72 protein-coding genes are annotated in these 82557 nt (G+C 75.1%); 27 read left to right on the plus strand and 45 right to left on the minus strand.

Translation table 11 applies throughout. The features are described from left to right. Nucleotides 1-29: 29 nt before the first annotated feature. Nucleotides 30-485: a ubiquinol-cytochrome c reductase iron-sulfur subunit gene (locus tag ACFQ80_RS08925; RefSeq protein ID WP_430563394.1), complete on the minus strand. Its 456-nt coding sequence runs from the start codon at nt 483-485 to the stop codon at nt 30-32. Nucleotides 486-630: 145 nt separating this feature from the next. Here ACFQ80_RS08925 and ACFQ80_RS08930 point away from each other — a divergent pair, with 145 nt between their 5' ends. Both ACFQ80_RS08930 and ACFQ80_RS08935 read left to right on the plus strand, forming a co-directional pair. Continuing rightward, the gene (locus tag ACFQ80_RS08930; RefSeq protein ID WP_430563395.1) at nt 631-1053 is read left to right on the plus strand and encodes a hypothetical protein; all 423 of its coding nucleotides are present in this window, start codon (nt 631-633) and stop codon (nt 1051-1053) included. A gap of 249 nt (nt 1054-1302) precedes the next feature. After that, nucleotides 1303-3537, plus strand: coding sequence for a RecQ family ATP-dependent DNA helicase (locus tag ACFQ80_RS08935; RefSeq protein WP_430563440.1), 2235 nt, complete (start codon nt 1303-1305; stop codon nt 3535-3537). 33 nt (nt 3538-3570) lie between these two features. Here ACFQ80_RS08935 and ACFQ80_RS08940 read toward each other — a convergent pair whose 3' ends face one another. Together ACFQ80_RS08940 and hisD are read right to left on the minus strand one after the other, a co-directional pair. Beyond that, nucleotides 3571-6918 (minus strand): SNF2-related protein, encoded by a 3348-nt coding sequence (locus ACFQ80_RS08940; RefSeq protein ID WP_430563396.1) that lies wholly within the window; start codon nt 6916-6918, stop codon nt 3571-3573. A gap of 108 nt (nt 6919-7026) precedes the next feature. After that, nucleotides 7027-8352: a histidinol dehydrogenase gene (hisD, locus tag ACFQ80_RS08945; RefSeq protein WP_430563397.1), complete on the minus strand. Its 1326-nt coding sequence runs from the start codon at nt 8350-8352 to the stop codon at nt 7027-7029. 63 nt (nt 8353-8415) lie between these two features. Between hisD and ACFQ80_RS08950 the strand changes: the two genes are divergently transcribed. The 7 genes from ACFQ80_RS08950 to ACFQ80_RS08980 all read left to right on the plus strand — a co-directional run bounded on the left by ACFQ80_RS08950 (nt 8416) and on the right by ACFQ80_RS08980 (nt 15579). After that, nucleotides 8416-9141, plus strand: a complete 726-nt coding sequence (locus ACFQ80_RS08950) for a GntR family transcriptional regulator (protein ID WP_430563398.1) — start codon at nt 8416-8418, stop codon at nt 9139-9141. A 104-nt stretch (nt 9142-9245) separates the two neighbouring features. After that, nucleotides 9246-10292: a BMP family ABC transporter substrate-binding protein gene (locus ACFQ80_RS08955; RefSeq protein ID WP_430563399.1), complete on the plus strand. Its 1047-nt coding sequence runs from the start codon at nt 9246-9248 to the stop codon at nt 10290-10292. A gap of 75 nt (nt 10293-10367) precedes the next feature. Next, nucleotides 10368-11996: an ABC transporter ATP-binding protein gene (locus tag ACFQ80_RS08960; RefSeq protein ID WP_430563400.1), complete on the plus strand. Its 1629-nt coding sequence runs from the start codon at nt 10368-10370 to the stop codon at nt 11994-11996. After that, nucleotides 11993-13282, plus strand: coding sequence for a hypothetical protein (locus tag ACFQ80_RS08965; protein WP_430563401.1), 1290 nt, complete (start codon nt 11993-11995; stop codon nt 13280-13282). Before ACFQ80_RS08960 ends, ACFQ80_RS08965 begins: the two co-directional genes overlap by 4 nt. Further along, nucleotides 13279-14205, plus strand: a complete 927-nt coding sequence (locus ACFQ80_RS08970) for an ABC transporter permease (RefSeq protein ID WP_430563402.1) — start codon at nt 13279-13281, stop codon at nt 14203-14205. Before ACFQ80_RS08965 ends, ACFQ80_RS08970 begins: the two co-directional genes overlap by 4 nt. Beyond that, on the plus strand, nt 14202-15284 hold the full coding sequence (locus ACFQ80_RS08975) for an ornithine cyclodeaminase family protein (RefSeq protein WP_430563403.1): 1083 nt from the start codon (nt 14202-14204) through the stop codon (nt 15282-15284). Before ACFQ80_RS08970 ends, ACFQ80_RS08975 begins: the two co-directional genes overlap by 4 nt. Before the next feature lie 67 nt (nt 15285-15351). Further along, the gene (locus ACFQ80_RS08980; RefSeq protein WP_430552264.1) at nt 15352-15579 is read left to right on the plus strand and encodes an RNA-binding S4 domain-containing protein; all 228 of its coding nucleotides are present in this window, start codon (nt 15352-15354) and stop codon (nt 15577-15579) included. 23 nt (nt 15580-15602) lie between these two features. Here ACFQ80_RS08980 and ACFQ80_RS08985 read toward each other — a convergent pair whose 3' ends face one another. Further along, a complete protein-coding gene (locus tag ACFQ80_RS08985; RefSeq protein WP_430552265.1) occupies nt 15603-16007 on the minus strand; it encodes a pyridoxamine 5'-phosphate oxidase family protein in 405 nt (134 codons plus the stop codon). Between the two features lie 115 nt (nt 16008-16122). Here ACFQ80_RS08985 and ACFQ80_RS08990 point away from each other — a divergent pair, with 115 nt between their 5' ends. Next, nucleotides 16123-16863, plus strand: a complete 741-nt coding sequence (locus ACFQ80_RS08990) for a DUF899 family protein (RefSeq protein WP_430563404.1) — start codon at nt 16123-16125, stop codon at nt 16861-16863. 32 nt (nt 16864-16895) lie between these two features. On the opposite strand, the gene ACFQ80_RS08995 is transcribed toward ACFQ80_RS08990, so the two are convergent. From ACFQ80_RS08995 to mraZ, 23 genes are all read right to left on the minus strand, one after another. Then, nucleotides 16896-17414, minus strand: a complete 519-nt coding sequence (locus ACFQ80_RS08995) for an NUDIX domain-containing protein (RefSeq protein ID WP_430563405.1) — start codon at nt 17412-17414, stop codon at nt 16896-16898. Next, nucleotides 17411-20998, minus strand: a complete 3588-nt coding sequence (dnaE, locus tag ACFQ80_RS09000) for a DNA polymerase III subunit alpha (protein WP_430552268.1) — start codon at nt 20996-20998, stop codon at nt 17411-17413. The genes ACFQ80_RS08995 and dnaE overlap by 4 nt, the downstream gene beginning before the upstream one ends. Nucleotides 20999-21074: 76 nt before the next feature. Next, nucleotides 21075-21491, minus strand: a complete 417-nt coding sequence (locus ACFQ80_RS09005) for a YkvA family protein (protein WP_430563406.1) — start codon at nt 21489-21491, stop codon at nt 21075-21077. Between the two features lie 8 nt (nt 21492-21499). Then, nucleotides 21500-22438 (minus strand): RluA family pseudouridine synthase, encoded by a 939-nt coding sequence (locus ACFQ80_RS09010; protein ID WP_430563407.1) that lies wholly within the window; start codon nt 22436-22438, stop codon nt 21500-21502. Between the two features lie 2 nt (nt 22439-22440). Continuing rightward, nucleotides 22441-23133 (minus strand): signal peptidase II, encoded by a 693-nt coding sequence (locus ACFQ80_RS09015; protein WP_430563408.1) that lies wholly within the window; start codon nt 23131-23133, stop codon nt 22441-22443. A 51-nt stretch (nt 23134-23184) separates the two neighbouring features. Beyond that, nucleotides 23185-23646 (minus strand): TraR/DksA family transcriptional regulator, encoded by a 462-nt coding sequence (locus tag ACFQ80_RS09020; RefSeq protein WP_430552272.1) that lies wholly within the window; start codon nt 23644-23646, stop codon nt 23185-23187. A gap of 159 nt (nt 23647-23805) precedes the next feature. After that, nucleotides 23806-24438 carry a DivIVA domain-containing protein gene (locus ACFQ80_RS09025; protein ID WP_430563409.1) on the minus strand — a complete coding sequence of 211 codons (633 nt, stop codon included), beginning with the start codon at nt 24436-24438 and terminating at the stop codon, nt 23806-23808. Between the two features lie 208 nt (nt 24439-24646). Continuing rightward, complete coding sequence (locus ACFQ80_RS09030; RefSeq protein WP_430552274.1) at nt 24647-24940, minus strand: YggT family protein; 294 nt, start codon at nt 24938-24940, stop codon at nt 24647-24649. Nucleotides 24941-25030: 90 nt separating this feature from the next. Continuing rightward, complete coding sequence (locus ACFQ80_RS09035) at nt 25031-25504, minus strand: cell division protein SepF (RefSeq protein WP_430552275.1); 474 nt, start codon at nt 25502-25504, stop codon at nt 25031-25033. A 160-nt stretch (nt 25505-25664) separates the two neighbouring features. Continuing rightward, entirely contained in the window at nt 25665-26483 is an 819-nt protein-coding gene (locus tag ACFQ80_RS09040; RefSeq protein WP_430563410.1) for a polyphenol oxidase family protein, read from the minus strand. 7 nt (nt 26484-26490) lie between these two features. After that, nucleotides 26491-27843 carry a cell division protein FtsZ gene (gene ftsZ, locus ACFQ80_RS09045; RefSeq protein WP_430552277.1) on the minus strand — a complete coding sequence of 451 codons (1353 nt, stop codon included), beginning with the start codon at nt 27841-27843 and terminating at the stop codon, nt 26491-26493. A gap of 240 nt (nt 27844-28083) precedes the next feature. Continuing rightward, nucleotides 28084-28809, minus strand: a complete 726-nt coding sequence (locus tag ACFQ80_RS09050) for a cell division protein FtsQ/DivIB (protein ID WP_430563411.1) — start codon at nt 28807-28809, stop codon at nt 28084-28086. A gap of 287 nt (nt 28810-29096) precedes the next feature. Next, nucleotides 29097-30620, minus strand: coding sequence for a UDP-N-acetylmuramate--L-alanine ligase (murC, locus tag ACFQ80_RS09055; protein WP_430563412.1), 1524 nt, complete (start codon nt 30618-30620; stop codon nt 29097-29099). Continuing rightward, a complete protein-coding gene (gene murG, locus ACFQ80_RS09060; protein WP_430563413.1) occupies nt 30617-31792 on the minus strand; it encodes an undecaprenyldiphospho-muramoylpentapeptide beta-N-acetylglucosaminyltransferase in 1176 nt (391 codons plus the stop codon). Before murG ends, murC begins: the two co-directional genes overlap by 4 nt. A 10-nt stretch (nt 31793-31802) precedes the next feature. Continuing rightward, on the minus strand, nt 31803-33173 hold the full coding sequence (ftsW, locus tag ACFQ80_RS09065; RefSeq protein WP_430563414.1) for a putative lipid II flippase FtsW: 1371 nt from the start codon (nt 33171-33173) through the stop codon (nt 31803-31805). Nucleotides 33174-33213: 40 nt separating this feature from the next. Further along, nucleotides 33214-34674 carry a UDP-N-acetylmuramoyl-L-alanine--D-glutamate ligase gene (gene murD, locus ACFQ80_RS09070; RefSeq protein WP_430563415.1) on the minus strand — a complete coding sequence of 487 codons (1461 nt, stop codon included), beginning with the start codon at nt 34672-34674 and terminating at the stop codon, nt 33214-33216. Beyond that, entirely contained in the window at nt 34671-35753 is a 1083-nt protein-coding gene (gene mraY / locus ACFQ80_RS09075) for a phospho-N-acetylmuramoyl-pentapeptide-transferase (protein ID WP_430552283.1), read from the minus strand. The genes murD and mraY overlap by 4 nt, the downstream gene beginning before the upstream one ends. After that, nucleotides 35750-37261, minus strand: coding sequence for a UDP-N-acetylmuramoyl-tripeptide--D-alanyl-D-alanine ligase (murF, locus tag ACFQ80_RS09080; RefSeq protein WP_430563416.1), 1512 nt, complete (start codon nt 37259-37261; stop codon nt 35750-35752). Before murF ends, mraY begins: the two co-directional genes overlap by 4 nt. Then, nucleotides 37258-38901, minus strand: a complete 1644-nt coding sequence (locus ACFQ80_RS09085; protein ID WP_430563417.1) for a UDP-N-acetylmuramoyl-L-alanyl-D-glutamate--2,6-diaminopimelate ligase — start codon at nt 38899-38901, stop codon at nt 37258-37260. The genes murF and ACFQ80_RS09085 overlap by 4 nt, the downstream gene beginning before the upstream one ends. 105 nt (nt 38902-39006) lie before the next feature. Next, a complete protein-coding gene (locus ACFQ80_RS09090) occupies nt 39007-40734 on the minus strand; it encodes a peptidoglycan D,D-transpeptidase FtsI family protein (RefSeq protein WP_430552286.1) in 1728 nt (575 codons plus the stop codon). Between the two features lie 419 nt (nt 40735-41153). Continuing rightward, on the minus strand, nt 41154-41585 hold the full coding sequence (locus ACFQ80_RS09095; protein WP_430552287.1) for a hypothetical protein: 432 nt from the start codon (nt 41583-41585) through the stop codon (nt 41154-41156). Further along, the gene (gene rsmH / locus ACFQ80_RS09100) at nt 41582-42649 is read right to left on the minus strand and encodes a 16S rRNA (cytosine(1402)-N(4))-methyltransferase RsmH (protein WP_430563418.1); all 1068 of its coding nucleotides are present in this window, start codon (nt 42647-42649) and stop codon (nt 41582-41584) included. Before rsmH ends, ACFQ80_RS09095 begins: the two co-directional genes overlap by 4 nt. A gap of 280 nt (nt 42650-42929) precedes the next feature. Next, a complete protein-coding gene (mraZ, locus tag ACFQ80_RS09105) occupies nt 42930-43364 on the minus strand; it encodes a division/cell wall cluster transcriptional repressor MraZ (RefSeq protein ID WP_429762671.1) in 435 nt (144 codons plus the stop codon). A 392-nt stretch (nt 43365-43756) separates the two neighbouring features. On the opposite strand from mraZ, the gene ACFQ80_RS09110 reads away from it, so the two are divergent. From ACFQ80_RS09110 to ACFQ80_RS09120, 3 genes are read left to right on the plus strand one after another with little or no spacing between them, the layout of a single operon-like run. After that, nucleotides 43757-44869, plus strand: coding sequence for an AAA family ATPase (locus tag ACFQ80_RS09110; protein ID WP_430552289.1), 1113 nt, complete (start codon nt 43757-43759; stop codon nt 44867-44869). Nucleotides 44870-44877: 8 nt separating this feature from the next. Next, nucleotides 44878-46305: a DUF58 domain-containing protein gene (locus ACFQ80_RS09115; RefSeq protein ID WP_430563419.1), complete on the plus strand. Its 1428-nt coding sequence runs from the start codon at nt 44878-44880 to the stop codon at nt 46303-46305. Beyond that, on the plus strand, nt 46302-48536 hold the full coding sequence (locus ACFQ80_RS09120; protein ID WP_430563420.1) for a transglutaminaseTgpA domain-containing protein: 2235 nt from the start codon (nt 46302-46304) through the stop codon (nt 48534-48536). The genes ACFQ80_RS09115 and ACFQ80_RS09120 overlap by 4 nt, the downstream gene beginning before the upstream one ends. A 135-nt stretch (nt 48537-48671) precedes the next feature. Here the strand turns inward: ACFQ80_RS09120 and ACFQ80_RS09125 are convergent, their stop codons facing one another. From ACFQ80_RS09125 to ACFQ80_RS09135, 3 genes are read right to left on the minus strand one after another with little or no spacing between them, the layout of a single operon-like run. Next, nucleotides 48672-49100, minus strand: a complete 429-nt coding sequence (locus tag ACFQ80_RS09125) for a DUF3040 domain-containing protein (protein ID WP_430552292.1) — start codon at nt 49098-49100, stop codon at nt 48672-48674. Between the two features lie 38 nt (nt 49101-49138). Beyond that, complete coding sequence (locus ACFQ80_RS09130) at nt 49139-50416, minus strand: DNA polymerase IV (RefSeq protein WP_430563421.1); 1278 nt, start codon at nt 50414-50416, stop codon at nt 49139-49141. Beyond that, a complete protein-coding gene (locus tag ACFQ80_RS09135; protein WP_430563422.1) occupies nt 50413-50808 on the minus strand; it encodes an SAV_6107 family HEPN domain-containing protein in 396 nt (131 codons plus the stop codon). The genes ACFQ80_RS09130 and ACFQ80_RS09135 overlap by 4 nt, the downstream gene beginning before the upstream one ends. Before the next feature lie 314 nt (nt 50809-51122). Between ACFQ80_RS09135 and ACFQ80_RS09140 the strand changes: the two genes are divergently transcribed. After that, nucleotides 51123-51929 (plus strand): spermidine synthase, encoded by an 807-nt coding sequence (locus ACFQ80_RS09140; protein ID WP_430563423.1) that lies wholly within the window; start codon nt 51123-51125, stop codon nt 51927-51929. A 111-nt stretch (nt 51930-52040) separates the two neighbouring features. Here ACFQ80_RS09140 and ACFQ80_RS09145 read toward each other — a convergent pair whose 3' ends face one another. From ACFQ80_RS09145 to ACFQ80_RS09165, 5 genes are all read right to left on the minus strand, one after another. Beyond that, nucleotides 52041-52244: a cold-shock protein gene (locus tag ACFQ80_RS09145; protein WP_430552296.1), complete on the minus strand. Its 204-nt coding sequence runs from the start codon at nt 52242-52244 to the stop codon at nt 52041-52043. Between the two features lie 223 nt (nt 52245-52467). Then, entirely contained in the window at nt 52468-53406 is a 939-nt protein-coding gene (locus tag ACFQ80_RS09150) for a proteasome assembly chaperone family protein (RefSeq protein ID WP_430552297.1), read from the minus strand. 102 nt (nt 53407-53508) lie between these two features. Next, nucleotides 53509-53949: a response regulator gene (locus ACFQ80_RS09155; protein ID WP_430552298.1), complete on the minus strand. Its 441-nt coding sequence runs from the start codon at nt 53947-53949 to the stop codon at nt 53509-53511. 90 nt (nt 53950-54039) lie between these two features. After that, the gene (locus ACFQ80_RS09160; RefSeq protein ID WP_430563424.1) at nt 54040-55251 is read right to left on the minus strand and encodes an ATP-binding protein; all 1212 of its coding nucleotides are present in this window, start codon (nt 55249-55251) and stop codon (nt 54040-54042) included. Then, the gene (locus ACFQ80_RS09165) at nt 55248-56687 is read right to left on the minus strand and encodes a PP2C family protein-serine/threonine phosphatase (RefSeq protein WP_430552300.1); all 1440 of its coding nucleotides are present in this window, start codon (nt 56685-56687) and stop codon (nt 55248-55250) included. The genes ACFQ80_RS09160 and ACFQ80_RS09165 overlap by 4 nt, the downstream gene beginning before the upstream one ends. A gap of 169 nt (nt 56688-56856) precedes the next feature. On the opposite strand from ACFQ80_RS09165, the gene ACFQ80_RS09170 reads away from it, so the two are divergent. Together ACFQ80_RS09170 and serA are read left to right on the plus strand one after the other, a co-directional pair. Next, on the plus strand, nt 56857-59166 hold the full coding sequence (locus ACFQ80_RS09170) for a HelD family protein (RefSeq protein ID WP_430563425.1): 2310 nt from the start codon (nt 56857-56859) through the stop codon (nt 59164-59166). 70 nt (nt 59167-59236) lie between these two features. Next, nucleotides 59237-60475, plus strand: a complete 1239-nt coding sequence (serA, locus tag ACFQ80_RS09175) for a phosphoglycerate dehydrogenase (RefSeq protein ID WP_430563426.1) — start codon at nt 59237-59239, stop codon at nt 60473-60475. Between the two features lie 143 nt (nt 60476-60618). Here serA and ACFQ80_RS09180 read toward each other — a convergent pair whose 3' ends face one another. The 3 genes from ACFQ80_RS09180 to ACFQ80_RS09190 form a co-directional block, all read right to left on the minus strand. Further along, complete coding sequence (locus ACFQ80_RS09180; protein WP_430563427.1) at nt 60619-60753, minus strand: DUF5302 domain-containing protein; 135 nt, start codon at nt 60751-60753, stop codon at nt 60619-60621. A gap of 132 nt (nt 60754-60885) precedes the next feature. After that, the gene (nrdR, locus tag ACFQ80_RS09185; protein ID WP_430563428.1) at nt 60886-61392 is read right to left on the minus strand and encodes a transcriptional regulator NrdR; all 507 of its coding nucleotides are present in this window, start codon (nt 61390-61392) and stop codon (nt 60886-60888) included. 104 nt (nt 61393-61496) lie between these two features. After that, a complete protein-coding gene (locus ACFQ80_RS09190) occupies nt 61497-61826 on the minus strand; it encodes a LysM peptidoglycan-binding domain-containing protein (RefSeq protein ID WP_430552576.1) in 330 nt (109 codons plus the stop codon). A gap of 269 nt (nt 61827-62095) precedes the next feature. Between ACFQ80_RS09190 and lexA the strand changes: the two genes are divergently transcribed. Further along, nucleotides 62096-62932, plus strand: a complete 837-nt coding sequence (gene lexA, locus ACFQ80_RS09195) for a transcriptional repressor LexA (protein WP_430563429.1) — start codon at nt 62096-62098, stop codon at nt 62930-62932. A 51-nt stretch (nt 62933-62983) separates the two neighbouring features. On the opposite strand, the gene ACFQ80_RS09200 is transcribed toward lexA, so the two are convergent. From ACFQ80_RS09200 to hflX, 3 genes are all read right to left on the minus strand, one after another. Continuing rightward, complete coding sequence (locus ACFQ80_RS09200) at nt 62984-63943, minus strand: L-lactate dehydrogenase (protein WP_430563430.1); 960 nt, start codon at nt 63941-63943, stop codon at nt 62984-62986. Between the two features lie 9 nt (nt 63944-63952). Beyond that, the gene (locus ACFQ80_RS09205; RefSeq protein ID WP_430563431.1) at nt 63953-66022 is read right to left on the minus strand and encodes an ATP-dependent DNA helicase; all 2070 of its coding nucleotides are present in this window, start codon (nt 66020-66022) and stop codon (nt 63953-63955) included. A 99-nt stretch (nt 66023-66121) separates the two neighbouring features. Continuing rightward, entirely contained in the window at nt 66122-67696 is a 1575-nt protein-coding gene (gene hflX, locus ACFQ80_RS09210) for a GTPase HflX (RefSeq protein ID WP_430552580.1), read from the minus strand. A 191-nt stretch (nt 67697-67887) separates the two neighbouring features. Here hflX and ACFQ80_RS09215 point away from each other — a divergent pair, with 191 nt between their 5' ends. Further along, nucleotides 67888-68490 carry a class I SAM-dependent methyltransferase gene (locus ACFQ80_RS09215; protein ID WP_430563432.1) on the plus strand — a complete coding sequence of 201 codons (603 nt, stop codon included), beginning with the start codon at nt 67888-67890 and terminating at the stop codon, nt 68488-68490. Nucleotides 68491-68515: 25 nt separating this feature from the next. Here the strand turns inward: ACFQ80_RS09215 and dapF are convergent, their stop codons facing one another. Together dapF and miaA are read right to left on the minus strand one after the other, a co-directional pair. Beyond that, nucleotides 68516-69451, minus strand: a complete 936-nt coding sequence (gene dapF, locus ACFQ80_RS09220; RefSeq protein WP_430563433.1) for a diaminopimelate epimerase — start codon at nt 69449-69451, stop codon at nt 68516-68518. Then, a complete protein-coding gene (gene miaA, locus ACFQ80_RS09225; protein ID WP_430563434.1) occupies nt 69448-70509 on the minus strand; it encodes a tRNA (adenosine(37)-N6)-dimethylallyltransferase MiaA in 1062 nt (353 codons plus the stop codon). Before miaA ends, dapF begins: the two co-directional genes overlap by 4 nt. A gap of 122 nt (nt 70510-70631) precedes the next feature. Between miaA and ACFQ80_RS09230 the strand changes: the two genes are divergently transcribed. From ACFQ80_RS09230 to ACFQ80_RS09240, 3 genes are read left to right on the plus strand one after another with little or no spacing between them, the layout of a single operon-like run. Next, nucleotides 70632-71147: a YbjN domain-containing protein gene (locus ACFQ80_RS09230; RefSeq protein ID WP_430552584.1), complete on the plus strand. Its 516-nt coding sequence runs from the start codon at nt 70632-70634 to the stop codon at nt 71145-71147. Further along, nucleotides 71144-73060 (plus strand): HSP90 family protein, encoded by a 1917-nt coding sequence (locus ACFQ80_RS09235; protein WP_430563435.1) that lies wholly within the window; start codon nt 71144-71146, stop codon nt 73058-73060. The genes ACFQ80_RS09230 and ACFQ80_RS09235 overlap by 4 nt, the downstream gene beginning before the upstream one ends. After that, nucleotides 73057-75063 carry a hypothetical protein gene (locus ACFQ80_RS09240; protein ID WP_430563436.1) on the plus strand — a complete coding sequence of 669 codons (2007 nt, stop codon included), beginning with the start codon at nt 73057-73059 and terminating at the stop codon, nt 75061-75063. Before ACFQ80_RS09235 ends, ACFQ80_RS09240 begins: the two co-directional genes overlap by 4 nt. Nucleotides 75064-75071: 8 nt before the next feature. Here the strand turns inward: ACFQ80_RS09240 and ACFQ80_RS09245 are convergent, their stop codons facing one another. Beyond that, the gene (locus ACFQ80_RS09245; RefSeq protein ID WP_430563437.1) at nt 75072-75788 is read right to left on the minus strand and encodes a hypothetical protein; all 717 of its coding nucleotides are present in this window, start codon (nt 75786-75788) and stop codon (nt 75072-75074) included. A gap of 190 nt (nt 75789-75978) precedes the next feature. Here ACFQ80_RS09245 and ACFQ80_RS09250 point away from each other — a divergent pair, with 190 nt between their 5' ends. Together ACFQ80_RS09250 and ACFQ80_RS09255 are read left to right on the plus strand one after the other, a co-directional pair. Beyond that, nucleotides 75979-76485 carry a YbjN domain-containing protein gene (locus ACFQ80_RS09250; RefSeq protein ID WP_430552588.1) on the plus strand — a complete coding sequence of 169 codons (507 nt, stop codon included), beginning with the start codon at nt 75979-75981 and terminating at the stop codon, nt 76483-76485. Beyond that, a complete protein-coding gene (locus ACFQ80_RS09255) occupies nt 76482-77066 on the plus strand; it encodes a YbjN domain-containing protein (protein WP_430563438.1) in 585 nt (194 codons plus the stop codon). The genes ACFQ80_RS09250 and ACFQ80_RS09255 overlap by 4 nt, the downstream gene beginning before the upstream one ends. A gap of 42 nt (nt 77067-77108) precedes the next feature. Here the strand turns inward: ACFQ80_RS09255 and miaB are convergent, their stop codons facing one another. Next, nucleotides 77109-78761, minus strand: coding sequence for a tRNA (N6-isopentenyl adenosine(37)-C2)-methylthiotransferase MiaB (gene miaB, locus ACFQ80_RS09260; RefSeq protein ID WP_430563439.1), 1653 nt, complete (start codon nt 78759-78761; stop codon nt 77109-77111). A 235-nt stretch (nt 78762-78996) separates the two neighbouring features. Here miaB and ACFQ80_RS09265 point away from each other — a divergent pair, with 235 nt between their 5' ends. The 4 genes from ACFQ80_RS09265 (at nt 78997) to ACFQ80_RS09280 (ending at nt 82501) form a co-directional block, all read left to right on the plus strand. Further along, complete coding sequence (locus tag ACFQ80_RS09265) at nt 78997-79791, plus strand: amino acid ABC transporter ATP-binding protein (RefSeq protein ID WP_430552591.1); 795 nt, start codon at nt 78997-78999, stop codon at nt 79789-79791. Nucleotides 79792-79899: 108 nt separating this feature from the next. Then, the gene (locus ACFQ80_RS09270) at nt 79900-80760 is read left to right on the plus strand and encodes a glutamate ABC transporter substrate-binding protein (RefSeq protein WP_430552592.1); all 861 of its coding nucleotides are present in this window, start codon (nt 79900-79902) and stop codon (nt 80758-80760) included. Nucleotides 80761-80888: 128 nt separating this feature from the next. Then, a complete protein-coding gene (locus ACFQ80_RS09275) occupies nt 80889-81578 on the plus strand; it encodes an amino acid ABC transporter permease (protein WP_430552593.1) in 690 nt (229 codons plus the stop codon). After that, complete coding sequence (locus tag ACFQ80_RS09280; RefSeq protein ID WP_430552594.1) at nt 81575-82501, plus strand: amino acid ABC transporter permease; 927 nt, start codon at nt 81575-81577, stop codon at nt 82499-82501. The genes ACFQ80_RS09275 and ACFQ80_RS09280 overlap by 4 nt, the downstream gene beginning before the upstream one ends. Nucleotides 82502-82557 lie beyond the last annotated feature (56 nt).

Genomic DNA, 82557 nt, shown 5'->3' on the forward strand with positions numbered 1-82557 from the left:
CGCCGGGCCCCCGTCGTCCGTGCGCCCCGTCACGCGAGCACGACGTCGTCCCCCGAGACCTCGACCTGGATCGACGGGAGCGGCTCGGGCGCCGGCCCGCCGAGCACCGCGGCGTCCGTCAGCGCGTAGCGCGACTGGTGGCACGGGCACAGCAGCTCGCCCTCGCCGGGCGCGACCGTGCAGCCCGCGTGCGTGCAGATCGCGCTGAACGCGTGCACCTCGCCCTGGGTCGGCTGGGTCACGAGCACGTCCTGACCACCGACCTTCGCGGCGACGGCGCCGCCCACCGGCACGTCGGCGAGCGCGACGACGACCGTGCCCGCGCCCGCCGCGCTCGCGGAGGCCGCGGCCTCCTGCGGCGTCGGCTTCTGCTCGGCACAGGCGGCGAGCACCCCGGCGCCCGCGATCGCGCCCGCCGCCGCGCCCGTGCCGCGCAGCAGCTGTCGGCGGGTCGGACCGCAGGAGCAGGCGGCCGCGTCGGGCACGGTCGGACTGGCCTGAGGGCCGGCCTGAGGGCTGGCCTGAGGGCTGGTCGCTGGGCTGGTCGGCATGGCGCCTCCGGTGGGTCGGGCCCCGGCCCGCCGGACGCTTCCGCTGACGGCACCACCGAGGAGTGGGAGCATCATCATCATGGACTCGTCGCACGGCGCGGTGCCACCCCGGCCGCGGCCCACCCCCTCGGCCCGGCCGCCGGTCGCGCGCGGCTGGCGACTCGCGGCCGCGATCGCGGTCCTCGTCTCCGCCGTCGTCCACGTCGTGCTGTACGTCGACGGCTACGACACGATCGCCGTCGTCGGCCCCCTCTTCCTCCTCAACGCCGTGGCGGGCGTCGTGCTGGCCGGGCTGCTCGTGGCCTGGCGGCACTGGCTGCCGCTCGTCGGCGGCATCGGCTTCGGCGGCCTGACGCTGCTCGCGTTCGTCCTGTCGACGACGGTCGGCTTCTACGGCGTCAACGAGACGTTCGCGGGGGCCACCGAGATCGTCGCCGCCGCGGCCGAGGTGGTCGCGGTGGTGGCGTCGTCCGTGGCGCTCCTGCGGGAGTACGTGCGCTGACGGCCTGTGGAGGACGGGCCGGAGCCGTCGGCGGCGCCCCCTACGATCGAAGACGTGAGCCACCCCGACGACCCGTACGCCGACCTCGTGTTCGACCCGACGGACGAGGACGTCCCGCCGCCTGACGACCAGGCGCCCGAGAACGAGAACGAGCACGGCGCCCCGCCCGGGCCGCGGACCGCCCCGCCGCCCGTCCCGTCCCCCGAACCCGCGTCGGCACCCGACGCCGCCAAGCGCGCGAAGCTCGCGATGCTCCGCGGGCTGCTCGACAGCGCGGGCGAGGGCGGCGGCACGCTGCGCGAGCAGGCCGAGGAGTCGCTGCGCGCGCTGGTCGGCCGCGAGGACGCGACGCTGCGGGAGGACCAGTGGCGCGCGATCGAGGCGCTCGTCGCGTTCCGCCGCCGCGCGCTCGTCGTGCAGCGCACCGGGTGGGGCAAGTCCGCCGTGTACTTCGTCGCGACGTCCCTGCTGCGGTCCCGGGGCGCGGGTCCCACCGTCATCGTGTCCCCGCTCCTGGCGCTCATGCGCGACCAGATCGCGGCGGCGTCGCGCGCCGGGATCCGCGCCGTGACGATCAACTCCTCGAACGTCACCGAGTGGGACCAGGTGCACGCGGACATCGCGGCGGGCGAGGTCGACGTGCTCCTGTGCTCGCCCGAGCGGCTCAACAACCCGGCGTTCCGCGACGAGGTGCTCCCCCGCCTGGCGGCCGACGCGGGCCTCGTGGTGATCGACGAGGCGCACTGCATCTCCGACTGGGGCCACGACTTCCGGCCCGACTACCGCCGCATCCGCACGCTGCTCGCCGACCTGCCGCCCGGCATCCCCGTCCTCGCCACGACGGCCACGGCCAACGCCCGCGTCACCGCCGACGTCGCCGAGCAGCTCGGCGTGCACGGAACGGCCGCCGGCGGCGACCCCGTCCCCGACGAGGACGTGCTCGTGCTGCGGGGCGGGCTGGACCGCGAGTCGCTGCACCTCGCCGTGCTCGAGCTCCCCGACCAGCCCACGCGGGTGGCGTGGCTCGTGGAGGCGCTGCAGGACGTCGAGGGGTCGGGCATCGTCTACTGCCTCACCGTGTCCGCCGCCGAGCAGGTGGCCGAGCAGCTCCGGGGCGCGGGGCTGGCGGTCGCGGCCTACACCGGCCGGACCGACCCCACCCAGCGGGAGCAGCTGGAGGAGGACCTCAAGGAGAACCGGGTCAAGGCCCTGGTGGCGACGTCCGCGCTCGGCATGGGCTTCGACAAGCCCGACCTCGCGTTCGTCGTGCACCTCGGCGCACCCTCCTCCCCCATCGCCTACTACCAGCAGGTGGGCCGCGCGGGCCGTGGCGTGGACGACGCCGTCGTCGTGCTCCTGCCCGGGCACGAGGACCGGGCGATCTGGGACTGGTTCGGGTCGCAGGCGTTCCCCACCGAGCCGCAGGTCCGCGCCACGCTCGGCGCCCTCGGGGCGTCCGAGGGCGCGCAGTCGACCGCCGCGCTCGAGACGCAGGTCGACCTCAAGCGGTCCCGGCTCGAGACGATGCTCAAGGTGCTCGACGTCGACGGCGCGGTGCGGCGCGTGCAGGGCGGCTGGGTCGCCACCGGCACCCCCTGGGCGTACGACGCCGAGCGCTACGCACGGGTGGAGGCCACCCGCCAGGCGGAGCAGCAGGCCATGGTCGACTACGTGGCCACCTCCGGGTGCCGGATGGCGTACCTGCGCGCCCAGCTCGACGACCCGGAGCTGCCCGACGGCTGGGCCTGCGGCCGCTGCGACCGGTGCGACGGTGTCACGCTGCCCGCCGTCCCCGACGCGGAGGCCGTGGCCGCCGCGCGCGCCGACATGGACCGGCCCGGCGTGGAGGTCGGACCGCGCGCGATGTGGCCGTCCGGGCTGGCCGCCCTCGGTCTCGACCTCAAGGGCAAGATCGCGCCCGGCGAGCGCGCCGAGCCGGGACGCGCGGTCGCCCGCCTCGACGGCCTGGGCTGGTCGGGCCCGCTGCGCGACCTCTTCGCGGCGGGTGCACCCGACGGCGAGGTGCCCGTGCCGCTGCGGCACGCCGCCGCGCGTGTCCTCGACGACTGGGACGCCATCCACCCCGGCCGCAGCGACGGCGGCGACGGGGCGGACGACGCGGGCGCGTCCCACGCGATCGAGGGCGTGGTCGCGGTGCGGTCGGCCACCCGTCCGCAGCTCACCTACCACCTGGCCTCGGGGCTGGCCGCCTACCTGGGCGTGCCGCTCATCGGCGCGGTCGGGCCGGCCGCCGGCTCCGAGCAGCCCGACCGGCACGACGTGAACTCGGCGATGCGCCTCGCGGGAGTGGCGCGGCGCCTGCGACCGGAGCTGGGCGACGCCGCCCTGCGCGGCCTGCCGGGCCGCACCGTGCTGCTGGTGGACGACTGGACCGAGTCCGGCTGGACGCTCACGGTGGCCGCCCGGCTGCTGCGCCAGGCCGGCGCCGCGGCGGTGCACCCGTTCGTGCTCGGCGTGCGCTGACGGGTCCGCGCGCGCCGCGGCGGGGCACCAGGGTCAGCCGTCGAGCAGCCCCCGGACGTCGTCGGCCGCGAGCGCCCGGGCGAACGTGCCCGCCGCGTCGTCGAGCACGGCGTCGAACAGCGCGGCCTTGCGCCGCGCGAGCGCCATGACCTTCTCCTCGATCGTGTCCTGCGCGACCAGGCGCGTCACGACGACGTTGCGGGTCTGCCCGATGCGGTGGGTGCGGTCGACGGCCTGCGCCTCGGTGGCGGGGTTCCACCACGGGTCCAGCAGGTAGACGTAGTCGGCCTCGGTGAGGTTGAGCCCGACGCCGCCCGCCTTGAGCGAGACGAGGAACACCGGGGCGTCGCCCTCCTTGAAGGCCCGCACGACGTCCGCGCGCCGGCGGGTGGCGCCGTCGAGGTAGACGACGGGCAGCCCAGCGGCGGTGACGCGCTGCTCGACGCGCCGCAGGAACGACGTGAACTGCGAGAAGACGAGCGCCCGGTGGCCCTCCGCGGCGATCTCGGTCAGCTCGTCGGTCACCACGTCGAGCTTGGCGGAGCCCACGCCCGCGTACGCGTCGTCGAGGAGCGACGCGTCGAGCGCGAGGCGGCGCAGCGTCGTCAACGACCGGAAGATCGCCACGCGGTTCGCGTCGAAGTCCTCCAGCAGCCCGAGCAGCCGCTGTCGCTCGCGCTGCAGGTGGGTGTCGTAGACCTTGCGGTGGTCGGGGGTGAGCGGCACGCGCAGCACGCGCTCGGTGCGCTCGGGGAGCTCGGGGGCGACCTGCTCCTTGGTGCGGCGCAGCACGAGCGGGCGGATGCGCCGCTTGAGGCGTGCGAGCGCGCGGTTGCCGGCCGCGACCACCTGGGGGTCGTCGTCGGCGGCCGCGGCGTCGACCAGCCGCGCGGTCTCCGCCTTGAAGCGGTGCATCGACGGGTACAGCCCCGGCGCGACGATCGCGAGGGCCGCCCACAGCTCCATGAGGTTGTTCTCGAGCGGCGTGCCCGTGACCGCCAGCTTGAACGGGGCGCGCAGCAGCCGGGCGGTCTCGTGCGCCCGCGTGCGCGGGTTCTTCGCCACCTGCGCCTCGTCGAGGATCAGCCCGCCCCACTCGAGCGCGTCGAACGCGTCGAACTCGAGACGGAAGACGGCGTACGACGTGACGACCACGTCGGCCCCGGCGGCGAGCTCGGCCAGGTCGGTGCCGAGCGTGCGCGAGGTGGCGGGCATCGCGACCACCCGCAGCCCGGGGGTGAAGCGCGCCGCCTCGTCCACCCAGTTCCCGACCACGGAGGCCGGGGCGACGACGACGAAGGGCGGGGCGTCCGCCGCCGTCGTCCGCGCGTGCGCCAGGAACGTGAGCGTCTCGACCGTCTTGCCGAGCCCCATGTCGTCGGCCAGGATCCCCCCGAGCCCGTGCTGCCACAGGAAGGTCAGCCATTCGAACGCCTGCCGCTGGTACGGCCGCAGCTCGGCGCGCACGCCGTCGGGCACGTCCAACGCCTCCGCGACACGCTCCCCCGCGGCGAGCGCGCGCAGGCCGGCCAGCGACCGCCGCCAGGCCTCCGCGGCCTCGACGACGTCCGCCACGTCCTCGAGCTCGCCCCACAGCTGCGCGTCGTAGCGGCTGACCCGCGTTTTGCCCGGCCGGTCGCTCAGCGCGGTGGCCTCCGTGATGAGGTCACGCAGGCGGCCCAGCACCGGCTGGTCGAGGCGCAGCCACGACCCGTCGACGAGGAGCAGCCGCTTGTCGCCGCGCGCGAGGGCGGTGAATAGGCGGGCGAAAGGGAGCGCCTTGCCGCCGACGGTCACCGAGACGCCGAGATCGAGCCAGTCGGAGTCCCCCGAGGGCGCCCCCGAGACGACCACGCGGGGCGCGGCGTCCAGGTGCAGGTAGTGCGGCACGTCGCCGGCCTCGACGCGCACGTCGCCCGTGGCGGCCAGCGCGGGGAGCACGCCGTGGGCGAGGTCGAGGGCGTCCAGGCCATTGAGGTCCGTCCGGGCGGCGAGGTCGAAGCGCTCGAAGCCGGGCACGCCCCGGACGGTCGCCTGCGCCTTGGCCCGGATCTCGGCCTCGGCCCCCGGGTCCCGCACCGGGTCCGACGTCGCCCCGTCCAGCGCGACGCGACGCGCCGCACCCCCGCCGACGGGCGCCGGGTAGTCGAACCTCCACGTCAGGAGCGCGTGCTCCGGCGACGGGAAGGCGACCTCGGCCACGAGCACCGGGCGCGGCGGGTCGGGCAGCGCGACGGAGCCGTCGGTGACGACGCGCACGGCGCGACGGAGCGCGGGGAGGTGCTCGGCGTAGAGCTCCGCCACGTCGTCGCCCGGCACCTCCACCCGGCCCACGACCACGAGCTCCCGCGCGGCGTCGGACAGCCGCCGCGGCGTGGGCCCCAGCCGGAGCACGGTCCGCCGGCCGGAGGCCTCGACCGCGTACAGGCCGGTGTCCCCCACCGTGCCGAGCGGTGCACCCGGGGCCACGTCGACGCGGTCGAAGGCCACGACCGGGTCCAGGTGCACCCCGCCGTCCGCCGCGCCGACCGCGGTCCCCACCCTCAGGCGGAGCTCCGCCGCGTCCGCCAGGAGCACCTCGTCACGCGCCCCGTGCGCGACGAGCGGGATCTCCAGGTCCGCGGCCTCGGCGAGCAGCGCCCACAGCCCGCGGCCGCCGGCGGCCAGGGGGCGCCAGGCGCGCCGGCCGCGGCCGAACCCGCCCCCGTCGCCGAGGGCGGACCCGAGGTCGGCGAACCAGCGCCGCACCTCGGGCGCGGGCGTGGCCCGCACGTCGGCGAACGCGTACAGGCCGGTGGCCAGCGCCTCCCAGCTCGCCTCGGGCGCGACCTTCCAGCCGGTGCGCCCCGGCACGACCGGCCGCACCGAGAGCTCCGGGGGCAGGCCGCCGAACTCCTCGTCGAGCCGGAACCGCAGTGCGACCGGCAGGGTGCCGCCGTCGCGGGTGCCGTGCGCGGCCGGACGGCGGGACCCGGCGTCCGGGGCTCCGGTCACCGCGGCGAGGCGCCCCCTCCAGCCCACGGGTTCGTCGCCGTTCTCGTCACCGCTGACGGCGGCCACGGCGGTCCCGACCGCCTCGGGCTGGGCACCGACGTGCAGCAGGACGGCTGCGACGTGCTTGCAGTCCGCTCGCACCGGACAGCTGCAGGTCGACCCGTCGTAGGCGTACCGCCCGTCGGCCCCGACGGTGAACGTCACGCGACAGGCGTAGGGCTGCGCCCCGCTGCCCGCGACGCGGGCCGTGAGCGCCCGCGCGTCGGGGTCCCAGTGCCAGGTGCGCACCATGCCCGCGCGCTGGTAGCCCTGGGCGCGGCGGAACGCGGCGCTCCCGACGACGTCGCCCACCACGACCGGGTCGAGGCGGGGTGGCGGCGCGGGCATGCGTCCATGCTCGCACGGCCCTCCGACGCGGCCGACGCCGTGGGCCGTGCCGCTTGGCACACTATTCCGCGCCCCGGCGAGGACCGGTCGTGGGCGTGGTGCGGCTGCTCAGAGGAAGCGTCCGCGGACGGCCTCGCCGTGCGCGGGCAGGTCCTCGTCGTTCGCGACGGCGACGATGCGGTCGGCGAGCTCCTCGAGCGCGTCGCGGGAGTACTCCACCACCTGGACGGACTTGAGGTAGGCGTGGACGCCGAGGCCGCTGGAGAAGTGCGCGGAGCCGCCGGTGGGGAGCACGTGGTTGCTGCCCGCCATGTAGTCGCCGAGGGAGACGGGCGACCACGGGCCGACGAAGATCGCCCCCGCCGATCGCACACGCTCCGCGAGCGCCGCTGCCCCCTCGGTCTGGATCTCCAGGTGCTCCGCGCCGTAGGCGTCCACCACCGCGAGACCCTGCTCCAGGTCGTCGACGAGCACGACGGCGGACTGCGGTCCGCCGAGCGCCTGCAGGACGCGGGCCGAGTGCTTGGTGGAGCCCACCAGGTCGCTCAGCCGGGCCTCCACGGCGCCGGCCAGCTCCACGGACGGCGTGACCAGGACGGAGGCAGCCATCGGGTCGTGCTCGGCCTGGCTGATGAGGTCGAGGGCGACGTGCCCCGGGTCGGCCGTCTCGTCGGCGAGCACGGCGATCTCCGTGGGCCCGGCCTCGGCGTCGATGCCGACGACGCCGCGCACCAGGCGCTTGGCCGCCGTCACGTACACGTTGCCGGGGCCCGTCACGACGTCCACCGGGTCGCACAGCACGTCGCCGTCCTGCGGCTCGGTGCCGGCGGCGCCGTACGCGAACATCGCCACCGCCTGGGCCCCGCCGACCGCGTAGACCTCGTCGACGCCGAGCAGCGCGCACGCCGCGAGGATCGTCGGGTGCGGCAGCCCACCGGCGTCCTTCTGCGGCGGCGACGCGACGGCGAGCCCGGGCACCCCGGCCTCCTGCGCGGCGACCACGTTCATGATCACGGACGACGGGTACACGGCGCGGCCACCGGGCACGTACAGGCCCACGCGCTGCACGGGGACCCACCGCTGTCGCACCACCGCACCCGGCGCGAGCTGCGTGGCGTGCTCCGTCGGCACCTGCGCGGCGTGCACCGCCCGGACCCGCCGGATGGCCTCCTCGAGCCCCGCCCGCACCTGCGGGTCGAGCCCCGAGAGGGCGGCGGCCAGCGCCTCCACCGGGACGCGCAGATGCTCCGGACGCACGCCGTCGAGGCGCTCCGACAGGTCGCGGAGCGCGGCGGCACCGCGGGCCCGGACGTCGGCGATGATCGGGGTGACGGCCTGGACGGCCTCGTCCACCCCGATCTCGGGGCGCGGCAGCACCCCGAGCAGCTCGGTGCGGGTCAGGTCCTGCCCGCGGAGGTCGATGCGTCGGATCACCGGACCAGTCTAGGCCGGGCCCCGGTCCGGCCACCGGCCCCGCCCGCTCCTTAGGATCGGTGCGTGACCACGCCCCCCGCGCCCCGCGGCGACAGCCGCTCGCTGCGCGAGACCGCCTACGAGACCATCAAGGCACGCATCATCGGCCTCGACCTCCATCCGGGTCAGCGGCTGGTCGAGAGGGACATCGCCGCCGAGCTCGGCGTCTCGCGCGTCCCGCTCCGCGAGGCGCTCCAGCAGCTCGAGGGCGAGGGCCTGGTCATCCTGGTGCCCCGGCAGGGGGCGCTGGTCGCGCCCTTCACGCGCGAGGACGTCGAGCAGCTCTTCGAGGTCCGCGAGAGCGTCGAGGTGCTGGCGTTCCGGCTCGCGGCGCTGCGTCGCACGGCCGCCGACCTCGAGACGATGGCGGCCGCCGTGCAGGCCGCGCGCGAGGCCCTCGCCGCCCACGACGACGCCGCGACGGCCGCGGCGAACGCCGGCTTCCACGCGGCGGTGGTGCAGGCGTGCGGCAACACGCTGCTGCGGTCGATGCTCGCGCCGCTGGACGCCCGGGTGCGCTGGCTCTTCCACCTCACGAAGCGTCGGGACACCCGCGAGCAGTGCGAGGAGCACGCGGCGATGCTCGCGGCGATCGAGGCCCGCGACGCGGAGACCGTCGGCGCGCTCGCCCAGCGGCACGTGGCCTCGGGACGCGGGCCGAGCCTCGCGCTCGCCGAGACCTGGGCCTCCTCCCCCGTCGACCCCGTCGAGGCGACCCGGTCGCGCAACCGGGGCCGGCGCGCCGGCTGACCGATGCACGGTCACGCAGCATTTACGGCCGGTTGACCCCCTGGAAACACGACGTCCCGAGACTCCTCCATTAGTGGTATACCGCTAACTCACTGGAGGACGACATGCGCAGCCCCCGCCCCGGAACCCGCACCCACCGCACCGGACCGTCTCCCGCCGCACCGACCCGCCGGCGCCTGGCCACCGCGCTCGCCGCCGCGGGGACCCTCGCTCTCGCGGCCTGCGGCACCCCTGCCGCCTCCGGCACCGACCCGACGGCCGACGGGCCTCTGGCCGTGGGCGTGTTCCTCCCCGGATCGACCTCGGACACGGGGTTCATGCAGTCGGCCTACCTCGGGTACCAGCGGGTCGAGGAGGAGCTCGGCGACGAGGTCGACATGTCGTTCGTCGAGGAGGTCGCCGCGGCCGACTACGAGCAGACCCTGGTGCGGCTCGCGGGCAGCTCCGACCTGGTGATCTCCGTGGGCGGGCAGACCGACGCCGACCTCCGCAAGGTGGCTCCGCAGTTCCCCGACGTCACGTTCGTCGAGATCGGCGGGCCGGCCGACGCCGAGCCGCTGGACAACCTCGCCTACTACGACCCTCAGCAGGCGGAGGCCGAGTACCTCTCGGGCGCCGTCGCGGCCCTGTCGTCGTCCACCGGGAAGATCGGCTTCATCGGCGGGGTCGAGCTGCCGGCCATCGTCAACGCCTCGGCCGCCTTCGCGAACGGCGCCGAGGCCGCCGTCCCGGGCACCACCGTGGTGACGCCGCAGTTCCTCGGCGACTTCAACGACCCGGCCAAGGCGAAGCAGGCCGCCGCGGCGAACTTCGGCGTCGGGGTCGACGTCGTCGGGCAGATCGTGAACCTCGGCAAGCAGGGCATCGAGCAGGCCGCGGCCGACGCGGACGCCGCGATGATCGGCGGGCCGATCCCCGGCGAGTGCACCGGACCGTACGCCGGGTACGTGCGCACGGACATCGGCACCGAGGTCGAGTACGCCGTGCAGGCGGTGCTGGACGGCACGTGGGAGGCGGCGCAGGTGCCCTTCGGCCTGACGTCCGAGCGTGGCGGTACCGAGTTCGTCCTGTGCGGCGACGACCCCGAGACCGCGGACGCGCTCGCGACCCTCACCGAGTCCGTCGCCAGCGGCGACGTCGCCCCGTACTGACCCGGCCCGTACCGACCCGGCCCCGTACCGACCCGGCCCCGTCCCGCCGGACCGACCACCGACCGAGGAGGTCCCGTGCCCCCACCGCGACCGGACGACACGCCCGCGCTCGAGCTCCGCGGCGTCACCCGCCGCTTCGGCGCGCACACCGCGCTCGACGACGTCGACCTCACGGTCGCCGCCGGCGAGGTGCACTGCGTGCTCGGCGAGAACGGCGCCGGCAAGTCGACGTTGTGCCACCTCGTCTTCGGCACCCTGCCCCCCACCCGCGGCGAGCTGCTGCTGGACGGAGCGCCGTACGCCCCCGCGTCCCCCGCCGAGGCGATCCGCCTGGGCATCGGCATGGTCCACCAGCACTTCTCGCTGGTCCCCACGCTCACCGTGCGGGAGAACCTCCTGCTCGGGCGCGGGCGGCGGCTGCCCCCCGACCTCGCGGGGCTCACGACGCGGCTCGCGGAGATCGAGGACGAGCTGGGCCTGCGTGTCGACCCGGCGGCCGTGACCGGGGAGCTCAGCATCGGCGCGCGCCAGCAGGTCGAGATCGTGCGCGCCCTGGTCGACCGGCCGCGCCTGCTGCTGCTCGACGAGCCCACGGGCGTCCTCGGCCCCGAGGACGTCGAGCGGCTGCTGGGGACCTGTCGCCGCGTCGCGGCCGCCGGGACGGCCGTCGTCCTCGTCACCCACAAGCTGGCCGAGGTGCGGCGCGTCGGCGACCGCGCCACGGTGCTGCGGGGCGGGCGCGTCGTCGGGGGCGGCCGGATCGCCCGCCCCGGCGACGGCGGCCCCACGGCCGAGGACGGCGGCGGTCCCGACGCGCTCGGCACGGCGGACCTGGTCACCCTGATGATCGGTCGCCACGTCGGAGGGCTCGACCCGGTGCTCGCCGCGAGCGTCGACGTGGAGGGGAAGGCGGCGGCCCGCCGCCCGGGCCCGCCGCGACCCGACGCGTCCCTGCCCGTCGCGCTGGACGTCCGCGGCCTCGTCGTGGAGGGCGCGGACGGCGAGCGGCTGGTGGACGACGTCGACCTGGCCGTCCGACCCGGCGAGGTCGTCGGGATCGCGGGCGTGGAGGGCAACGGCCAGAGCGAGCTCGTCGCGGCGCTCTCCGGGGCGCGCGCCCCGGCGGCGGGACAGGTCCTGCTCGACGGGCACGACCTCACCCGCGCGACGCCGGGACGGCGCACCGCGCTCGGCCTCGGCGTCGTCCCCGAGGACCGCCACCACGAGGCCGTCGTCCCGGCGCTCAGCGTCACGACGAACCTCCTGCTCGGGCGTCTCGGCGCCTACCGGAGGTTCGGGCTCCTCGACCGGCGTGCGCTGCGCGCCGACGCGCGCGACCTCGCGGCCCGGTTCGACGTGCGGGCCGCCGACCTCGACGCGCCCCTCTCCTCGCTCTCGGGCGGCAACCAGCAGAAGGCCGTGCTGGCCCGCGAGCTCAGCCTCGACCCGCTGCGCTGCGTCGTCGCCGCCCAGCCGACGCGCGGCCTCGACCTCGGCGCCGTCGACGACGTCGTCACCCGCCTGCGCGACGCCGCCGCGTCCGGCGTCGCCGTGCTGGTGGTCTCCAGCGAGCTCTCGGAGCTCCTCGCGACGTGCGACCGCGTGCACGTCGCCTACCGGGGCCGGCTGAGCGACGCCGTGCCCACCGACGCGCCGGACGCGCGCGACCAGGTCGCGCGCCTCATGACGGGAGCAGCCGTATGACCCTCGCCGCACGCGCCCTCGCCGCCGCACGTTCCCCGCGGAGCACCGCGCCGGGCTCGCCGCCGGCGCCCCCGCCCACGCCGTCGAGCGGGGCACCCACAGGGACACCGACCGGGACGCCGAAACAGCCCGGCCCCACGAACTCCCCCGCCGACGGTGGTCGGGAGGCGCCGCCGCGCGGACCGACGGCCCGGCTCCGCGACCTGGCGCCCGCCCTCGTCCCGGCCGCGGCGGTCGCCGGCGCCCTGGCCGTGGCCGCCGCCCTCGCCGCGCTCGCCGGAGCGCCGCCCGCCGAGGCGGCGGCGGCCCTCTGGGACGGCATGGTCGGCACCCCGTACGCGATCGGCTCGGCCGTCAACACGGCGGCGGTCCTGCTCCTGGTGGCCGCCGGGTTCCTGCTCGCGCACCGCGCGGGCCTGGTCAACGTCGGCGGGGAGGGCCAGATCTGCGTGGGGGCGGTCGCCGGGACCGCGGTCGGCACCGCCCTGCCCCCGAGCGCGCCCCCGGCCGTCGCGCTGCCCCTCGTCCTGCTCGCCGCCGCCGCGGGCGGCGCGGGATGGGCCGCGATCGCGGCCTGGCTCGCCGTCCGGCGCGGAGTGAGCGAGGTCATCACCACGCTGCTGCTCAACTTCGTCGGCGCCGCGGTCCTCGTCCTCGCCGTGCACGAGGAGGCGCTCCTGCGCCAGCCCGTCACCAGCTCCGAGACGCTCCCGCAGTCCGCCCCCCTCGTGGAGGCGGCCCACCTGCCGCTGCTCGGGGTCCCGGGCTCGCCGGCGACCGTCGCCGCGGTGCTCGCCCTCGTCGCCGCGGGCGTCGTGGCGCTCGTCCTGCACCGCACCGGCACCGGCGTCCGGCTCGCCGCCGTCGGCCTGTCCCGGCCCGCGGCGCACCGCCTCGGCCTCGGCGTGGACCGGCTCCGGTTCTCCGCGCTGACCGCCGCCGGGGCGGCCGCGGGCGTCGCGGGCGGCGTCCTCGTCGTGTCCGCGCCGTACGTGCTCGACGACGGCATCTCGTCGGGATACGGGTTCTCCGGCCTCGTCGTCGGCCTGCTGGCGCGCGGGTCCTGCGCCGTCGCCGTGGTCGTCGCGGCCGCGCTCGGCTTCCTGGTGTCGGGCGGGATCAACCTGCAGCTCGCCGCCGGCGTGCCCGCGTCGCTGACGCAGGTCGCGGAGAGCCTCGTCATCCTCGGCGTCGCCGGGACCGCGGTCTGGGCCGTGCGCCCGACCCGGCACCGGCGCGCGCACCGCACCGTCCCGACGACCCCCCGACCGGAGGCGAGCCCGTGATCGACACCCTCACCGACCTGCTCGCCGCAGGCGTCGCCCTGGCCGTCCCCGTCCTGGTCGCCGCGAGCGGCGAGCTCGTGGGCGAGCGCTCGGGAGTCCTGACCATGAGCGTCGAGGGCATGATGCTCACCGGCGCGTTCGCGTCCGTCGTCGGGGCCACGGCCTCCGGGTCGGCCCTCGTCGGCGTCGCCTGCGGCGCCGCCGCGGGGCTCCTGGCCGGGCTCCTGCAGGCGCTGCTCAGCGTCGTCCTGCGCGCCGACCAGATCGTCACCGGCATCGCCGCGAACGCGCTCGCGCTCGCCGGCACCACCTTCGGCGCCCGCCTGCTCCTCGAGCGCGGCACCGTCGTCCCGGGCTTCGACCGGGTCGCGGTGCCCTGGCTGTCCGACCTCCCCGTCCTCGGCCCCGCGCTGTTCCAGCAGACCGGCCTCGCGTACGTCCTGCTGGCCGTGGTCGTGGGGCTCGGCCTCCTCACGTCACGCCGCACGACGTGGGGCATCGCCCTGAGCGCCGTCGGCGAGGACGCCGCGAGCGCCGACCGTGCGGGCGTGCCCGTGCTGCGCGTCCGGTTCCTGGCGGTGCTCGTGGTCGGGGTGCTGTCCGGCCTCGCGGGCACCCAGCTCGCCCTCGCGGAGGTGCACACCTTCACGGACAACATGACGGCGGGCGTCGGCTACCTCGCGGTCGTGGCCGTGATCGCCGGGAGCTGGCGCCCGGTCGGCGTCGCCGTGGCGGCGCTGGTCTTCGGCCTGGCGCAGGCGCTGCAGTTCACGCTGCCCGCACTGGGGGTGGACGTGCCGTTCGCGCTGCTCGTCATGCTGCCGTACGTCCTCGCGCTGCTGGCCGTCGCCGGGCTCGTCACCCACAGCCGCCCGCCGTCGGGGCTCACCACGCCCTTCGCCCGGCTCGGACGCACCGCATGAGCACCGCCGCGGTCCGCCCCGCCGCCCGTCCCACCGACCATCCCACCGCCCGTCCCGCCGACCATCCCGCCGACCATGCTGGAGCGCCCGTGCCCCTCGTCCTCACCCGATCCGAGCTCACCGGGCTGGTGTCGCCCCGGGAGGTGGTCGACCTCGTCGAGCAGACCTTCGCCGACCTCGCGGACGGCGTCGCCGCGCAGGCGCCGCTCACGGCCGCGGCGCTCGACCCCGCCGCGCACTTCCTGCCCATGACCGCCGTGTCGGGCCGGGCCGGGCTCGCCGGCTCGAAGCTGCTGGCCGACGTCCCCGGCAACCGCGACCGCGGCCTGCCGGCCCAGCGGTCCGTCCTGGTGCTCGTCGACGCGAGCACGGGCGCGCCCGCCGCGGTGCTCGACGGCGCGGTCCCCACCCGGCTGCGCACGGCCGCCGCGAGCGCCGTGGCGACACGGTGGCTGGCACGCGAGGACGCCCGCGTGCTCGGCCTCGTCGGCGCGGGCGCGCTCGCGCTCGAGCACGTGCGGGCGCTGGTCGAGGTCAGGCCGCTCGAGCGCGTCCTCGTCTGGTCCCGCACCACGGAGCGCGTCGCGACCTTCGCCGCGCAGGTCGCCGAGCACCTCCCGGACCTCGCCGTGGAGGCGGTCGGATCTCCCGAGGCCGCGGTCCGGACTGCCGACGTGGTGTGCACGCTCACCCCCGCCCGCGACCCCCTCGTCCAGGGGGCGTGGTTCGCCCCCGGCCTGCACGTGAACGTCGTCGGCGCGCCGCCCCGGCCGGACCATCGCGAGGTGGACGGGGCCGCGATGGCGCGCTCCCGCGTCGTGGTCGACTCCGTGGGGACCGCCCTGCACGAGTCGGGCGACGCGCTCCTCGCCATCGCCGAAGGGGCCATCGACGCCGACGCGTGCCGCCTCGAGCTCGGCGACGTCGTCACGGGCCGTGCGACGGGGCGCCGCGCCCCGGACGAGATCACCCTCTTCGACTCGGTCGGGCTCGGAGTCCTCGACGTCGCACTGGGCGCGGTCCTGCTCGAGCGGGCGCGAGCGGCCGGCCGTGGCGTCGCGGTCGACCTGGCGGCGTGACACCCCGTCGCCACGCGCACGCGGCGAGGTGCCCGGACCGCGACCGCGAGGACGGACAATGGGTCCCATGAGCGCCCCGATCGAGGTCCCCATCCGCGACGACATGATCCGGCTGGGGCAGTTCCTCAAGCTGGCGGGCCTCGCGGAGTCCGGAACCCACGCGCGTGACCTGGTCGCCGACGGCGAGGTCCGGGTCAACGAGGAACCCGAGACCCGCCGCGGTCGCCAGCTGGTCCGGGGCGACCGGGTGACGGTGGCCCTGCCCGAGGGCGACGAGACCGCCGTCGTCGCCTGAGCACCGCCGGGGAGCCGGGGCGCTCAGGCCATGTAGGTCGAGGCCATCGCCCGGTCCGGGGTGAGGCGCAGCACGACGCGCTCGGGGTCGTGCTCCAGCGGCCGGTAGCGCTTCGAGTACCGCACGACGGCGTCCGCGATCTCGTCGGCGTCCTCGCTCACCTCGATCGTCCCCTCGAGCGTCAGCCACCGCCCGCCGTCCACCTGGCACAGCGCCGCGCGGGGGCGGCCTCCCGCGGAGGTCTCCCGGCGTGCGTTGGCCACCTTGGTCGACGACCGGCGCGCCGTGGTGCGCGCGACGCCCGCCTCGGCGTCCCAGGTGAAGGCGACGGGCACGACGTGCGGGCTCCCGTCGGCGCGCAGGGTGGTCAGGGTGGCGAGGTGGCGCTCGGTGACGAACACGAGCTGCTCGGGGTTGAGGCGGAACACGCCCCGAGCCTACGGCCGCGGGGCACCGATGAGTCCGGGGGCGCGCGCCGGTCGAACCACCGACCGGAGCAGCCGGACCGCCCTGCCCCGGACCCGACCTGCCGAGGAGCCCGCCGTGACCGAGACCGCCGCCTCCCCCTCCCCCGTCGACCGCGCCACGTGGCTGCGTGACCGCGAGGCGCTGCGTGCCCGCGAGAAGGCGCACACCCGCGAGGGGGACGCGATCTCCGCCGCGCGGAGGCGCCTGCCGATGACCGAGGTCGACGCGGGCGCGCTGCTCGTCGGCCCCGACGGGCCGGTCCCGCTCCTGGACGTCTTCGACGGGCGTGACCAGCTGATCGCGTACAAGCACATGTGGCACGCCGGGCAGCCGGTCGAGGGGCAGTGCGAGGGCTGCACGGCCAGCATCTGGAGCGTGCAGGACGCCGCCTACCTGCACCACCGCGGCGTGACGTTCGCCGTCTTCTGCGAGGGCCCGTGGGACGAGGTCGCGCCCTTCGTGGAGTTCATGGGCTACCGGGTGCCCTGGTACTCGATGCAGGGCGTCACCGACGAGGCGGTGGGTGGCGGCCTCAGCGACGACCGCGGCCTGATCTCCTGCTACCTGCGCGTCGACGACCGGGTGTTCCTCACCAACGAGACCACGCACCGCGGCGTCGAGGCGATCATGGCGCAGGCCCAGCTGCTCGACCTGACCGCGTACGGGCGGCAGGAGGAGTGGGAGGACTCCCCCGCCGGCTGGCCGCAGCACCCGACCGCGACGTGGTGGAAGGACCGCGGGCGCCCCGTGCCGCAGTGGTCCCGGCCCGAGGCCGCGCCGTACGACCCGCACGCGGCGCACGGCCACCACCACTGACCGCCGCGAGAGCCTCCCGGCGGGTCGCGCCCTCAGAAGCCGTCGGTGAGGATCGGCGGCACGCGGGTGCCGTGCCGTCCCTCGTCGTGCAGGGCGCGCAGCACCACGAGCTCGTGCGGCACGACCGGGTCGGGCAGCGCGACGAACGGGAACCACCGCAGGTCGCCGACCTTCGCGGGTTCGCGGATCTCGGGGCTGCCGGACCACCGGGTCGCGGTGAAGAAGAAGTCGGCGCGCTGCTCGAGCGCCGGGCCGCCGGGCTGTCCGCGGTGCATCGTCGTCACGGGCACCAGGTCGGCGGGGTCGACGACGACGCCGAGCTCCTCGCGGGCCTCACGCACCGCGGCCTCGAGCACCGACTCCCCCGCCTCGACGTGCCCCGCCGCGGCGGCGGCCCAGTGCCCGTCCCGGTACCCGGTCCCCTGCCGCAGCTGCAGCAGCACCTGCCCCTCGCGGCGCAGGTACACGTACGCCGCCGGCACCACCCGGAAGCGGTGGTCCGCCGAGCCGTCGTCCGGGCCCGCCTCGACCTTCGTCACGTCCGCGCTCACGACAGGCAGCTCGGGCCGAGGAGGGCCTTGAGGTCGCCGAACAGCGCGGGCGACTTCTCCACCCGCAGCGTGTCCGCCGCGCGCACCACCGTCCGCTTGCCCGGCTCCGCGACGCTCACGTGCACCTCCGCGGAGCCGGGGTGCGTGGCCAGCACCTCGCGCAGCCGCACCATGACCGGCTCGACGCAGCGGGTGTGCGGCACGGTGACCAGGACGGGCGCGTCGGCGACGGCGGACGTGTCCGGAAGCGACACCTCCATCGCCTGCAGCTGCATCTGGTCGTCGCGGCGCCGCACGCGGCCGCGCAGCGTGACGACCTGGTCCTCCGCGAGGATCGTCGAGTACGCGAGATACGTCTCGCCGAAGAACATCACCTCGACGGCGCCCTCGAGGTCCTCGACCGTGACGGCCGCCCACGGGTTGCCGTTCTTGCTCATCTTGCGCTGCACGCTGGTGAGCAGCCCCGCGACCGTGACCTGGGAGCCGTCCTGGCGCCCTTCGTCGGCCATCAGCGCCGCGATCGACGTGTCCGCCGCGCGCGCCAGCACGTGCTCGAGCCCCGACAGCGGGTGGTCCGAGACGTACAGGCCGAGCATCTCGCGCTCGAAGGCGAGCCGCTGCTTCTTGTCCCAGTCGGGCAGGTCGGGCACGTCGACGGCGAACGTCATCGCCGCGTCCTCCTCCGCGCCGCCGAAGCCGGCGAAGAGGTCGAACTGGCCCTCGGCCTCCTTGCGCTTCACGGAGATGACCGAGTCCACCGCCTGCTCGTGCACCACGAGCAGGGCACGGCGCGGGTGGCCGAGCGAGTCAAACGCCCCGGCCTTGATGAGCGACTCGATGGTGCGCTTGTTGCAGACCACCGCCGGCACCTTGTCGAGGAAGTCCGTGAACGAGGTGAACGCGCCCTTCTCCTCGCGGGCGGCGATGATCGCGTCCACGACGTTGGCGCCGACGTTGCGGATGGCCGTCAGGCCGAAGCGGATGTCGGCGCCGACGGCGGTGAACTTGGCGGCGGAGTCGTTGACGTCGGGCGGCAGCACCGTGATGTGCATGCGACGGCACTCGCCCAGGTAGAGCGCCATCTTGTCCTTGTCGTCCCGCACGCTCTGCAGCAGGCCGGCCATGTACTCGGTCGGGTAGTTCGCCTTGAGGTACGCCGTCCAGTACGAGACGACGCCGTACCCGGCGGAGTGCGCCTTGTTGAACGCGTACCCCGCGAACGGCACCAGGGTGTCCCAGACCGCCTGGATCGCGGGCTTGGAGTAGCCGCGCTCCTTCATGCCCGCCTCGAAGGGGACGAACTCCTTGTCGAGGATCTCCTTCTTCTTCTTGCCCATCGCGCGCCGCAGCAGGTCGGCCTGGCCGAGCGAGTACCCGGCGAGGATCTGCGCGGCGCGCTGCACCTGCTCCTGGTACACGATCAGGCCGTACGTCTCGCCCAGGACCTCGCTGAGCGGCTCCTCGAGCTCCGGGTGGATCGGCTCGATCTTCTGCAGGCCGTTCTTGCGCAGGGCGTAGTTGATGTGCGAGTTCATGCCCATCGGCCCGGGGCGGTACAGCGCGATGACGGCGGAGACGTCCTCGAAGTTGTCCGGCCGCATCTGGCGCAGCAGCGAGCGCATCGCGCCGCCGTCGAGCTGGAACACGCCGAGCGTGTCGCCGCGGGCGAGCAGGTCGTAGGTGGCCTTGTCGTCGAGCTCGACGGTCTCGATCGCCACCGGCTCCTTGCCGTTCATGACGATGTTCTCGAGCGCGTCGTCGAGGATCGTGAGGTTGCGCAACCCGAGGAAGTCCATCTTGATGAGGCCGAGGCCCTCGGACGTCGGGTAGTCGAACTGCGTGATGACCGCGCCGTCCTGCGGGCGCCGCATGATCGGGATGATGTCGATCAACGGGTGGCTCGACATGATGACGCCGGCGGCGTGCACGCCCCACTGCCGCTTCAGGCCCTCGATGCCGCGCGCGGTCTCGACCACGCGCTGGGCCTCGGGGTCGGCGTCGTGCACCGCGCGGAACTCCGCGGCCTCGGCGTAGCGCTCGTGCTTCGGGTCGAAGATCCCGGACAGCGGGATGTCCTTGCCCATGACGGCGGGCGGCATCGCCTTGGTGAGCTTCTCCCCCATCGCGAAGGGGAAGCCGAGCACGCGCGAGCCGTCCTTGAGGGCCTGCTTCGCCTTGATGGAGCCGTAGGTGACGATCATCGCGACGCGGTCGTCACCGTACTTCTCGGTGACGTACCGGATCACCTCGGCGCGACGGCGCTCGTCGAAGTCGACGTCGACGTCGGGCATGGACACGCGCTCCGGGTTGAGGAAGCGCTCGAAGATCAGGCCGTGCTTGAGGGGGTCGAGCTCGGTGATGCCCATGACGTAGGACACCATCGAGCCGGCGGCCGAACCACGGCCCGGGCCCACCCGGATGCCCTGCTCCTTGGCCCAGTTGATGAAGTCGGCCACCACGAGGAAGTACCCCGGGAAGCCCATCTGGATGATGACCTCGACCTCGTAGTTCGCCTGCTTGCGCACGTCGTCGCCGATGCCCTCGGGGTAGCGGCGGCGCAGGCCCGCCTCGACCTCCTTGACGAACCAGCTGACCTCGTCCTCGCCGTCGGGCACGGGGAACCGCGGCATGTAGTTCGCCTTGGTGTCGAACGAGACGTCGCAGCGCTCGGCGATGAGCAGCGTGCTCTCGATCGCCTGCGGCAGCTCGGAGAACAGGCGGCGCATCTCGGCGCCCGAGCGCACGTAGAAGCTGTCGCCGCTGAAGGCGAACCGGCTGCCGCCCTGGTCGTAGGTCGGCTCGTCGAGCGTCGACCCGGAGTTCACCGCGAGCAGCACCTCGTGGGAGTGGGAGTCCTCCTGCTTCGTGTAGTGCAGGTCGTTGGTGGCCACCAGCGGCGCGTCGATGTGCTCGGCGAGCCGCAGCAGGTCCTTGTAGGTGCGGGACTCGATCTCGATCCCGTGGTCCATCAGCTCGACGAAGAAGTTCTCCTTGCCGAGGATGTCCTGCAGCTCGCCCGCCGCGCGCACGGCCTCGTCCCACTGGCCCAGCCGCAGCCGGGTCTGCACCTCGCCGGACGGGCAGCCCGAGGTGCCCATGAGGCCCTTGCCGTACGTCTCGAGGAGCTCGCGGTCCATGCGCGGCCACTTGCCCATCTGGCCGTCCAGGGACGCCAGCGACGACGCGCGGAAGAGGTTGTGCATCCCCTCGTTGTCGCGTGCCCAGAGCGTCATGTGCGTGTAGGCGCCGCCCGCGGAGACGTCGTCGCGCCGCTGGTGCTGCTCGCCCCAGAGCACCTTGGTGCGGTCGTGGCGGCTGGTGCCCGGGGTCACGTACGCCTCGACGCCGATGATCGGCTTCACCCCGTGCTTCTGCGCCGTGCTCCAGAAGTCGAACGCCCCGAACAGGTACCCGTGGTCGGTGATCGCGATGGCCTTCTGGCCGAGCCGCGACACCTCGCTGAACAGGTCGTTCATGCGCGCCGCGCCGTCGAGCATCGAGTACTCGGTGTGCACGTGCAGGTGGACGAAGTCGTCCTCGGCGGTACCGGTCGGCTGGGCGATGGGGGAACCTGCGTCGGGCATGGACCGAGTCTAGGCAGTCGCCTCCGACACTCCCGACCGCCCCGCCGAGGGGAACCTCACAGGGCCGCGACCGCCGTCACCATCGCACCAGCAGGCGGAGCACGGCCAGCCCGTCGTCCGTGCCCGGCCAGTGCCGGCGCACGACGTCGGGCCCCGCGCTGCGCACCACAGCCCGCAGGACGAGCACGACCACGACCACGTCGTCGGCCCAGCCGAGCACGGGGATGACGTCGGGGACGACGTCGAACGGCATCGCCAGGTAGCCCAGCAGCACGACGAGCAGCGCGCGCACGCGCCGCGACAGGGCACGGTCCGCGGCGAGCCGTCTGACCAGGCGCAGCACGTCGGGCAGCAGGCGCACGGCGCCGCGCAAGGAGCCGCGGCCGGTGCGCCGCCGCACGACGAGCAGGCCGACGGCCAGCAGCGCCCAGAGGGCGAGCACGGCCACCACCAGACCGGCGATGGCGTCCGCCCACCAGGGCAGGCCGGTCACCGGGCTCCCTACCGGTAGGCCCCGCGCACGACCTCGAGCGCGTGGGCCAGGTCGTCGGGGTACTCGCTGGTGACCTCCACCCAGCGGCCGGTCAGCGGGTGCTCGAAGCCGAGCCGTACCGCGTGCAGCCACTGGCGCGTCAGCCCCACCTTCGACGCGAGCACCGGGTCGGCGCCGTAGGTGCGGTCGCCCACGAGCGGGTGCCGCACCGCCTGGAAGTGCACCCGGATCTGGTGGGTGCGGCCGGTCTCCAGGTGCACCTCGACGAGCGACGCGGCCGGCAGCATCTCGAGCACCTCGTAGTGCGTCACGGAGTGCTTGCCGTCCGCGACGACCGCGAACCGGTAGTCGGCGCTCGGGTGCCGCCCGATCGGGGCGTCGATGGTGCCCGTCGTCGGCTCGGGATGACCCTGCGCGAGCGCGTGGTACACCTTCTCGACCGTGCGCTCCTTGAACGCCCGCTTGAGGCCGCTGTACGCCGCCTCGCTCTTCGCCACGGCCATGAGGCCCGACGTGCCGACGTCGAGCCGGTGCACGATGCCCTGCCGCTCCGCCGCGCCGGAGGTCGCGATCCGGTAGCCGGCCGCGGCCAGCGCACCGACCACGGTGGGGCCGGTCCAGCCCGGCGACGGGTGGGCGGCGACCCCGACCGGCTTGTCGACGACGACGACGTCGTCGTCCTCGTAGGCGATGCCCATGCCGGGCACCGGCTCGGCGACCACCGGCGCCGCCGGACGCGCGTCGGGGACGGTGACCTCGAGCCAGCCGCCGGCGACCACGCGGTCGGACTTGCCGACCGGGCGCCCGTCCAGGAGCACCGCGCCGGAGGCCGCGAGCTCCGCCGCCTGGGTGCGGGAGAAGCCGAGCATCCGCGCGAGCGCGGCGTCGACCCGCTCGCCCGCGAGGCCGTCGGGCACGGGCAGGGTGCGGGTGGACCCGGCCGACATCGTCAGCGCTCCCCCGTCGGCCCGGCCGGCTCGCCGGGCTCCGCCGGGGCGTCCCCGCCCTCGACGTGCCGTCGGCCGTCCAGGCCGATCCCCCGGAAGGACAGGACGACGATGAGCACCGCGGCGGCGACGATGGCGATGTCCGCGACGTTGCCGACGAAGACGCCGTAGTCGATGAAGTCGACCACGTGGCCCCGGGCGAACCCGGGCTCGCGGAAGAAGCGGTCGCCGAGGTTGCCGAGCGCGCCGCCGAGCAGGAGGCCCAGGGCCACCGCCCAGCCGGTGGAGCCGATCCGGCGGATGGCCCGCACGATGACGACCACCACGATCACCACCACGATCGTGAGGATCCACGTCATGCCGGTGGCGATCGACAGCGCCGCGCCCGGGTTGTAGATCAGTCGGAGCTGCAGCAGCTCACCGATCAGGGGCTTCGGGTCGTCCCCCCAGACGAGGGCGGACTCGGCCCACCACTTCGTGAGCTGGTCGACCAGCAGCACGACGGCGGCGAGCACGAAGGTCCCCCCGATCAGCCGGCGACGACGCGCCTCGGGCACCGCGGCCCCCTCGGCGACAGCACCTGCGTCCCCGGTGGGGACGGCGTCGTCGGGCGCGTCCGAGACGGGCGACTCGGGTGCGCCGTCGCGCGGCGCGGGCTCAGGGGCCGGGGCGGAGCCGGCGGGCGTGGTCGACATCGTCCGCAAGTGTAGGCGGACCGGGCCGGTCGCCGGGGCAGGGTCGCCCGGTCAGCGACGCTCCTCGCGCGCCTTCGCCTCGACCGAGAGCGTCGCGCGCGGGAACGCCTGCAGGCGTGCCTTGCCGATCGGCAGCCCGGTGATCTCGCAGGTGGCGTAGGTGCCCTTGCGGATGCGGTCGACGGCGTGCGCGGTCTGGGCGAGCAGGTCGCGCATGTTGTTGACCAGGGTGAGCTCCTGCTCACGCTCGAGGGCGCTCGACCCGTAGTCGGCCTGGTCGTCGCCCGCGCCGTCGCCCGAGTTGCGCAGCAGGTCCGACAGCTCCTGGTCGGCGGCCGCGAGCTCGTGCTCGAGGCGCTCCTTCTCCTCGAGCAGGAAGGCCGCCAGCTCCTCCACCTCGTGCAGGGTCCAGGGCTCCTCGCCGTCGCGGACCGGGAACGTCTTCACGTCGCGCGCGAGGTGCGGGAAGTTCTCGCGCAGTGCCGCGCGCGTGGTGGTCGAGAGCTTGGCCATCGGTGCCCTTTCGTTGGTGCGTCGACGACGAGTCACCGCAGCGTAAGTGCGCCGAGCGGCCCGCACAACAGCACGCGCGGTGAACGCGTGCGTGTCGTGCGGGCCGCTCGGCGTGAGGCGTGACGAGGGAGCGGGGTGCGCGGGGTGACGGCCCCCCGCTCAGAGCTCCGAGCCGCGACCGGCAGCGGCGTTCTGCCGCTGCGGCGGCAGGGCCGAGCCGCGGGCGTCGAGGTCGCCCAGCAGGTTCTGCAGGAAGCTCTTGAGGCGCGTGCGGTAGTCGCGCTCGAAGAGGCGGAGCTCGTCGATCTTGCGCTCGAGAAGCGACCGCTCCTGCTCGAGCTGCGACAGCGTCCGGTGGCTGGTCTCCTCGGCCTCGCGGACGATGCGCGAGCCCTCGGACTTGGCCTCGGAGATGAGGCGGTCGCCCTCCTCCTGGCCGGACCGCACGTAGTCGTCGTGCAGCTTCTGGGCCAGCTGGAGCATCCCGGTGGCGGACTCCGGCTCCGCGGGCTGCTGCTTCGCGGCGGCCGGGGCGGGCGCCGGCGCCGGGGCGGGCGCCGGGGTCGGCGTGGGCTGCGCCTGCTGCGCAGCGTCCGAGCGGCTCAGCTCGGCGACCCGGTGCTCGGCCGCGGTGAGCTTGGAGCGCAGGTCGTCGTTCTCCTCCTGGACCGCCGTGAGGGTCCGCACGACCTCGTCGAGGAAGTCGTCGACCTCCTCGACGTCGTAGCCCTCGCGGAACTTGGTCGCGGCGAACTTCTTGTTCAGGATGTCCTCTGCCGTCAGCAGCGCCATCGTCTCACCTCATCGTTCTTGCAGGGTCGGTGGGACCCGGTTCCCGGGCCGTCTGGATGACCACGGTAGCGGACGTGTCGGCGGGCGACCTGCCCGGCGAGGTCGGGTCGTCCCGCCCACACGACGTCTTCACAGGTCAGCACCAGGGCACTCGTCCCCAGCCGGCGCGAACCCGGCCGAGGTCACAGCAGAGCCGCCGCGGCGGCGGTCACATCGTGGCCAGGAACGACGCCACCCGCATGAGGATGCCCGTGCCGATGAAGAGCACGAGGAACGCGATGTCCAGCCGGATCTGACCGAGGGTCAGCGGCGGGATCAGCCCGCGCAGGAAGCGCAGGGGCGGGTCGGTCACCGTGTAGACCGCCTCCGCCAGCACCAGCAGCACGCCCTTCGGCCGCCAGTCGCGCGCGAAGAACTGCACCCAGTCGAAGACGAGCCGGATGATGAGGCACAGCAGGAACAGCCACAGGACGAGGTAGACCAGGTTGAAGACGAGGCTCACGGGACGAACCTACCCGAGCACGACGCAGGGCCGGGGCAGGACTGCCCCGGCCCCTGCCGGACGGTGCGATCGGCGCTCTCGGGCGCGCGCTCAGCTCTGGTTGTAGAACGCCCCGCGTCCGGGGGCGGCCTTCTCCGCCGGCGGCTCCTCGCCCGCGATCTCCACGTGCTCCGGCGAGAGCAGGAAGACCTTGTTCGTCACGCGCTCGATCGACCCGCGCAGCCCGAAGATGAGGCCCGCCGAGAAGTCCACGAGGCGCTTCGCGTCGGCGTCGTCCATGTCGGACAGGTTCATGATCACCGGCGTGCCGCCCCGGAAGGCCTCGCCGATGGTGCGGGCGTCGTTGTACGAGCGCGGGTGGATGGTCGTGATGCGTCGCAGGTCGGAGGCGATCACCGACTCGCTCCCTCCGCCACGGTGCAGCGGGGTGACCTGCGCCTGGTAGTCGTCACGGTCGCGCACCGGTGCCTCCAGCTCCTCGTACTCGTCGAGGTACTCCTCCGACTCACCCTGGTCGTCGGCGAGCCCCAGGTACAGCATCGTCTTGCGAAGCGCTCCGCCCATCGCCTTGCTCCGTTCGTCGCCACGTCCCGCCCTCCGTCCCGGACGGTGTCACGACGTTAACCACGCCCGTGGCGGCATCGGCGCACGACACGCCGGTGTGTCGCGCGTCGCGGGCGTGTCAGGTCACGACCGCGTCAGTTCGGCACGCCGGGCCGGCGGGTCAGGTCAGGACGACGACCCCCGCCTGCCGCCCGGTCGTCGTGCCCTGGGCGGTGGCGCGACGGTGGGAGTAGAGGTCGGTGTCCGTGAGCGTGCACCGGTCCACCCGGCTGGCGGTCACGCCGTGCGCCGCCAGCTGCGCGAGCACGCCGGCCGGCAGGTCGAGCGCAGGCGTGCCCGCCGTGGTCGTCGCCCACGTCTCGGGGACGACGGCGGCGACCTCGTCGCGCATCGCGGCCGGCACCTCGTAGCAGGCGCCGCAGACCGCCGGGCCGACGGCGGCCCGGAGGTGCTCGGCCCGGGCCCCGCGTGCGAGCAGCCGCTCGACCACGCGGTGCACGACCCCCAGGGCGACCCCGCCCCGGCCCGCGTGCGCGACCGCCACCAGGCGGGCCACCGGGTCCGCGAGGACGACCGGCACGCAGTCCGCGACCAGGACGCCGAGCGCCAGACCGGCCTCCGCGGTGACCATGGCGTCGGCCTCGCCCGCCGCGACCGGCGGCTCCGTCGACGACCACTCGGCGAGCTCGGCGGAGCCCAGGTCCAGGACCTGGTCGCCGTGCACCTGGGCCGAGAAGGCCACGGGCGCACCGAGCCACGCCCCGACGCGGGCCCGGTTCTCCCGCACCCGCACGGGGTCGTCGCCCGTCGAGGTGCCCAGGTCGAGCGACGACCAGGGGGCGGGCGACACCCCGCCGTGACGCGTGGTGAAGCCCGCCACGACGCCCTCCCCGAGGTCCACCCGCAGCAGCCCCGCACCGAACTGGTCCGGCAACAACGCCTCCTGGGCCCAGCCGACCGCTCCGTGAGTCCCGCTCACCCGGCGCTCACTTGAGGAAGTCGGGCACGTCGAGCTCCTCGGCCGGGCGGCGCGGCTCGTCGAACAGGCGCGGCACCTCGACCGGCCGCTCCACGGTGACGCCCTCGCCCTCGGCGTCCTCGACCACCGTGAACGGGCGGCGCTGCTCCGCAGGCCGCGCCCCGACCGGCGGGGCCGGCGGCGCGTCGAGGCTCACGGGGACGTCGTCCGGCTCCGCCGGGATCGGTCGCGGCTGCACGGGGGCCGCCGGCACCGACGCGGTGGCCGGCTGCGGCGGGCGCGGCGGGGCGGTCTGGACGCCGGGCTGCGGCACGGACGTCGCCGTCGTGCCCCCCTCACCGACGGTGACCGTCGGCTTGGCCGGCGCGCCGGCGATCTGGCCGAGACCGCGGCCGTCCTTGCGGGCCTGCGGCACGCCGCCGTCGAACCCGGCCGCGATGACGGTGACCCGCACCTCGTCGCCGAGCGCGTCGTCGATAACCGTGCCGAAGATGATGTTCGCCTCGGAGTGGGCCGCCTCCTGGACGAGGCGAGCGGCCTCGTGCACCTCGAAGAGACCGATGTCGCTGCCGCCCTGGATCGACAGCAGGACGCCGTGCGCGCCGTCGATGGAGGCCTCGAGCAGCGGGGACGAGATCGCGAGCTCGGCCGCCTGCACCGCGCGGTCCTCGCCCCGGGCCGAGCCGATGCCCATCAGCGCCGAGCCCGCGCCCTGCATCACGGACTTCACGTCCGCGAAGTCGAGGTTGATGAGGCCCGGCGTCGTGATGAGGTCGGTGATGCCCTGGACGCCGGAGTGCAGCACCTGGTCGGCCGAGTGGAACGCCGCGATCGCCGAGACGCTCTTGTCCGACATGGACAGGAGCCGGTCGTTGGGGATCACGATGAGGGTGTCGACCTCCTCGCGGAGGGCGTCGATCCCCTGCTCGGCCTGCACGGAGCGGCGGCGGCCCTCGAACGTGAAGGGCCGCGTCACGACCCCCACCGTCAGGGCACCCAGCGACCGGGCGATCCGGGCGACCACGGGGGCGCCGCCCGTGCCGGTGCCACCGCCCTCGCCCGCCGTCACGAAGACCATGTCGGCGCCGCGCAGGACGTCCTCGATCTCCTCCGCGTGGTCCTCGGCCGCCTTCTTGCCGACCTCCGGGTCGGCGCCGGCGCCCAGGCCACGGGTGAGCTCGCGACCGACGTCGAGCTTGACGTCGGCGTCCGACATCAGCAGCGCCTGCGCGTCGGTGTTGATGGCGATGAACTCGACACCCTTGAGCCCGACCTCGATCATGCGGTTCACGGCGTTCACGCCGCCACCGCCGATACCGACCACCTTGATCACTGCCAGGTAGTTCTGCGGAGTTGCCACGTCGTTGCCTCTCGGGTCGTTCCTTGTCCCGACGTCCGGTCCTCGCGCCCCCGTCGCCCCGACCGGCCGACCCGCGGGTCTAACCTTAAGGTTCGAGTTGAGGGTTAGAGTTATGTCAGGTTGCTGCTGCGATCGACGGTAGGCGGCGCGGTGGGCGCGACGCCGGACGTCTCTCGGCGTGTCGCGCGCGCCCGGTGCTTGCCTCACCCGCCCGCGCCTGCTGCGCCCTCCCCGCCCCCCTCATCGGGTCACCGGCAGCTCGGGCGACGAGACGTCGATGGTCCGCGCGCCGTCGTCGAGCTTGCGCAGCGTGCGCACCGCCTCGACCTTGAGCGGAAGGTCCGAGCTGCCGCCCCAGCGGACCGTGGTGCCGTCCTCCAGCACCGTCTCGACGGCGTCCTGCGTGTCGGCGCTGACGTGATCCACCTGGCCGGCGAGCTTGGCGGGCAGCGCCGCCAGCACGTGGAGCGCCGCCTGCAGCGCCAGCGCGTCGTCCAGCGGCACGTCCACCTGCGGCAGCCCCTTCGGCGCCGCGTCGCGCGTCGCCACGCGCACCCCGGCCGAGTCGAGGAGCGCCAGGCGGTCGCCGTCGGGCACGGCCGCGACCGGGACGCGCGGCGTGAGCTCCACCGCGAGCCCGTGGGGCCAGGCCCGCGCGATCCGCACGTCCTTCACCCCGCGCAGCCCGAGCACCTGCTCCCGCATCGCCACGGTGTCCAGGCGGGGCAGCGGGGTGCCGTCCGGGGCCTCGGCGATCTCGCGCACCCTGGCCTCGTCGATGTACCGCCCCGCGCCGGTCACGCTCACCTCCGCCTTCTCCAGGGCGAGCACCGGCGACCAGAGCGCCACCCACGCGAGGCCCACGACGAGCGCCAGCGAGAGGACCCACGCGAGCACGCGCCGCCAGGCGCGGTGCCGGCGCATCGCAGTGCGCTCGGCGAGGCGGTCCGCCATCGCCGTCGACACGCGGGGAGGGACCACCTGCCCGGCCGGGACCACCGCCGTCGCCGCGGTGCGGGCGCCGGGACGCCGAGGCTCGGCGGGCGCCGCCGGGGCCGTCTTCGGGGCCGCCTTCGAGGCCGACTTGGAGGCTCCGGTCGCCGGCCCCCGCGGGCTTCCCCTCGTCCCGCGCGTCCCCGGCGGCGTCCCGGCGCCCACCGAGGGCGTGCCGGTCGGCGCGGTCGCCGCTGATCGTCCCGACGTCGTGCGGCCCGACGTCGTGCTGGTCGGGCGCGGGCGGGCTGGCGGTCGCATCACCCCATGGTCGCGTCGGGGGCGCCGCCGCCCGGCGACGCCACGCCGGAGGTACGCGCGGCGAGGTCCGCCAGGATCACGGGACCCAGCTCGGTGACGTCTCCCGCGCCGACGGTGAGCACCAGGTCGCCGGGGCGCGCGAGAGCGGAGGCCACGTGCGCGGCCTCCAGCCGGTCCTCGACGGCACGCACTCCCCCGCCGGACGACGTCCGGCCGAGCAGGTCGGTGATCGTGCGCGGCCCCACCGTCGGGTCGACGTCCTCGCGGGCCCGGTAGACACCGGTGACGACGACCTCGTCCGCGAGCGCCAGCGCCGCGGCGAACCGGTCGGCGAAGATCCGCGTGCGCGAGTACAGGTGCGGCTGGAAGAGCACGACGATGCGACCGTCCCCGGCCGCCGGCCGGGCCGCCCGCAGCAGCGCCTCCACCTCGGTGGGGTGGTGGTCGTAGCTGTCGAACACGCGGACCCCGTCGACCTCCCCCTTGGGCTCGAACCGCCGGCCCGTGCCGACGAACGTGCCCGCGGCCCGCACGGCGTCGCCCGGCTCGACGCCGAGCAGCACCGCGGTCACGACGGCGGCCGTCGCGTTGAGCGCGTTGTGCGCCCCCGGCACGGCGAGGCGCAGCGCGCGCGGCTCGCCGCCGAGCGGGCCGCCCGAGACGACCGCCTCGACGGTCCCCGCCCCGACGACGACGTCGCGCACCCGCACGTCGGCACCCGCGGCCTCGCCGTACGTCACCACGGCCCTTCCCGCGGCCCGGTGCGCGCCCGCGAGGGCCGCCGAGCCGGCGTCGTCCGCGCACGCGACGAGCGTGCCGCCGTCGACGATCCGTCCGGCGAACTCCTCGAAGGCCCGCTCGAAGGCCGCCTGCGAGCCGTAGTGGTCCAGGTGGTCCGGCTCGACGTTCGTCACGACGGCCACCGTGGGGGCGTAGTTGAGGAACGAGCCGTCCGACTCGTCCGCCTCGGCCACCAGCACGTCGGAGGCGCCGAGATGCCCCCCGGGCACCGCGCTCTCGTGGCCTTCGGCGTCCCGCACCCGCACCGTGCCCCCGATCGCGAACGACGCGTCGACGCCGCACGCGCGCAGCACGGTCGCGACCATCGCCGACGTCGTGGTCTTACCGTGCGCGCCGGCGACGGCCACCGCCCGGCGCCCGAGCATCAGCGACGCGAGCGCCTGGGAGCGGTGCAGCACCCGGACCCCGGCCGCGCGGGCCGCGGCCAGCTCCGGGTTGGTCTCCCGCACCGCGGAGGACACGACGAGCGTGTCGACCAGGGGTGCGCCGTCCGGTCCGACGACGTGCGCCGCGTCGTGCCCGACCCAGACCCGCACCCCGTCGGCGCGCAGCGCCTCGAGGGCGGGGCCGGCCGCGGCGTCGGAGCCCTGGACGTCGACGCCGCGGGCCGCCAGCAGCCGCGCGACGACGGAGACGCCCGCGCCGCCCACACCCACCAGGTGCACGCGGCCGAGCTCCTCGACGGGCAGCGCCGGCGGCCGCGCCGACCCGGTGGCGCTCATGCCTGCCGCCCGGCGCCCGAGCCGGCGTCCGCCTGCGCGACCGCCGCGGCGACGAGGTCGGCCACGCGGGCGGCACCGTCGCGCACCCCGGTCGCCCGGGCGGCGGACGCCATCGCGTCGAGCCGCGGCCGGTCGGCCAGCAGCGCCGGCACGTGCTCGGCCACCCAGGCGGGCGTGAGGTCGGCGTCGTCGACGAGGAGGCCACCGCCCGCCTCCACCAAGGGCGCCGCGTTGAGCCGCTGCTCGCCGTTGCCGATGGGCAGCGGCACGTAGACGGCGGGCACGCCGAGGGCGGCGAGCTCGCACACCGTGCCGGCGCCCGAGCGGGCCACGACCAGGTCTGCGACGGCGAGGGCGAGCTGCATCTCGGACAGGTACTCGCGCACCTGGTAGCGCGCGGCCTCGTGCCCGCCCGCGGCCGTGGCGGCGTCGACCGCGGCCCGGACGGGTCCGTCCTTGCCCTTGCCCGTCAGGTGCAGCACCTGGACGCCGGCGCGCAGCAGCGCCTCCACCGACCCGGCCAGGGCGGCGTTCACCGACGCCGCCCCCGAGGAACCCCCCGTGACGACGAGCGTCGGGAGGCCGGCGTCGAGGCCCAGCGCGTCGGCGGCCTGCACCCGCGCGGCCAGGGCGTCCGCCTCACGGGCCGAGACGAGGTCCGCGATCTCGGCCCGCAGCGGCAGGCCCACGACCTGGGCCCCCGGCAGCGGGGTGCCCGGGAACGTCGCCCCGACGGCCGCCGCCCAGCGGGCGCCGAGCTTGTTGGCCAGGCCCGCGCGGGCGTTCTGCTCGTGGATCACCACGGGGACGCCCTTGCGCCGGGCGGCGAGGTACGCGGGGGTCGAGACGTACCCGCCGAACCCGACGACCGCCTGGGCGCCGATCTCGTCGATGGCGGCCTCGGCCGCCTTCACGGCGGCGCTGAGGCGGCCCGGCAGCTTCAGCAGGTCGACGCTCGGGCGCCGCGGCAGCGGGACGCGAGGGATCGGCCAGAGCCGATAGCCGCGCTCCGGGACGAGGTCGGCCTCCAGCCCCGACGTGGTGCCGAGGGCGAGGATCCTGGCCTCCGGCTCCCGCGCGCGGAGCTCGTCCGCGACGGCGAGGAGGGGGTTGACGTGGCCGGCGGTGCCGCCCCCGGCGAGGACGACGGACGTGACTGCAGAGCTCTTCACAGGCAGGACCCTATCGGCCGCCGTCGCCCCCGCGGCGCCGCGCGCCCCCACCGGCGCCGCCGGCCCGGCCGCGCCTTGACAGGACCGCGACCGAGCGCTTGACGACGCTCCGGCGCGCGGCCAGGGCCTCGGCGGCGCCCGGCTCGCTGCGCGCGAAGCTGATCACCACGCCGAGCGCCACCATCGTCGTGACCAGGGCGGACCCGCCCGCCGACACCAGCGGCAGCGGGACGCCGATCACCGGCAGGACGCCGATCACCACGCCGATGTTCACGAAGGCCTGGCCCACGACCCAGCAGCCGATCGCGGCCGTGGTGATCTTCACGAACGGGTCCGGGTGCCGGCGCACCACCCGCGCCATCGCGATCCCGAGGACGGCGAACAGCGCGAGCACCAGCAGGGTGCCGAGCAGCCCCAGCTCCTCGCCGATCACGGAGTAGATGAAGTCGTTGTGCGCCTCGGGCAGGTACTTCCACTTCTCGCGGCTGGCGCCCAGGCCGACGCCGAACAGACCCCCGGTGCCGAGCCCGTACATGCCGTGGATCGACTGGTAGCACTGCCCCTGCGTGTCGGTGCAGGTGCCGTACGCGGCGAGGATGCGGGTGAGGCGGTCGGAGCTGCCCTGGTTGAGGATGAACGCCCAGCCGACGATCAGCGCCGCTCCGACGCCGCCCACGGCGAGCAGCGACGCGGGCGCGCCCGAGACCCAGTAGGCGCCGAGGCCGAGCAGCGCGAGGATGAGCGCCGTGCCGAGGTCGTGCCCCGCCATGACGAGCCCGAGGACCGCGGCGAGACCGACCACGCCGGGCATGATGGCCTGGCCCCAGCGACCGAGCAGGTGCTGCTTGCGGCCCAGCACGGCACCGAGCCACACGGCGACGGCCAGCTTGGCGAGCTCCGACGGCTGGATCTGCACCGGCCCGAGCGGCAGCCAGTTCTGGTTGCCGTTCACCGACCTGCCGAAGAAGACCACCGCGACCAGCAGCGCCAGCGCCACCAGGAACGCGGGCCAGGCCAGACGCTTGTACCAGCGCACGGGGAGCCGCGCGGCGACCAGCATGAGCGGCAGCCCGATGAGGGCGTACCGGCCCTGCACGAGGAAGGCGGCGAACGGCGAGTCCCCCTCGGCGATGGACGTCACCGTCGAGCTGGAGAGCACCATGACGAGACCGATGACCAGCAGCAGCCCGGTGGCCCCGACGAGCAGGTAGTAGCTCGTGACGGTGCTGTTCCACTGGCCGAGCCAGGGCCGCTCGGCCCGCTTCGGCGACGGTCGCGGCGACGTCCTGTCCCGCGAACCCTTGTCGCGCGTCGTCCTGTCCCTCGACGAACGGCCGGTCGACCCTCCCGGGCCGCGTCGGGTGCCCGTCGTGACCGCCATCCGACACCCCTCGCTCGTCCTCGTGGCGCCACGCGGGCGCCTACAGCTCCGCCACGGCCGTGGCGAACGCCTCCCCCCGCTGGGCGTAGGAGGCGAACTGGTCCATGGAGGCGCCTGCAGGAGCCAGCAGCACGGTGTCGCCCGGACGGGCGAGGTCCCGTGCCGCCGCGACCGCGCGACGCATCACCGACCCAGTGTCGCCGGGATCGACCACGACGACGGGGATCTCGGGCGCGTGTCGGGCCAGTGCCCCGCGGACCGGCTCCGGGTCGACGCCGATGACGACCGCCGCGTGCAGGCGGTCGGCCCGGTCGGCGACGAGGTCGTCGAACGACGCCCCCTTCGCGAGGCCGCCCGCCACCCACACGACGCTGCCGGGCGGGTAGGCCGCGAGCGAGGCCGCCGCCGCGTGCGCGTTGGTGGCCTTCGAGTCGTCCACCCAGGCGACGCCGTCGAGCTCGCGGACGCGGGCGATGCGGTGCGCGCCGGGCCGGAACGCCCGCAGGCCGTCGCGCACGGCGGCGGCGGGCACGCCGTGGGCGCGCGCGAGCGCCGCCGCCGCCAGGGCGTTCGCGACGACGTGCGGCGGCGGGGTGCCGTGCCCGGGCGCGAGGTGCGCGAGGTCCGCGAGGGTGCCGAGCTCGGCGGCCGTGCGCTGCCGGTCGCGGGCCCCGGGCGCGGCGTGGAAGGCGCGGTCGACCAGCACGTCCTCGACCACGCCCAGCTGTCCGGGGCCCGGGGCACCGAGCGTGAACCCGACGGCCAGTGCGCCCTCGGTCACGTCGGCGTCGCGCACGAGCTGCTCGGTGCGCGGGTCGGCCACGTTGTACACGCACGCCACCTGCGCGCGGGCGTAGACGCGCCCCTTGTCTGCCGCGTACGCCTCGAGGGACCCGTGCCAGTCGAGGTGGTCGGCGGCCACGTTGAGCACGGCCGCCGCCTCGAAGGACGTCGTGAGCGTGTGGTGCAGCTGGAAGCTGGAGAGCTCCACCGCGAGGACGTCCAGCGACGGGTCCTGCGCGGCCTCGACGACGGGCGTCCCGACGTTCCCCACCGCGGCGGCGCGCAGGCCCGCCGCGGTGAGGATCGACGCGAGCATCTCGACCGTCGTCGTCTTGCCGTTGGTCCCCGTGACGGCGAGCCACGGGGCGGGGCCCCGCGCGCCGTCGGGCCCGGGGGTGCGCTCGACCCGCAACCGCCAGGCGAGCTCGACCTCGCTCCAGACGGGGACGCCGGCGGCGCGGGCCGCGGCCAGCAGCGGCGTGCTCGGCGCCCACCCCGGGGAGGCGACGACGAGGTCCGCGCCGGCGACGATCCGCTCCGCCACGGCCGGGTCGTCGGCGTCGCGCACGTCGGCGTCCGGGGCACGGCCGTCGACCGTCACCACCGAGGACGCCCGGCCGGCCGCACGACCCGACAGGGCCGCGACGACGGCGCGCCCGGTCACGCCGAGGCCCGCCACGACGACGCGCGCGCCGTCGGGCAGGGAGGCGACGGTCACGTGGCCACCCACTCGGCGTAGAACACGCCCATGCCGAGGGCGGCGAACAGGCCGGCGATGAGCCAGAACCGGATGACGATCGTGACCTCGCCCCACCCCGACAGCTCGAAGTGGTGGTGCAGCGGTGCCATCTTGAACACCCGCTTGCCGGTCATCTTGAAGAAGCCGATCTGGATGACGTCGGACATGACGATGACGACGAAGAGACCGCCGATGATCGCGGCGAGGATCTCGGTGCGCGACAGGATCGAGATGCCGGCCAGGGCGCCACCGAGGGCGAGCGAGCCCGTGTCGCCCATGAAGATCTTCGCGGGGCTGGCGTTCCACCACAGGAAGCCGATGCAGGCGCCCGCGATGGCGGCGGCGACGATCGCGAGGTCCTGCGGGTCGCGCACCTCGTAGCAGCGCGGACCGGCCGCGGCGAGCCGCTGGCACGACTGGTTGAGCTGCCAGATGCACACGAGGACGTACGCGCCGAAGACGATGATCGACACGCCGGTCGCCAGGCCGTCCAGGCCGTCCGTGAGGTTCACCGCGTTGGACCAGGCGGTGATGAGGAAGTTCGCCCAGATCACGAAGAGGATGAGGCCCACCGTGACCCCGGCGAACGCCAGGTCGAGGTTGGTGTCGCGCAGGAAGGAGATCCGCGTGGAGGCGGGCGTCCGGGCGTTGGCGTTGGGGAACTGCAGGGCGAGCACCGCGAAGCTGATCCCGACGAAGCCCTGGCCGATGATCTTCGCCTTCGGCGTGAGGCCGAGGGACCGCTGCTTGCGGATCTTCGTGAAGTCGTCGAGGAAGCCGACCAGCCCGAGCCCGGTCATGAGATAGAGGCACAGCAGCGCCGACGCGCTCGGCGGCCTCCCCGCGACCAGCATGGACACCGCGACGCCGACCAGGGCGGCCGCGATGATCACGACGCCGCCCATCGTCGGCGTGCCGCGCTTGGTGAAGTGCGCCGTCGGCCCGTCCTGGCGCACGAACTGGCCGTAGTTCCGGTGGATGAGGAACCGGATGAACAGGGGCGTCCCGAAGAGGGCGACCAGCCCGGAGACGCCGGCCGAGACGAGGATCGCGATCACGGGGCGACCTCCGTGGCGGGTTCGCCCGACGCGTCGGGGCCGGTCGTGGGTCCGGTCGAGGGGACGCCCGCCGCGAGCTCGTCGCCGAGCCGCCACAGGCCGGACCCGAGGGAGGACTTCACAAGGACGACGTCGCCCGGCTCGAGCGCCTCGGCGAGCACCGCGCGTGCGGCGTCGAGGTCAGGCACGAAGACCGACTCCTCTCCCCAGGACCCCTCCTGCAGGGCCCCCTCGTGGATGTGGTACGCCCCGTCGCCGACGACGACGAGGAGCTTGACGTTCAATCGGACCACGAGGCGGCCGATCTCGTCGTGCGCGGCGCGCGAGCCGTCCCCGAGCTCGAGCATCTCGCCCAGCACCGCGACGGAACGGCGCGTGCGGCCCGCCATGACGGCGAGCGCCCGCAGCGCGGCGCGCATGGAGTCCGGGTTGGCGTTGTACGCGTCGTCGACCACGGTGACGCCGTCCGGGCGCTCGGTGACCGCCATCCGGTGCGGGCTGACGGGGGTCGCGCGGGACAGGCCCTCGGCCAGTCGCGCTGCCACGTCGGCGGTGGTGCCGCCGAGCGCGAGGACCGCCGCGGCGGCGGCGAGTGCGTTGCTCACGTGGTGCGCGCCCACGAGGCGCAGCCCCACGGGCACGGGTCCGCCCAGGTCCGGGGCGCCGGCGACGGCGAGCCGGAACGTCGCGCGGCCGGAGGCGTCCACCTCGACGTCGGCGGCGCGCACGTCGGCCGAGGAGATGGTGCCGAACGTGACGACGGTGTGCTCGGGGGCAGCCAGCGACGCCATCGCCGCCACGCGCTGGTCGTCGGCGTTCAGCACGACGGTGCCGCCCGGCACGACCCCGGTGACCATCTCGGCCTTGGTGCGGGCGATCGCCTCGACCGAGCCGAACTTGCCCACGTGGGCCACGCCGACGGCGAGCACGATGCCGACGTCGGGCGGCGCGATCCGCGTGAGGTAGGCGATGTTGCCGGGGCCGTCCGCGCCCATCTCCAGCACCAGGAACCTCGTGGCCTCGGTGACGCGCAGCACGGTCAGCGGCAGGCCGACCTCGTTGTTGAACGACCCGGTGGGTACGACCAGGCCGTCCTCGGGCGAGACGTCGTCCGGCAGCAGGTCGCCGAGGAGCTGGCCGAGCAGGTCCTTGGTCGTCGTCTTGCCCACCGAGCCCGTCACCGCGAGGACCCGCAGGTCGCCGCGCGTCCGCACGCGCGCCAGGACGACGCGGGCGAGCTCCCCCAACGCGGCCTGGACGTCGTCCACGACGACGGTCGGCACGCCCTCGAGCTCGCGGGCGGCCAGGACCAGCGCCGCGCCGGCCTCGACGGCGCCGCGGGCGAAGTCGTGCCCGTCGACCCGCTCGCCGGGCAGCGCGACGAACAGCCCCCCGGGCTCCACGCGGCGGGAGTCGACGACGACGGACCCGGTCACGGGCGTGGCGGCGTCGGCGTGCAGCCGTCCCCCGGTCGCCTCGGCGACGTCGGCGGCGGTCAGCGCGATCATGCGGTGGTCCTCTCGTGCCGCCGCTGCAGCGCGCGGCGGGCCTCGTCCCGGTCGTCGAGCTCGAGGTCGACGCCCGCGACCTCCTGGATGGTCTCGTGGCCGCGGCCCGCCACGAGGACGGTGTCGTCCGCCCCCGCGTCGAGCACGGCCCGCTCGATGGCGGCCGCCCGCGGCGCCACCTGCGTCACGGCGACGTCGCGGCCCGCCTCGCGGGCCGAGTCGCGGGCCGCGGCGGCCCCCTCGAGCACGGCGGTGCGCACCACGGCGGCGTCCTCTCCGTGGGGGTCGTCGTCCGTGACGACGACGACGTCCGCGCCCGCCACGGCGGCCGCGCCCATGGCCGGACGCTTGCCCTTGTCCCGGTCGCCCGTGGCCCCGAAGACGACGACGAGCCGGCCGGCCGTCGTCGGGCGCAGGGCGGCGAGCGCGAGCTCGAGCGCCTCGGTGTTGTGCGCGAAGTCCACGACGACGCGCGGATGGCCGTCCCCGCCCGCGCCGACGACCTCCATGCGGCCGGGCACGACGGCCGAGAGGCCGTCGGCCGCGGCGAGCGCCTCTGCCACGTCCTCGACGTGCGCGCCGCCCTCGAGGACCATCGCGACGGCGAGCGCGGCGTTGGCCACGTTGAACCCGCCCGGCAGGGACGTCGACGTGCGCAGGGAGCGGCCGTCGACGTGCGTCAGCGTGAACGCGGATCCGGTGCCGTGCGGTGCGACGTCGGTGACGGTCCAGTCGGACGCCGCCTCGCCGTCCCGCGGGGCGCGGGTGCGCAGCGTCGCGACGGGCACCTGCGCGGCCGCCGCCATGCGCTCGCCCCACACGTCGTCCACCACGACGACGCCGCGGCGCGCGTGCTCGGGCGTGAACAGCGACGCCTTCGCGTCGAAGTACGACTGCAGGTCGCCGTGGAAGTCGAGGTGGTCCTGGCTGAGGTTCGTGAACCCGACCACGCCGAACTCGATGCCGTCCACGCGGTGCATCGACAGCGAGTGGGAGGACACCTCCATCGCCAGCGTGCGCACCTCCGCCTCGCACATCGCGGCGAGCAGCGCCTGCAGGTCCGCGGCCTCCGGAGTCGTGAGCCGGCTCGGCAGCACCGTGTCGCCCGCGCGCATCTCGACGGTGCCGATCAGTCCACCGGTCCAGCCGAGGGCGCGCAGCAGGTGGTCCACCTGGTAGGTGGTCGTCGTCTTGCCGTTGGTCCCGGTGACGCCGAAGGTCATGAGGTGCTCGGCGGGCTCGCCGTACACCCAGGCCGCGACCGGACCGAGCACGGCCCTCGGGTCACCGGCGACCAGCACGGGCACGGCCGGGTCGAGGGCGTCCGGTCCCGTCGCGAGGGTGGCCGCCCCGGCCTCGTCGGTGAGCACCGCACGGGCCCCGCGGGCCACGGCGTCCGCGGCGAACCGGGCGCCGTGGGCGTGCGCGCCGGGAAGGGCGACGAACAGGTCGCCACCTGCGACGACGCGGTTGTCGGACGCGACCGAGGTGACGACGACGTCGGCGGGGACCTGCGGCCGGGGGCCGCCCTCGTCCGGTGCCACCGGTGTCGTCACCTCGAGCCCGAAGGTCAGGGCGAGGTCCCGCACCCGCCGGGGCGTCGTGCCCGCGGGCCGGATACGGGGAAGCGGGGATGTCACGGAGAAGAACCTACCGTCTGCGTGCTGCGGGCCCGGCACCCAGGGCGCCCGGCATGAGAACCGTCACGGACCTCGGGCGGTCCTCACCGGGCGCGCGCCCCGTGGTCACCACGTGAGGTCGTAGGGCTTGAACGGCGTCGAGCTGGGCGGCACGTCCATCTTCTGCAGCGTGTACCCCATGAGGTCGCTGAAGACGGGCGCGGCCACCACGCCGCCGTAGATCGACGACTGCGGGCTGCGCAGGAAGACGGACACCGTGTAGCGCGGGTCGTCGGCGGGCGCGACGCCGATGAAGGACGCCATGTAGGTGGTCCCGGCCCCCGTCCACATCTGGGCGGTGCCGGTCTTGCCGGCCACGCGGTAGCCGGGCACCCGCGCGTTGGCGGCGGTGCCCTCCTCCCCCACGACCGACTCCATCATCCGCATCACCGAGTCGGCGGTCTTCTCCGAGACCACGCGCTCCGTCTCCGGAGCCTCGGCGGGTGTGAAGGTGCCGTCGGGCGCGCGGGTGCCGGCCACCAGGCTGGGCTCCACCCGGACGCCGCCGTTCGCGACCGTCGAGAAGACCTGCGTCGCCTGCATCGCGTTCACGGCCACGCCCTGCCCGAACAAGATCGTGTACGGGGTGCGGGCGTCGTGCGCCAGCGTCTGCTGCGAGGGCAGGATGCCCGCGGACTCGCCCGGCAGGCCGAGGCCGGTGGGCTGGCCGAACCCGAACTTGCCGAGGTAGTCGTAGCGGACGTCCAGCGGGATCTTCTCGCCGATCTGCACCGTGCCCGTGTTCGACGAGTGGGCCAGCACGCCGGCGAGCGTCAGCTGCTGGTCGGGGTGCTCGTGCGAGTCCTTGAACGACTCGCCGTTGGGCGTGGTGTACCGGTACGGCACGCGGAACTGGCTGTCGGGCGTCCAGTAGCCCTCCTCGAGGGCCGCCGCCATCGTGATCACCTTGCCCGTGGAGCCGGGCTCGAAGACGTCCTTCACGGCACGCGAGCCGTTGGCCACGGCGGACGTCGACCGGTCGTTGGGGTCGACGTCGCCCGAGTCCGCCACCGCGAGCACCTGGCCCGTGCGCACGTCCTCCACGACCGCCATGGCGTACTTCGCCCCGGTCTTCGAGACCGCGTCGTCGAGCAGCTCCTCCGCCTTCCACTGGACGTCGAGGTCGATCGTGAGCTGCACGTTGCTGCCGGGGACCGCCTCGGTGGCGTCCCGCTCCGAGTTGGGGATCGGGACGCCGTCGCGCCCGCGCTCGTACGTGACCTTGCCGTCGGCGCCCGCGAGCACGTCCTCGTAGGCGCGCTCGAGCCCGCCCTGGCCCACCTGGTCGCGGTCGACGAAGCCGACGAGGGTGCCCGCGACGACGCCGGCCGGATAGGTGCGGCGGGAGGTGAGCTCGGTGCGGACGTAGGCCTGGAGGTCGAGCTTGGCGATCGCCCGCTGCACCTCGGGCACGGCGTTGCGCTTGAGGATCACGTACCGGTCGTCGCCGTTGAGCTTCGCGGCGAGCTCCGCGGGCTGCGCGTCGAGGATCGGCGCGAGGAGCTGAGCGATGCCGAGCGCGCCGTCCTGCACGGCCCTGCCGGTGGCGGTGTCCACCCGCTGCCCGCCCTGGAACCCCTGGATGGCGAGGGTGTCGGCGGAGATCGTGTACCGGTCGACGGACGTCGCGAGCACGCGTCCGTTGGTGTCGACGATGTCGCCGCGGTGCGCGAGCTCGACCGCGTGCGTGGTGCGTGCCTCCTGCGCCTTCGCCGCGAGCGCCGGCCCCTGGAAGATCTGCACCTGGACCAGCCGGCCGACGAAGACGGTGAGCACGAGCGCCGCGACGACCATGATCCACCGCTGCCGTCGCCCGGGGTCGCCCGGACGTCCCCGGCTCGCGGCCCCGCCCCGCGGGCGCGGCGGAGCGCCCCCGCCGCGCACCGGCGTCCGGCCCGTGGAGCGGACCGCCGTGGCTCCACGCCCCGAGCCGGACCGGGGCGTGGTGCCACGGCCCGACGAGCTCGGCGTCGACCGTGGGGTCGATCGTGGGGTCGATCGTGGGGTCGACCGTGGGTTCGACCGTGGGGTGGAGCGCGGCGTCGAGCCGTTCGTGGTGCGGGAGGTGCTCACCCCTCGAGTCTGCGGGGACGGGGTCCGGGTCGTGCGGGCCGGACCCGGGCGTGTCGCGCGCCCGCCGGCCGAGCGGCCTCCCGAGCCCGCACCCGAGCCGCCGCTCCGTGCACCGCCGCGCGCCGGCGGCGTCCGCCCGGTCACGGCGTCTCCGTGTCGCCGATCCCGACCTTCGCGCGCTTCTCGACGCTGATCATCGTCGGGTCCTCGGCCGGGACCATGCCGAGCTTCGTGGCGCGCTCCGCCAGCGACGCCTCCGCGGCCCGCAGCTTCTCCTGCTGGGTCTGGACGTCCTGCGCCACCTGACCGACCTGGGCCTGGAGCCGCGACGCCTCGTACGAGCCGCGCGCCATCGACGTGTTGAGCAGCAGCGCCGCGAGGAGCGCGCCGACGAGGATCACCGCGCACAGCACGAGGAACGGGACGCCCGACGTCGCCTGGAGCGGCGCACGGACCGCGTCGAGGCGGCGCCCGCGGTCCGCGGCACCGCCCGGCAGCGAGGTGAGCGGGGCACGACGCGGCGCCGCGGCGGGACGGGTCCCGGGGGTGGCGGGGGCACGCAGGGCGCTCATCGGCGGTCCTCCTTGGTGTGCTTGCGGGCAGGCTGCTGGGTGGCGTGGCGGGTGGACTGGCGGGCGGGCGCCGCCGAGCGCATGTGGTCGGGGGTGGGACGGACGCGTCGGGCGGCCCGCAGGCGGACCGACGCCGCCCGCGGGTTGCGCTCGAGCTCGGCCTCGTCCGCCTCCTCCGCGCCCCGCGTCAGGGCCTCGAGGTAGGGCTTGTGCGTCTCCGGCTCGACGGGCAGGCCGGCCGGGGCGCTCGACGTCGTCCCGCGGGAGATGGCCCGCTTGACGATCCGGTCCTCCAGCGACTGGTAGGACTCGACGACGATCCGCCCGCCCGTGGCCAGCGCCTCGATCGCGGCGGGCACGGCGCGCTCGAGCACCTCGAGCTCGCCGTTCACCTCGATCCGCAGCGCCTGGAACGTCCGCTTGGACGGGTTGCCTCCCGTGCGCCGCGCGGCGGCGGGGATGGACGCGCGCACCAGGTCGGCGAGCTCGCCCGTCCGCTCCCACGGCCGCTCCTCGCGGCGCCGCACGATCGCCCTGGCGATGCGCGGCGCGAACCGCTCCTCGCCGTACTCGCGCAGCACCCGGACGAGGGCACGCTCGTCGTAGGTGTTGAGGACGTCGGCCGCGGTCGCACCCCGGGTCTGGTCCATCCGCATGTCGAGCGGCGCGTCCTGGGCGTACGCGAAGCCCCGGCCCGCCTCGTCGAGCTGCAGCGACGAGACCCCCAGGTCCATGAGGACGCCCTGCACGCCGTCCAGCCCGAGCTCCGCGACGACCTCACCGATCTCGTCGTAGACCGCGTGCACCGGGGTGAACCGCTCGCCGAAGCGGGCCAGCCGCTCGCCGGCGAGGCGCAGCGCCTGGGTGTCGCGGTCGATCCCCACCACGCGGGCGGTCGGAACCTGCTCGAGCACCGCCTCGGTGTGCCCGCCCATGCCCAGCGTGCAGTCGACCAGCACGCTCCCGGGCTCGGTGAGCGCCGGAGCGAGGAGGTCGACGCACCGCTGCAGCAGCACGGGCAGGTGGCGGTCGCCCGCGGATCGCGCGTCGTCCGGTGTGCTCATCGGTGCCTCTCCTCTCGTGCTCGTCTCGTGCTCGTCCTGCTCGTGTCGTGCTCGGTCCACGTGCTCGGTCCACGTGCTCGGTCCACGTGCTCGGTCCACGTGGTCGGCGGGGCCCCGCCCGGCCAGGTCTCCCTCCGCGCCGTTCTGGCGCCGGGGAAGTGCGCCAGACCCTCGCGGGAGGAGGCCTCGTCGTGCGGGGCCCTGCTGCTGCTCGTCTGCTGTGCGGTTGTGGGTGGTGCCGGTCGTCCATCGGTGCTGGTCGTCCGTCGGTGCCGCTGGTTCAGAACTGCAGGTCCGGGAAGATCTGCTCGGACGTCTCGGAGTACGACGACTCCTGCTCGGCCAGGTAGGTCTCCCAGGTGGTGCGGTCCCAGACCTCCACGCGGGTGCCGGCGCCGATCACGGCGACGTCCCGGTCGAGGCCGGCGTACGCGCGCAGGGCGGCCGGGATGACGACCCGCCCCTGCTTGTCCGGCAGCTCGTCGCTGGCACCCGACAGGAACACGCGCAGGTAGTCGCGCGCCTGTCGGCTGGTCACGGGGGCCTGCCGCACCTGCTCGTACATGCGGCCGAACTCGTCCATCGGGAGGAGGAAGAGGCAGCGCTCCTGTCCCCTCGTCATGACGAGGCCGGGAGCGAGTCGGGCACGGAACTTCGCGGGGAGGATGAGCCGGCCCTTCTCGTCGAGCTTGGGGGTGTAGGTGCCGAGCAGCAGCCCGGCTCCCGGAAACGTGTCCTCCAGACCTGCCACGGCTCGCACCTCCCCTCGCGCTCCCGCAGCCTCCACGCTACTCCACTTTCCTCCACCGGGCGCGGCCAACGATGGGCAGTTCTCCCCATCTCACCCCTCCCCCCACAGTCCCCACACATCGCCGCAGGTCAGGGCGTCGGGCGGGAACGGGGCACCGGTGGAGGGCGGTGGAGCAGGAGCCCTCCGACGCGTGTCGCACGAGGCGCACCTCCGGGTCAGGCAGGCGCCGCGGGCACGCGCCCACCGCCCGCGGGGGGCGTCGTGGAGGGAGGTGGAGCGGGTGATCGTCGTCACGTCCGGCCCCGATTCCACTAGGCTGCGAGAACCGTCACGAGCACGTGAACCGGAGGTCACCCGTGCACCCAGAACCCGTCTCCCCCACGCTCGCCGGCGCACGCACGGAGACGGAGGACCGCAGGGACGGCGCCACCCCCTCGACGGGGGCCGACCTCGACGCCCTGGCCAGGGATCTCGACGAGCTCGTCGCCGCCACCACGCGGGTGCGGGAGGCGGTCGACTCCGTGGTCTCGGGCCGGCCCGGCCTCGCCGAGGTGACCGTCGCCGTCCTGCTCGCCGAGGGTCACCTCCTGATCGAGGACGTCCCCGGCGTCGGCAAGACGACGCTCGCGAAGGCCCTCGCCCGCAGCATCGACTGCCGCGTGGGCCGCATCCAGTTCACCCCCGACCTGCTCCCGAGCGACCTCACCGGCGTGAACATCTTCCGCACGGCCACGCACGACTTCGAGTTCCGGCCCGGACCGGTGTTCAACAACGTGGTGATCGGCGACGAGATCAACCGCGCCTCGCCCAAGACGCAGTCCGCGCTCCTCGAGTGCATGGAGGAGGGCCAGACGACGATCGACGGCACCACGCACACGCTGCCGCGGCCGTTCCTCGTCGTCGCGACGCAGAACCCGGTGGAGATGGAGGGCACGTACCCGCTGCCCGAGGCGCAGCGCGACCGGTTCATGGCCCGGCTCACCGTCGGCTACCCGGACACGGACGCCGAGCTGCAGATGCTCGACCGCCAGGAGTCCGCCGATCCCCTGGACCACCTGTCCCCCGTCACCACCGGCGCCGACATGGTGCGGTACGCCCGTGCGGTACGCGCCGTCTACGCCGCGGGACCCGTCAAGCAGTACGTGCTCGACCTCGTGGGCGCGACGCGGCAGCACGAGGGGGTCCGGCTCGGCGCGTCGCCGCGGGCCTCGCTCCAGCTGCTGCGCGCCGCCAAGGCCGCGGCCGCCATGGCGGGCCGCGAGCACGTGCTGCCCGACGACGTGCAGTCCCTCGCCGTCGCGGTCCTGGCCCACCGCCTCATCCTCAGCACGGAGGCGCGGCTCGGCGGCGTGACGCCCGAGGACGTCATCGAGGAGATCGTGCAGCGCACCGCCGTGCCCGGCGTCCGCGTCGCGGTCGCCCCGCCCGCGGGGTCGTTCGCGCGGCCCTCCCGCGAACGCGGCCGGTAGGACCGACCATGTCCGGCGACGACGAGCCCGGCGCGGTCCCGGCCACCACCGAGCGCAGGGCCGGGAAGGCCGGCCCGCACGACACCCGGCACCCGGCGCTGCGACGGGTCGTCCGCGTCCGGCCCACCCGCCGCGGTCTGGCCCTGCTCGTCGCGGGCCTGGTGCTCGCGACCGTCGGCACCCTGCTCGACCTGCCCGACGTCGTGGGCCTCGGCGCCGCGGCCGTGCTGGCCGTCCTCCTCTCCTGGGTGCTGATGGGGGTGCAACGCCTCGACGCCGGTCGCGGGGCGCTCGTGGTCACGCGCGAGCTCACGCCGAACCCCGTCGTGCGGGACCAGACCGCAGCGGTGCGCCTGGTCGTCGGAGCCCGCGCGCGCACGGGCGCGGCCTACGAGCGGCTGGCCCGGCTGCGGCTGTCGGAGCAGGCCGCGCACGAGCTGGCGGGGCCGCACGGCATCCGCGCCCGGGTGACGGCGCACGCGGACCGCATCGCGGTCTCCTACGCGCTCACCCCGTCCCGCCGGGGCCGTTGGGCCCTCGGCCCCCTGCTCACCACGCGCACCGACGTCTTCGGGCTGGTCCGCACGACGCAGCCGCTCGGCGCCCCGACCCGGGTCGCCGTGTGGCCCCGCACCGTCGGGCTGCCCACGCGCACGCGGGTGCTCGGCGACGTCGAGCGGGCGGCCACCGGCGCACGGCTGGCGTCCACGGACGACTCCGTCCTGCGCGAGTACGTCTCCGGCGACGACCCTCGCCGGGTGCACTGGGCGGGCTCGGCGCGCCAGGGCCGGCTCATGGTCCGGGCGGACGAGAGCGCCGGCGTGCGGCCCGTGACCGTGCTGTTCGACCGGTCGCTGCTGCCGCCGCCCGTCGACCCGCGCACCGGCGTCTGGCCGTCCGCCCGCGGCTCCCGCACGCACGCGGAGGGCGAGCTCGCCGTCGAGCTGGCCGCCTCGGTCGCCACCTCGTTCCTCGACGCGGGCCACCCCGCGCGGCTGGTGCCCACCGGTTCCGGCCCCGCGCCCGTGCCCTTCGCGGCTGGCGCACGCACCGGCCGCGCGACGATCCTGGACGGGACCGTCGACCTGCGCGGGCACCGCGGGTCCGCCGACGCCGAGCGCGCCGTCCTGCAGACGGTCCGCGCCCTGCGCGCCTCGCGCTCGCAGGAGGAGATCGTCGTCGCCGTGCTGGGCCCCCAGGCGGAGACCGCGCTGCGCGAGATGGCCGAGCTCGGCGTCGAGGGCATCTGCTGGGCGCTCGTCGTGGCGCCGGCCGACGCCCCGGGCGCGGGTCCGACGCCGGCGGGTGGCACGGCGGGAGGCACGGCGGGAGTCACGGTCGGCGCGCTGCGCGCCGCCGGCTGGCGCGTGGCCACCTGCCCCCCGGGCACGGCGCCCGACCGCGCCTGGGCGCTCCTCGCCGAGGGGGCGGCATGATCCCCGCCCACGCGGGCCCGACGGCCCGCACCGTCGCCTCCGGGGTCCTGGTCGCCGTGGCGGTCGCCGCGTCGATGCTCTCGCTCGCGAGCATCGTGCTCCCGGGCGGCTGGACGCGCGCGGCCCTCCTCGGCATCGTCCTCGTCAGCGCGACGACGGTCACCTCCCGGGTGGTGATCGAGCGACGGGCCCGCGCCCGGGGGCTGCGCACCAAGGAGTCGGGCTCCGCATGGCCCAGCGTGCTGGGCGGCGTCGTGGCCGCCTGGTTCGTCCTCGCGCGGTACGGCGGCCCCACCGCCGATCCCACCTTCCTGGTCACCCCGGAGCACGTGTCACGCGTCGTGGCCCGGCTCGGCGAGGCCGGTGAGATCGCCCGGTCGGAGGTCGCCCCCGTGACGGGGAGCGTCCCCATGGGGCTGCTCACCGTCGGCGGCACGCTGCTCGTGCTCCTGCTCGCCGACGCGCTGGCGGGCGCGCTGCGCCGCCCCGCGGCGGTCGGCCTGCCGCTCCTCGCCCTCTGGGCCCCGCCGCTCGTGCTCACGGGACGAGTGCCGTGGGGCGTGTTCGTCGTGACCGTCACGGCCCTGCTGCTGCTCCTCACCCTCGACGGTCCCCTGGTCGCGCGGACGAGACGGGCCGAGCGCACGCCCGCGCCGGTGCGGCGCGCCGAGCGGTCCCGCGCCGTCGCGACGACCGCCGGTGCCGTCGTCCTCGCCGTCGTCGCCGGCCTCGTCGGAACCGCGTCCGCCGCGCTCCCCGGCGGTCCCGCGGGCTGGTACCGCACCTTCACGACCACGGGCGACACCATCCGCCTCGCCGAGGACCTCGACATCCTGCGGAGCCTGACCGAACGGTCCCGCTCCGTCGTGCTGTCCTACGACACCGGCTCCGAGGCGGACGTCGGTCCGCTGCGCAGCTACACCGCCACGGCCTTCGACGGGCGCCGGTGGCAGCGCGGCGACGAGCGCGGCGGCCGCGAGTTCGCCGAACGCGACGTCCTGTGGCCCGACGACCCGCCGTCGGGCGGCGACGTCCGCAGCGTCGCCCTCGACGTCGGCGAGCTCCGCGACGACAAGCTGCCCATCAGCATCGACCCTCGCCAGGTGGCCACGGACGGCGGCGGGTGGGGCTACGACCCCGCCCGGGACGAGGTGGTCGGTGGGCTGACGGCGGCGGGCGACTCCTACACCCTCACCGTGCACGAGCGGGACCTCGACCCCGCCGCCCTCCGGGAGGCACCCGCGGCCGACCTCGACGAGGTCTACACCCAGGTCCCCGACACGGCGCACGCGGGAGACGTCGAGGCCGCCGCGCGCGAAGCCGTGGGCGAGGCCGACACCGCCTACGACCAGGCGGTCGCCCTCCAGCGCTGGTTGCGCGACCCCACCCGCTTCACCTACTCGACGACCATCCCCCGCGGCGGCACGGGAGACCCGGTCTGGGACTTCCTGCAGCACCGCACGGGCTACTGCATCCAGTTCGCGACGACCATGGTGGTCATGGCGCGGTCGCTCGGCATCCCCGCGCGCCTGGCGGTCGGGTACCTGCCCGGCGACCGCACCGGCGAGACCACCTGGCAGATCACGGGCCAGGACTCGCACGCCTGGCCGGAGATCTACTTCCCCGGCACGGGGTGGGTGCGTTTCGAGCCGACGCCCGCCCAGCAGACCGGGAGCCCGCCCGCGTACACGATGCCGCGCGTCCAGGGCGACCCGGCCGCGGTGCCCACGTCGAACGACCTCCGCGAGCGGCAGCCCTCGGCGGGGAGCACCTCGACCGACGACGAGGCGACGCCCTCGGCCTCGGCCGCCGCCGCGGTCACGCCCGTCGTCGACACCGGCCTCCCCGGATGGGTGTGGATCACGGCAGGCAGCCTCGTCGTCGTCCTGGTGGGCGGCCTCGTGCTGCTCCTGGCCAGGCGGCGGCGCGCCTCGCTGGAGCTCGACCCCGAGCTCGCCTGGCAGCAGGTGCTCGCCGCACTCGCCGCCGAGGGCGTCCGGCTGCCGCCCGCCACGACGCTGCGCCGTGCCCCGGACGCCATCGCGTCCGCCGTGACCACCCGGACCGGCCGCGAGCTCAGCCCCGAGGTGCGCGAGGACCTCGGCGCGCTCGCGCGGGCGGCCGAGGCGAGCCGGTACGCGAGAGAGTCCGTGCCACCCGAGCCCGACGAGCTCGAACGGCTCGCGACGGCGGTGACCTCCGGGCTCGGCGAGACCCTGTCGACGCGCTGACCGCTGCGGCCGCGTCGGGGGCGCGTGCGGGTCGCGGGCGGGGCGTGTCGCGCGGGTGGCCCACGGTGTGAACGCACGAGCCCGCCCCGCTCGCGAAGAGCGGGGCGGGCTCGGTCGAGCGTGACGCTCCGGACCTCAGCGGCCCTGGTCCCGTCGGCGCTCCCAGCGCTCCTCCAGCCTCGCGAGGAACCCCTCCTTCTTGGCGGCCGTGCTGGGACGGGTCGCCGTCTGCCCGGGGCGCGAGCGATCGGGGTTGGTCTGGGGGTCGATCGTCCCGTCCGGCCGGACGACTCCCGTCGGGCCCTTCTTGCGGGGAGCGGCGAACGCGTACGCCACCCCGGCGAACATCAGCACGAAGCCGGCGACTCCGACCCAGGCCTGCGACGTCGCGGCACCGACCACGAGCAGCAGCAACCCTGCGACGACTCCTACGCCGGCCAGGACATAGCGCAGGGGCGACCGGCGGCGCGCCTGCTGCAGGGTGTTGGCCAGACGGGGATCGTCGCTGCTCAGCGCGCGCTCCATCTGCTCCAGCACTCGCTGCTCGTACTCGGACAGTGGCATCGAGTCCCCCCGGGTCTCGCGGTGGAACGGTAACGCCCTCAGGATATGCCTGAGCCGCCCGGCATGGTAGTCGGCGGGGGTGAACCTCGGCGACGGCCCGGCGCCGCACCGAGGCTGATCGCGGATCGCCCGAACCGCTCGCGTACGGCGTCCAGCGCCAGCTCGGCCTCCCGACGCGCCTCCTGACGCGGATCCACGGCCTCGTCGAGGGTCACCTGCTCGGCGAGACCGGACCTGACCTGCAGGTTCTCACCGCGGACGCCGACCAGGCGCACGGGCAGACCGCGGAGGTCCGCCGCACCCAGCAGCTCGCGCGCGACCAGGAAGATCGCGCGCGCCACGTCCGTGGGGCCGTCGAGGGTGCGGGACCGGGTCAGGGTCCGGAAGTCGCTGGTGCGGACCTTGATCGACACCGTCCGCGCGACCACGCCCTGGTGCCGCAGCCGGGCCGCGACCCGGTCCGCGAGCTCGAGGACACGCTGCTCCACCGCGCGGAGGTCCCACAGGTCACGCTCGAACGTCGTCTCGGCCCCGACGCTGCGCTCCTCGTGCCCCGGGACGACCGGCCTCGGGTCGCGCCCCCACGCGAGGTCGTGCAGGTGCGCCCCGGAGACCGACCCGACCGCCGCCTGCAGCGTCGGCACGTCGGTGTCCGCGAGCTGGGCGACGGTCGTGATGCCCCAGCGCGCCAGGGCGGCCTCCGTCTTCTCACCCACCCCCCAGAGCGCACCGACCGGCAGAGTCCGCAGGAAGGGCACGGTCGCGTCCGCCGGCACGAGCATCATCCCGTCCGGCTTCGCGTGGGTGGACGCCAGCTTGGCCACGAACTTGTTGCGCGCGACCCCGACGGAGCAGGTGATCCCGTGCTCGGCCCGGACCTGCTCGCGCAGCCGCGCCCCGATCGCCGTGGGCGCGCCCAGCCGGCGCCGGGCCCCGCTCACGTCCAGGAAGGCCTCGTCGACCGAGACGCGCTCGACCAACGGGGTGATCGTGGCAAGGATCGCCATCACCGACTCGGACACCTCGTGGTACAGCGTGTGGTCGGGCGGCACCACGACGGCCTGCGGGCACAGGCGCAGCCCCGCGGCCATCGACATCGCGGAGCGCACCCCGAAGGCCCGGGCCTCGTAGGTCGCCGCGAGCACCACGCCCCGTTCCCGCCCCCCGACGATGACGGGACGACCGCGCAGCTCGGGGCGGCGGGCGAGCTCGCAGGACGCGAAGAAGGCGTCCATGTCGACGTGCAGCACGGAGGTGCCGGACTCGTCGCTGCCCCAGTCCCGGAACGCCTCCGCTGCCCGTGGGCCGCGGCTCACGACGCCGCCGGCGTGAGGGCGAGCGGTCGCGCGAACCCGGCGCCCGGGTCGACCAGGAGGCCGACCTCGTCCCGGAAGTCCTCCGCGCACGCCACGAGCTCGGCCGCCCGCCGGGCGTCGACGTCGGGCTCGAGCCCCGCCTCGACCGCCGCCCGGACACGGGCCCCGGAGGCGAAGTAGCCCGACCACGCGGCGAGGTCGGGCTCCACGAGGGCCAGCATGTCCCAGACCGAACGCGCCCGGCTCCGGGCCGACGGGCGGCCGCGCAGCGCGACGACGGCGGCGGCCGCCCGCAGCGCCGCCAGGTGGGCGTGCACGAAGCGCTCGGCCGAGTCCGTCGCCGTCGCGGCCGCCGCGAGCTCCGCGTCGGAGCGGTCGAGCAGCCGGGTCACCTCGGGGCTCGGGGGCAGCGCCGCGCCCGCGCCGCCATGACCTGCTCGGCCGGCCTGACCACGACCGCCCGTCGCACCGGCAGATCTCGTGCGAGCCGACATCCTGCACCTCCCGTGCTCCGCGGTTCCCCGCGCCCGTCCAGTGTCGAACACCTGTTCGAACCTGTCAACCGCCGGCCCGGGCCCTCCCCACCCTCCGGAGCGGGGAGACTGGTCGCATGTCCCGCTCCTCCCGAGGTGGATCGCGCCCCGAGCGCCGGTCCGGTCGACGCCACCCAGCATCCTCCGACGCACCGACACTCCCCGACGAGGAGGTGCCGATCGACACCGGCACGGCACGCGTCGAGCGCGACCCGGACCACCCCGACCGCGTGACGCTGCACGTCAACGGCGTGCCGAGCTCCGCCCTCGACCTGGCCGACCCCGGCTTCCTCGCCTTCGAGTACATGCAGCAGATGGCCGCCGTGCTGGCGGGGCTGCCCGACGGCCCGCTGCGGGTGCTGCACCTCGGGGCGGCGGGGTGCGCCCTCGCGCGGCACGTCGAGCACGAGCGACCGGACTCGCGCCAGCTGGGCGTCGACGTCGACGCCCGCCTCCTCGAGCTCGTGCGATCCTGGTTCGCGCTGCCGCGCTCGCCCCGGCTCCGGCTGCGGGCCGACGACGCCGGCCACGCCCTCGCGTCGCTGGCGCCGGGCTCGTTCGACGTCGTCGTGCGCGACGTCTTCGCGGGCGACCGCACGCCCGACCACCTGGCCGACGACGCGTTCGCCGCGGCCGCGCACCGGGTGCTGCGCCCCGGCGGCGTCCTGCTCGCGAACTGCGCGGACCGCCCGCCGTTGTCGCTCGCGCGCCGGGAGACCGCCACGCTCGCCGTCGCGTTCGGACCGGGAGCGGCTGCCGACGGCCGGCTCGGGGTCGTCGCGGAGCACGCCGTCCTCAAGGGCCGGCGGTACGGCAACGTGGTGCTCGTCGCGGTGCGGGCCGTGCCCGACGACGCGGAGACCTCGCCCACGGACGAGGTGGACCTGCACGACGCCGGCCTCGCGCGACGGCTGCGCAGCCTGCCCGTCCCGACCCGCCTCCTCGTCGGTGACGAGCTCACGAGGTTCGCCGGGGCCTGACGTCCGCCGGTCGAGCACTGTTCGGGCGACAGGGCGAGCACCGGTCGCGCCCGGCACGACGACGGCCGCGCCCCTCCCGGGGACGCGGCCGTCGTCAGGCGAGCCGGGTGCTCAGAGCGGCACGACCTGCTCCGCCTGCGGCCCCTTGGGGCCCTGGGTGATCTCGAACTCGACCCGCTGGGCCTCGTCGAGGGTGCGGTATCCCTGCGTCTGGATCGCGGAGTAGTGCACGAAGACGTCGGCGCCGCCGTCGTCCTGCGCGATGAAGCCGAAGCCCTTCTCCGAGTTGAACCACTTCACAGAACCTTGCGCCATGCTGATCCTTCGACCTTCCGTCACAACGGGCACGAGCGGGCCGGGCGGCCACCCGTCGCTGCAGGCCGCACCGCCGGTTCGTGCGAAGGAGCGCCTCTGCAACGCGGTCAGTGTGGCACGGACCACACCGACGTGCCACGGATAAGCCGCGGAAGCCGCGCATCGGCCATTCGGGACGGGCGGAGTGCGCACCGCGGACGAGCGGCACCCGGGGGCGTCCGGGTCAGTCGTCGTCCTGCTGGGCCAGGAAGCGCTCGAACTCGGCGCCGAGCTCGTCGGCCGTGGGCAGGGGGGCCTGCTCGGCGAGGAGGCTCGGCCGCCCCACCGACCTCGTGAAGGCGTCGTACTGCTCCTCGAGCGCCTTGACGACGGCCTTGACCTCGCCCGACTCCCCCACCTGCTTCTCGACCTCGATCGTCGCGTCCGCCGCGGCCTCCGCGAGCAGGCCCGTCGCGAGGTCCAGGCCCGTGGCGCGCTCCACGTGCCGCAGCGCGACGACCGCCGCCGGCGCGTAGCGCGACTGCGCGAGGTAGTGCGGCACGTGCACGGTGAAGCCGATCGCGTCGTGCCCCGCCTCGCCGAGGCGGTACTCCAGGAGCGCGGCGAGCGAGCCGGGCACCCGCACGGTGCCGAAGAACGACGTGTAGTCCTCGACCAGGCCCGGACGCGTGCCGTGCGCCGTGAGCGACAGCGGCCGCGTGTGCGGCACCCCCATGGGGATCCCGTGGAAGCCGACCGTCAGGGAGACCTCGAAGCGCTCGGCCAGTCCCTTCACGGCCGCCACGACCCGCTCCCACTGCAGGTCGGGCTCCGAGCCGTGCAGCAGCAGGAAGCCGGTGCCCTCGCGGTCGGCGACGTGGTCGATCGCGAGGTAGGGCTCGTCGTAGGCGGACCACCGGTCGGCGTCGAACGTCATCCCGACCCGCTTCGAGCGGTAGTCGAGGAGCTGGTCGACGTCGAAGGTCACCAGGCGCGTGGTCGTCAGCTCCTCGGTGACGTGCTCCACGGCGATCTCCCCCGCGGAGCCCGCGTCGACGAAACCGTCGAGCGCGTGCAGCAGCACGGGTCCGGTACCGGTCGGCGCCGCGTCGGGCCCCTGGTGGGGCAGGACGCGCGCAACGGCGGCCTCGTCGACCTCGTAGATGCTCTGCGGGTCCAGCAAGGGTCTCCTCCTCGGTTCTCCGGCTCGTGCCGGCGGGCTCGCGCCCGCAGGAGTGACAACCGTGCCGCGCCCCGGATCCTTCCCGCGCCCCGCCGGCCCCGATCAGTGGTGCGGCAGCCGCACCACGGTGACGAAGAAGTCGTCGATCTGTCGGACCACCTGGATGAACCGGTCGAAGTCCACGGGCTTCGTCACGTAGGCGTTCGCGTGCAGCGAGTAGGACCGCAGCACGTCCTCCTCCGCCTCGGACGTCGTGAGCACGACGACGGGGATGTGCTTCAGCCGCTCGTCGGCCTTGACCGCCGCGAGCACCTCGCGGCCGTCCATGCGCGGCAGGTTGAGGTCCAGCAGGATGAGGTCCGGCGTCGGCGCCTGGGCGTGCTCGCCCTCCTTGCGCAGGAAGGCCATCGCGCTCACGCCGTCCGCCACCACGGACAACCGGTTGGCGACCTTGTGCTCCTCGAACGCCTCGCGGGTCATGAGCACGTCGCCCGGGTCGTCCTCGACGAGCAGGACCTCGATCCCCGTCTGCTGGTCCGTCATGCCCGCTCCCTCGTCGTCGAACGCCCGGTCGGGGCGCGCCCCTGCCGTTCCGTCTGCAGCATCGTCGCAGGTCAGCGACGTCTACCGAGCCTAACCGACGATGCCGTCCGACGCCTCGTCGCGGTCCGGCAGGGTCCATCGCACCGACGTCCCGCCGCTCGGCGCGGGCTCCAGCCAGACGCGCCCGCCGTGGTGCTCGACCACGCGCTTGACCAGCGAGAGCCCGATGCCGGTGCCCGAGTAGACGTCCTTGGGGTGCAGCCGCTGGAAGATGACGAAGACGCGCTCGGCGTACTGGGGGTCGATGCCGATCCCGTTGTCGGTGCAGGACAGCTCCCAGCCGGGCTCCGGCCCCGTGACCCGCCGCGCCGACAGGTGCACGCGCGGCGGGCGCTCGGGGTCCCGGAACTTCACGGCGTTGCCCACGACGTTCGCCAGCAGCATCGTCAGCAGCGCCTTCTCCCCGCGCACGACCGGCAGCGGGTCGTGCGTGATCTCCGCACCCGCCTCGAGGATCCGGCCCTCCTGGTCGTGCCGCACCTGCTCGAGCGCCCGCTCGAGGTCGACGTCCTCGGGCTCGCTGCCCGAGCGCCCGACCCGCGAGAAGCTCAGCAGGTCCTGGATGAGCCGCTGCATGCGGCGCGCGCCGTCGACGGCGAAGGCGATGTACTGGTCGGCCCGCTCGTCCAGCTGCTCGCCGTAGCGCTTCTGGAGCAGCTGGGTGAAGCTCGCCACCTTGCGCAGCGGCTCCTGCAGGTCGTGCGAGGCCACGTAGGCGAACTGCTCGAGGTCGCGGTTCGAGCGCTCCAGCTCCTGGTTGGAGCGGGCCAGCTCGCGCGCCTGCTCCGCGAGCTGGGCGTGGGTGCGCTCGGTCTCGGCGTGCGACGCGCGCACCTCCGCCACCTGCTGCACCAGCTCGCGGCGCATGTGCTCGACGTCGGCCGCGAGCGCCGCGACCTCGCCGGTGCCCTCCACCTGGATCTCGTGCTCGTGCTCGCCCGTGCTGGCGGCGCGCACCGAGTCGGCGAGCCGTGCCAGGGGACGGGTCACGCCGCGCTGCAGGGCGCGCCACATGAACAGACCCATGACGACCACGAGCAGCACGAGCACGATCACCACGACCAGCAGGGTGAGGTTCCACGCGTGGGCCGCGTCCATGGCCTCGTCGCCCGCGCCCACCCGCAGCAGCACCAGCGAGCGCTGGATCGCGACGAGCGCGACGGCGAGCGCGAGCAGCAGCACCGCGCCGACGATGAGCAGCAGCCGCAGGACGACGTCGTGCAGCGGGCGTTCGCGCCTCACGGGCGCGCCCACTCGGCCGAATCAGCGAGGGTCGAGGACCGCTCCCCCAGGTACGGCGTGTCGTGCCCGGTCCACCCGACGACGAGCAGCGCCGCGTCGTCGGTGAGCGGGCCGCCGTGCAGCGCGCGCACGTTGCGCAGCACCCGCTCGACCACGCCGACGATGCCGTGCCGCTCGAGGTCCTCGCGCACCAGGTCGTGCAGCCCGGACTGCCCGAGCCGGGGCACCCGCGCCCGCAGCGGGCCCACGCGCGCGGGCCGTTCCCCGTGCAGCTCGGCGAGACCGAGGGCGTCCCGGCCGAGCCCGTCCAGCTCCGGGTCGATCACCGTGCCTGCCGGCCGGCCGCTCGTCGGGTCGGGGCCGGGTGCACCGAGGCGCACCTCCGCCTCCACGAGCCCGTCGGTGTAGAGCATGAGGGCGAACGGCCCGTCGAGGCCGATCCGCCGCGGTTCCCACCCGCCGTCGACGGGGACGCCAAGCGCCCGGCCCCTGCCGGTGGGCGGCAGCAGCTCGCAGCGCAGGTCTCCCACCGGCCCGGTGATGAGCAGCGGCGGCAGGTGGCCCGCCAGGTAGAGGTCGATCCCGGAACGGTCCGGGGCGACCACCACCTGGCACAGCGTGACGAAGACCTCCGGCCGGGCCCGCTCGGTCAGCAGCACGCGCTCCAGGTGCTCGAGGACGTGCTCGGGCGGCGTCCCGGTGAGGACGAGGGTGCGCCAGGCGGTGCGCAGGGTCGCCCCGAGCGCCGCCTCGTCGGGGCCGTGGCCGGCGACGTCGCCCACGACGGACAGCACGGAGCCGTCGGGCCGTTCCACGGTGTCGAAGAAGTCGCCTCCGAGCAGGCCCCCGCCGCCCGGCAGGTAGCCGACCATCACGGAGATGCGCTCGTCGCCCACGAGAGGCTTGGGCAGCAGGGCGCGCTCGAGCCGCGCGGTCTCCTCCGCCCGCACCGCGCTGCGGTACAGCGCGCGCTGCTGGGCCGCGGACCGGCGCCGCTGGAGCGCGTAGCGCAGCGACCGGCCGAGCAGCCCGGAGTCCGTCTCGCCCTTGACGAGGTAGTCGTCGGCCCCCGCGGCCACCGCCTGCAGCCCCTGGTCGCCGCCGGTCAGGCCCGTGAGCACCACGAGCGCGGGGACGTCGTGCACGCGCTCGGCGACCTCGCGCAGCCGCGACACCGCCGTCAGCCCGACGGCGTCCGGCAGCCCGAGGTCGAGCAGGACGCAGTCGACCCCCGGGGTCCCGCCGGGCCGTGAGAGGGCGTCCACCGCCTCCGCCACGGACCGGGCCCGACGCAGCACGACCGTGACCTCGGCGTCCTCGAGCAGCTCCGTGACGAGCAGCGCGTCCCCGTCGTCGTCCTCCACGAGAAGAACGGTGGCGGCCGCGTCCTCGGCGGGTCCGTCGGACCCGGCTCGCAGGACGTCGCCGCTGCTCATGGGCCTGATCCTAGCCCCGGCCCCCCGCTCCGGGCAGGTGCCGGGAGCCCGGCGCGTCGCCGCCCGGCGCCGGACGGTGCCCCCGGGTGCTCCCGGCATCTGCAATGATGGTCCGCCGCCGGGACCGCGCCGTCGTGAGAGCGCGGCCCGAAGGACGCTGGGAGGATGCGTGGCAGGCAGGCAGGACGAGCTGGCACGCGAGCAGGGGGTCGTCGACGGCCTCTACGCCCGACTGGACGAGCTGCGACGCGCGACGCGCGACCGGCTCGCGGAGGTCCGGCGCTCAGGACCGTCGGGGTCGCCGCAGAACCGGAGCGAGCGGGACGCCTTCGCCACCCTCTACGAGGACCGGGTGGCGCAGCTGGACGCCGTCGAGGACCGGCTCGCGTTCGGTCGCCTCGACCTCGACGACGGCGACACCCGGTACGTGGGGCGCCTCGGTCTCGCGGACGCCGAGCACCGGTCTCTGCTCACGGACTGGAGGGCACCCGCCGCGACGCCGTTCTACCGGGCCACGGCCCTCCACCCGGCCGGCGTCCGCCGTCGTCGGCACCTGGTGACGACGGGACGCACGGTCACCGGGCTCGAGGACGAGGTGCTCGACCTCGACGCCCTGGCGGACGGGGCCGAGGGCGCCGACGGCTCCCTCGCCGCGTCGACCCTGTCCGGCGAGGGAGCCCTCCTCGCCTCGCTGGCCGCGCGCCGCACGGGCCGCATGACCGACATCGTCGCGACGATCCAGTCGGAGCAGGACCGGATCATCCGCGCCGACCTCGCCGGCGCGCTCGTCGTGCAGGGGGGACCCGGCACCGGCAAGACCGCCGTCGCCCTGCACCGCGCCGCCTACCTCCTGTACGCGCACCGGCGCGTGCTCGAGCGCAGCGGCGTCCTGCTCGTGGGGCCGAGCCGCGCCTTTCTGCGGTACATCGACCAGGTGCTGCCCTCGCTGGGCGAGACGGGGGTCGTCGCGACCACGGTGGGCGAGCTGCTTCCCGGGATCCGGGCGGACGTGGCGGACACCCCCGCGGCCACCGCGATCAAGGGCCGCCTGCTGTGGCGGGACGTCGTGCGCCGCGCCGTGCGCGCCCGCGAGCGCGTCCCGGAGCGGGACGTCCGCTTCCGTCTCGAGGGGTACGACCTCGTCGTGCGCCGCCGGGACGTGCGCGACGCGATCGGCCGCGCCCGTCGCACGCACAAGCCCCACAACGAGGCCCGCGCCGCCTTCGTCCGCGACATGCTCGCCCGCCTCGTGGACCAGTACCGCGCCGCGGCCGACACCGAGCTCGCTCCCGAGGACGTCGCGATGGTCACCGAGGACCTGCGCTCCCACCGGGACGTGCGGGTCGCGCTCAACCTGGCCTGGTTCCCGATCAGCCCGGAGAAGCTGCTCGCCGACCTCTTCGCCAAGCCGCACCGGCTGGCGGAGGCCGCCCCCGAGCTGTCCGCGAGCGAGCGAGCGGCGCTGCGTCGCGACCCGGACGCGCCCTGGACCGAGGCCGACGTGCCCCTGCTCGACGAGGCCGCCGAGCTGCTCGGCGAGGACGGCTCGATCGCCCGCGCGGAGGCCCGGGCACGCGCCGCCGAGCGCGCCGCGGAGCTGGAGTACGCCCGGTCCGTGCTCGAGTCCACCGGCGCGGGCGGCGGGCTGGTGGACGCCGAGACGCTGGCCTCCCGGTTCGAGTCCACGGGGCCGCGGCTGACGACGGCGGAGCGCGCCGCGGAGGACCGCACCTGGACGTACGGCCACGTGGTCGTCGACGAGGCGCAGGAGCTGTCGCCCATGGCGTGGCGGATGCTGGTGCGCCGCGTGCCCACGCGCTCGATGACGATCGTCGGCGACGTCGCGCAGACGTCGTCGCCCGCCGGCGCCCGGTCGTGGGCCCGCGCGCTCGACCCGGTGCTCGGCGACTCCTGGCGGCTCGAGGAGCTGACCGTCTCCTACCGCACCCCGGCCGCGGTCGCGGACGCCGCGCAGCGGATGGCCGCCGAGGCCGCGCTCCCCGTCTCGCCGCTCACCGCCGCCCGCCAGGTCGACGACGCGCTGGAGCTCACCCCCGTCACCCCGTCGGGACCGGCGCGCCCGGTGCTGGTGCAGGAGGTCGTGGACCAGGTCGCCTCCCTCGCGGCCAGCTTCGTCGGGGCCGACGGCGCGGGCCGCGTGGCCGTGGTGGCCGCCGCCGACCAGGTCGAGGCGCTCCGGGTCGCCGTCGAGTCCGTCCTGCCGGACGCGCTCGGGGCGGACGAGGGGGCGCGACTGCTCGCCCAGCGACCGGAGGACGCCCAGGTGAGCGTGCTCGACCCGCGCGCGGCCAAGGGGCTGGAGTTCGACGCCGTCGTGCTCGTCGAGCCGGCGGCCGTGACCGAGGGGCCCGGCGGGGCGTCGGACCTGTACGTCGCGATGACCCGCCCCACCCAGCGCCTCGTCGTCGTGCACGAGCGCGCCCTGCCCACCGGCATCGTGGAGCTCGCCGCCGCGTGACACCGGACGTGACGCCGCAACGGTGAGACGCGTTTGTGGGCGCGGGCCCGCACGGCGCACCATGGGCCTCGTGCTGCGAGCCCTCCTTCTCGAGAACGTCCACCCCGTCGCTGCCCAGAATCTTCGTGATGCGGGTATCGAGGTCGTCACGCGCCCCGGCGCGCTCGACGAGTCCGAGCTGATCGAGTCCCTCCAGGACTTCCAGATCCTCGGCATCCGGTCCAAGACCACCGTGACCCGCAAGGTCCTCCAGAGCGTCCCCGGCCTGCAGGCCGTCGGCACCTTCTCCATCGGCACCAACCAGATCGACCTCGACGCAGCCGCGGCCCACGGCGTCGCCGTGTTCAACGCGCCGTACTCGAACACGCGCTCCGTCGTCGAGCTCGCGATCTCGGAGATCATCGCCCTGACGCGCCGCCTCACGGTGCGCGACAAGGCGCTGCACGACGGCGTCTGGGACAAGACGGCGGAGGGCTCGCACGAGGTGCGAGGCCGGACGCTGGGCATCATCGGCTACGGCAACATCGGCTCCCAGCTGTCGGTGCTCGCCGAGAACCTCGGCATGCGGGTCGTCTTCTACGACACCGCCGAGAAGCTCGCCCTCGGCAACGCGCACCGCGTCGAGACGATCGAGGAGCTGCTCGCCGAGGCCGACGCGGTGACGATCCACGTGGACGGTCGGCCGGGGAACGCCGGCCTCTTCGGGGCGGACCTGTTCGCCGGCATGAAGCCCGGTGCGGTCTTCCTCAACCTGTCGCGCGGCTTCGTCGTGGACGTCGAGGCGCTGCGGGAGCACATCCTCTCCGGCCACCTCGGCGGCGCGGCCGTCGACGTCTTCCCGACCGAGCCGAAGAAGCGCGGCGACGGCTTCACGTCGCCGCTGCGCGGGCTGCCGAACGTCATCCTCACCCCGCACGTCGGAGGCTCGACGGAGGAGGCCCAGGAGGCGATCGGCGAGTTCGTGTCCAAGAAGCTGCGGGACTTCATGTCGACCGGGTCCACGACCCTGTCGGTGAACCTCCCGAACCTCCAGCTCGCGCACACGGGAGTCGGCCGCATCATGCTGCTGCACCGCAACGTGCCCGGTGTCCTCGCCCGCGTGAACCAGGTCTTCGCCGACCACGGCGCCAACATCGAGGCGCAGATGCTCGCCACCCGCGGTGAGATCGGCTACGTGGTGACCGACATCTCGGACGTCACGCAGCGTGGCGCGTCGGCCAAGCTGCAGGCCATGGACTCGACCATCCGCCTGCGCATCCGCGACGCGTTCGAGCGGCCCGAGTTCCCGCCCGGTCCCGCGGCAGGCTGACGCGGCACGGCGACCGCGCCGACGAAGCGCGAAGGGCGGCCCCGGGGATCCGGGGGCCCCCATCGGGGGTGGTCCGGCAGCTGGGGGCGTGCGTCTGGTCAGCCCGACTTGCGGGGGGACCTCGTGTGCACCCGCCCCGGGGGCTACGAACCCGGCCCCAGGCCGGTGTTGCCGTCCTTGCCGGCGGTGGGGTGGCTGGCGGCGTTCTTCTTCTCCAGCGCCTCCCGGAAGCGCGCCTTCGTGTCCTCGGTGGGCTTCGCCCTCGAGTCGTCCGTCATCACGGTCACCTCGTCGTCGGTCGGGGTGGGTGTGCTCGCGCGGCGGGCCGCGTGGCACCTGGTGCCGTCCAGCATGCCCCGGCGGCCTACCGGACGCCAGGGCATTTCACGCGGACCGGACGCGCGTCCGGCTCAGTCCGTCGCGGCGCGCCCCGCCGCCGCGTGCTCGCCGTCGGCCGCCGACCCGCGCGCCTCGTGCTCCGCCCGCAGCGACGTGATCGCGGTCTCGAAGTCCTCCAGGGACTCGAAGGACTGATACACGCTGGCGAAGCGCAGGTAGGCGACCTCGTCCAGCTCGCGCAGCGGCCCGAGGATCGCGAGACCGACCTCGTTCGCCTCGATCTCCGGCCGACCGGAGGCCCGCAGGGTCTCCTCGACCTTCTGCGCGAGGACGGCGAGGTCGTCGGAGCTCACCGGCCGGCCCTGGCACGCCTTGCGCACGCCCGCCACCACCTTGTCCCGGCTGAACGGCTCGGTCACCCCGGAGCGCTTGGCCACCGACAGGCTGGCCGTCTCGATCGTGGTGAACCGACGCTGGCACGCGGGGCACTGGCGCCGGCGACGGATGGACGCGCCGTCGTCGGAGGTGCGCGAGTCGACGACTCGTGAGTCCGCATGGCGGCAGAACGGGCAGTGCATCGCTGGTCTCCTGCGCTCGGCTCCGGACCGGCGCCCGGCTGCCCGTCAAGGTAAGCGGCGGGCGACCGTCCGCGCAAGCAGGATCCCTGGGAGCGGCGATGCCGTCAGTCCAGCGGGAGCAGGACCACCTGCCCGGTCTGGAGCTCCGCCGAGGTCAGCCCGTTGAGGTCGCGGAGCTCGGCGACGACGTCGCGCAGGTCGTCCCCCGTGTCCCGCACCTGCTGCGCGTACTGCCACAGGGTGTCGCCGGGCGCCACCGTCTGGAGCCGCACCTCGACGCCTGCGCCCGGAGCCTCCGCCACGGCCCGCTGGCCGACCAGGCCCGCGCCCACGAGGACGAGGAGCACCAGTGCCGCGACCACCACCCGTCCCCTGCGGGTCAGCCGGAGCCCTCCGAGCCCGAGGAACCCGTGAGCGTCGCTGGTACTGCGCACGTTCTGCATCGTCCTGCCTCCGGTCCACGTGGTGCCGCGATGGGCGGCCGCTCCGTCGAGCATCCGTCGTCGAACACCCGTTCGTCGAACACCTGTACGTCGAACTGCTGTACTAGGTGTACCACGTCGGGGCGACACGGTCGAGACCTGATCGAACAGATGTTTGATGTCGGGCCGGAACTGGCTTAGAGTGGCCGACAGCGCGATGGAAGGTTTGTCGGATTTCATCGGCCCGCCCACGGGCCGCGCCCTGCAGGACGGAGAACGCGATGACCAGCGGACGGGACCAGGCCCCGGCGTCCACGACGACGGCGACGTCATGGGCAGCCCAGGACGAGACCCCCGGGGAGGCGGCCGCGTCGACGGTCCCGGCCGGCACCACCACGACCGTGCTGGCGTCGGTGAGCGAGCTCTCGCCCTCGTCCGACCGCCTCACGCCCCGCCAGCGTCGCGTGCTCGAGACCATCCGCAGCTCCGTCGAGGCGCGCGGCTACCCCCCGACCATGCGCGAGATCGGCGAGGCCGTCGGGCTGGCGAGCCCCTCCTCGGTCAAGCACCAGCTCACCACGCTCGAGCGCAAGGGCTACCTGCGCCGTGACCCCAACCGGCCGCGCGCGATCGAGGTCGTCGACCTCGAGTCGCCCGCGACCGGCGGTGCCGTCCCCGACGCCGACGCGGCGCCCGGGTTCGTGGCGGGGTCGCTCGCCGCCTCCGACGCGCAGCCGGCCCAGGCACCGTCGTACGTCCCGCTGGTCGGCCGGATCGCCGCCGGCGGTCCCATCCTCGCGGAGCAGGTCGTCGAGGACGTCTTCCCGCTCCCCCGGCAGGTCGTCGGCGACGGGGACCTGTTCCTGCTCAAGGTCGCGGGCGACTCGATGGTCGACGCCGCGATCTGCGACGGCGACTGGGTGGTCGTGCGGAGCCAGCCCGTCGCCGAGAACGGCGAGGTCGTCGCCGCGATGATCGACGGCGAGGCGACGGTCAAGACCTTCAAGCAGGCCGGCGGGCACACCTGGCTGCTGCCGCAGAACGCCGCCTACTCGCCCATCCCGGGAGACGAGGCGCAGGTGCTCGGTCGGGTCGTGGCGGTGCTGCGCAGCCTCTGAACGGCGCTCCGCCCCGGCCCCGCCCGGCGCCCCGCGTCCGGTCCGGTCCGGTTAGAAGCCCAGCCGGCGCTGCACGGCCCGCATGCTCTCGGCCGACGCACGCAGCCCGGCGACCTCCTCGTCCGACAGCGGGGTGTCGATGGTCTCCCCCACGCCGCGCCGGTCGACGAGGGACGGCACCGACAGGCAGACGTCGCTGATGCCGTAGAAGTCGTCGAGGCGGGAGGACACGTTCATCACGCGGTGCTCGTCGTTGAGCACCGCCTCGATGATCCGGGTCGCCGCCAGGCCGACCGCGTAGTTGGTCGCCCCCTTGCCGGCGATGACGCGGTAGGCCGACTCGACGACGTCGGTCGCGATGCGCTGCCGGGCCGGCTCGTCGAGCGGCGGGCGACCCCGGAAGGGCCGCCAGTCCAGGAGGGGCACGCCGGCGATCGTGGCCGAGCTCCACAGCACGATCTCCGAGTCGCCGTGCTCGCCCGCGATGTTCGCGTGCACGTTCCCGACCGCGACCCCGCAGTGGCGGGCCAGCGCGTCGCGCAGCCGGGACGAGTCGAGGACGGTCCCGCTGCCGAACACCCGGCCCCGGGGCAGGCCGCTGATCTCCTGCGCCGCGTAGGTGACGACGTCGACCGGGTTGGTGACCATGAGGAACACCGCGTCCGGGGCCACCTCGAGCAGGCCCGGCAGGACGGAGCGCGTGAGGCCTACCGTCGCCTCGGCCAGGTCGAGGCGGCTCTGGCCGGGCTTCTGCTTGGCCCCCGCCGTCACCGCGACGATGTCGGCGCCGCGGCACACCTCCACGTCGTCCGAGCCGTCGATCTCGGCCTGAGGGATGAACATCCCCCCGTGCCGCAGGTCGAGGACCTCGGCCTCCACCTTCGCGCGGTTGACGTCCAGGAGGGCGACGGACCGGGCCGCGCCCCGGGCCAGCGCCGCGTACGCGAGGGTGGAACCCACCGCGCCCGCTCCGACGATCGCGAGCTTGGTCGTCCTGCGTGTCTCGTCCACGGCCCCACGCTAGGTGTCGAGACGCCGGAGCGCAGCGCGGACGAGCTCGCCGTCCGTGGTCGGCCAGAAGTCCGGCATGGATCGGGTGAGGAACGACCCGTAGCGTGCGGTCGCGAGCCGGGGGTCGAGAACGGCCACGACCCCTCGGTCGTCGCCCGTGCGCACGAGCCGGCCGGCGCCCTGCGCCAGCAGCAGCGCGGCGTGCGTGGCCGAGACCTGCATGAACCCGTTGCCGCCCGCCTGCTCCACGGACCGCGCCCGCGCCGCCTTCACCGGGTCGTCCGGGCGCGGGAACGGGATCCGGTCCACCAGCACCAGCTGACAGCTCGGCCCCGGGACGTCGACGCCCTGCCACAACGAGAGGGTGCCGAACAGGCAGGTCGCCGGGTCGTCGGCGAACGCCTTCACGAGGGTCGGGAGCTGGTCGTCGCCCTGGCACAGCACGGGGACGTCCAGCCGCTCGCGCATCGCCTCGGCCGCGGCCTGCGCCGCCCGGCGGGACGAGAACAGCCCGAGGGTCCGTCCTCCGGCGGCCTCGATCAGCCCGGCGATCTCGTCGAGCTGGGCGTCGGTCGTCGGCTCCCGGCCAGGCGCGGGCAGGTGCCGCGCGACGTAGAGGATCCCCTGGCGCGGGTAGTCGAACGGGCTGCCGACGTCGAGACCCGTCCAGTCGGCCGTCTCGTCCGTCCCGCCCGAGCCGGCGAGGCCCAGCGACCGCGCCACCGGGTCGAACGTGCCGCCGAGGGTGAGCGTCGCCGAGGTGAAGACTCCCGTGGCCTCGCCCAGCAGGTGCGTGCGGATCAGCCCCGCCACCGCCAGCGGCGCCGCGTGCAGGCGCGTGACGCCGTCGCCCGCCCAGGGCGCGTTCTCCGGCGGGCGCGAGCACCACAGCACGTCCGCCGTCGTGTCCTCCGCCGCCATCCGCTCCGCGACCTCGAAGAGCTGCAGGACGGCCGACTGCGCCATCTTCGTGCCGGCGTCCGGCGCCTCCTGCCCCTTGCCCGGGCCCTGGGGCTTGAGCCGGGTGAGGAGCTCGCGCGCGGCGTCGCGCACCGCGCCGACCGCGGCGCGCAGGTCGTCGGGGAGGCCGAGCGGGAACCGCTCCGCGGGGGCCGTGGCGAGCAGGCTGCCCAGTCGCTGCGAGGCGGCGTCGAGCGCCTCGGTCTCGGTGCCGCCGTGCCGCCGCGCGAGGCGCGCGGCGTGCTCCACGACCGTCAGCGACAGGTCGACGGTCGCCGCGGCCGTCACGCGCTCGGCGAGCTCGTGCGCCTCGTCGACCACGACGGCGTCGTGCTCGGGCAGCACGCCCGGGTTCCCCGAGACGGCGATCCCCAGCATCGCGTGGTTGGTGACGACGACGTCGGCCTCCCGGGCCGCCGCGCGGGCCCGCTCGGGGAAGCACTCCGCGAGGAGCGGGCACCGCTGCCCCAGGCACTCCAGGGCCGTGACGGACACCTGGCGCCAGGCCCTGTCGGGGACACCGGGCACGAGATCGTCCCGGTCGCCCGTGTCGGTGTCGTCGGCCCACGCGTGCAGCCGGCGTACGTGGTCGGCGAGCGTGGCGGCGTCGTCCCGACGCCCGCCCTGGCGAGATCCTCCGGGCGGCCTCGAGGGCGCCGGGTGCTGCTCGGCGCCTGCTCCCTCGCCGGGTCCGGGGTCGGCCGGGAGGTCGAAGAGCGTCGCGCCATCGACCGGGTAGCCGCCGGTCACCTTGTGCTTGCACAGGTAGTTGTGCCAGCCCTTGAGCAGGGCGACCTTGGGAGGGCGGGGCAGCTTGGGCCCCACGGTCTCGGCGACCAGCGGCAGGTCGCGCGTGACCACCTGTCGTTGCAGGGCGAGGGTGGCGGTGGAGACGATGACCCGCCTGCCGTCGACGACCGCGTGCCGCACGGCCGGGACGAGGTAGGCGAGCGACTTGCCCGTGCCCGTGCCGGCCTGCACCAGGAGGTGCCGGCCGTCGTCGACGGCCTCCGCCACCGCCTCGGCCATGCGGCGCTGGCCCTCGCGCCGTCCGCCGCCGAGGGCCCCCACCGCGAGGTCGAGGAGCTGCGGGGCGTCGGGGGCGTCGGCGGAGGTCACCCGTCGATCCTAGGGTGACCCGCCGACCGTTCCGGGCCGGCACCCCCCGCCGGCCCCGCGGGCCTCGCCGGCGGCGGGCGCACGGCCCGCCGCGGGCCGTCAGCCCGCGACGGCGGCGTCCTTGAGCTCGGCCGCGAGCGCCTCGTCCACGCGACCGCGCAGGCGCGTGCCCTCGGCCAGGTGCTCCTCGGCGACCGTGCCGCCCGCCTCGTGCACGCGGTGCACGAGGTCGCCGCGCGAGTACGGGACGACCAGGTCGATCTCGACGTGCGGCTGGGGCAGCTCGGCCGCGATCAGCTCGCGCAGCTCGGCCATGCCCTCGCCGGAGTGCGCGGACACCACGACGCTGCGCCGCTCCCGACGCTGCACCCGGCCGACCACCGCCGGGTCGGCGACGTCGGCCTTGTTGAGCACGACGACCTCGGGCACGTCCGCGATCCCGGGGATCTCGGCGAGCACCTCGCGCACCGCGGCGATCTGGCCCTCGGGGTCCGGGTGGGAGGCGTCGACCACGTGCAGCAGCAGCGCGGCGTCGCCCACCTCCTCGAGCGTGGACCGGAACGCCTCGACGAGCTGGTGCGGCAGGTGCCGCACGAACCCGACGGTGTCCGTGAACGTGTACGGCCGGCCGTCCTCGGTGCGGGCCCGGCGCACGGTCGGGTCCAGCGTCGCGAACAGGGCGTTCTCCACGAGGACGCCCGCGTCGGTGAGCGCGTTGAGCAGCGACGACTTGCCGGCGTTGGTGTAGCCGGCGATCGCCACGTTCGGCACGCCGTGCCGCTTGCGGTCGAGGCGCTTGGTCTCGCGCCCGGGCGCCATGGCGGCGATCTCGCGGCGCAGCTTGGCCATCCGGTTGCGGATGCGCCGGCGGTCCAGCTCGATCTTCGTCTCACCGGGGCCACGGGAGCCCATGCCGGCGCCCTGGCCGCCCACCTGGCCGCCGGCCTGGCGGGACATCGAGTCGCCCCAGCCGCGCAGGCGCGGCAGGAGGTACTCGAGCTGCGCGAGCTCGACCTGGGCCTTGCCCTCCCGCGACTTCGCGTGCTGGGCGAAGATGTCGAGGATCAGCGCGGTGCGGTCGACGACCTTGACCTTGACGATGTCCTCCAGCGCGCGGCGCTGGGAGGGGGCCAGCTCGGTGTCGGCGACGACGGTGTCGGCGCCGACGGACGCGACGACGTCGGCGAGCTCGGCCGCCTTGCCGGACCCGAGGTACGTGCCCGGGTCGGGCTTCTGACGACGCTGCAGCAGCCCGTCGAGGACCTGCGAGCCGGCGGTCTCGGCGAGCGCGGCGAGCTCGCGCAGGGAGACCTCCGCGTCGCGGGCGGCGGCCTCGCCGCCGGAGTACAGGCCGACGAGCACGACGCGCTCCAGGCGCAGCTGCCGGTACTCGACCTCGGTGACGTCCTCGAGCTCCGTGGAGAGCCCGGCGACGCGGCGCAGCGAGATGCGCTCCTCGAGGTCGAGCTGGGCGCCGTCGTGGGCGGTGTGCACCGTGGCGCCCTCGGACCGCGCCGTCCCGGCCCGTGCGAGCACCCGGGCGACGACGTCCTGCGCGATCGCCTGGGCGTCGCGCTCGGCCTCGCGACGCGCGTCCGCCGAGGTCTCGGCGTCGGGTGCCCCGGCGGTCTCGTCGGTCTGCGGGGTGTCGGGGTTGGTCGGGGTGTCGGTCAAGGTGTGCCTCTCGGGTCGGGGTCGGCGGTCCGGCCGCCGTAGGGATACAACAAGGGTCCCACGCGAGACAGTCCCGGCGGAGGGTTTTTCACCGGGCGGCGGTGCCGCCGGGGTGCCGGACGGCACGGCGCGGTAGTGCCGCCGCGGGTCGGGTTTCTCCGGGTCGGGCGGCGGCGACCTAGGATCGCCGGGTGAGCGACGAGCCCGACCACTACTTCACCGCGCAGCCGGCCTCGGCCGCCGAGCGCCGTCGCGCCGTCGTCGAGCTCGCCGGGCGGGAGCTCGAGGTGGACGTCGCGTCCGGGGTCTTCTCCCCCGGCGGCGTCGACAAGGGGACGCGGGTGCTGCTGCGCGAGGCACCGGCCCCGCCCGCCGCCGGCGACCTGCTCGACCTCGGCTGCGGCTGGGGGCCGATCGCCCTCTCCCTGGCCCTCGCCTCCCCGGGCGCCACCGTGTGGGCCGTGGACGTCAACGAGCGGGCGCTCGACCTGCTCCGCTCGACGGCGGCGCGCCTCGGCCTGGAGAACGTGCGGGCCGTGCGCGCCGAGGACGTGCCGGACGACGTGCGGTTCGCCGCGATCTGGTCGAACCCGCCGATCCGGGTCGGCAAGGCCGTGCTGCACGACCTGCTGCGCGCCTGGCTCCCCCGGCTCGCCCCGGACGGCGAGGCGTGGCTCGTGGTGCAGAAGAACCTGGGGTCCGACTCGCTGGCCCGCTGGATCGAGGCCGAGCTGGGCCGCGGCGTCGAGCGTGCGGCGTCGTCCAAGGGCTTCCGCGTGCTCCGCGTCGACTGACGCCGACCGGGGCGGCGGCCCTCGCTCAGAGCTCCGCGAGCTCCGTCTCGCCGCTGAACACCAGCTCCGCGGGGCCGGCGAGCTCGACGTGGCCACCGTCGAGCAGCCGGACGCGCACGAGCCCGCCGGGCACCTCGACCTCCCAGACGTCGGGCACGGGGCCGTCGGCACCCGCCGCGGCCCACGTGCGCACCGCGAGCGCCGCGGCGCAGGCCCCGGTACCGCAGGACTGCGTCTCGCCCACGCCGCGCTCGTGCACGCGCATCCGCACGTGCCCGACGGCCCGTCCGTCGGGGTCCACCGTCTCCGCGAGCGGCACGACCAGCTCGACGTTCGTGCCCTCCGGGGGCACCGGGTCGACCTCGGGCGCCCGCGTCAGGTCGGCCTCGGCGAGCTCGGAGGCCCGCGCGAGGGCGACGACGGTGTGCGGGTTGCCCAGGTCGACGCTCAGGGCCGGGCGCGGGGTGTCCCAGCCCCGCACCAGCACGGCGGCGTCCGCGCCGCGCGACGCCGCGGCGTCCCCGCCGGGCAGCGCCCAGGAGCCCATGTCCACGGCGTACCAGCCGCCGGGCTCCTTGCGGACCCGGCGCACGCCGGCCCGGGTGCCGAGCGCGAGCTCGTGACCGTCGTCGAGGTCCGCGAGGCCGAGCTGCTCGGCGAAGGCCGTGAAGACGCGCACGCCGTTGCCGCACATCTGGGCGACCGAGCCGTCCGCGTTGCGGTAGTCCATGAACCAGATCGCCGCGGGCTCCTCGGCGAGCACCCGGTCGGCGACCGCCTCGCCGGCGCGCGCGACGGCCGCGGTGGGCGCGAGGCGGATGACACCGTCGCCGCCGATCCCGGCGCGGCGGTCGGCCAGCCGCCGCACCTGGTCCGGGGTGAGCTCGAGGTCCCCCCGGGTGTCGGCCAGCAGCACGAAGTCGTTCTGGGTGCCGTGACCCTTGGTGAAGCGCAGCGTCATGAGCCCAGACTACGGCGCACGGGCACCGTCCCCGCCGCGGGCAGCCGCCCGGCGTCGGCGGCGCGCACCACCGCGAGCGCCTCGTCGAGCAGGTCGGGCGACCCCGCGTCGAGCCAGCGCACGCGCGGGTCCCGGCCGAACCAGCCCATCTGCTTGCGCGCCAGACGGCGGGTGTTCGCGACGATCGCCTCGCGCGCGCCGTCGAGGGTGAGCTCCCCGCGCCAGCACGCGAGCAGCTCGGCGTAGCCGACGGCGCGGGCCGCCGTGGTGCCCAGGCCCGCCCCCGTCCCGCCCTGCTCGGGCGAGGCGAGCGACCGCACCTCCTCGACGAGCCCCTCGTCCCACATGCGCTCCACCCGGCCCGCGACACGGGCGTCGAGCACCTCGCGGTCGCAGTCCAGCCCGATCTGCACGGCCGGGCGGACGTGCTCCTGGCGCGGCAGGTTGGCGGTGTACGGGCGCCCGGTGAGCTCGATGACCTCGAGCGCGCGCACGATCCGGCGGGTGTTGTGCGGGCCGATCGACGTCGCCGCGTCGGGGTCGAGACGGGCGAGCTCGTCGTGCAGCGCCCGGCGGCCCTCGCGCTCGGCGCGGCCCTCGAGGCGGGCCCGCACGTGCGGGTCGGTGCCGGGGAAGTCCATGTGGTCGAGCAGCGCGCGCACGTAGAGGCCGGAGCCGCCCACGACGACCGCCCGCGCCCCGCGACCGGAGATCGCGTCCAGGTCGGCGCGCGCGGCCTCCTGGTAGCGCGCCACCGACGCGTCCTCGAGCGGGTCCAGGACGTCGAGCTGGTGGTGCACGATGCCGCGCCGCTCGCCGACCGGCACCTTCGCCGTCCCGACGTCCATGCCGCGGTAGAGCTGGAACGCGTCGGCGCCCACGATCTCGGCGGCGGCCGTCCCGCGCTGGACGTCACCGGCGCCGCCCGGGGACAGTGCCTGCGCCAGGTCGAGCGCCAGGTCCGACTTGCCCGTCGCCGTGGGGCCGACGACGGCGACGACCACGCCCGTGCCGGACAGGCTCCCGGACGGGCTCGTGATGGGGGGCGGTGCGGTCACGCCCACGACCCTAGCCCGCCGTCGGCGCGCTGTCGGACCGCCTGGTTAGGGTGTCCTTCGCCACCCAACGATGCCCGGCGCGACCACGCGTGCGCCCGGGATCCCGCACAGGACGAGGACCCATGGCCTTCTTCACCAAGCCCACCGTCGCGGCGCCCGCCGCACCCGCCCCGCTCACCCGGGAGCGGCTCGAGTCGCTGATGACCCGCCGCGAGTGGTACTTCGGGATCGACGACGACGGCGACCTCGGCGGCGTCTGGGACGAGAACACGTTCTACTTCCTGCTGGTCGGGGAGCCGAACGGGATCCTGCAGATCCGCGGCCGGTGGAGCCGCACGCTCCCGGTCGCCGAGCTGGAGCCGCTCACGGCGCTCCTCAACGAGTGGAACGTCGGGCGCATCTGGCCGAAGGTCTTCGCCCGGCCGGAGGACGACGGGTCGGCCGTCGTGGTCTACGCCGAGGTGGCGACCGACCTGCGCAGCGGCGCGAACGACGAGCAGCTCGAGCGGATCGTCGACTGCGGCCTCGCGACGGGCCTGTCCTTCTTCGAGATGCTGGACGAGCGCTTCCCCGCGGCCGAGGGCACGCAGGGGGCGGCACAGGAAGCAGCACGGCCCACGGCGGGCGACGCCCGGTGACCAGCGGCACCGACGCCTTCCAGGTCGACCTGCGCGGCCTGGTCGAGCTGCTCAGCCGGCACCTGTACTCGAGCCCGCGCGTCTACCTGCGCGAGCTGCTGCAGAACGGCGTGGACGCGATCACCGCACGCCGCGCCCTGGACGCCGACGCGCCCGCGCGCGTGCTGCTGCGCCCGCTCGACGACGGCGGGCTCGAGGTGCACGACACGGGCGTCGGCCTCACCGCCGACGAGGCCCGCGACCTGCTCGCCACCATCGGCCGCAGCTCGAAGCGCGACGACGGCCCGTCGGCGGACGACCTCGGCACCGGGTTCGTCGGGGGGCGCGAGGAGTTCCTCGGCCAGTTCGGGATCGGCCTGCTGTCGGCGTTCATGGTCGCCGACGAGATCGACCTCGTGTCGCGCTCGGCGCGCGACCCGCAGGCCGCGCCGGTGCGGTGGCGCGGGTACGCCGACGGCCGCTACGAGCTCACGGAGCTCGACCCGACCGACCCGACCGCGCCCCCCGTGCCCCCCGCGCCCGGGAGCGTCGTGCGGCTGCGCCCGCTGCGCGACGCCGAGCACTGGCTCGAGCCCGACACCGTGGCGGCCCTCGCCGCCGACTTCGGCGGGCTGCTCCCCGTGGACGTGTCGGTCGAGGTGCGCCTGGAGGACGGCGGCACGGTGCGGCGGCGCCTCAGCGGCGACGAGCTGCCCTGGCGCGCCCACCACGCGGACGACGCCGATCGCGCGCGGGCGCTGGCCGCGTACTGCGAGCGCACCCTCGGCTTCACGCCGCTGGCCCACATCGACCTCGACCTGCCCGTCGCCGGTCTCACCGGGGTCGCGTTCGTGCTCCCCGCCGCCGTGGCACCCACGACGGCCGCGCACCACCGGGTGTCGCTCAAGCGCATGCTGCTCGGCACGGGCGTCGAGAGCCTCCTGCCCGAGTGGGCGTTCTTCGTGCGCTGCGTCGTCGACGCGTCCGCCCTGCGGCCGACGGCCTCGCGCGAGGGGCTGTTCGAGGACGACGTCCTCTTCGCCACCCGCGAGGCGCTGGGCGAGCAGGTCCGCGCCTGGACGCTCGACACCCTCGCGGAGCCGTCGCCGCTGGCGCGGTCCTTCCTGTCCACGCACCACCTCGCCGTCCGTGCCCTGGCCGTGCAGGACGACGCCATGCTCGACCTGGCCGCCCGCGTGCTGCCGTTCGAGACCACCGTCGGCACGCACACCCTCGCCGACCTGGCCGAGCCCGCCGACGGGGAGGCCCCCGCGCGGGTGCTGTGGACCACCAGCGTCGAGGAGTACCGCCGGGTGGCCGCGGTCGCCGCGGCCCAGGGCCTGCCGGTGCTCAACGCGGGGTACGTCTACGACGCCGACCTCCTCGCCCGCGTCGCCCGGCGGCGGCCGCAGTGGCACCTCTCCCCCGTGGTGCCGGGCGACCTCGAGGCCGTGCTGGGCGAGGTGGAGCCGTTGCGCGAGCTCGAGGTGACCGACGCGCTCGCCGCCCTGGGCGACGACCTCGCCGACCAGGACTGCGACGTCCAGCTGCGCGTCTTCTCCCCGACCGAGGTCCCGGCCATGCTGCTGACGGACCGGGACGGCGAGCACGCCCGCCAGGCCCGCGAGGCCGCCGCCCCCGTCGACGACGACACGGACGTGTGGGGCGCCGTGCTCGCCGGCCTCACCGGCCCGGCCCGCGCCCGCCGGCTGGTGCTCAACGACGCCAACCCGACCGTCCGCGCGCTGCTCGCGGCCGGCGACGCCCCGGTCCGCACCGCGGGCGCCCGCTCGCTCTACGTCACCGCGCTGCTCGCATCGGGCCGGCCCCTGGCGGGCGCCGAGGCCGGCCTGCTCGACGACGCCCTGCGCACCCTCCTGGAGCGCGCCCTGCCCGACGCCCGCACGACCGACACCGAGGACGACGCCCGATGACCCGCACCCTGGACGAGGCGAACCGCGCCGTCTCGACGATCATGAGCATGCCGTACGGCGTCGCGCGCAGCGCCGCCGCGGAGCAGGAGGCCGCCCGCATCACCGCGGAGGGCCCGGACGAGGCGCGCGCCTACGCCCTGTTCGCGCTGGTGGACTCCTACACCTCGACGCCCGAGGCGGAGAAGGCGTTCCTGCCGTTCACGCAGCTGCTGCGCTGGTGGGACTCCCACCCCGAGCTGTTCGACGGCAGCGACACCCACTCCCTGTTCTGGTCGTTCAAGTGGATGGTGGGCCTCCTCGCGCGCTTCCCGTCCGTCCCGACCGCGCAGCTCGACGCGACGCTCGACGACATGGAGCGCCGGTACGCCCTCGCCGGGAACGGGACCAGCGCGGTCGCCGGCGAACGGTTCGCCTGGCTCCGTGCCCAGGGTGCCCCCGGCACCGAGGAGGCGTACCGCACCTGGATCACGACGCCCCGCGACTCCTTCTCGGACTGCGCCGCCTGCCTGCCCGCCGGCCAGGCGGAGTACCTCGCCGAGACCGGTCGCGTGCGCGAGGCTGCCGACGTCGTGAGCGCCGCCGTCGCGTCGGGCGCCACCTGCGGCGACGAGCCCGCGGGGATGGAGTCCCTGCTGGAGCTGCTCCTGCTGGACCTGGGCGACGCCTCGGGCGCCGCCGCCGTGCACCGCAGCGCGACGAGCCATCTCGACGCCGCCGTCTCGAAGGAGGTCGCCGCCTCCCGCCACGTGGAGTTCCTCGCGCGGACCGGGCACCCCGAGCGCGCCCTGCGCCTGCTGCACACCTACCCCGAGCACCTCACGGTGTCCGACTCGCCGGGCGAGCGGCTCGCCGTGCTCACCCATGTCGCGGTCGCCACCGGGGTGCTGCGCGAGACGCACGCCGACACGCCCGTCGACCTCGCCGCGGTCCCGGCGCGCACGGTCGCCGAGCTCGACACGTGGGCCCGCGCCGAGATCGCGCCGATCGCCCGCGCCTTCGACGCCCGGCACGGCACGGACCGGCACGCCCGGCTGCTCGACGCCGCGTGGGCGCGCCAGGCCCGGCGCCTGCCCGTCGAGCTCGGGGTGCTCGCGGCCGCCGAGCGCGCGGCCGCCGTCCCGGGCGCGACGCCCGACACGATCCCTGACACGATGCCCGACGCGCTCGCGACGTCCCTCGCAGGGGCCGACGCCGCCTCTCCCGCCGGGGTCGACCTCGCCGGCGTGACGGGCCCTCGCCTCGACGCCGACCCCGTCGGCGCCGCCCTCGCGCGTGCCGAGGGCGAGCCGGATCCTGTCGAGGCGTCCGCGGCCTACCTCACCGCCGCCCGCCTGGCGGAGGAGGCCGGACGGCTCGAGGACGCGGGCTTCGCCCTGGCGGAGGCCGCACAGGTCGCCGCCACGCTCGGCGACGACGAGGGCGCGGTGCCCGCGTTCGCGCGGGCCGTCGGCCTGCTCCGGGCCGCGGGGACCGACCCGTCCCACGTCGGCCCCGTGGTCCGGGCCGCCGCCGCGGCCCAGGCGCGCGCCGGCGACGTCGACGCCGCCCTCGCCGCCGTCGAACGGGTGCACGACGACGTCGCGCGCGCCACGCGCGGGGTCCCCGATGCCCCGACGCCCGCGATGTCGGAGGAGCTCGCCGCCCGCCGCGCGGCCTTCGTCGCGGCCGAGGAGCGACAGCTGCGCGACGTGCACGCCCGCCTCCTCGCGACCGCCGGGCGGCACGCCGAGGCGGCGCGCCAGGCGGAGTCGGTGGCCGAGGAGTTCGGCCGCGCAGGCCTGCCCTTCGACGCCGCCCACGCGTTCTGGCTCGCGGGCAGCGCGCTGCGGGCCGCGGGCGACGCCACCGCGGCGGTGGACCCGCTGCGCGCGGCCCTGGAGGGCCTCGCGGCGACGGGCGCGCGAGCCGACCTGGCCTCCGTCGCGGACGAGCTCGTCGGGACGCTCCGGGGTCTGGGTCGCACCGAGGAGGCCGACGCGGTCGCCGCGTCGCTCGTGCCCTGACGCGCAGGTCAGCCCGCGCTGCCCTCGGCGACCCCGTAGGACGCCGGCAGGTGTTCGTGCCCGCCGGGGACGGTCGTCACGCGCCACGACCACCGCCCCGGCGCGGCGGCGACGTCCAGCAGGGCCGCGACCGCCGGGGCGAGGAGCACGGGGCCGCCCGACACCGGGCCAGGTGCCGGGCCGGGGGCCGGGTCGGGTGCCGGGTCGGGCACCGCCGCGGCGCCCGGGGTCCCGGGCGCCGCACCCCCCGCGACGACGACCGCGGGGGCGCGGCGCAGCGCGGTGACGGCCTCGGCCGGCACCTCGGCGGCGTCGGACACCTCGAGCACCACGACGTCCGGCGGCCCGTCGTGCCCCGCCCGTCGCGCCGCCGCGCGCAGCGCGAGCAGCGCCACCGATGCCGGGACGTGCGCGGGCGGGACGGGGGCCGGGTCCGCTCCGGCCCACGCGGCGACGTCGGGCACCCAGCGGTCGGCGATGCCCGCCCCCGCGAGGGAGGGCCGCCGCCGGCCGAACCCGCCGCTCGCTCCCCGAGGGACGGGGGCCAGCACCACGAGAGGTGCGTCACCGTCCCCGCCCGGCGGTGCCAGGGCGACGGACGCGGCCACCAGTCGGTCGAGGGCGCCCGCCACCACGACACGGACGTCGCCGAGGAGGTCGGCGCCGCCGCCGGCACCGGGCACGAGCAGGGACGTTCCGGGCAGGACGACGGCACGGGCTGGCACGCGCCCAACCTACCCTCGGCCCCTCCCGCCGCCCCGGCAGCCGTCGCGGGCCGGCGCCCCTACGCCGTCCGGCCCTCGGTGCACGAGCCCCGCCTCGGGTCCCGGCGTGTAGCGTGGACGGGTGAGGTTCTTCGGTTCACGCCGGGCAAGCAGGATCCGGCCGACCTCCGTCGGCCGGGAGGACGAGCTCGTGGGCGACCTTCGGGACGACGAGCTCCACGACCGGATCGAGGGTCTGCTCGCCGACCACGTCGGCGCGGACGACGCGCTGGCCCCGTTGTCGCGCGACCGCGTGACGGACTGGCTGGAACGGTCCGGGTTCTCCTACTTCGTCGACTCCGACGGTGACGTCGGCGGGCTCTGGCACGGCTGGCTCTTCTACTTCCTCGTGCTCGGCGAGCGGTCGGAGGTGCTCCAGGTCCGCGGCCAGTGGCACCGGGACCTCAGCATCGACCGCCTCGGCGAGATCCTCGAGCTCTGCAACGAGTGGAACGCCGAGCGGATCTGGCCCAAGACGTACGTGCGCGTACGCGACGACGGCTCCGTCGTGGTGTGCGCCGAGGTCACGGTGGACGTGGGCAGCGCGGTCGGCGAGGCGCAGCTCGACCAGCTGCTGCAGTGCGGCCTCAGTACGGGGTCGATGTTCTTCGAGCACCTCGACACGACGTTCCGCGACCCCCTGAGGGACGGATCGTGACCGGCACCGCCCGGTCCGGCGGCACCGCCCGCCGCCTGCTCGGCGGCGTCCGGCGTGCGGCTGACGCGGTCGGTCGTGCCGTGCAGGACGCCGGCGCTCGCGTGGCCGCCCGCGGGGAACGCGCGCCCTCGCGCCCGCGCGGCACGGCACCGAGGCCCCTGTCCCACGCCCGTGTCGCGGACGACCTGTCCCGCCGCGGCTACCGGTTCCGCACGGACGACGACGGCGACGTGACGGGCACCTGGGACGGCAACCGGTTCTGGTTCCTGCTGCTCGGCGACCACGACGAGATCCTGCAGGTGCGCGGCCGCTGGGCCGGGACGGTGCCCGAGGGCGCCCGGCTGGCGGTGCTGCAGGCCGTGAACGACTGGAACCGCGAGCGGGTGTGGCCCAAGGTGTACGCACGGGCGGAGGGCGAGGGGCTCGCGCTCTACGCCGAGGTGTCGGTGGACTTCGAGCACGGCGCGACGGACGAGCAGCTCGCCGCCACGGTGTCGTGCGGCCTCGTCACGTCGTCGCAGTTCTTCAGCACCGTGGGCGCGATGACGCCCGGCGGGTCGGGGCTCGACGACCAGGCCTGACCGGCCGGACGCCCACCCACCGGAGGCCCCACGGGCCGCCGGTCAGCCCCGGAGCGAGGGCATCCCGAGCACGACCGGGCCCGAGGACGGCGCCGCGCCGTGGGAGTGCTCGTCCTCGCCCCCGCCGAGGCGCGCCGTCTCCCGCTGCGCCCACGCGTCGCCCGACCGGGTGCGGCGCACGGCGTACGCGCCGCCGTCGAGCACCGCGTCGGCGACGAGGAAGTGCGGGGCCGACCGCGTGACCCCCACGGTCACGACGTCGCCCGGCCGCGGCAGGCGCGGGTCGAGCGACGCGGCGTCGGCGAGCCGGGGGTCGTCGAGGGACGTGGGCGCCCCGGCGAGGCCCTCGGCCCCGGCGGCGACGTCGTCGAGCAGGGCGGTGGGCAGCGCGAGGTGCACGAGCCGGTTGTCGGGGGCCCGGCCGGAGAGCCGGTGCGTGGCGCCGTCCTTCTTCCCCGCCCCCTCGGAGACGAGCACGTCGAGCGTGCGCCCGACCTGGCGCGCGGCCTCCTCGCCGGCGATGCGCTCCTGGAGGGCCAGCAGGCGCTCGAACCGCTCCTGCACGACCTCCTTGGGCAGCTGCTCGTCCATGGTCGCGGCCGGCGTGCCGGGGCGCGGCGAGTACTGGAACATGAACGCCGAGCTGAACCGCGAGGCCTCCACGACGCGCAGCGTCTCGCGGAAGTCCTCCTCGGTCTCCCCCGGGAAGCCCACGATGATGTCGGTCGTGATCGCGGCGTCCGGCATGGCGTCGCGCACGCGGTCGAGGATGCCGAGGAACCTGGCCGACCGGTACGACCGGCGCATGGCTCGCAGCACGCGGTCCGAGCCGGACTGCAGCGGCATGTGCAGGCTGGGCATGACGTTCGGCGTCTCGGCCATCGCCGCGATCACGTCGTCGGTGAACGCCGCCGGGTGCGGGGACGTGAAGCGCACCCGCTCCAGCCCCTCGATGGTCCCGCAGGCGCGCAGCAGCTTCGCGAACGCACCGCGGTCGCCGAACTCGACGCCGTAGCTGTTGACGTTCTGGCCCAGCAGGGTGACCTCGACGGCGCCGGCGGCCACGAGCGCCTCGACCTCGGCCAGGACCTCCCCCGGCCGGCGGTCGCGCTCCTTGCCGCGCAGGTGCGGCACGATGCAGAACGTGCACGTGTTGTTGCAGCCGACCGAGATCGAGACCCAGCCCGCGTAGACGGACTCGCGTCGCGTGGGCAGCGTCGAGGGGAAGACCTGCAGCGACTCCGCGATCTCCACCTGCGCCTCGGCGTTGTGCCGGGCCCGCTCGAGGAGGACCGGCAGCGCGTCCAGGTTGTGCGTGCCGAAGACGACGTCCACCCACGGGGCCTTGGACACGATCTCGCCGCGGTCCTTCTGCGCGAGGCAGCCGCCCACGGCGATCTGCATCCCCGGCCGGTCCGCCTTGATCCCGGCGAGCTGCCCGAGGTTCCCGTAGAGCCGGGTCGCGGCGTTCTCGCGCACCGCGCAGGTGTTGATCACCACGACGTCGGCACGGCTCGCCGCCTCGTCGGCGGCGGTGGCACGCGAGTAGCCGGCCTGCTCGAGCATGCCGGCCATGTGCTCCGAGTCGTGCACGTTCATCTGGCAGCCCAGGGTGCGCACGAGATAGGTGCGCTGGACGGGCGACACGTCCGTGGGACGGGCCGACACGGCGGGGCTCTGCGTGGTACTGGACATCGCATCTAGGGTACGGTGCCCGACGGCCGGGCCCCGACGAGGTGACCCACCCCATCGCTCGAGAGCACCGCTCGACGACGTCGCCCCACGACGTCCGACCCGCGACGCTCGAGACACGCGGCCTCCGCCGCAGGGACTCGGACCGCGCACACCGCGTGTGCACTGTTACTGAACCGTTGCGGAACCGGACAACCCGGTGCTGGTCGCGGAAACACCGAGTGGATAGGTTCGAGAGATGGATCACGGCGATGCGACCACGACGACCGACCCTGCCGAGACGTCGTCCTCCCTCGGCGCGCCGCTCGTCGAGCTGAAGAACGTCAACAAGCACTTCGGCGAGCTGCACGTGCTGCAGGACATCGACCTCACCGTGCGCAAGGGCGAGGTGCTCGTGGTCATCGGCCCGTCGGGCTCCGGGAAGTCGACCCTGTGCCGGGCGATCAACCGGCTCGAGACGATCGACTCCGGGGAGATCCACATCGACGGGCAGCCCCTGCCGGAGGAGGGCAAGGCCCTCGCGAAGCTGCGGGCCGACGTCGGCATGGTGTTCCAGGCGTTCAACCTCTTCGCGCACAAGACGATCCTGGAGAACGTCACGCTCGGGCCGGTCAAGGTCCGCAAGGAGCGCACGGGCGCTGCGAAGGAGCGCGCTCTCGAGCTGCTCGACCGGGTCGGGGTCAAGAACCAGGCCCAGAAGATGCCCGCCCAGCTCTCCGGCGGGCAGCAGCAGCGCGTCGCCATCGCCCGGGCGCTGGCGATGAAGCCCAAGGTGATGCTCTTCGACGAGCCCACCTCGGCGCTCGACCCGGAGATGATCAACGAGGTCCTGGACGTCATGGTCGCCCTCGCGAAGGAGGGCATGACGATGATCGTCGTCACGCACGAGATGGGTTTCGCCCGCAAGGCCGCGAACCGCGTCGTCTTCATGGCCGACGGCCAGATCGTCGAGGAGGCCACGCCCGAGGAGTTCTTCACCGCGCCCAAGAGCGACCGGGCGAAGGACTTCCTGTCCAAGATCCTCTCCCACTGACCTGACCACACCCACGCACAGGGCGGGAACCCCCGCCGGCCGCGCGGTCCGGGACCTGACATCGGCGTCCCCGGCCCGTACGGGCGACCACAACGAAGGGTAAGAACGATGCGCACACGACACGCAGGGGCCGCCGCGCTCGCCGCACTGACCGCACTCACGCTCGCCGCCTGCGGCGGCGGCGAGGTCGGGGGCGGCGGTGGCGACGGCGAGGAGACCGGCGGCGCCGGGGGCGGCGACTCCATCAAGATCGGCATCAAGTTCGACCAGCCGGGCCTGGGCTACCAGGACGGCAGCGAGTACACCGGCTTCGACACCGACGTCGCCCGGTACGTCGCGGAGAAGCTCGGCTACTCCGAGGACCAGATCGAGTGGGTCGAGGCGCCGTCGGCCAACCGCGAGACGATGCTGCAGACCGGCCAGGTCGACATGATCTTCGCGACCTACTCCATCACCGACGAGCGCAAGGAGCAGGTCGCGTTCGCGGGTCCGTACTTCATCGCCGGCCAGGACCTCCTCGTCGCCGAGGACAACACCGACATCACCGGCCCGGAGTCGCTGAAGGGCAAGAACCTCTGCTCCGTGACCGGCTCGACGTCGGCGCAGCGCATCAAGGACGAGTACGCGACCGACGTGCAGCTCGTCGAGCGCCCGGGCTACGCCGAGTGCGTCACCGCGCTCACGGCCGGCCAGGTCGACGCCGTGACGACGGACGACATCATCCTCGCCGGCCTGGCCGCCCAGCCCGCCAACAAGGGCAAGGTGAAGGTCGTCGGCAACCCGTTCTCCGAGGAGAACTACGGCGTCGGCCTGCCCCAGGACAACGACACCTGCGAGGACATCAACGCGGCCATCACGTCGATGATCGACGACGGGTCGTGGGAGAAGGCCGTCCAGGCGAACACCGAGGGCACCGGGTACACGCCCAACGCCGACCTCAACCCGCCGACGCCGGACGCCTGCGCCTGACGAGGCCGTCCGACCGTCCGATCGGCACGAGGGGAGCGGCGCCGCCGCGCCGCTCCCCTCGTTCGTCGATCACCAGCCCGTCCACCGCGGCTCCGCCCGCACACCACCCTCCGGGAGGCTGACACACCGTGGGTGACTTCCTGTCCCAGATCGGCGAGCTCTTCGCGCTCTACGACGTGCCCGGCGCGTTCTGGGTCAACATCCAGCTGACGTTCTGGGCGGCGATCTTCTCGCTGATCCTCGGCACCGTGCTCGCGCTCATGCGGATCTCGCCCATCGCGAGCCTGCAGTGGGCCGGCGCGGCCTACGTGAACATCCTGCGCAACACGCCGCTGACCGTGATCATGACGTTCCTGTTCCTCGCGGTCTGGACGCAGCTGCAGATCACGTTGTCCGACGACTTCGCGCAGAACTTCTTCCGGTTCGGCGTCATCGGCCTGACGGTCTACCACGCCGCGTTCGTGTGCGAGGCGATCCGTTCGGGCGTCAACACCGTCCCGCTGGGCCAGGCGGAGGCCGCCCGCGCGATCGGGCTGTCGTTCCTGCCCGCCGCCCGGCTGATCATCCTGCCGCAGGCGTTCCGGGGCGCGATCGCGCCCCTCGGGAACACCTTGATCGCCCTGCTGAAGAACTCGACGGTCGCGGTGGCGGTGAGCGTCTCCACGGAGACCTCGACCCTCATGCGGGAGATGATCGAGAGCAACGCGAACTACATCTACGCGATCTTCATGATCTTCGCGATCGGATTCGCGGTGCTCGTGATCCCCATCGGCCTGCTCACCACCTATCTCTCGAACCGACTGGCGGTGCGTCGATGAGCTCTCAGCATTCCGTCCTCTTCGACGCGCCCGGCCCCCGGGCGCGCCGGTTCATCGTGCTCGGCAACGTCGTGGGTGCGCTCGTCGTGCTCGGCATCGCCGCGCTCGTCGTGGCCCAGCTCGCCGCCAAGGGCCAGTTCGCCGCAGCGTTGTGGGAGCCGATCTTCACCTCCAGCGCCTGGCAGAACTACTTCATCCCGGGCCTGCAGAACACGCTGCGCGCCGCGGGGTTCGCCATCGTCGGCGCGGTGGTCTTCGGCCTCATCTTCGGGTCTGGGCGCCTCGCGCGCGTGCGCGCCGTCCGCTGGGTCAGCGGCGTGGTCGTGGAGTTCTTCCGCGCCGTGCCGGTGCTGCTCATGATGGTCTTCTTCTGGCTGCTGTTCGGGTTCAACCGGATCAGCGACGACCCGGCCTTCCTCGCCGTCGTGATCGCCCTCGTCCTCTACAACGGCTCCGTCATCGCGGAGCTCGTCCGGGCGGGCGTCGGCAACCTGCCGAAGGGCCAGTCGGAGGCCGGCCTCGCGGTCGGCCTCACGGGCGGGCAGGTGCTGCGGTCGATCCAGCTCCCCCAGGCCCTCATCGCGATGCTGCCGGCCCTGGTGTCCCAGCTCGTGGTGGTCCTCAAGGACACCGCGCTCGGCCAGATCATCACCTACAACGAGCTGCTGCGGGCGGCGCAGATCTTCGGCAACGGCAACAGCAACAACCTGCAGACGCTGACGGTCGCGGCGCTGATCTTCATCGTCATCAACTGGGCGCTGACCGCCGTGGCCCGCTGGCTGTCCCGCTACCTCAGCGGCCGGACGTCGGGCGTCACCGCGGCCGGTCCCGGCATCGGCAACCCGACCGCCGTCGCCGGCGGCGCGGCGCCGGGCGCGCCCGGGAACGCCATCGCGGCCACCGGGGACCCGAGCGCCACCTGACGCGCCGGCACGACCGCGCGTCCCCTGGACGACGTCGCCCCCGGACGCTTCTCGCG

The organism is Isoptericola sp. NPDC056578 (genome assembly GCF_042793275.1).
Lineage (GTDB): Bacteria > Actinomycetota > Actinomycetes > Actinomycetales > Cellulomonadaceae > Isoptericola.

Excerpts from the sequence above, each read along its gene's own strand:
- ACFQ80_RS09035 (WP_430552275.1), bottom strand. The coding sequence starts at position 25,504 with ATGGGCGGAGCGCTTCGCAAGACGATGCTGTACCTGGGGCTCGCCGAC.
- ACFQ80_RS08955 (WP_430563399.1), top strand. The coding sequence starts at position 9,246 with ATGCGCAGCCCCCGCCCCGGAACCCGCACCCACCGCACCGGACCGTCT.
- nrdR (WP_430563428.1), bottom strand. The coding sequence starts at position 61,392 with ATGCACTGCCCGTTCTGCCGCCATGCGGACTCACGAGTCGTCGACTCG.
- ACFQ80_RS09230 (WP_430552584.1), top strand. The coding sequence starts at position 70,632 with ATGGCCTTCTTCACCAAGCCCACCGTCGCGGCGCCCGCCGCACCCGCC.
- ACFQ80_RS08965 (WP_430563401.1), top strand. The coding sequence starts at position 11,993 with ATGACCCTCGCCGCACGCGCCCTCGCCGCCGCACGTTCCCCGCGGAGC.
- ACFQ80_RS09270 (WP_430552592.1), top strand. The coding sequence starts at position 79,900 with ATGCGCACACGACACGCAGGGGCCGCCGCGCTCGCCGCACTGACCGCA.
- rsmH (WP_430563418.1), bottom strand. The coding sequence starts at position 42,649 with ATGAGCACACCGGACGACGCGCGATCCGCGGGCGACCGCCACCTGCCC.
- ftsW (WP_430563414.1), bottom strand. The coding sequence starts at position 33,173 with ATGGCGGTCACGACGGGCACCCGACGCGGCCCGGGAGGGTCGACCGGC.
- ACFQ80_RS09155 (WP_430552298.1), bottom strand. The coding sequence starts at position 53,949 with ATGACGGACCAGCAGACGGGGATCGAGGTCCTGCTCGTCGAGGACGAC.
- ACFQ80_RS09115 (WP_430563419.1), top strand. The coding sequence starts at position 44,878 with ATGTCCGGCGACGACGAGCCCGGCGCGGTCCCGGCCACCACCGAGCGC.
- ACFQ80_RS08980 (WP_430552264.1), top strand. The coding sequence starts at position 15,352 with ATGAGCGCCCCGATCGAGGTCCCCATCCGCGACGACATGATCCGGCTG.
- miaB (WP_430563439.1), bottom strand. The coding sequence starts at position 78,761 with ATGTCCAGTACCACGCAGAGCCCCGCCGTGTCGGCCCGTCCCACGGAC.
- ACFQ80_RS08975 (WP_430563403.1), top strand. The coding sequence starts at position 14,202 with ATGAGCACCGCCGCGGTCCGCCCCGCCGCCCGTCCCACCGACCATCCC.
- ACFQ80_RS09265 (WP_430552591.1), top strand. The coding sequence starts at position 78,997 with ATGGATCACGGCGATGCGACCACGACGACCGACCCTGCCGAGACGTCG.
- ACFQ80_RS09165 (WP_430552300.1), bottom strand. The coding sequence starts at position 56,687 with ATGAGCAGCGGCGACGTCCTGCGAGCCGGGTCCGACGGACCCGCCGAG.
- ACFQ80_RS09015 (WP_430563408.1), bottom strand. The coding sequence starts at position 23,133 with ATGTCGACCACGCCCGCCGGCTCCGCCCCGGCCCCTGAGCCCGCGCCG.
- ACFQ80_RS09025 (WP_430563409.1), bottom strand. The coding sequence starts at position 24,438 with ATGGCGCTGCTGACGGCAGAGGACATCCTGAACAAGAAGTTCGCCGCG.
- ACFQ80_RS08935 (WP_430563440.1), top strand. The coding sequence starts at position 1,303 with ATGCTCCGCGGGCTGCTCGACAGCGCGGGCGAGGGCGGCGGCACGCTG.
- ACFQ80_RS09125 (WP_430552292.1), bottom strand. The coding sequence starts at position 49,100 with ATGCCACTGTCCGAGTACGAGCAGCGAGTGCTGGAGCAGATGGAGCGC.
- ACFQ80_RS09095 (WP_430552287.1), bottom strand. The coding sequence starts at position 41,585 with ATGAGCGCCCTGCGTGCCCCCGCCACCCCCGGGACCCGTCCCGCCGCG.
- ACFQ80_RS09240 (WP_430563436.1), top strand. The coding sequence starts at position 73,057 with ATGACCCGCACCCTGGACGAGGCGAACCGCGCCGTCTCGACGATCATG.
- ACFQ80_RS09020 (WP_430552272.1), bottom strand. The coding sequence starts at position 23,646 with ATGGCCAAGCTCTCGACCACCACGCGCGCGGCACTGCGCGAGAACTTC.
- dnaE (WP_430552268.1), bottom strand. The coding sequence starts at position 20,998 with ATGCCCGACGCAGGTTCCCCCATCGCCCAGCCGACCGGTACCGCCGAG.
- ACFQ80_RS09180 (WP_430563427.1), bottom strand. The coding sequence starts at position 60,753 with ATGACGGACGACTCGAGGGCGAAGCCCACCGAGGACACGAAGGCGCGC.
- ACFQ80_RS09280 (WP_430552594.1), top strand. The coding sequence starts at position 81,575 with ATGAGCTCTCAGCATTCCGTCCTCTTCGACGCGCCCGGCCCCCGGGCG.
- ACFQ80_RS09120 (WP_430563420.1), top strand. The coding sequence starts at position 46,302 with ATGATCCCCGCCCACGCGGGCCCGACGGCCCGCACCGTCGCCTCCGGG.
- ACFQ80_RS08930 (WP_430563395.1), top strand. The coding sequence starts at position 631 with ATGGACTCGTCGCACGGCGCGGTGCCACCCCGGCCGCGGCCCACCCCC.
- dapF (WP_430563433.1), bottom strand. The coding sequence starts at position 69,451 with ATGACGCTGCGCTTCACCAAGGGTCACGGCACCCAGAACGACTTCGTG.
- ACFQ80_RS09010 (WP_430563407.1), bottom strand. The coding sequence starts at position 22,438 with ATGTCGGCCGGGTCCACCCGCACCCTGCCCGTGCCCGACGGCCTCGCG.
- ACFQ80_RS09090 (WP_430552286.1), bottom strand. The coding sequence starts at position 40,734 with ATGGTCGTCGCGGCGCTCGTGCTCACCGTCTTCGTCGGCCGGCTGGTC.
- ACFQ80_RS09145 (WP_430552296.1), bottom strand. The coding sequence starts at position 52,244 with ATGGCGCAAGGTTCTGTGAAGTGGTTCAACTCGGAGAAGGGCTTCGGC.
- murC (WP_430563412.1), bottom strand. The coding sequence starts at position 30,620 with ATGAGCGCCACCGGGTCGGCGCGGCCGCCGGCGCTGCCCGTCGAGGAG.
- lexA (WP_430563429.1), top strand. The coding sequence starts at position 62,096 with ATGACCAGCGGACGGGACCAGGCCCCGGCGTCCACGACGACGGCGACG.
- murF (WP_430563416.1), bottom strand. The coding sequence starts at position 37,261 with ATGATCGCGCTGACCGCCGCCGACGTCGCCGAGGCGACCGGGGGACGG.
- ACFQ80_RS08940 (WP_430563396.1), bottom strand. The coding sequence starts at position 6,918 with ATGCCCGCGCCGCCACCCCGCCTCGACCCGGTCGTGGTGGGCGACGTC.